Below are 115,343 nucleotides of genomic sequence, written 5' to 3'. Positions count from 1 at the left end.
CACCGGCCCGGTGGAGAACATGCCGGTGATGCCGCACTGGAGCCGGGACCGGATGGTGCTGGTCGGGGACTCCGCGCACGCGCCCTCGTCCAGCTCCGGCCAGGGGGCGTCGCTGGCCATCGAGAGCGCCGTGGAACTGGCACGCTGCCTGCGGGATCTGCCCCTGCCCCAGGCGCTGGCGCAGTACGAGGCGCTGCGCCGCCCGCGGGTCGAGCGGATCATCAAGGCCGCCGAGCGGACCAACAGCAACAAGGCGGCCGGCCCGGTGGCCCGGGTGCTGCGGGACGCGCTGATGCCGCTCGGCATGAAGCTCGTCAGCCCGGAGAAGATGGCCTGGCAGTACGAGCACCGGATCGACTGGTCCGCCTCGGCGGCGAGCGCGACCACGCGAGCGACCGCGACCGCCGCCTGACGGCGAGTCGGGAGGACACCCCGGCCGGGAGGCGAGCGGGCCGGGAGGAATACTGGCGCTCCGGACGATACGACTACGGAGGACGACCAGTGACCAGCGACAACCGTGTAGGACCGCCCCACTTCGGCAGCGAGCGCGAGATGCTGCGGGCCTTCCTGGACTACCACCGCGCGACCCTCGCGATGAAGTGCGAAGGGCTCACCGACGAGGAACTGCGGCAGCGCTCGATGCCGCCGTCGACGCTCACCCTGCTCGGCCTGGTGCGGCACATGGCCGAGGTGGAGCGGGCCTGGTTCCGCCGGGTCTTCGAGGACAACGACGCGCCGATGGTCTGGTCCGACAAGATCGACTTCCAGGCCGCGTACGACGCGAGCGCATCCACCAGGTCGGAGGCCTTCGCCGCCTGGGAGGCCGAGGTGGCGAACTCGCGCCGCATCGAGCAGGCCGCCGAGTCACTGGACCTGGCCGGACACCAGCCCCGCTGGGGCGAGGACGTATCGCTGCGGATGGTGATGATGCACGTGCTCCTGGACTACGGCCGCCACAACGGCCACGCGGACTTCCTGCGCGAGGGCCTGGACGGGACCACAGGCGCCTGAGCCCGGTGCGGCGTCAGGGCCGGTCGAACCGGCCCTGACCCCAGTCCCGTGAAGAACCTTGAGCCGGCCACTCCGACGCGAGATGCTGTGTCCCCACTGATCCAGGACGGGAGCATCGAGGTTGATGAACACGGGGGGTGGCTTCGGCGTCAGCGCCTTGGTCCGCGCTGAACTGAGCCGCCATGACTGGGGCGGACTGCGGTGCGGCTGCGGGAAGACGGCCGAGCACATTCCGCTGACGTTCGAGACGGTCCTTCAGGCAGAGACGTCGACCGACATAGTGGGCCCCACTCTCGACAACCACATCGAGCACCAGACCAACCTGTTCGAGGTATCCGTGCCCGCGGTGCAGGTGATTCTGGCAGCTCTCGCCGGTGAGGTGTCGTCGCCGGCTCGGGGTCACCTGATGGACATGCTCTGGTACATGGCCGGCGGAGATGCCCACTGGACCGAGGTGGGTCACGGACGCGGTCACCTCGGGGACGAGTGCAGGGCGCGGATCCGGGAGGGGCTCTGGGTTGTCGCGCACGCCGGCATGACCGGCACCGCGGACGACGCCGAGAGCGCCGCTGACATCGTGGAGTGGAGCGAGATCCACGAAGCCCGATCGCGCTTCTACCAAGACCTGCTCCGCCAGCGAGCTCTGACCAAGACGAAGCGCAGGCACCGGCGCTGACACACGTCCGGATCACGCCCGCGTGAGGATTCACCCGGCGCTCGCCCGATGCGACAGCCGGGCCGCCGACCTGCCCGTAGCCGGCTCGACAGACCGAAACGGTCCGCCAGATCAACTGGCGGACCATCACGAAATTTCGAGGCTACTTCCACTTCTGGTAATCGCTGCCGCAAGCCATCGCGTAGACAGCCCCGAGGCCGTTTCCCGATACGTCGTTGCCGCTGTCGAGGCACGCTCCGGTTTCGCGGTTCTTGAGCTGCCAGGTGCCGTCCGAGTTGCGGTTCTCGTACCACTGCTCATACCAGTTGATCGGGCTGGAGCACTGCTCCAGGTAGACGGCGCCGACACCGGTCGAGTCCGGCCAGTAACTGGTGAGGCACTGCGACCTGTTGGAGTCGGGGTGCTCGGCGTAGGCGCCGTTCGGCGCATTGAGGTTGTCCTGCGAGTCCCACCAGTGGTTGTCGGTGTTCAGGTGCGAACACGACCAGGCCGAGTTGACGTCCGGAATATTGGTCTGAACCGTGTTGGAGTCCATGTTCACTGTCAGGCATCCGCCGGTCTTGACATTCGTCCAAGTGATCTCACTGTCGGCGAAAGCCGATCCGCTCGCGGCCAGCATCAGCATTGGGATGGTCGCGACAATGGCCATGGTCTTGCCCATGAGCGCCTTGTGCATGGAAATACGCCTTTCGAGCGGATGGCACCCCGTCACACGCACAGCGATGAAGGCGGCGTCCGGGTGCCGAGTGTGGTTCCTTACTTCGAGAAACCGTATCGGCGGGACGCCGTCAGGCCTTTGCAACGCGTGCGCCGTTCCTTGACGATGCGTGCAGGGCACCACGCAGGGCTTGATGACGGTATTCGGTGGGGGTGAGACCGCAGGCGTCACGGAACGCCCGGCTGAAGACGGCCGCGTCGGTGAAGCCCCAGCGGGCGGCGACAGCCTGCACCGGGCGCTTCTCCAGCTCGGGGTTGGCGAGATCGGCTCGGCAGCGTTCGAGGCGGCGCCTGCGGATCGAGGCCGCGACACCCTCCGGGGATCGCTCGAAGAGGTTGTACAGGCCACGCAACGAGAGGTGGTGCCGCTCCGCGATGACACGCGGGGTCAGCTCCGAATCGGCGAGATTCTGCTCGATGAACGCGTCGATCCGCTCGAACATGGCGCAGGCGCGCGCATCAGCAGGTGCCTCGTGGAGAGCGCCGAGCTGCTGTGCCAGGCAGGTGGCTGCCAGGTCCACCACGGTCGCACCCAGTCGAACCCGGTCCTGCGGCGTACAGGAAGAGCCATGGCCGGCCAGGGCCGTCACGAATTGCGCGAAGATCGCGCCCATGCCGCTGCCTGCCGAAATGCGCTGAGCGAGAATCCGGTCGATACGGTCGGCGCGCAGCGGAAGCACGCCCTTGGGAATCTGCACGACGAACGCCTCCATCCCCGCGCTCCCGCCCACCCCGGCCTGGAACGGCCGCGAGGTATCCCATAGCGCCATGTCACCAGGCAGTAGAACCGATTCGCCATTGGACTGGGAGATCGACATCGAGCCCCCGGTCACCAGGCCGAGCTGGTACTGCTCAGGATCCTCCCTCCTGATCAGGGCTCGTGTGCGCCGCGATCGCAAGAACGAGTGCGAGATCCTTGAGACTCGCACGGTGCCGAGGTCGAGCAGAGCCGCTTCGGCATGGAACTCGACCGTGCGGTCAATGGTGAAGTCCAACGGCATCAACCCGCTGGACATCGCCTCCGTGAACCACTCGATCCTGTCCGCCGGTGCCGGCACTGCGGCAGAGTCCTGTTGCCACATCATGAGGGCTTCCTCTCCCCCGCATGCGACATGCTGATCTCGCTCACCGGCCCCCACCCGATCCGCGAACGCGGTCCGCCGGAATTCCAGATGCTTTCGAGCGCAACAAAATTCATTCCCCCGTAGCGATTTTCACGCAGCCCGACTGTCCAGCCAGGCGGTCAAAGTATCCTGGCCGGCGCCATTTCGGACAACTCCGAAATCTCTTCCAGTGGGTGTTTGGACCTCGTAGGCAACGGGTCGGTGGCGTCCTGCGGACCGGAAGAACGGACAGGGCTCCCAAGCCGTTGAGTGAGGCGTCTGACGTCTCAACTCTTCTGCCGGGGAGCCCTGGTGACTACCTGTCCTGCCGCACTGGACCTGCCACAGGCCCTCGTTGGCTTCCTGCGCAGGGCGTGGATTGCCTGTTGGGGCCTGAACCGTCAGAGCCGGTCGAACTGGCCGGCCTTGACACCGTTCACGAAGGCCGTGAAGGAGGGGGCGGGGAAGGCGAGGACCGGGCCCTCCGGGTCCTTGGAGTCGCGGACGGGGAGGGTGGGGCCGAAGGAGGGGGCGATCTCGATGCAAGCGCCGCCGTTGCCGTTGCTGTAACTGCTCTTGAGCCACGAAGCGTTCGAGTAGTCGGCGGCAGCCATATTGAGGAATCCTTTCCGTACTGCGCGGATCATGCTCAGGGAGTCGGCCGGTGGGAGCGCCTCAGCCTGAAGCCGATCGTACAGTCTGGACCAGGAGTCGATCAGCTCAGTCTCCCGCTCCAGGTAGCCGCGTTGGATGGTCTCCGTGTAGCCCAGGACGGTCCGATCCGGGAGAGTCAGCAGGGCCACCGGCATGTCCAGGGCGCGGCGCACCCCCAGCGTGAACGGGGCAACCTGAATGATGAAGTTCGGCCGGCGGGCCAGCTTCTCAAGGTGCAGCAGCTGTCCGGCCATGATCTCCGGACCGCCGATGACGCGACGCAGACAGCCTTCGTCCAGGATGGCGTGAACGATTGGCGGCGGCGTGCGCTCCAAGGAACGCTGGCGGGCCAGCCGGAATTCGTAGCGCTCATCGACGGCCTCTTGCGAGAAGCCCGCGCCCGGAGCCGTCAACTGAGCGAGCATGTACTCCCTCGTCTGCAGCAGCCCCGGGATCACGTCGACTTCGAACATTCTGATGAGCGCCGCCAGCGCCTCTTCCGCAGCAAACGCAGGCAAGCCCTCGACCAGCGCTGCGTGGTACATCCCCCACCACATGAGCTCCAGCGTTCCGCCGGTTCCCAGCACCTGATCGGCACGCTGCGCAAAGCTCAACTTTGTCTTGCGCTCTCCCCGTTCAACATACGAAATGAAGCCGGCACTGTAGCTCAACAGCTTGCCGAGTTGGCCCTGCGTCAACCCCGCCGCCTCGCGCAACCTGCGCAGCTGCAGGCCAAATGCGGCCAACGGGGACTCGCTTGGATCAAGATCCTTTTTGTTCATGGGGGTGCCTCCAATACAACAGCGGCAGCTGTGCAGTGCAACCGCTTCCGATCCTAAGCAGACGTGCCGATGCTTGGGAAGAGAATGGCAACACTGGGAATCCGCTCCATCACTGGGAGCTACTTCCCATGCCAACAAGGCAGCGGAGCACAGCAAATGACAGATAATCAGATCAACAATCCCGGGCCCATCGACGGGGGATTCTCCCTCTTCGACCGCGGCATGCCCGAGTGTCGTTGCCCTGCCGACTGCGGCGGGCGCCCCGAGCTCGGGCAGCGGCTCACCCTCGCCTACCCGGCGGTCAGGCCCTCCGGCACCCACCCGCCGGAGCTGACCTACCAGCCTCAGCGCAAGGGCGAGTTGGTCTACGACGCGCTCAACGAGCGGCTCGGCGTCTTCATGGACCAGGTCAGCCGGGTCGTCTACCTGCGCCCCGAGCGCGGCGGGCCCGAGTGGGAGGCGGATCCGCGGTGGCTGGAGAAGCCGCCGCCGACCCGGGAGACGTCCGACACCGGGGCCGGAAACACCTCGGGGGCCGACGCGTGAGCAGTCTGCGCCAGCAAGTAACAAATTCGATCGCTGAGTTGAATGAAGCGATCACCGATGCGGCGGTGGACCTCGATCCGCTCGACGACGGCTGGCGCGTCACCGAAAGTGGCGCTGTCCTGATCCAGCTGCGCCCGCTCGGCCTGCTCGAAGTCGCCCGCCTCGCGCAGGCGATCCGGGGAGCGAGGCAGCTGTGATCGACCGTCAGGAGCCCGCTCCTGAGCGCCCCCGGACCGACGACCGGTCCGAGACGCTCGCCGCCTACGCGGTCTCGGCCGCCGGGCTGTTCGTCTTCCTCGTCCCGCTGATCGCCGTCACCCTGCGCCCCTGAGCGGATAAAGCCGCACCCGACCCGCCCGCGCCACCCCCGGGCGGGTCCAGGATGGCCCCAACTGCCGCTGCTCTGCCGCCTGATCCACGGCAGGGCTTCACCGGCCGGTGACGCTCCGACCCGTCGTCGCGGCACCGGGCTCAGGTGACTCGGTCGCGTGGGGCGGCCTGTGCTGGCGTACGGAGTCGCCGGCCTGGGGGTGCAGCCGGAGCGCGGACCAGGTGGCGCCGAGTGCCACCAGCGCGAGCAGTCCGAAAGCCACCGTGTAGGCGGCCGTGTGCGTGTGAGTGCCGGGCAGGAGGCCACCGAGCCGGTCTCCGAGCCGCAGGGCGACCGTGGCCGCCGCGACGGCGAGACCGCTCGCGAGCTGCTGGGTGGTGGCGCCGAGGGTGGTGGCGTCGCGCATCTGCTCGGGGGCGACGTCGCTGAGCGAGACGGTGCCGTACGCGGTGAGGGCGAGCGAGCGGGCGACCCCGCTGAGCAGGGTCAGCGCGGCGATGACCGGCAGCGGGGTGGTGGCGGTGATCAGTCCCAGGCAGGCCATCGTGACGGCGACGCCGAGGGTGGCCACGACCAGGAGGGGCTTGAAGCCGAAGCGGTTGATCAGTGGGATGGTCGCGGGCTTGATGGCGATGTTGCCGACGAAGACGCACAGCACGACGGAGCCCGACTTGACCGGGCTCCAGCCGAACTGGGTCTGGAACAGCAGCGGCAGCAGGAAGGGGGCGGCACCGACCACGAGCCAGAACAGGAAGCCACCGAACTCCGTGGCCCGGTAGGTCGGGATACGCAGGGTCCGCAGGCTGACCAGCGGGTACGGGGTGCGCAGCAGGTGCAGCACGGCTGCTGCCAGCAGCGCCAGGGAGACGGCGCCGGATACGGCGGCCACCGTCCAGGAGGCGGTGGTCTCGGAAACGAGGTGGGCGGTGTAGGTGAACCCGCCCAGGCCGGTGCAGGTCAGCAGGACGCCGGCCCAGTCCAGCGGCGGCGGGGTGGTGGCGCCGGTGTCCTCGATCAGCCGCCAGGCGACACCGAAGGCCGCGATCCCGAGCGGGATGTTCATCAGGAACAGCCAGTGCCACGAGATGTACGTGGTGATCAGGCCGCCGGCCAGCGGAGCGATGACGGGGGCGAGCAGACCGGGCCAGACGATGTAGGACGTGATCCTCATCAGGTCCTGCTTCTCGCTCCTGGCCACCACGATGAGGCGGCCGACCGGGACCATCATCGCGCCGCCGACGCCTTGCAGGACCCGCAGCGCGAGGAGTTCGCCGAGGTTGGCGCTGAGGGCACAGCCGAGTGAGGCCAGGGTGAAGACCGTGATCGCTGACAGGAACACCCTGCGGTTGCCGAAGCGCCGGGTGAGCCAGCCGCTGAGCGGTATCAGGACCGCGAGGGTCAGCAGGTAGGAGGTGACGAGCAGCCCTGTCGAGGTCGAGGACGTGCCCAGCGCCCTGCCGATCTCCGGGGCCGCGGTGGTGACGATCGTGCCGTCGAGGTTCTCCATGAAGAAGCAGCCGGCAACGAGGAGAGCGGTGTTGCGCTGTCGTGCGTCGATCACGCCTGGCCCCCTTGGTTTCGTGGGAATGGAAACGAGCGGGTGCTAGGGCCGGCAGGTGATGTCCGGGCCGCCCCTCCGCCCGCTCGTGGCCAACAGCTCAGCGATCGAAGATCATCCCGGCCGGGGCACTGCTCAGGAGCCGGTCGACAACTTCTGGTACCGGTCCCACGGTTCAGGGCGGTCCCGGCCGAAGAGGCTCTCCAGCAGGAACTCCAGGAAGGCGACGTCGGCCGTCACGCCACCGCGGCGCTGCCGGTGAGTACCCGTCACCCACGCGGCGGTCGGGCGCGGGCCGTGCGGGGTGTGGGTGATCGCCACGTCGTACAGCGGGTGGTCTATCGAGTTGCGGAAGATCAGCAGATGGTCGCCCGCGTCCACCAGGTACGACTCCCAGCGCTCCTCCATCGAGCGGGAGGCGACGCCGTGCCGGATGCGCTGCCACTGCCCGGGTGTCCAGGCCACGTTCGGCACCGGGATCGGCTCGGGCTGCGCCATCCGCGTGTGGCGCGGGAAGTCGGCCGGGCCGAGGTTTGCGCCGAGCGTCTCCTCGTCCACCCACGTGGGCAGCCGCTCGGTCGCCGCACGCCACTGCACCGGGATGCCCTCGGTGCCGACGTTCGCGGCGACGATGCCGCCGACGATCGCGCAGGTGGTGTCGATGTCACCGCCCTGCCCGGCCGTGGTCCACAGCGCCTGCGGGTAGTCGCGCAGGTGCCGGGCCGCGCACCACAGGGCGAACGGCACGGTGTCGACCGCGCTGACGTAGCGGCCGTTGCCGAGCACCTGGGCAACGTAGACCGCGTCCTGGCCCAGCAGGCGGCGGGCCTCGGCGATCCCGTCACGGACCCGGCTGGGCGGGGTCAGCTCCAGGACGGCGGCCAGCAGGTCAGCAGCACTGAGCCACTGGACGCGGGCCCGGGTCGCCCAGGCGGCGGCGAGTGCCACCGCGATCGCCCCGGCCACCGCCTCGGGGTGGGTGTGCGTCACCTCGGCCGAGCGGGCGGCCTGCCAGGCGGCCTCGCCCGGGTCGACGGCGTACCAGGCGCCGAGCGGGGCCACCCGCATGGCGGCGCCGTTGCCCCAGGAGCCCTGGCCGTCGAAGAGGTCGGCGGCCAGCTTGCGGAAGTTGCCGCCCTCGCGGACCAGGCGCAGCAGGCGGTTGGTGGCGGCGCCGTAGCCGCGGTCGAAGTCGTGGTGCTCGGCGAAGGAGTGCGCCAGCTCGTAGGAGTCCACGGTGCCGCGGTCGCGCAGCGCGGCGAAGACGGAGCAGGCCATCTCGGTGTCGTCGGTCCAGGGCCAGGGGCTGGGCGGCAGACGCCGTTCGCGCAGCGCGGGGAGGTTGTCCGGGACGAAGAACTCGGCGCCGAAGGCGTCGCCGGTGGCGAGGCCGCGCAGGCTGTCGCGGGCGGCGGCGCGGTGGTCGAAGGGGATGGGGGTGCCGGAAGGGTTGGCAGGGTTGACGGGGTTGGCAGGGTTGGCGGTCATTGCGGCCCATCCTGCCAGTCGGCGCGGAGCCCCGGCCAGCGAAATGCGGAGCCGCACGCCACCGCGCCCCGCCGGGGACGGGCGGGGCGCGGTGGCGTGCGGTGGGGGTTCCGCGGCCCGGCGAGGGGGATGCTCGACCGGGCCGGGCAACCGTCAGCCGGTGAAGGCTGCCAGGCCGTTCGGGGTGCCGAGGCCGGTCGGGCCGTCGTAGCCCACGCCCGCCTTGCAGAGGTAGGACGGTGAGCAGCTGGCGGTCGCGCCGCTGGTCACGTCGTTCAGCGCGCTCGGGTGGGCGTAGGCGTCGGCCGCCGGGACGGCCGCCGAGGGGGTGCCCGCGTCCGCGTAGACGCCCGCGATCAGCGGGGCGGCGACGCTGGTGCCGCCGTAGACGTTCCAGCCCGAGCCGCCGTAGGTCTGGTAGACCGCGACACCGGTGGCCGGGTCGGCGACCGCCGAGACGTCGGCGACGGTGCGCTTGCTGCAGCCCGTGTCCTTCTGCCAGCTGGGCTTGGCGTCGTAGACCGAGCAGCCGGAGCCGGTGCCCTCGGTGCTGCTGGTGTTCCACACGCTCTCGGTCCAGCCCCGGGCGTTGGACGCCTTGGAGAGCGCGGTGCCGCCGACCGAGGTCACGTACTTCGAGGCCGCCGGGTACTCGACGCCGTAGCCGGAGTCACCCGCGGAAGCGGTGATCGCCACGCCGGGGTGGTTGTAGTACTGGCTGTCGTACGTCGGGTCGGCGGAGGACTCGCTGCCGCCGTAGCTGTTGGAGACGAACTTGGCGCCCAGCTTGACGGCCTCGTTGACCGCGGTGCCGAGGTTGGCGGTGGTCGCGGTCTTCGCCTCCACCAGGATGATGTGCGCGTTGGGGGCGATCGCCGAGACCATGTCCAGGTCGAGCGAGATCTCCCCGGCCCAGCCCGAGTTGTTGGACGGCAGGCTGGTGGTGCTGCCGGTCTGGCTGACCTTCTTGAAGCAGCCGTTGGCCGTGGTGCAGGACGGCAGGCCGAACTGCGAGCGGTAGACGGCCAGGTCGGACTCGGCGTTCGGGTCGTTGTACGCGTCCACGATGGCCACGGTCTGCCCGGCGCCGCCGTTCGCGGGGAGGTTGTAGGCGCTGAGCAGGTCGCTCGGGCCGTAGCCGGAGGGCGCCGCGTTCGGGGTGACGCCGAGCGGCGCGATGTGCTGGGCGACGCTGGTGACCCTGAGCGCGTTGCAGGCCATGGTGTCGCCGGCCGCGAGTGTCGCGCAGGACTGCACCCAGGAGACACCGCCCTTGCTGTGGACGGTGGCCGCGGTGGCGGCGCCGGCCGGGCCGGCGGTGGCGAACGCGGAGAGCGCGAGCGCGGCGGTCCCGGTGAGGGCGAGCGCGATGCGACGGGCGCGAGCGGCGGTGGGGGTGCCGGTCGCCGTGAGGGTGCTGAGCACGAACTGCCTCCAATGGCTGGTGGATCGGGGGCATTGCGAAATGTGGGGGTACCGCGGCCCGAATCAACGTTCGTCCGGGCGACTGGCGTTGAGATTAACCAGGCATGGTCAGGTCAAACAAGAGTCCGAGCAGGATTCAACCTTGGGTTTACCTGGGAGCGGCATGAGTCACCGATCGTCATCCAGTGGTGCGAACGACGGAAACAACTGCCTGGCAGGCGCCGCACCTTGGCTGACCTGAGGCGTTGTCCGAGTGGGCGGTATAAACTGAATGAACATCAGAATCAGTTGAATCGCACCCTGCTGATGTCACGTCACACGCAGATACTCTCCCGCTTGCGCAACTCATCCCCCGTTTCGGCGGCCCGGCCCATCGGACACGAACTCGGCATTCCCGCCGCCATTCGCAGCAGCGCACAGACACCAACAGAGTCGAACAGGTCAGAGCGGTGGCTTAGAGTCGAGGCATGGGCGTAGACGAAGGCACCGCGCGGGTCGACAGCTGGATCTGGTCGGTGCGCCTGGCCAAGACCCGTGCGGTCGCGGCCGCGGCGTGCCGGGCCGGGCAGGTGCGGGTGAACGGCGAGCGGGTCAAGCCGGCGCACGCGGTGCGGGTCGGTGACGAGGTGCGGGTGCGGCAGGGCGACTGGGGCCGGGTGGTCGTGGTCTCCCGGGTGATCAACAAGCGGGTGGGCGCCTCGGTCGCCGTCGACTGCTTCGTCGACAACAGCCCGCCCGCCCCCGCCTCGCAGGGGCCCGCCCCGGTGGCCGTGCGCGACCACGGCGCGGGGCGGCCGACCAAGCGTGATCGCCGGGCGCTGGAGCAGCTCTTCGGACGGGGCGGGCACGAGGCCTAGGGGCAGCCCCCGGGGGCAGGGGGGATAACCCCACCCCCAAGACACGGGTGGTCACCATGGCTGGTGGGACGGCGAATTCCTAGCGTTGGCAGGGTCAGAAAACCCGCGCTGGAAGGAACTCCCATGGCACCGCGCGAAGGCCGCCGCCCTCGTCACGACTCCGCTCCGTCCTCGCCGCAGGCGCCCGCCGGCTCGCCGTTCGCGGTCGAGCTGCGCGGGGTGCGGCGGACCTACGGCCGCGGCGAGCGGGCGGTGCAGGCCCTGCGCGGCATCGACCTGGTGCTGCCGCACGGCACCTTCACCGCCGTGATGGGCCCCTCCGGCTCGGGCAAGAGCACCTTCCTGCAGTGCGCGGCCGGGCTGGACCGGGCGGACGCGGGCCAGGTGCTGCTGGGCGGCACCGAGCTGACCGGGCTGAACGAGAACCAGCTGACCAAGCTGCGCCGCAGCCGGATCGGCTTCGTCTTCCAGTCCTTCAACCTGCTCCCCTCGCTCACCGTGCAGCAGAACGTGCTGCTGCCGCAGCGGCTGGCCGGGGAGCGGCAGGACCGGCGACGGGCGCAGGAGCTGCTGGCCCGGGTCGGCCTGGCCGACCACGGCAGGCGGCGCCCCGGGGAGCTGTCCGGCGGGCAGCAGCAGCGGGTGGCGATCGCCCGGGCCCTGATCACCAACCCGGAGGTGGTCTTCGCCGACGAGCCGACCGGCGCACTGGACAGCCGCACCGCGCTGGAGGTGCTCGGCCTGCTGCGTCACGCGGTGGACGAGCTCGGCGCGACCGTGGTCATGGTCACCCATGACGCGGTCGCCGCCGCTCAGGCCGACCAGGTGCTCTTCCTGGCGAACGGTCAGCTGGTCGACTCCCTCCACCGGCCCGACCCGGGCACGGTCGCCAACCGGATGCTCAGCCTGACGGCCGCCGTCACCGGCACCGGCACCGGCACCGGCACCGGCACCGGCACGAACACCGCCGCGGACTACAGCTCGGCGGTCGCGGCATGATGAACGGCCTGGCACGCGCCGCCGTGCGCTTTCGACCTTCCTCCTTCGTCGGCAGCTTCGTGGCCCTGCTGCTCGCCTCCTCGGTGATCACCGCCTGCGGCCTGCTGCTGCAGACCGGGCTGACCGCCCACCTCTCCCCGGTCCGGTACGCGAACGCACCCGTGCTGGTGGCCGCCGACCCGTCCGCGAAGATCTCCGTACAGCACGGCCAGAGCCACGAGACCGTGAGCGCCCCGCTGCCCGAACGGGCCCGGGTGGACGCGGCGTTGGCCGACAAACTGGCCGCGCTGCCCGGCGTCGCGGCGGCCCTGCCCGACCTGGCGTTCCCGGTCCAGGCCACCACGCCCGGCGCGCCGGTGCTCACCGCGCACGGCTTCGCGAGCATCGGGCTGACCGCCTGGGGCACGCAGCCCGGTACCGTCCCGGGCACGCAGCCCGGTCCTGGCGGCGGCCTGCTCGCCGAGGGCCGGGCCCCCGGGGTCGGCGAGGTGGTGCTGGACGCCGCGACGGCGCGGGCCGCGCACCTGGCCGTCGGCGACCGGGTCACCCTCACCGCGCCGACCGGCAGCGGCAGTTACCGCATCGTAGGGCTGGCCGACGCCCGGGTGGGGGCGGCCGGTGCCTGGTTCACCGACGCCGTCGCCGGGCAGCTCTCCGGCCACCCGGGGCGCATCGACGCGATCGCCGTCCAGCCGCGCCCCGGTGTGCCGGTCAAGGAGGTGGCCGCCCAGGTGCGGCAGGCGGTCGGCGGCCAGGCCCAGGTGTTCACCGGCGACGGCCGGGCGACCGTGGAGCAGCCGCTGCTGCTCCAGGCCAAGGTGATGCTGACCGCGCTCGGCGGCAGCTTCGGCGGCGTCGCGACGATGACGGCGGTCTTCGTGGTGATGGGCACCATCGCGCTGGCCACCAACCAGCGGGCCCGCGAGTTCGCGCTGCTGCGGGCGATCGGCGCGACACCCCGGCAGATCCGGCGCACCATCGCCACCGAGGCGGTGCTGATCGCACCGCTGGCCGGGCTGCTCGGCATCCTGCCCGGTCTGGGCCTGGCGCACTGGTGGTTCGGGCAGCTGGTCTCGCGCGGCGCCGTTCCGGCGGGCGTCTCGCTCTCGGTGGGCCCGATCCCGATGCTCGTGGCCACCGGCTCCGGTCTGCTCGCCGCCCTGCTGGCCGGCTACCTCGGCGCGCGCCGCCCGGCGAAGCTGCGGCCGAGCCAGGCGCTGGGCGAAAGCGCCGTCGAGCGCGCCCGGCCGGGCTGGATCCGCACCACGATCGGTCTGCTGGCGCTGGTCGGCGGCTGTGTGCTGGCCGAGGTGACGACCGGGCAGAGCGGGGCGGACGCCGCCAACACCGCGCTCGGCGTGGTGATGTGCTTCCTGCTGGCGATGGCGCTGCTCGGCCCGCTGGTCGCCTGGCTCGCCACCACCGTGCTCGGCCTGCCGCTGCGCACCCGTCCGGCGGGTGCCGCCGGTTCGCTGGCCGCCGACAACTCCCGGGCCAACGCCCGCCGTCTGGCCTCGGCGATCACCCCGATCGTGATGGTCACCGCGTTCTGCGGCACCCTGCTGGTGATGGGCAGCAGCATCGAGCACGTCTCGGCCGAGCAGGTGCGCGGCGGGATGGTGGCCGACCAGATCGTCGGTTCGGCCGGCCCCGGGCTGCCGGTGGACGCCGCCGCGCGAGCCGCGCGGGTACCCGGGGTCGCGCAGGCCGTCGGGGTGCTGCACACGGGGGCGGTGCTGCGCTCGGGCGACACGCTGAACACCGCGACGGTGCTGGGCGTTTCCGGCGACCCGTCCAAGGTGCTGAACCTCGGGGTCCGGGACGGCTCGTTGAGCGGGCTGGCCGGCGGCACGGACACGGTCGCCGTCGCCACCACCGTGGCCGACACGATGAAGGTCAAGGTCGGCGACCGCCTGCCGATGCAGCTCGGCGACGGCACGCCGGTCCGGCCGACGGTGGTGGCCACCTACCAACGCGGCCTGGGAATGGGCGAGTTGCTGCTGCCGCGGGCTGCCCTGGCCGCCCACGTCGGCACCGGCTACGACAGCCAGGTGCTGGTGAGCGACGCCCCCGGGGCCGACCGGCGGGCCGTGGCCGCCGCGTTGGCCGGGCTCGGCGACGGCGCCCCGGTGACCGTGACGGACGCGGCCGGGTACGCCACCGCGGCCAACCACGACCAGGAGCTCAACACCTGGGCGAACACCGTGATGGCCGGCGTGCTGGGCGGCTTCGCGGCGGTCGCGGCGGCGAACACACTGGTGATGACGGTGCTGGACCGCCGCCGCGAGGTCGGCCTGCTGCGGCTCTCGGGCACCACCCGGCGCCAGGTGCGGGGCATGTTCCGCTGGGAGGCGCTGCTGGTGGCGACCACCGGCCTGCTGCTCGGCGGCGCGATCGCCTGGGTCACCCTGGTTCCGGTCGCCCGGGGCCTGACCGAGTCCGCACCGTACGTCTCGCCGGCGCTGGTGCTGCCGGTGGCGGCCGGTGTCGTCCTCCTGGCCCTGGCCGCGACCGCCCTGCCGGGGCGGGCCCTGCTGCGCGAAAAGCCGTTGACGGCCAGCGCGGGGCAGCGATAGCAGTATCCGGCAGTACGTGATCACGAGGGGGAGCGATGAGCAGCGAGGAACGCGTCCAGGACCCACGGGCGCTGGTGTTCGGCCAGGCGGCCGAGGAGTACGACACCGGGCGGCCCGGGTACGCGCCCGAGCTGGTCGACGAGGTGCTCGCCTACGCCTCGTTGGACGGTACGACGGCGCTCGAAATGGGCGCGGGGACGGGCAAGGCCTCGGTGCTGTTCGCCGAGCGGAACGCCCGGCTGCTCTGCGTCGAGCCCGACCCGCAGATGGCCGAGGTGCTGCGCCGCAACACCGCGGGCCACCCCCGGGTGTCGGTGGAGGTGAGCGGCTTCGAGGAGTGGCAGCGGGGCGATCGGCGCTTCGGGCTCTTCCTCGCCGCCACCTGCTGGCACTGGTTCGACCCCGCCCGCCGCTGGGACCTGGTGCACGCCGCCCTCCTCCCCGGCGGCGCGGTGGCCCTGCTCTGGAACCCGCACGGCGTCCTGGACCCCGATCTGCACGCCGAGCTCGGCGAGATCGACCGCCGGTACGGGGTGCCCAGCTCGCCGCACGCCACCCTCGCGGCCGACTACGGTGACCGGGCCGGGCACTGGGCCGACGGGGAGGAGGACCCGAGCGGCTGGCCGCAGGCGCAGTGCCGGCAGGACGGGCGCTTCACCGCGCTGCGCTCGCTGCGCCACGGGGCTCAGGTGCACTACGACACGGAGCGCTACCTGAGCATGCTCACCTCCATCTCCTCCTACCGGGTCCTGCCGGCCGAGCAGCGCGAGCGGGCGCTGGCCGAGACCGGCCGGCTGCTCGACGCGCGTGGCGGCGGGATCGGCATGCTCCACCTCACCGACCTCTTCCTCGCCCGCAGGCGCTGAGCAGCGCGGTGGGGCTAAGAGGCCGCGCGGAAAGGCAGTGGCGGTATGTCTACGCGGTGGCATACCTTCTGCCGGGCAGCCGCCGCCTGGTGAGCCCCGACCTCTTGCAGCACAGCCCTTGCACCACGGAGACCGCATGCGCTTTCGCCCGACCACCGAGACCGACCTCGCCCTCGTCCTGGACTGGGATGTCGCCGAACCCGTCGCCTGGATCACGGCCGACCGCCATCGTGAGGAGTCCGCCGGCCGCCGGCTGCGGCCCGAGTGGACGTGGATCGCCGAGGAGGACGGCCGGGTGCTGGGTCGTGCCCTGTGGTGGGGCCGCTCCGACAGCGGCCATCCGATCGTCCTGGACTGCCTGTCCGTGCACCCGTCGGTCACCGACCGAGCTGCGCTGGCCGCCGAACTGCTGGCCACTGCCCACAAGGCGTTCGCCGAGCAGGGGTTCACCGCCGTACCCGAGTACAACATCATGCTGTCCCAGGAGGGCCCGCATGACAAGGACGCCCGGGCCGCTGCCGTTGCCTGGCGAGAGGACGCCGCTCGGCGCGCCGGTTTGACGGAGCAGATCGAGCGGCTGCGCTTCGAGTGGACGCCCGAAGCCGGCACCCCCGGGCCGTCAGACCGGCTGGTCTTCACCGTCGAGCCGGACGACGAGGTGTTCGTCGAGGTCTTCCGGCAGGTGGCCCGCGGCAGTCTGGATCGCGAGACGATCGCCAATCTCGCCTCGATGGGGGAGGAGGGCGCCGCCCGCGACGACCTGGAGTTCTACCTCGGCTGTCTGGGTGAGCGCGACTGGTGGCGGATCGCCCGTACCCCGGACGGGCGGCTCGCCGGCTTCGCCATCCCCTCCCGCACGCCCTACGGCCCCAACGTCGGCTACCTCGGCGTTGTCCCCGAACTGCGGGGTCGGCGCTACATCGACGACATCCTCGCTGAGATCACCCGTTCCCACGTCGGGCGCGGTGCAGCGCGGATCACTGCCACCACTGACACCACCAACATCCCGATGGCTGCGGCCTTCCGACGCGGCGGCTACCGCGTCAGCGAGACCCGCGTGATCCTGGCCGCCCCGGCAGCCTAGGAGGTCGCGCGTCGGCCGGGGGTTCATGGGCGGCGGCGGGGGCGTTGGTCCCAGCGGTGGGTGGTCCATGCTCGGCGGATCAGGCTGCGGAGGGTGATGATCGTGTCGGTGAGGTCGAAGAGGGCGTCGATGCCGAGCCGGATCCACTCGTCGCGGCGGCTACGGATGGTGGTCGCCGAGCAGGTCGTATCGGCGATCGCTTGGGGCTCTAAATCGGTTGGAACGGGCGAAGGTCCGCGGGCTACGCTCGCGCGCATGACCGAGCGCACCTTCCGAGTGACCGTCCGCGGCAGCTTCGACGCCCTCAGCACGGAGCAGCGCGCCGAGCTGGCGGCGCAGGCGGACCAGCACAGCATGCTCTTCGCCACCTTCACCACCGAGGGCAACCTCAGCTACGAGCTCGCGCCCCGGGACGTCTTCTCCTTCCGCTACCTGGAGACCGGCGAGGCGGACGAGGACATCCTCCCGGCCGGTGCGCGGGCCGAGGCCGCGGCCGCGACCTGGCTCACGGAGCGCGGTTACGGCTACAAGAACCTGCGCTCCCAGGCCGAGGACATGTCGAAGGCGGCGCTGAGCAAGCGTCAGCGCAAGGCCCAGGCCCAGGGGTAGCACGCCCGCGCGGAGGGTTCCGGGCCGTCCGCGTCAACCGGTTGTCCATCAGCGACTGGTCTGCTGCCGCCAAGATCTTTCCGAGATGTTGGAGGGCCATCGTGCTCAAGCGTGTAGTAGTCGGTATCGCAGCGGTCGCGCTGCTCGGCCTCGGCGGTGGCCAGGCATTCGCGGACACGGCCCCGGCCCGTTCGGCCGGCCCGGACGCCTGGATTTGCCACGCCTGTCACTATCCGAACGCCGGCACCGTGGAGTCGGCGTCGCAGATGACCCCGTCCGCCTGGTGGAACCACCCGAGTCACCGCTGATCTCCAGGGACTGACCCGTCGGTGCGGAGCCCCGCCGACCTGTCCCACGGCCTATCGGACAGCGCCCAGCGCCTGCTGAGCGGCTGCCAGGGCGGCGGTGCGGTCGCGGGGGGCCAGGCCGATCCGGGTGCGGCGGTCGAGCAGGTCGTCCTCGTCGAGGGCGCCCTCGTGGCGGACGGCGAAGCGCAGTTCGGCGGCGGTGGTCTCGGTGCCGGGGGCGATCGGGGTGAGCAGCGCCGGGTCGCCCCCGGCCTCGGCCAGCACGGCAGCGGCCTCGGTGCCGTAGCGGCGGACGAGGCGCAGCGGGGCGTCCAGCTGGTCGAGGCGGGCCCGCGGCGCGGCGCCGACCAGCGGCAGCGAGCGGGTGCGGCACGGGCGCGCGGGCAGGCCGGTCCGGGCCAGGGCCGCGTCCAGGGCGTCCTCGGCCATCCGCCGGTAGGTGGTGAGCTTGCCGCCGACCACCGTGACCAGCCCGTCCGCGTCGGTCAGCACCGCGTGCTTGCGCGAGACGTCGGCGGTCCGCCCGGTGCCGTCGTCCAGCAGCGGGCGCAGTCCGGCGAAGGTGCCGAGCAGGTCGGCGCGGGTGAGCGGGGTGCGCAGCGCCGAGTTGATGGTGCGCAGCAGGAAGTCGATCTCGCCCTCGGCGGCCTGCGGCACGTCGGGGATCGGCCCGGGGGCGTCCTCGTCGGTCAGGCCGACGTAGACCCGCCCGTCGGGGGCGGGCAGCGCGAAGACGAAGCGGTTGCTCTCGCCGGGCACCGGCACGGTGAGCCCGGCGTTCAGGCCGCCGGTCGGGCCGGTGAAGGCGGAGCCGGGCAGCACCAGATGGGTGCCCCGGCTGGGCCGCAGCGTGATGCCCGGGGCCAGTTCGCCGGCCCAGACGCCGGTGGCGTTGATCACCGCGCGGGCCTTCACCTCGAAGCTCTCGCCGGTCAGTTCGTCCCGCAGCCGGGCGCCGTTCCCGCTCGCCGCGCCGGCCGAGCAGCGGGTCAGGATCCGGGCGCCGTGCGCCGCCGCGGTGCGCGCCAGGGCGACCACCAGCCGTGCGTCGTCCACGAGTTGGCCGTCCCAGAAGACCAAGCCGCCGCGCAGCCCAGCGGCTTGCACGGTAGGGGCGTAGCGCAGCACCTCGGCGGCGGTCAGCCGCCGGGAGCGGGGCAGCGTGGTGGCGGGGGTGCCGGCGGTGACCCGCAGCAGGTCCCCGGCCAGGAAACCGGTGCGTACCAGCGCGGCGCCCGCCCGGGTGGTGCCGGGCAGCAGCGGGACGATCTGCGGCAGCGCGTGCACCAGGTGCGGGGCGGTGCGCTCCAGCAGGATGCCGCGTTCGACGGCGCTCTCCCGGGCGATGCCGACGCTGCCGGAGGCGAGGTAGCGCAGGCCGCCGTGGACCAGCTTGGAGCTCCACCGGCTGGTGCCGAAGCCGAGGTCGTGCTTCTCGGCGAGGGCGACGGACAGGCCGCGGGCGGCCGCGTCCAGCGCGATGCCGGCGCCGGTGACGCCGCCGCCGATCACCAGCAGGTCGACCACGGCGCCGGGCTCGGCCAGCTGCGCCAGTTCGCGGGCCCGGCGGGCGGCGTTCAACGAGGCGCTGGGCGGGGTGCGCGGCGGGTCGGCGGCCGGGGTGCTGGTCATGACGCGGTACCGCCTTCGGGCAGGGGTGCGGACGGGGTCGGAGGTGCGGACCGGGTCGGGGACGCGGACGGGGTCGGGGTCGGGGATGCGGACGGCGCCTCGGGCGCGAGGTACCGGTCGAGCAGCAGGCGCAGCTCCTCGTCCAGCCGGTCGACCGCCGCCCCGGCGCCCTCGGGGGCGTCCACGAAGACCGGGCCCGTGAGGGTGAACGACCAGGCGGTGAGCAGCACCGCGCGGGCCAGCAGGGCGGGGTCGCCGGGCCGGATCGAGCCGTCCGCGATGCCCGTCCGCAGACCGGCTTCGAGCATCGCGAGCTGGTGGTTGGTGTTGGTGCCGCGCCGCTTGAGCAGGTAGGGGGTGAGGAAGTCCGGGTCCAGCTCGATGATCTTGCGCAGCAGCGGGTGGACCCGGATGGCGGCCACCAGGCGCGTCACCCCGTCGACCACGTGGGCCCGGCCGTGCGGGGCCTGCGGAGCCTCAGCGGCCTCCGCCAGGGGGAAGGCGCTCTCCGCGAGCTCGGTCCAGACCCGGGTGGTCAGCGTGCCGAGCACCTCGTGGACCCCGCCCCAGCGGCGGTAGAGCGTGGCGCGCGAGACCCCGGCCTGACGGGCGATGTCGGCCATGGTGATCCGCTGCATGCCGATGGTGAGCAGCAGCCGGTAGGCCGCGTCCAGGATCCGCTCCTCGGGGATCGCGTTCGCGGCCCGCAGTGCGACCCGGCCGGCGTCCGGCCCGCTCTTCGCGGCCCCGCCGTTCTCTGTGTTCCCTACCCTGCTGTTGATTCGCTGCGACACCACATGTACAAGTGTATCAGCGCCTGCCCCTCCGGCCTTGAGGACCTCGATGACCGAGTCAGACCTGCCCGTCGCGGACTTCCACCCCTACCGCTGGGGTGACCCCGCCCACCACACCGAACTGCCGGCCGCCGCCCACGAGACGCTGGCCGCCTTCGGGGTCCGCACGCCCGCGCAACCGCCGGTCGACCTGGCCGAACTGACGCTGCCCGAACCGGCGGTGGACGCCAAGGTGCTGGCCGAGCTCGCCGGCCTGGTCGGCGCCGAGCACCTGGACACCACCACCGCGGCCCGGCTCGCGCACACCCGCGGCTGGTCCACCCCCGACCTGCTGCGGCTGCGCGCCGGCGACGTCACCGACGCGCCCGACGCCGTCGTGCTGCCCGGCTCGCACCAGGAGGTGGTGGCACTGCTGGAGGTGTGCGAGCGCGAGCGGATCGCGGTCGTCCCCTACTCCGGCGGCACCTCGGTGGTCGGCGGCCTCGCGCCCGAGCGGGCCGGGTTCACCGGCGTCATCGCCTTCGACCTCAAGCGGCTGGACGCACTGCTCGCGGTGGACGAGATCTCCCGCACCGCCACCCTGCAGGCCGGGGTGCGCGGCCCCGAGGCCGAACGGCTGCTGCACGAGCACGGTCTGACGCTGGGTCACTTCCCGCAGTCCTACGAGGGCGCGAGCATCGGCGGCTACGCGGCGGCCCGTTCGGCCGGGCAGGCCTCGGCCGGCTACGGGCGGTTCGACGAGATGGTCGTCGGCCTGGTCCTTGCCACCCCGCGCGGCACCCTGACGCTTGGCACCGCACCGAAGTCGGCGGCCGGCCCCGACCTGCGCCAGCTGGTGCTGGGCTCGGAGGGCAGCCTCGGCGTGATCACCTCGGTGACCGTGCGAGTGCGCCCGGTGCCGGCCGAACGGGTCTACGAGGCCTGGCGGTTCGACTCCTTCGCCGCCGGCGCGGACGCGCTGCGCCAGCTCGTCCAGGACGGCCCGGTGCCGACCGTGCTGCGACTGTCCGACGAGGCGGAGACCTCGATCAACCTGGCCGACCCGGCCGCGATGTTCGGCGGCGGCCCCGGCGGCTGCCTGGCCGTCACCGGCTACGAGGGCAGCGCCGCCGAGGTGGCCGCCCGCCGGGCCGGCGCGAGCGCGCTGCTCAGCGCCGCGGGCGGGCAGCCACTGGGCACCGAGCCCGGCGAGTCCTGGCGCAGCGGCCGCTACCGCGCGCCCTACCTGCGTGATCCGCTGCTGGACGCGGGCGTGCTGATCGAGACGCTGGAGACGGTGACCTTCTGGTCCAACCTGCACGCGCTGCGCGCCGCCGTCACCGAGGCGCTGAGCAACTCGCTGACCGCGCAGGGCACTCCGCCGCTGGTGCTGTGCCACCTCTCGCACGTCTACGAGACCGGCGCCTCGCTCTACTTCACCATCGCCTGCGCGCAGACCGATGACCCGGTGGCGCAGTGGGGGCTGGCCAAGCAGGCCGCCAACGAGGCGATCCGCGCGGCCGGCGCCGCGATCACCCACCACCACGGGGTCGGCACCGACCACCGCGAGGTCTACGCCCGCGAGGTCGGCCCGCTGGCGGTGGCCTCGCTGCGTGCGGTCAAGCAGGTGCTGGACCCGGCGGGCATCCTCAACCCGGGCGTGCTGATCCCCACTTCGGACGCGGCGGCGCAGGACGCGGCGGCGCAGGGCGGTCAGGCCGAGGGCGGGGCCTGAGGTGGCCCCCGCCACCTTCACAGCGATCGTCAACCCCGTCTCGGGCGGCGGCCACGCCGCCGCCCGCTGGGAGCCGATCGCCACCCTGCTGCGCTCGGCCGGCGCCACCGTCCGCACGGTGCCGACCCGCGACCGCGCCCACGCGATCAGCTGCGCCACCCAGGCCGCCGAGCGCGGTGACGTGGTGGTCGCGGTCGGCGGGGACGGCATGGTGCGCGACGTGGCGGACGGCACCGTGCGCGGCGGCGGCACCATGGCCATCGTCCCGGCGGGCCGCGGCAACGACCTCGCCCGCACCCTGCGTCTGCCCGGCGTCGGCGATCCGAGCGCGATCGCCGAGCTGCTGCTGGCCGCGCCCACCCGCACCCTCGACGTGCTGGAGGTCAACGGGGGGATCGCGCCCGGCAACGTCTACATCGGCATCGACTCGCTGGCCACCCGGATCATCAACGCGGGCCGCGGTCTGCCCGCCCTGCTGCTCTACCGGCTGGCCCCGCTGCGGGCCATCCTCAGCTGGCGCGCGGCCGGCTACACGCTGACCGTGGACGGCGAGCGCCGCACGGTGCGCGCGCACACCGTGGTCGTCGCCAACTCCGGTGCTTACGGGCACGGTCTGCGCATCGTGCCGTCCGCGGTGCTGGACGACGGACTGCTCGACGTCATGGTGGTCGGCGACGGACCGCGCGCCAAGATCGTCGCCTTCATGCGCGAGGCCAAGCGGGGCACGCATCCGAACCGCCCCGAGGTCACCGTGCGGACCGCCCGCGAGGTGACGGTGGACGCCGACCGCCCGATACCGGTCTGCGCGGACGGGGACGAGATCGCGCAGCTGCCCGCCGAGATCAGGGTGCGCCCGGGCGCGCTGACCGTGATCGCCCGCTGACTCCTGCTTCTTTCAAGGGAGTTGAACGGTCCGGTAGTGCGTGGTCAGTCGGCCCGCCTCGTCCAGCAGGTGGAAGGCGAGCGCGGGCGGCTGGTCCAGGTGGACGACGTCGCGCGGGTGGGCGTGGTGTTCCCAGGGCAGCCGGAGCGTGGAGACGACGCCCGGGGCCACCAGCAGCGGCCGCCCGGCGAAGGTGGTCGCCGCCGCCGTGTGGGCATGGCCGACCAGAAAGGCCGTCAGATTCGCGTGACGGCCCGCCAGTTCGGCCAGCCGCTCGGCCCCGAACTGGCGCAGGCCGTCGACGAACGGGACGTACAGCTCGGCCGGCGGGTGGTGGAAGGCCACCAACACCGGTACGCCGTGCGGGGCTTCGGTCAGCACACCGTCCAACCAGGCCAGCGTCCCGTCCGCCAGGAAGCCCTCGTCCTTGCCCGGCACGGAGGAGTCGCACAGCGCGAGCACAGCACCGCCGGGCAGTTGGTACCGCTGGTTGACCGGAGCAGTGGGATCGGCCTGCCCGGTGGGGACTTCACCGAGCAGGAACCGCCGGAACGCGGCGCGGTCGTCGTGATTGCCCGGGCAGAGCAGCACCGGGTGCCGGGAGGCCAGCAGTTCACGCGCGCGCTGGTACTCGGCGGGCGCGGCGTGGTCGGCGATGTCACCGGTGACCAGGACGGCGTCCAGGTCGTACGGCAGGCCTTCGAGGTAGGCCAGCACGGCCCGGGTGCGCTCGGCGCTGCGCGCGTCCTCGTCGATGTGGAGGTCGCTGAGGTGGGCGATCACGATCATGCGTGGTAGTCCTCTCGCTGGTGGGGCCTGTCCGGCCCTGGGCGGGCGTCGGGATCGGGCGGTCCCGGGGACGAAGCTAGACGGTGGCCGGACCAGGCATAAGATCCAGTTCCATGCCAGTTGATTGGTCCGGTTCCGGGGTCGACCTGCATCTCGCCGTCGACCTCGGCGGTGGCGGCCGGCGGGCCGCGCTGGAGTCCGCGCTGCGCGGCGCGATCCGCGACGGCCGCCTGTCCGCCGGCACCCTGCTGCCCTCCACCCGCCGGCTGGCCGAGCAGCTCGGCCTCGCCCGGGGCACCGTGACCGCCGCCTACGACCAGCTGGCCGAGGAAGGCTTCCTGATCGCCCGTCCGGGCTCGGGGACCTCGGTGGCCGAACCCGCGCCCCGCGCCCCGGCTCCGGCGGCGCCCCCGCCCGGACCGGCCGCCACCGCCGCCGCCGCGCCCCGCCACGATCTGCGCCCCGGGCTCCCCGATGTCGGCGCCTTCCCACGGCGTGCCTGGCTCGCCGCCACCCGCCGGGTGCTCAACGCGGCCCGTCCCGAGGCCTTCGCCGCCGGTGACCCGCAGGGCCGGCCCGAACTGCGCGCCGCCCTCGCGGACTACCTCGGCCGCACCCGCGGCGTGGTTGCCGGCCCGGACCGGATCGTCATCACCTCCGGCTACTACCAGGGCCTGGGCCTGCTCAGCGGCGTACTGGCCGAGGCCGGCATCAGCGCCGTCGCCGTGGAGGACCCGGGCCACAACGTCTTCCGCGCCGTCGTCCAGCGCGCCGGACTCGCGGTCGCACCGCTGCCGGTCGACGCCCACGGCGCCCGGGTCGACACGCTCGCGCCGGGCACCGGGGCCGTCTTCCTCACCCCCTCACACCACTACCCCACCGGCGTCCCGCTCCAGCCGGGCCGCCGCCGCGCCCTGTGCGGATGGGCCCGCTCCACCGGCGGCCTGACCGTCGAGGACGACTACGACGGCGAGTACCGCTACGACCGCCAGCCGGTCGGCGCGCTCCAGGGCAGCGCCCCCAACCACGTCGTCTACTGCGGCACCACGTCCAAGACCCTCGGCCCCGCGCTGCGGCTGGCCTGGCTGGTGCTGCCGCCCCACCTGGTCGAGCCGGTGGTCCGGGCCAAGCAGCGGACCGACCTGTACACCGAGGCCCTGGGCCAGCTGACCCTCGCCGAGCTGATCGGCACGCACGCGTACGACCGCCACATCCGCGCCGCCCGGCTGCGCTACCGCAGGCGCCGCGAGCAGCTGGCGGACCGGCTGGCCGCCTTCCCCCGCCTCACCACCCACGGGGTCCCCGCCGGCCTGCACACCCTCGTCACGCTGCCGGACGATGGGCCCACCGAGCAGCAGATGATGGACAGTTGCGCCCGCCACGGGGTCGGCCTGCGCGGCCTGGGCGAGCTGCACCACGACCCCACCGGCCGGGCGGCGGGCGTGCTGATCGGCTTCGCCGCGCCCACCGAACGCGGCTACCCGGCGGCCCTGGACGCCCTGTCGGCCGCCCTGAGCGCCGGCCTGAGCGCCGGGCCGACCGCCGTCTGAAGCCTTCGCTGGACCTCACCCCCCGAGGCAGCTGACCGCACGGCAGCTGACCACGAGACCGCCGACGGCGCGGTCGCCGAACGCGCGGAATGCCCGCAACCGCCGCGCCGCGGTGGCAGGATGGCCACCATGGCCTCGCATTTCGGTGACTACCAGAACGAGATCTACTTCGACGCCCTGCGCGGCGTGCTGCCCGATCTCCCCATGGCCTTCGCGGAGTTGGCCGAGCGGGCGCAGGCCACCCTGCCCCCGGGCATTTGGTCCTACGTGGCGGGCGGCGCCGGTGACGAGTTCACCCAGCGGGCCAACGTCAGCGCCTTCGAGCAGTGGGCACTGGTCCCCCGGATGATGGTCGGCGCGGCCCAGCGCGATCTGACGGTGGAGCTGTTCGGGCTGACGCTGCCCTCACCGCTCTTCCTGGCCCCCGTCGGCGTGATCGGGCTCTGCGCCCAGGACGGCCACGGCGACCTCGCCACCGCCCGGGCCGCCGCCCGCACCGGCGTGCCGATGGTCGCCTCCACCCTGAGCGTGGACCCGCTGGAGCAGGTGGTGGGCGAACTCGGCGACACCCCGGGCTTCTTCCAGCTCTACACCCCCACCGACCGGGAGCTGGCCGCGAGCCTGGTGAACCGGGCGGAGGCCGCCGGGTTCAAGGGCATCGTGGTCACCCTGGACACCTGGGTCACCGGCTGGCGCCCGCGCGACCTGCGCACCGGCAACTTCCCCCAGCTGCGCGGCAACTGCCTGGCCAACTACACCAGCGACCCGGTCTTCCGGGCCCGGCTGGAGCAGCCGCCGGAGCAGAACCCGGGCGCGGCCGTGCTGGAGTGGATCAGCATCTTCGGCAACCCGCTGACCTGGGCGGACCTGCCTTGGCTGCGCTCGCTGACCACGCTGCCGCTGATCCTCAAGGGCATCCTGCACCCCGAGGACGTCCGCCGGGCCAGGGACGCCGGGGTGGACGGCGTCTACTGCTCCAACCACGGCGGCCGACAGGCCAACGGCGGCCTGCCGTCGCTGACCGCCCTCCCCGGCGTGGTGGCGGCGGCCGACGGCCTCCCGGTGCTCTTCGACTCCGGCGTGCGCAGTGGCGCCGACGTGGTCAAGGCCCTCGCCCTCGGCGCCACCGCGGTGGGCGTCGGCCGCCCGTACGCCTACGGGCTGGCGCTGGGCGGCACGGACGGCGTCGTCCACGTGCTGCGCTCGCTGCTCGCCGAGGCCGACCTGCTCATGGCGGTGGACGGCTACCCCGCCCTGGCCGACCTCCGCCGGGAGGGTCTGGTGCGGCTGCCGGGCGGGGTGTGACCGGAGCGCGGACCCTCCAAGGCATGGTGAGGCCACCCGGTCACTCCTCGATGGCTCCGCCCACCGCGCGCAGGTGCTCGCGGAAGGTCAGCTCGGGCTGCTCGCGGCGCGCGGCGAGGTAGCGGTCGAAGCGGACCTGGGCGCGCAGCGTGTCGCCGGAGCGGATCCGCTCGGCCTGGCGCCGCTCGGTGTCGCGGATCTGCTCGGCGAGCGCGAACAGCTCCTCGGCGCGGGCGGCGGGGAGGAAGAGCACGCCGTCCTCGTCGCCCAGCGCCAGGTCCTCGCCGTTCACCGTCCACTCCCCCACCCGGGCGGAGTCCAGCACCTCGGCGGGCCGCGGGTCCAGGCGCTGCGGCCCGGTCGGCAGCGCGCCCAGGCTGAAGACCGGCAGTCCGATGGCCCGGATGTCGGCGGTGTCGCGGTGCAGGCCCCAGACGACCACGCCCGACACCCCGGCGGCGCGTGCCTCCAGCACCACCAGGTCGCCGACGCAGGCCTCTTCGAGCCGGCCGCCGTTGTCCACCACCAGCACGTCGCCGGGCTCGGACCGTTCGAAGGCCTCCAGGAAGATGTCCACGCTGCCCACGTGCCGGGCCGGCCGGACCCGGCCGGCCACCCGCCCGCCAGGCACCACGGCCCGCAGCTGCGCGGGCGCGCAGCGCACCGGGACCTGGGCGCGGAGGCAGGCGTCCGCCAGGTGGGCGGTGGTCAGGGTTTCGAAGCGCTGCTGAAGCTCCTGGTGATCCATGCGATCTGCCCTCTCACACTCGGCTCACACTCGGCGGGTTTGATTACCGTACTGACGCATCATCACGGACCTGCCACCCCCCGCGCAACGCGCCACCGCCCCCGAACCCGCATCGGCGGGCAGGGGGCGGCGCGCGGGAGCCGGCGGGATCAGGCAGTGGATCAGGCGACGGGATCAGGCGACGGGATCAGGCGGCGGCCAGCGAGATCTCGGTGGCCTTGATCAGGGCCACCACCGGGGTGCCGGCGCGCAGGCCGAGGTCGTCGACGGCGTCCTTGGTGATCGCGGCGGTCAGCTCGCCGCCCTCGATGGCGACCTTGACGGTGGCCATGGCCCCGCCGGTGGCCACCTCGGTGACGGTGCCCGGGAGCTGGTTGCGGATGCTCAGCCCGGCCACGGGGGCGGTCGCGGTGGCGAGGGCGATCTCGGTGGACTTGGCGAGCGCGTCGATCCGGGACCCCTCGGCCAGGCCCAGCTCCCGGACCGCCTCCAGGGTGATCGCCGCCGTGATCTCCTGGCCGCCCGCCAGGCGGGCTCGCACCGTCGCCATCACGGCGCCGTCGGTGATCGCGGTGACGGTACCGGGAATCCGGTTGCGGATGCTCAGGCTCATGCGCTGCTCCTCGCTCGAACGGTCAGGCAGGGGACGAACAGGGACGGATCGGACTCCCGTCGTCACCCACCCTGCCACGACCGCCGCGCACCCGCGGGGTGCCGCTCTGATCCGATCCCGGCGAACCCGCGGGCTCCTCGTGACGCGTTCGAGCGGCCGCTCAGCCGAGCGGCACGGACCGCCGGCACGGACCGCCGGCACGGACCGCCGGCACGCTCACCGCGTGCGGACCCGCTCGGCGTGCGAGAGCGCGACGAACTCCGCCAGGCCGAACACGCCCTGCGTCTGCGAGTCCAGCCAGCCGGCCAGGTCGGCCGTCTCCGTCGGCTGTTCCCCCATCAGCCAGTGCCACAGCAGCATCAGCACGCTGTCGAGCAGGCGTAGTTGCTCCGGTCGGCCGTCGGGTCGGCCATTCGGTCGTCCGGCGGAGGTCAACTCGACGAGTTCCGGCAGCCGGCTCGCCATCGTGGTGGCAGGGCTGATCACGAACGCCTCCTTGAGCGCTGCGACCACCTTCGGCACCACCGCGGACCACTGGTGCTGCTCGACCGCCGTGCAGATCCGCACTCCCCAGACCGCCGCCGACCAGAGCTCTTCGGCGGCGCCCACCCGCAGGGCGCAGTCGACCAGAAAGCCGACCATGGGCGCGCCCAGGCCGAAGGCCCCCAGCTCGACCAGACCCGACGCCGCCGCGACGTGGTGTTCCAGCGCCTCGGCATGCCGACCCTCCAGGGTGAGCAGCTGGGCGATGTCGCTGTGGAAGGCCGCCTCCTCCACCCGGTTCCCGAGCCTGCGCGCCTGCTCCAGACCGGTGCGGGCGCAGTCGCCCGCGGCCCTGAGCTCGCCCTGCTCCCGGTAGCACCCGCCGAGCCTGCCGAGCGCCACCAGCTCGCCCTCCTCGTTGCGGCAGGCCCGCAGGGTCTCCAGCGCCGCGGCGGCCGAGGCGGTCGCGGCGCCGAGGTCTCCGGTCAGTTGCTGAAGCGTGCTCAGGTCGAGGAGGAACGTCCCCTGTTCACGCCGGTTCTCCAGCTTCACCGCCAGCGCGTACCCCTGCTCGGCGAGCGCCCTCGCCTCCTCGTGGCGCCCGAACCGCTTGCTCAGCTGGCCGAGCACCCCGAGCGCCCGCATCAGGGTGGGCTCGTCGCCCTGCTCGGTGCAGAGGTCGCGCGCGGCGGCGACCGTGCGCAGCGCCTGCTCCTGGTCGCCGCCGCGCATCAGGAGCTGTGCCTTGCGCAGCAGCAGGTGCGCCCGGTTCGGGCAGGCCTCGCCGTATCCGAGGCTGCGGTCGTAGTCGGCGAGCGCGGCACCCCACTCGCCGTGCTGCGCGTGGAGATCGCCGGTCAACTGGAACCGGGCGGCCCAGCGCTGATCGGCGCTCACCGGCGGCAGGTCGAGGCGGTGCAGCGTCTCGTCGAGGAGGGGGACCAGCTCCTCGACCGCCTGGCGGTCGGCGTCGGGCCCCGGTCCTCGGGCGCCGACCAGGCGCAGTTCGTCCAGCAGCAGGTCGGCGAAGGCGAGGTGCCGGGCGAACTCGGTGCCGGCCACCGCCCGGCGCAGGGTGGTGATCTCCCGGTGCAGCGTTCGCGCCACCTCGCCGTCGACCTGTAGGGCCGCCGCCGCCAGCAGGCCGCCGTGGCGCAGCACGGCCTCGCCGCCGCTGATCCGGTCGGGCCACTGGCTCAGGCGGCCGTTGACGGTGCCGACGTACAGGTAGGAGCGCTCGATGGCCTGCAGTCCGGTGTTGACGATGGCGTCGGCCGCCGGCGCCTCCTCGACGGTCAGCCGGTCGGTGACCACGCGGGCGAAATCGGCCGCCCGGCGCGAGGGGATGTCCCACAGCGTGCCGATGTACCCACGCGCGCCGATCCGGATGAACTCGCGGCCGATACCGGTCCAGGACTGGCAGGAGTTGTTGAACACGATGGGCCGGTGGTCGAGTTCGAAGAGCTGGGGCAGCAGATGGCTCGGCAGCGGCACATCGCCCAGCATGATCCCGTCGTCCGTGCCATGGGTGTTGAAGAAGATCAGTTCCACCGGCAGCCGGCGGGGCAGCGCCTGCAGGGCCCGCATGGAGGCGTCCTCGCCGGAGAGCAGGATCGGGTGGGTGAAGTGGGTACCGACCGCCCGCAGCACGTCCTCGGTCTCGGACACCACGAAGAAGCCGGGGTCGAAGACGAGGCTGAAGGCCCCCTCGGGGCGCCCGGCGCCCTGCGCGTGCAGCTCGTTCAGGATGATCAGCGCGGCGTCGGCCGCCACGTGCCCGATCGGCTTGTGCGACCAGTCCGCCGTGGCGGTGCGGACGAACCCGTAGGGCAGCCCGGTGGTGAACGCGGTCAGCCGCCGCTCGCCGACCTCGGCGATCGCGGCCGCCGGCACCTGCCCGGTCACGGCGGCCTCCAGCTCGGCGAACTGGTGGCGCCCACCGTCGAAGAACCGCCCGCGCAGCTTCCCGAGCACCCCGGAGCCCCTGGCGCCGTCGCTCCCGCCCTCACCGTCGCCGCCGTTCTCACCGCGGGCGGCGGCGCCGACCCGCTGCTGGCGCGCGGCCACCGCGGCGCGGACGGGAGAGAGGTCCGGCGGCGGGGTGACCACCAGACGCGCGCCGCGATGGTGCGCGTAGAGCGCCCCCAGCAACGTCGACGCGTCGCCGGTGTCCTCGACCAGGACCGCCTCCGGGCCGTCCGGGTTGACCGCGGCGAACAGTTCGTCGAGCGGCGGCGCCGGGTGGTCGACGGCCCGCAGCACCGCCCCGCTGCGCAGGGCGGTGAACAGCGCGGCCGGCCATCGGGCGGGACCGTCGGCGGGCACCTCGATGACGCGTTCGGGCAGGCCGTCCGCGTCCCGCAGCAACCGCCAGGCGGCGTCGGTCAGTTCACCGAGGCGCAGGCCGCTCAGGCGCAGCCGGGTCGGGACCTCGGCGAACATCTGGGTGATCGGCTGCGCGGCCTGCTGCCCGTTGGCGGCGAGGTAGCGGTTGTACCGCTCGTCCAGGGCCGGATCGACGGTCACCAGGTCCTCCGGGGTGAAGTCGTGCAGGAGGACGACGCGTTCGATCCCCAGGCGCGAGACGATCCGCGACACCATCTCGTTGTGCTTGACCCAGGAGCGATACGCCGTCAGTTTCGCGGCCAGCCGCCCGGACGTCTCGATCGCGGCCAGCATCTCGCGCACGCTCCTCCCGTCCGACCCCAGCACCTCGGCCATCCCGAGCGGCGTGCCGATCCGGCCCTGGGTGCGTTGCTGGGCCAGGTGGTGGAGCTCGTAGGCCTTGATGTGCTCCTCCCTGGACGTCGGCGGCGGCTCGATCGCGACGACCGGCGTCAGGCGGTCGGCGGGCAGGCACGAGGCCACCACCGCCGCCTCGCGCAGCTGGTCCGGACGGCACACCACCACGGTGTCGCCGACGGCGAACTCCGGAACGCCAATGTCCATGGCTTACAGCCCCCGCAGGTAGGAGTCGACCGGCGACAGCCGGCGCACGGCGGTCGGCGCCCCTCTCATCTCCTCCTGGGTGAGCTCGCGGCCCTTGCGCGCCATCGAGTTGACCAGCACCGGCGTGGAGACCCCCACGTACACCGCGCCCCAGGAGGTGGTGGCCGGCAGCACCAGCGCCAACAGCCCGCCGAGCCCGGCGAAGGCCAGCGAGATCAACAGGTAGAAGCGCGACCACTGGAAGCGTTCGGGGTTCTGCCGGACCGCGTACAGGCGAACGATCTCGGGGGCCAACGCTCCTGCCATGCCCAGTAGGAAAATCAACGTGGACTTCATGCACCTCACCGTAGCCGCGCCACGGCTTACACGGACGGGTTTCCCCGTTCGCGGCCGCCCGGGTGACAGCGATCTGCCGGTGGGCTGTGAGCCGCCTCTGTGAGGGTGGGTGCGGGCGGTGAAAGTGCCATCGCCCCGCCTCCAGCTCACTCGAACTCAGTCGAACTCACTCGAACTCCGGGAGCCCGCCATGCCCTCCGATTCCAGGACCCCGCAGTGGGACGTTCACCGGCTGCCGCGCGCCGAGGGAAAGAACGTCCTGGTCACCGGCGGCAACGCGGGCATCGGGTACTTCGTCGCCGAGCAGCTCGCCGGCACCGGGGCCACGGTCGTCCTCGGCAGCCGTGCCGAGACGAAGGCCAAAGCCGCGATCGCCTCCATCAGTTCACGCGTCCCCGGTGCCAAGGTGCAGCACCTGCCCTTGGACCTGGCCGATCTCAGCTCGCTCAAGGCGTCCGTGGACGCGCTCGAACTGGACCACCTCGACGCGGTCGTCCACAACGCCGGCGTGGCGCTCGACGATCCACCGCGCCGCGAGACCGAGGACGGCCACGAGCTGATGTTCGCCACCAACCACCTGGGGCACTTCGCACTGACCCACTGGCTGGCTCCCCTGCTCACGGCGACCCCGGGGAGCCGGATCGTCACCACCGGCAGCTTCGCCGCCAAGTCCGAACGCCTGGACCTCGACGACCTCCAGAGCACGCACGACTACCGGCCCAAGCGCGCCTACGCACGGTCGAAGTTGGCCCAGATGCTCTTCGCCTTCGAGCTCGACCGCCGCCTGCGTGCCGCCCGCAGCACGACGCTGAGCGTGGTCGCCCATCCCGGCGGCGCGCTCGACTCCCTCACCCCCTCGCGTCCGCCCGTCCATACCCGGACCACCGGCGAGCGGGTGCGCCACCTCCGACTCGGCCTCCTCGTCCAGGGCAAGGACGCCGCCGCATGGCCCGCGGTCCGGGCCGTGCTCGACCCGGACGTGCGCGGCGGCCAGCTGTGGAGCCCCCGAGTCCTCGGACTGCGCGGCACACCCAGGGCCGAACGCATCTGGCCCCACCTGGCCGACACCGCGTCCGCAGCCCATCTCTGGGCGGCCAGCTGCGACTTGACCGGCACCGACCCGGCGGGCGGCCGCTGAGGCGACGGACGTGGCAACGGCCGCCCCGGAACCAAGTCCGGGGCGGCCGTGCCGCGTTCGTCCGCTCAGCGCCTCAGCGCCTCAGTGCCTCGTCGGCTCGTCGGCTCGTCGGCTCGTCGGCTCGTCGGCTCGTCGCTGAGTCGGCTCAGCGACTCACAGTGCCGCGTTGAGGGTGAACGGCTGGCTCACGGTGCCCGCCGCGCTCTTCGCCGTGATGGTCAGGTGGAAGGCCCCGAGCGCCAGTTCGGAACCCGAGATGGTCGCCGTGCCGTTGCTCCCCGGGGTGAACTTCAGCCCGGCCGGCAGGGTGCCGCTCTCGCTCAGCACCGCGTTCGGGAACCCGGTCGTGGTGATGGTGTAGCTGAACGGGATCAGCAGGAAGGCGGTCGCGCTGGACCTGCTGGTGATCGCCGGCGGCTGGTCGACCGTCACCGCCAGGGCCTGGGTCGCCGTGCCCACCGGGTTGGTGGCCGTGAGCGTCAGCGGGTAGACGCCGCCGCCGTTCGCCACCGGGGTGCCCGTCAGGCTCCCGGTGCCGTTCCCGTTGTCCTTGAAGGACAGGCCAGTTGGCAGCGCTCCGGCCACCTTCAGGGCCGGGGCCGGGTTGCCGGTGGCGGTCACCGCGAAGCTGACCGGGGCGCCGGTGGTCAGCGTGGTGGCGCTCGGGCTGGTCACCGAGGGTCCGGTGGACTGCGTGACGGTGACGGTGACGGCGGCGGTGGCGCTGCCGACGAGGTTGGTCGCGGTGATGGTCACCGGGTAGCTGCCGGCGGTGCCGGAGGCTGCGGTGCCCTGGATCGAGCCGGTGCCGTCACCGTTGTCCTTGAAGCTCAGCCCGCTCGGCAGGGTGCCGCTCTCGGTGAGCCCCGGGACCCCGTACCCGCTGGTGGTCACCGCGAAGGTGCCCGCGGTGCCGGTACTGAAGGCCGCGCTGCCCGCACTGGTGATGGCGGGATGCTCGTCGATGGTCAGGGACAGGTTCTGGGTGACCGAGCCGGCGCCGTTGGTCGCGGTGACGACCAGCGGGTAGCTGCCGCCGCTGCCGACCGCCGGGGTACCGGTCAGGGTCGCGGTGCCGTCGCCGTTGTCAGTGAAGCTCACCCCGTTCGGCAGGGCGCCGCTCTCCTTGAGCGCGGGCAGCGGGGAGCCGGTCGCGGTGACGGTGGCGTTCAGCACGGTGCCGACGGTGGCGCTGGCGGTGGCCGTGCTGGTGATCAGCGGGGCGACATTGACGGTCAGCGTGGTGGAGCCGCCGGCCGCGATCGGGGTCCAGGCGGACAGGGTGCCGCCGTAGGACTGGCCGAAGGCGGCGCCGTTGACCGTGGTCCCGGCCGGGACCGTCACCGGGACGTCGGCCGAAGCGCCACCGGAGTTGGCGATCACCACGTTGCCGTTCTGCACCGAGGCGGTGACCGTGCCGGCCTGCTCGGCCGTGGCCCAGGCGGCCGACTCACCGAGGGTCTGCGCGGTCTGCGCGTCGTTCGTCTGGGTCAGCGGTGCGGTGTACCAACTGGTGTACTGCGACAGCATGGTGTTGATCAGGCTGAGCAGCGTGTAGCCGTAGTCGGAGGTCACCCCGTTGACGGTCTGGGTGGCCGGGCCGATCAGGTTGGTCTGGTGCGCGTAGTTCATCCGCGGGTCGTCGGCCAGCACGTGGCCGAGCAGGATCCGGGACTCGTTGGCCAGCACCGTGGACTCGGTGGCCGGGGTGCTGGTGCAGGTGGTCGACGGGGTGTCGACGCACTTGCCGGTCTCGTTCGGGTAGAGCGGGTCGCCCATCGAGGAGCTGCTGTTCACGTAGAACGTGTTGTACTCGCTCAGCTCGTCGGGCCAGCTGCCCGCGTTGTAGTAGATGTTGCTCGGGTAACGCGGCGCGGAGACAGCGGAGTTGCTCGCGCCGGTGGCCGAGGTCCCCTGGATGCTGTAACTCTGCGGCTGGCGCGAGGCGTCGGTGCCGAAGACCTTGATCCCCATGTCCGCCATCGACTGCGGCATGGTGGGGCTCTCCAGGCCGGAGTGCTCACCGGTGACCAGGCTGCTGGTGCTGTAGTTGGTCAGACCGTTGTTGACCGCGAAGGCGTCGTCCAGGCCGATCTCCTGCTCGATGCTGGAGTCCGGCTGGGTGCTGGTGGCCGGCAGCCAGGCGGCGGCCGAGGAGCAGCCGATGCCCGGGTCGGTGGCGGTCGGGAAGGTGCTGGTGCTGCCCGGGCCGCCGCCCGGAGCGGTGGCCCCGGTGTCGGTGAAGGAGTAGCTGGTGGCCGCGCCGGTCGGGTCCTCCTTGACCTCGCCGACCAGGCCGAAGCTGGTGGAGCCGGCCGGTGCGCGGTAGATGTCGTAGCCCCAGAAGCCGGTGCCGCCGGAGTACAGGGACTCCAGCTTGGCCAGCGAGGGGCCGCCACCGTTGGGGGCGTCCGGCCAGGTCAGCACGGTCGAGCCGTTGGCACCGACGGTGACCTGCTGCGGGGTGGAGGGCTCCGACTCACCGTAGGCGGTGGCCGCGGTGATCTCGTAGCTGTAGCCGCCGGCCGTCAGCGAGCCGCCGGTGCCCGCGGTCGGCGCGTTGGCCGGCTGCGGTCCGCCGACCTGGCAGCCCAGGTACATGTGCGACCAGGTGTGCGTGATCCAGTCGAACGAGGCCTGCTGCTTGAGCAGTTCGTTGACGAAGGCGGAGTCGTCCGGGTAGCCGCTGTCCACTGTCTGGCCCGGGTCGGTGAAGGTGTTGCCGTTCACCGTGGCGCTGCCACCGCAGTTGGCGCCGGACACCTGGCCCGCGGTGGGCGCGGTGCAGGCGCCGATCGCGTTGAAGGCCAGCTCCAGCTTGATGCCGGTCTGCTTCTCCCAGTTGACCACGTAGTCCACGTCGGCCGCGCTCATCTGCTGGTCCGGCGGGCCGTCAGCGGCGTTGCCGCCGACACCGGGCGGGCAGTACACGTCGTTCGGGTTGGTGGCACCCGGCGTGCACTGGTACTGCCGGCTCCACTCGTTGTCCGCGATAAAGAGGTCGTCGACGTCCTGACCGAAGTAGTTCCGGTACAGGCCGAGATGGGTGTTCTGGGTGACCCAGTTGATCAGCCCGGGCGAGAGCAGCAGCCAGGGCAGCATGGTCGAGCTGTAGTTGAAGGTCAGCGACAGCTCCGACACGCCCCCCTGCGCGTCGGTGCCGGGGTGCTGGTAGACGGCGGCCAGCGTCTGGCCCGCCGCGTTCTGCAGCCACGGGGTCACCGGGGCGCCGGCCACCGGCGTGGCCGGGTAGCCGTAGGAGCCGGACTCGAAGGGCACCGGTCCCTTCAGCTCGGGGAGTTGGGCGAGCGCGGGCGCCGTCAGCTGCGCGGTCCCGGTCACCGAACCGGAGCCGGCGGCGGTCAGACCGAGCGAGGCCGAGGGGTACATGTAGCCGTCCAGCTGGCGCACGCCGAAGCTGGACTCGTAGCTGTCGAGGCCGCTGAGCTGACCGGCGGCGAAGAAGGTGGGCGAGTCGGCGATCACCACGCCGTTGTAGTAGCCATGGGTGCCGCTGGAGAGCGCGGGCAGCGCGACGGTCTCGCTGCCGAGCGCTCCGGTGCTCGTCACCAGCGTGTAGGGCACGCCCTCGGTGTCGAGCGCCTTCTGCCAGGCGGTCGTGGTGGGGTCGTCCGATCCCCCACCGATCAGCAGCACCTTCAGATCGAGCTGCGGCGGCGTCGCCGCGACGGCAGGCGCCACGGCCTGCGCAGTCGCCACCAGGGTGAGCGCGGCCACCCCGGCGGCGAACCATCGCGCTCCTCGTTTCAGCAAAGTTCCCACCCCACGTGAGTACGGGTCTTCAGCCGACCTGACGGTCGGCCACCACAGCATCGTGTGGCGGGGTTCCGGCGAAGGGGGATATGACAAATTTAAGGGTGAATATTCATCTACGGACTGGACGCGGCGCACGAAGGGTGCAACTGGCTCCGGGGTCACCCGCTTGATGTCGGGCTCTGGTCCGGCGGACCGATGGTGATGAACTGGTGAAGATCGAGCGGGCGGGGGCGGGGCTGGGGGCGCCCGGCGCGTACTGCGGACGCGCCTCGGACGCGCTTCGGACGCGCGAAGCGTGCGCAGCGCACGCTAGTCTGTGGGCATGGAGAATGACGTGGGCCAGGAGATCGCCGACGCGCTGGGCCTGCTGCTGCGGCGCACCACCCGCGAACACCTCTACCGGGGCCTGACCGAGGGCCTGGGCGAGGGCGTGGACGAGCTGACCTACCCGGTGCTCAGCGGCCTGGCCCGGACCGGCCCGTGCAGCGCCGCCGAGTTGGCGCCCGAGGTGGGGCTGGACCGGTCGGGCGTGACCCGGCGCGCCTCCCGCCTGGAGGACGCGGGCCTGGTGCGCCGCGAGCCCGACCCGGCCGACCGGCGCGCGGCCCTGCTGATCCTCACCGAGCAGGGCGAGGCGGTGGTGGCCGAGAGCCGCCGACGCCTCGCCGGCCGCATCGAGGCCGCCCTCGGCTCCTGGCCCGCCGCCGAGGCCCGGACCTTCGCCCACCAACTGCACCGCTTCGTCACCGACGGGCCGTTCGCCGACGGCTAGTTCCGCCACCGGGCAGGCCCTACGGCACCGGGTCCAGCAGGCCCGCGAAGGCGTCGGTCATGGCCTTCCAGCCGCTCTCCCCGCCGACCAGTTCGGCATCGGTGAGCAGGCAGGAGTCGAGCAGCCGGACGATCCCCTCGGCGTCCAGACCCGCTGCGGTGAAAGCGAGTTGCTGCACCCGGTCGCCGTGCAGCGGATGCCAGTCCAGGGCCGCGGCGGCGCGGCGGCTGGGCGGGTAGAGCTCCCAGGCGGCGTCCGACAGGGAGGTGAGCCAGGGGCCGCACTCCTCCACCGCCAGGCTGGCCCCCGCCGCGTCCCAGGCCAGCAGCTGTTCCGGCCGGTTGGCCAACCAGAACCGGCCCCGGCTGCGCTGAGCGGCCGGGACGAGCCGGGTCAGCGCCTCGTACAGCCGGGCCGGGTGCAGCGGACGGCGGCGCTCCCAGACCACCGTGGCCACGCCCGCCTCGTCCCGCTCCTGCGGCAGCAGCGCCAGCGCCGGGTTGACCCGGTCCCGGGCGGCGGGCACATCGAACCCGGCGAGCGCGGCGCGGATCAGCTCGCCGGTGCCGAGCCGGACGGTGCGTGCGGTCGGGTGCAGCTGCCGGAGCATCGCCAGCGCGGTCCGCCGCAGCGGAGCGTCACCGCCCTCGACTCCGGCCCGGGTCACGGCGAGCACACCGGCGTACTCGATCTGGTGCGCCAGCGCCTCGGCCCGGGTGCGGACGTCCTGGACGCAGGTCTGCAGGCCGTGGGCGCGGAGCTCGTCCGGCACGGAGAGGTCGGCGACGAGGTGCGCCGGGTCCACCGCCGTGACGACACCGGCGAGTTCGATCGCCTCGCCCAGGCGGCGCCCGTCCACCTCACCCTCGGCGATCAGCTCCACGGCCGGGTGCGGGTCGCAGGCGCCCCACAACTCCACGATCGCCAGGCCGTGTTGACCGAGCTCGGCGATCCGCAGCAGCTCGGGCAGCAGGTCCTCACGCAACGCGCAGCACGGGCAGTCATTGGTCAGCGGGACCACCGTCGAGGCGAACTCCCCCTCACTGTCCCGGATCCGCCGGTGCACGATGCCGTCGGCGGCATCCCGCAGGTCGTGGTGGAGGACGACGGCGTCGACACAGCCGTCCAGCAGCTCCAGCACCACCTGGCGCCGCCGGGCCGCATGCAGGCCCGCGACCACCACGACCGGCAGCCGGACGGTCTCCACGGTATCGACAGGATCAGCGGTGGCTTCACTTTCGGACATGGCAGGACTCCGGACGCCGGGGACGGGTGTGCGCGTCACCACTCTAAATGAAAACGACTTTCATTACACCCCTCCCCCGCATGCACCATCACCACCCCGAGCCCGAGCGCCCTGGCTGCCCGGCGATCTCCCGGACCCCGAACGCCCGCACGGTGCACCCATGGTGGCCCGCCGAGAGCGCGAGGAGCACGGGCGCGTCCACGGCGGCGGGGAGCTCGTCTGCCGCCTGATTCTCGATCATGCAGTCATGATGGCCAGGCAGCCGAGGTTTCGTGACGCGTCGCATAGCGGGAACTGCTGCTGGTCCAGTCGGCCAGGGCGTGGCGGAAGTGGTCGAGCGAGCGCGCGAGGCGGCGGGTGGCGGAGGCAGCATGCACCCAGCCTTCGAGGTGTGTCAGGTACCGCCGCCACCAGAAGGCCGGCATCACCGCCCGGGTGTCCGCCACGAGATCGGCGAGCGCGTGCAGGGTGGGGTGGTCGGCGGGGGCGGGGCGGGTGCTGCCGCTCGCGACCAGGACCAATGACAGCGCGAACTCGCCCACCACTTGCCGCGATTCGCCCAGCATCTCCGCATCGAAGACGTCGTCCACGATCCACGTCCACACCGCCCAGCGGGTAGCGAGGTCGAGCGAGGCGCCGGACGCGGTGGGCCAGGCGGCCAGGCACAGATCCACATACCCGTGGGAGAGGAAGGCCGCCGGGTCCGGGTGGAGACCGTACTGGGTGAGAAAGGTGGCGGCACCGACGTACAGGTCGGTGTGCCGGCGATCGGCCGGGGGCGGGGACGGGGTCACCGTGCGGTGCCCGACCGGGAGGAGCCGCTGCGCGACGGCGCGAGATCTGCCATGCCGAGGACGGTAGGGAGCGGCCGGGAGCGCCATCAACGCGTTTGCTTTCGCTTGCAGATTTTCACTCCAGCGAGTCAATCGCCTTGGAGATCAGAGCGCGTGCCTGCGCGCCGTACACGGCGAAGTCCTTGAGTCTGTCGAACGCTCGGGCGTAGAGGCCGACTTCGCCAGGGGCGGTGACCGTCACCTGGGCGGACAGCAGTTCCATGCCGGCTTCCGCGTCATCGAAGATGTTGAAGGTCTCCACCGGCCACATGGTGCGCACCGCGGTGAACGGGATGACGCCGAGCGAGACACTCGGCAAGGACATGGCCACCAGCAGGTACGCCAACTGCTCGGCCATCGTCCCGACGCTGCCGAGCCGGTAGTACAGGACAGACTCCTCCACCAGTATCGCGAAGCGGTGATTGCCCGTTCGGATGACACGGGATCGGGCGAGACGGGCCGCCACGGCTTCGGCAACGTCGTCGGGCGTGCGGCGGAAGTCGGCCACGGTGGCAAGCAGAGCAGTTGCGTACGCCTCGGTCTGCAGAACACCCGGCACGACGCGCGAGGAGTAGGCGCGGAAGTGACGGGTGCGCTCGTAGAGGGGAACCGCCGACTCCTGCAGCCTGCGCAGACCGGTACGGGTGAGCCTGCGCCACTCGACATACATGGAGTCCACGGCGCGGTTGGCGGCAATCAGATCCTCGACCTGGTCGTTCGCACCACAAGCAGCGCACCACGCGCGAATGTCCTTGTCGGACGGTGCCGTCCTGGCGTTGATGATGCGGGAGGTCTTGGCACCGTTCCAACCGCACAGGGCAGCCAGCTCCTGCCCCTGGAGACCGGCATCCAGCATGAGCTCGCGCAATCGCGCGGCGACAGCGAGGCGGGCCCCTTGGGCGCCGGAGGACGGTGAGTTGGGCATGAGCTGGCTGTCCTGGCGGGAAGCTAGATGGTGTATTCCTCGTGCGAAACGGCCCTCTCCCAGACAGCCTCGAACGCAGCGGCACAGAGCTCGGCGACCGTGGGGTCTTCGCACATCTCCGGTCCGGCGGACGCACCTTCACCAGTGAAGTGGTTGAAGCGCACCACGCGACCGTCGAACACCCAGAAGTCGTTACCAGGGAGCGCGATGTCCGAAGCCCGTCGGCGAGGCAGCCAACGCACCAGTTCCCCAGCCGCGATGTTGACGACCGTTCCGGCATGCTCGTAACGGATGTAATCGCTGACCGGTTCGGAGACGATGCGGGCGCGGCGCATCACGACACCACGGGCAACGGCCGCCCGAACCATCGACACCCAGCCGGCCCAGCCCTCGGACTCGGGGTCGACATCCGGGTGGATGCCGGAGCGCTTGAACTCCGCGAATTCCGCAGCCTCGCCGGCGATGCCGTAGGAGTCGCGCATCTCCAGGTGGACCGCCGAGTGCTGGGCGCCGGCCAGCAGCTCAGAGAAGCCCGGCACGTTCTGCATCATTGAGCGCCTTCCTCATGACCGCCGCCATGCGCAACGGGATGCGGGTCACGTTCTCATGGTCGGGGATGCCGACAGCGTGGCCGGGCACCCATTCGGTGGTGCCGATCTTCGCCAGAAGCGCCTCGCTGGGCTTCCAGCCCTGGACCACCAACTCGCGCTCCTCGTCGTCAACCCACACCATCGGGCTCTCGTCCTTCCCGGTGTCGGGGTCAATCCCACCAAACCGTAGCGACATGATGCCCTCCTGTAGGACGTTTCTGCGCGGTTGCTTGATGACTGCTCAGGCCGGCCGGTACTCCTCATGCGGGATCGAACGCCCCCACACCGCCTCGAACGACGTGGCGTACAACGCGCCCACATCGAGCCTGCCCTCCTGCCAGGCGATGAATCTCGGGTCGTCCCACATGTAGCCGTCGCGCATTTCCAGATGCACGGCCGACTGCCTGCACGCCACCATGAGCTCCTCGATCGAGGGGGCCTCGGGCACTGCTCGCCTCCGAGAAGGACTGGATCTCCGAACTCAGGCTGGCACGCTGAGCAACCGTGGCACCAGGAGTTTGCACATATTTGCGTGCCCAGAAGGGAGGCACGGCGGGCGACCCCAGCGTCGAACCAGCCAGCTGACCGCGCGTCAGTCGCGTCCCGGGCCACCGTGCGCCACTAGCGTCCTGACAGACGGGATGACGGGAAGGGTGGTGGCCATGCCCGCAGTGGGCAAGGAGCGCGACCGGCTGACGGTGCCCCAGGGGCTGGCCGCGCTCTCGCTCGACGCGCTGGCCTCGGTGGCCTACGGGCCCGAGGCGATCGTGCTGGTGCTGGCGGTCGCCGGGAGCCAGGGGCTGCGGTACACGCTGCCGGTGACGGTGGCGATCGTCGTGCTGCTGGCCGCGCTGACGTTCTCCTACCGGCAGGTGATCGCCGCCTTCCCCAACGGCGGCGGCGCCTACGCGGTGGCGGGGCGGCACCTGGGCCGGCGGGTCAGCCTGATCGCCGCCGCCTCGCTGATCATCGACTACGTGCTGAACGTCGCCGTCTCCGTCTCGGCCGGCGTGGCAGCGCTGACCTCCGCTTTCCCCTCGCTCTACGGCGACCGGGTCTGGCTCTGCGTGCTGGTGCTGGCGCTGGTCACCGGGGTCAACCTGTACGGCGTCGCCGAGTCGGCCAAGGCGCTGATCCTGCCGACGATCGTCTTCGTCGTCGCGGTCTTCACGGTGATCGTGGTCGGCCTGCTGCGCGCCCATCCGGTGACCGAGCCGACGCACCCCGGCCCGGCCACCGAGACGGTCGGGGTGCTGCTCCTGCTCAAGGCCTTCGCCTCCGGCTGCGCGGCGCTGACCGGAGTGGAGGCGATCGCCAACGCCGTGCCGACCTTCCGGCAGCCGCGGGTGCGGCGCGCCCAGCACACCGAGCTCGCGCTCGGCGGCCTGCTCGGCGCCATGCTGATCGGGCTGTCGGTGCTGATCGGCCGCTTCCACGTCGCGCCGAACAGCACCAAGACGGTGCTCGCCCAGCTCACCGACGCCTCGCTCGGCCACAACGCCGGCTTCTACATCGTGCAGTTCAGCACCGTGGCGCTGCTCGCGCTGGCGGCCAACACCTCCTTCGGCGGCATGCCGGTGCTGACCTCGCTGCTGGCCCGCGACCACCACGTGCCGCACGTCTTCGCGCTCCGCGCCGACCGGCAGGTCTACCGGCACGGTGTGCTGGTCCTGGCGGGCGCGGCGCTGGTGCTGCTGGTCGGCGCGCAGGGCGACACCCAGGCGCTGGTGCCGGTCTTCGCGATCGGTGTCTTCATCGGCTTCACCATCTCCCAGGTCGGCATGGTGCGGCACTGGCGGCTGGAACGCGGCCCGGGCTGGCGCGGCCGGGCGCTGCTCAACGGCGTGGGCGCGGTGCTGACGGCGGCGGCCACGGTGATCGAGCTGATCGCCAAGTTCGGCAAGGGCGGCTGGCTGGTCTTCCTGGCGGTCGCCGTGCTGGTGCTGCTCTTCGAGTCCGTCCACCGGGCCTACGGGCGGATCGGGCGGGCGCTGCACATCGGCGAGGTGCCCGGGCCGCCGCGGGAGCAGCCTTCGCTGGTGATCGTGCCGGTGAGTTCGGTCAACCGGCTGACCCAGGAGGCGCTGGCCACCGCGCTCTCGCTGGGCGACGAGGTGCGCGCCGTCACGGTGTCGTATCCGGACGACGAGGGGATGCCGGGCGGGGAACAGCTGCGGCAGGCCTGGGACCGCTGGCACCCGCAGGTGCCGCTGATCGTGCTGCCCAGCCCCTCGCGCTCGCTGACCCGGCCGATCGTGGACTACCTGCGCCGGCTGGAGGCGGGGCTGGAACACGACCGGCTGGTGGTGCTGATCCCCGAGATGCACCTGCCGCACGCCTGGCAGCGCCTGCTGCAGAACCAGCGCGGGGTACTGCTGGACCGTGCGATCCGTCAGCACACCGACGCGCTGATCTGCCGCCTGCGCTTCCGGCTGGAGGTGCCGCCGCGCTGACGGCGAAGCCCCGCCCATGCGCCCTGATCGACACACGGACGGGGACTGGTCACCCCAACAGCGCGCGGTACCGGGCGTTCTCCTCTTCTGCATGTGTGCCGAAACGGATCGTTGCGTCGTCGGTGACCACACGTACGAATGTGCCCCTGGTGGCTTGGCCGGCGCGCTCCCACTCGGGGAACCTGCTGAGCCACGTACGGGCATCCTGGAGCTTCCAGCCGTAACCCATGAGTCGGACGGCCATCTGTGCAGCGTCCGCCCAAGCGGGCCCAACAGCCGGCATGGCCCAGTCGACCAGGTAGCCGCGCTGAGACACGATCAAGAGATTGTGCGGGTTGGTGTCAGTATGCAGCAGCGATGAGCCGTCAAGCGCCTTGTAATCCCCGGGCCCGAGAGTCTGATGGTACCGCTCAGCCAGCAACGGGACGATGCCACTCTTGGGTGGGCGACATGAACCAACACACTTGAGAGTGTCAGCCACGACCACAGCGTCGCGAGTTCGGGGCGTGAGGTCCGCGTGCCGGCCGCTCACGTAGTTAAAGGCGATCAGGTGCCACGCATCGGCAACAGCTTCCCAGCGAAGCGCCGGACCCACCCGCGCGACTGCTGCGTTGACGTCAGCTTCCATGCGCTGTGCTTCCACGCCGCTGCGTTCAGAGACCGGCGTACCCTTCAGAAACAGCGTCTCCGTTGCCGTGGAGAGGATGAGTGCCGTTCGGCAGGTGATCCCATCTTCCACAATTTTGCAGAGATCACCTCTCCTTCTCGCTCCCTGACCAATCTCCTTACTGACTGTGGGAGTTCAACCCAGTTGACATGAGGCTCCATGGCGCAATCCCTCCTGCGAGGGGGAGGGAACCCAATGGGGCACCCTCCCCCGGGGACGGGGGTCCTGAGGTGCGAGATTCAGCCGGTGCAGATCCGCACCTTGCCGGGCTCCGACCCGAGTCGTACTCCGGTCCCCCGGCAGAACGGGCAGTTGGGGTTGCCGGCGCTCTGCAGGAGAACCTTCCAGATACCGTTCTTGTACGACATGTGTCCATCCATTCTTGGGAGTTAGACGGGCTGCCCGTCGGCCTGTCCCCGAGGGATGAGCCCGCGGGCAACCCGGTTCCGGGTCAGCAGAGGATCCGTCGGCAGATGCCCGGCGGGACGCTTGTTCCTGTCAGAGACACGGAAAGGTCTGCGCAATGGCACGGGCCCGTTCGCACTGCGCACGGCGCGCGTGCTCGCGTCTCAGGACGCGTTCGTCCACCAGGGCAGATCTGTCGTGCGCCGCCTTGGCCGTCTTCTGCCGCGCATCCAGCTCGTCGCAGCGCGGGCAGGCCGGCGTGGGCGGTGCACAGGCATCACGAGGGTCGACCGGCTCAGTCACGCGCGCGGTCGCCGATGGCCCGGCCGTGGTCCAGCAGCGGGAGCCGGAGGCCGACTTGAGCAGCGGCGTAGGCCTGACGGATGCGCCGTTCCTGGTAGGGCACCGTGTACCCGCCGAGCTGCTCCAGGGGAACCCACGTGAGGCCGGACAGTTCGTCGGACGCGCTCGCGGGGATCGCGACGGACCCCGCTTCGGCGGGCGTGAGCGTGCCGCCGTCCACCACGATGTTGAAGCCTTCGGCGGAGCTGCCGTCGTCGCCGGCCGGAACCTGGTCGAGGGCGAGGTAGTGCGTGATCTCGCGAATCAGGCCCGTCTCCTCCTTCAACTCCCGGGCCGCCGCGTCGGAGACCTTCTCGCCCTGGTGGGCGGCGCCGCCGGGGAGGGTCCAGCCTTCCTTGTAGGTCGGCTTGACCAGCAGCACGGATCCGGTGAGCGTGCGTACCAGGACCACGGCGCCGATACGACGGCGGGGCGGGCTCGCGGAGTCAACATCACAGTGGGCCATGGTTGTGCCTTTCCTCAGGGTTGGGCTGGAGGGCCCCTTCGCGGGGAGCAGACCGAGCCGCGAAAGGGTCATGTGCCCTGACTGTGTTCGTCAGGGCGCCGCGTGCCGCCGGTAGCTCGACACGGGAGTCTGTTGGGTTGTTCAACTAACTTCGGATGGGCGGAAGTTGGGCCGCCATCCGGATGCGGTGGAGGTGGCGCGCTGCCCGCTCGAATCCGACCAAGCAGAACGGCAGCGTCACCAACTGGTTGTCTGGGGTCGGAATTTGCGGTCCTGGAGCAACCAGGGCAGGACGGTCGCAGCAGATGCAGCGACCCTGGCGCCACTGGTGCGGAGGCGGCAGGGCAATCGGTTCGGGCTCGTCAGCCATCGCGTCCAGGTACTGGCAGCTGTGGCAGTCGCCGGCGGTCCCGGCCGGGAAGTCGTCGGTCATCAGGCCGCACCCTTGTCCGGGCAGTTGCTGCTGCCGCACTCGCAGAACGGCCAGTCGACCGGAGCACGCCTGCGACCAACGGCGTCCGCCATGGTGGGGTTGTACTCGGCCAAGATCGCCGCCGATTCCTCGGGACCGACCCGCCGGCGCGATCTCGTCGGCGGGGCGGTGCTGGGGACGTCGACCACCAGGGCGACGGGCTTGGGGCCCGCGACGTTGTCGCCGGCAGAAGTGGCCTTGATCGCACGCCCGTTCGCCTCGGGATCGTACTGCGCTTGTGGGGGCGTTCTGCGCGCACTCACCATCGCTCCTCTCCGTAGTGGTTCCACTACCAAGGATCGGCACGACCCCGTACGCTCGCTAGTGTTTTGACCTTGACAGCTCTGTCGCGTTAAGGAGTTCGACGATCTTGAGCGATAACGACGCTGCCCTTCAGTCATCTCCGCACGTGCGCTTCGGCCTGGAACTGCGCAGGTCGCGGCGGGCTAGACAGTGGTCACAGGTGGAGCTTGGGAAGCGCATGGGCTACACCGGCGCGTTCGTCTCGTACCTCGAACGAGCTAAGCGAGCTCCAACACGGGAGGTCGCTGTTAAGGCCGATGAGGTCTTCGAAACCGGGCAGAAGTTCTATGAGTTGTGGCGCAAGTACACACGCGCGGCACTACTGGAGGGGTTCCCCGAGTTCGCGGATGCGGAGGCCAAGTGTCGCCGTCTACGAACAGTTGGCTTGATCATCGTTCCCGGTCTGTTCCAGACGCCGGCATATGCCGCAGCTCTCGCGTCCGCGGCGGTCCGACGGGGGGCCATCACGCGGACCGAGGCGGACGAACGGACCGAGTACCTGGCTGTCCGTCAAGAGCTGCTTAACCAGAAGGCGCCGCCGGTTCTCCATGCAGTGCTTGAGGAGGGGTGTCTGCATCGGGCTATCGGGGGGCCACAGGTAATGGCGGAGCAGCTGTGCCATCTTGAGGAACTGGCACAACGCCCGAACATCACAATTCAGGTTGCCCCCTTCAGTCTCGGGGAGAACTTAACGTTCACCCTGCCGGTTGTGCTGCTTGACCTCCCGGACCACTCTGTAGTGGGGTACGCCGAATCAATCGCCAAGGGCCACCTTGAGCGGTCGCGCGCAGCCGTGACGGCTTGGTCCAGGGAGTACGATCACCTGCTAGTGGAAGCGCTGCCCCGGGCGCCATCCCTCGCACTGATCCGTAAGGCGCGAAAGGAAATTCAGCCATGAACGACCCCGTAGACCTGTCCGGCGCCTCCTGGTTCAAGTCGTCCTACAGCAACAACGGCGGTGACTGCATCGAGGTAGCCCCGAACTTTCCGGGCCTCGCCCCCGTCCGTGACTCGAAGAATCCAGAGGGGGGCGCCCTGATCTTCGGCGCCGACGCGTTCGCCTCGTTCGTCACCGAGGTCAAGGCCGGCGGCTTCGGCACCGTCTGACCCACTCTCCCACTGAGCCCCTGCGTAGCCCATGGCCGCGCAGGGGCTCAGCACTTGGAGCCGTCGGGCGATCGCTACGGGAGCAGGGACGGCTCACCGCCCGTGGGCACGGCACCGCTCGGTCCGGAGCGGGGCGGTGGGGGCCGGGGCAGGGGCACGGGCGGGGGACGGCGGGGCGACCAGCTTCGGGTCGAGGACCAGGCGGTGCACGCCCAGCGGCTCGGTCAGCTCCCGCACGGCCGACTCGGTGAGTTCGGCGGCCGGCTGCCCGGCGCCCAGCAGGGCGTGCAGGGCTTGGAGCGAGCTGAAGGCGACGGCGCAGCGGCTGCCGTCACGCTGCCGGAAGAGCCGGAGCACCTGGGTGGCGCCGACGTGGCCGAGCGGCACCTCACGGACGGGGACGTAGCGGATCGGGCTGCCGCAGGTCGGGCTGCCGTGGGTCGCGCTGTCACGGACCAGGCTGTCGCGGACGGCGGGATCCGGGGGTTCCTCGGGCGCCTCGGCGGGCTGCGAGGCGTGTGCTGCGGTGGTCACGGCGTTCCTCCGATGGCAAGAATCCGGTGACGGGAAGCGGTCGGGTACGGGAGCCCCGGGACGAGCCCGGTCAGTCCAGATACTGCATCGCGTACCGGCAGTGCGCAGGCGCCGTCCGCTCGCGCTCCGCGACCGGGAGGGCCTCCTCGTCCCCCGTGCCGTCCGCCACCCCGTCCCGATCCTCGTCCCGCTCCACCGGCCACAGGCGCTGCTGCTCGGCGCCCATCGGGGTGAAGGCCGTCCCGTTCAGCAGCCCGCGCAGCACCGCCTCGGCCAGCGGCCGGGGCAGTGGGAGATCGGTGGGCTCGATCGGCACGGAGACCTGGATATCGGTCATGGTGGTTCGCTTCCTTCCAGGAGCCGGTGACGCTGAGGGCTCTCGGTGGTCCCCACGCGCAGCTCCAGTGGAGCCCCATCCCAGCGCAAGCGCACCCGGCCTTGACGCGTGGACTACGCGCACCCGCCGGTCCTTGACGGCACCTTGACGAAGAGCCCCCCGTCCGGGCTAACCGCGTGCCGTCGCCACCGGCTCGGCCGCCCCATCGGCTGCCTGATCAGCCGCCCGGCGGCGCGGGCGGACCAGGAACGTCAGCGCGTAGACGGCGCTCGCGGTGGCCATGATGGTGAAGCTCGGCGGCAGCTTGGGCAGCGCCGCGCTGAGCAGCAGCCCGCCCCACATCTCGCCGACCGCGAGCCCGGCGGAGAGCGCGAGCGCGCGGAACGGACGGTCCGTCAGCCGGATCGCCGCACCGGCCGGCGCCGCCAGCAGGCCGAGCAGCAGCAGCGAGCCGACCGCCTGGGTCGCCTCGGCCGCGCAGGCGCCGACCAGCACCAGGAAGCCGAGGCCCAGCGCCCGGACCGGCACCCCGCGCGCCGCCGCGACCGCCTCGTCCAGGGTGGCGAACAGCAGCGGTCGGCCGATCAGCAGGATCAGTACGCAGATCGCGCCCGCGATGGCGACGGCCAGCGTGGTCTGGTTGCCGTGCAGGCCGAAGATCGAGCCGAAGAGCACGGTGGTCCCGGCTCCGCCCTGGCCCGAGCCGCTGCGCGAGGTGGTGTAGACGGTGAGGAAGAACGCGCCCAGGCCCAGGATCCAGGCGAAGACGCTGCCGATCACCACGTCGTCCGGCTTGCCCCGGCGCCCGAGGCCGCCGAGCAGCAGGCCGACCCCGATGGTCGCGGCGAACAGGCCGAGCCGCAGGTCGTAGCCGCCGGCCAGGGCCGCCATCGCGCCGGTGAAGGCCACGTGGCTGAGCGCGTCACCGGTGAACATCTGCGCGCGCAGCACCAGGAAGTAGCCGACCAGGCCGCAGGCCAGGGCGATGAACGTGCCGGCCAGCAGGGCGTTCTGGAAGAAGTCCTGGGACAGTACCGAAGTCATGCCGTGCCTCCCGGGCCGACGCTCAGCGGGCCGGCGTTCAGTGGGCCGACGTCCAGTGGGCCGCGCTCGCGCGACCGTTCCAGCGCCTCGCGGCCGCGGCGCACCAGGTGCGCCAGGACGTAGCCGGCGAAGGCGAAGCCCGTCACGAAGAAGCCGAGCGGGTAGGGCTGGTAGTACGCGGCGATCAGCCCCGCCCAGCAGGCGCCCAGGCCCAGCACCACCGAGAGCAGCAGGCTCAGGCCGGGCCGCGCGGTGAGCTGGTTGGCCGTGGCGGCCGGGATCACCATCAGCGCGAAGACGAGCAGCGTGCCGGTGATCTGGCTGGCCTCGGCGGTGGCCGCGCCCAGCAGCACCAGGAAGAGCACGTTGAGCGCCTGCACGGGCACCCCGCGCCCGGCCGCCACCTGCGGGTCGACGGAGGCGAACAGCAGCGGGCGCCCGATCACCGCGAGCACCGCGAGGACGGCGGCACCGACGATCGCCAGCACCGTCACCTGGCTGGTGGTGATCCCGAGGAAGCTGCCGAAGAGCAGCGCGGTCGGTCCCTCCAGCAGGCCCTTGTAGAGGCTGATGAAGAGGTAGCCGCAGGCGAGCGCGAAGGCCTGCACGGTGCCGGTCACCGCGGACTCCTCCGCACCGTCGGTGCGGCCCCTGCGGCCCAGCATCGCGATCACCAGGGCGGCGGCCACGCAGAACCCGAAGTAGCCGAGCGAGGTGCTGAAGCCGACCAGGACGGCCAGCGAGGCGCCCGGGAAGGCGGCCACCGAGAGGGTGTGCCCGGCGAAGGTCTGGCGGCGCAGCACCATGAACCAGCCCACCAGCGCGCAGACCACCGAGACGATCAGGCCCGCCCGGAAGGCGTTGACCATGAAGGCGTAGGACCACATGTCCTGGAAGTCGGCGACGAGGTTCCAGGAGAAGACGGGTGAGGTCACGTCGGCTGCCAGCATCATGCGGCCGCACCCCCGCTGCGCGCGGCCGGCAGGTCGGCCTGCCGGCCGGGGTGCCGGTCACTGTGCCGGGCCGGCGCCTCCGGCTGGCCGACCACCACCAGGCGGCCGCCGCTGGTGCGCAGCACCTCGACCGGCGTGCGGTACAGGCGGGTCAGCGTCTCGGAGGTGATCACCTCGGTCGGCGTGCCGCAGACCGCGCCGCCCTCGGCGAGGTAGACCACCCGGTCCAGGTGGTGCAGGATCGGGTTCACGTCGTGCGCGACCATCACCACCGCCACCCCCTCCTGGTGGCAGATCCGGCCGAGCAGCGCCGCTATCGCGCTCTGGTTGGGCAGGTCCAGGCTGTCCAGCGGCTCGTCGAGCAGCAGCAGCGACGGGCGGCGCACCAGCGCCTGGGCGATCAGCAGCCGCTGCTGCTCGCCGCCGGAGCACTGGCCGATCGGACGGTGTGCGTAGGCCGCGGCGCCGACCAGCTCGATGACCTCCGCGACCCTCGCGGCCTCGTCGGCCCCGGGTATCCCGAGGCGGGCCGCGCGCCGGCGCTTGAGCGCCGCCAGGCCCGGGACGGGGATCCCCCACCGGTCCCCGTCCAGGCCCAGCCGGACCACGTCGACGCCGCGGATCCGCACGCTCGCGTCGAAGTGGCGGCGCTGCGGCAGGTAGCCGACCGCTCCGCCGTCGGCCTGCCCCCGGCGGGAGCCCCAGCGCGCGCCGGGTGCGGCGCCGAGCACCGCCACCTCGCCGGCCGCCGGCGCCAGCACGCCGAGCAGCACCTTCACCATGGTCGACTTGCCGACCCCGTTGGGGCCGAGGACCGCGGTGAACTCCCCCGGGCCGACGGTCAGATCGACGCCCGACCAGAGCGTGCGTCCGCCCACCCGCACCGCGGCGCCGCGCAGCGACACCACCGGCTCACCGCCGGTCCCGATCCCGCTCTTCTCCACATCGGTCACGCTCATGCTGGCACCGGCCTCTTCGATCGTCTGTCCGTTCATGTGCCGGTCGCCTGCTTCAGCGCGCTCTCGATGCCCTGCAGCTGCTGGACCTGCCAGTCCTGGAAGCTGTCGTTCGCGGGCGCGAGGGTCTCGGTGACCTGGGCGACCGGGATGCCCTGCGCCTTGGCGGCGCTCACCTGGGCCATCACATCCGGGTCGGAGTTCTGGGTGTTGAAGACGTAGACCTTGATCTGCCTGGTGGCGATCTGCCGGTCGATGGCGGCCTTGTCGGCGGCGGTCGGGTCGCTGCCCTCGCTCTCCGCGTCCAGGAAGGACTCGGGGGTGAGCAGCTTGAGCCCGAGGCTCTCGGCCAGCGGCGTCACGATCGACTCCGAGGCACCGATCGGGGTGCCCGCGTACCTCGCCTCGATCTCGGCTTCCAACTGGTCGTACGGCGCCAGCGTGCGGGTCAGGAAGGTCTGCTGCTGGGCGTCGAAGTAGGCCGCGTCGGCGGGGTCCATCGTCTTGTAGTCGGCGGTGATCCGGTCGACCACCTGGTGGAGGCTGTCCGCCGAGTACCACTGGTGCGGGTTGTCGCCCACCTTCTTGCCCAGCACGGTGCCGACGTTGAGGGCGGTGCGGTGCGGCATCGGGTTGGCGCTCAGCAGCTGGCCCGCCCAGGCGTCGTAGCCGATCCCGTTGCTGATCACGTAGTCGGCGACCGACACGGCGCGGCCGTCGGCGGTGGTGGGCTCGTAGGAGTGCGGGTCGGTGTCCGGGTTGCTGATGAGGCTGGCCACCTTCACGTGGGTGCCGCCGAGTTGGCTCGCGATGCTGCCCCAGAAGTTCTCCGCGGCCACCACCTGGATCACCCTCGAACCGCCGGCCGCCGGGGTGGCGGCGCTGGAGGCCGTCGAGCACCCGCTGGTCGCGGCGAGCGTCGCGGCCGCGATCACGCCGAGACACCCGGCGGTGACGGCTCGGCGGCGGCCGGCACCGGGTATGGCGGTGCTCATGGCTGGGTCTCTCCTCAGGCCTGCGGTTCCCGACCTGGGGGATCCGTCTCTCGTGGACACCACACAGAGTAATTAGAAATGGTTTTCACATCCAGGCCGGCAGCCACCGATCTGATAATCATTGCCAACTTTTGACCGGCCGGGGACCGAGCGTCATCGAGCCATCACGGAGCGGCGCCACCGGGCGCCCGTCTGAGCAGCGCTCGGCGGCGGCTGCCGTCCAAGTCCGGACGGCCCTCGCTCGGTCGAAGCGGTCGGGCTCAGTCGAACAGGTCGGGGTCGGAGGCGGTGATCTGGTCCCACAGCGGGCGGGCCTGGAACCAGCCGGCCAGGGACGAGCCGAGCTGCCCCCGGGTGATCAGCGCCGTCTCCCGGTCGATCAGCTTCGGGGTGCCCGCCGCCATCGCCAGCAGCTGCGCCTGGCAGGAGCGCTCCATGGTGATGAACCACCACACCGCCTCGGCCACCGACTGACCCACCGTCAGCAGCCCGTGGTTCTGCAGGATCACGGCCTTGCAGTCGCCCAGCGCCTTGGCGATCCGCTGCCCCTCGTCGATCTCGTTGACCACGCCCCGGTAGTCGCGGTACACCGCGTGGTCCTCGAAGAACGCGCAGGCGTCCTGGGTGATCGGGTCCAGCAGGACGCCGAGGCTGGAGAACGCCTTCCCGTGGAGGGAGTGCGAGTGCGCGGCGGCCACCGCGTCCGGGCGGGCCGCGTGGACCTGGGAGTGGATGACGAAGGCCGCCCGGTTCACCGGCCGGTTGCCGTGCAGCAGTTGGCCCTCGTGGTCGACCAGGATCAGGTCCGAGGCCTTGATCATCGTGAAGGACATGCCGAACGGGTTGACCCAGAACCACTGCGGGTTCTCCGGATCGCGCACCGTGATGTGCCCGGCCACCCCCTCGGAGAAGCCGAACTTGCCGAACAGCCGGAACCCGGCGGCCAGTTGCTCCTTGCGGTACTGACGCTCGGCTTCGATCGAGTCGAAGCTCGGCGGCAGCGGCAGCGTGACCCCCTCCGGCACCGGGCCGAGGACGGCGGCCAGGGCGGCGGCCTTCGCGGCCGAGGCCTCGGCGCTCGCGGGGTTACTCACGGTGGAACTGCTCACGGCCCACTCCAGGTGTCGGCGGCGATGCGGACCCTGAAGAAGATACGGCGGCGCATCCGATCCGCCAACGCCGGTGCTCAGTCCGCCCGCTCCTCCAGCGCCAGGAAAGCCCGGCGCACGAAGTCCAGCAGGTCGAGGGTGGCGCGCCGGGACTCGGGCAGCCGCGAGTAGCTGATCCGGATCGCGCGCAGCACCGAGACGCCCGCGCGCGACAGCACGGCGGCGCGCAGCACCTGCCGGTCCTCGGGGTCCGTCTCCGGCCCCGCGTCCATGCCCGGTGCCAGGCGGGCCAGGAAGGCGGCGGCCACCGCCTCCTCCAGGTCGAAGAGCAGGAACCGGTCGCCCCGGCTGGTCGGGTCCGGACTCAGCGGGCGCGGGCCGAGCAGCAGCAGTGGCGGGGCGTCCGAGTGGCGGGCCAGCTCCAGGGTGGCCTCGCGCAGCGCGGCCAGCGGCGGCTCGGCCGCCGGGCGGGACCGGATCCCCTCGGCCAGCAGCGGGACGAGGTCCTTGACCTGCTGCAGGATCAGGCTCTCCTTCGAGGGGAAGTACCGGAAGAAGGTGCGCTCGCCCACGCCCGCGGCCAGGGCGATGTCCCGCACCGTGGTGGCCTCGTAGCCCTGCTCCCGAAAGAGGCGTGCGGCCGCGCTCACCAAGGCGTCGTGGGTGCGGCGCTTGTTCTGTTCCCTGCGTCCCGGTCCTTCGTCGTTCACTCCTGGATCATCTCAGCTCCCGCCGCGCGGTCCTGCCGGGGGCAAAAATGGCAGTTCTGCCAGGTTTGCTAATGTGGCAGAACTGCCAGATTTTCCTCGCAGATCCTCAGCCATGGAGCCCCCATGCCTTCCCTTCTCTACCGTCTGGGCCGGTGCGCTTTCCGGCACCGACGACGTGTGCTGGCCCTCTGGCTCGCGGTGATCGCCGCGGTCGTCGGCTGCATGCTGGCCTTCGGCGGCCCCGGCAAACTGGACGACACCTTCAGCATCCCGGGCTCGGAGTCGCAGCAGGCGCTGGACCGGATGAAGAGCGACTTCCCCGCCTCCTCCGGCACCAGCGCCCAGGTGGTCTTCACCGCACCCGCCGGGCAGAAGGTGACCGACCCGGCCGACCTGGCGGCGATCCGCACCGCGCTCGCGGCCGCCAGGACCGCACCCCAGGTCGCGAAGGTGATCGACCCGATCGCCGCGCAGACGGTCTCCGCGGACGGCAGCACCGCCATCGCCCAGGTGCAGTACGAGGTGACCCCGAGCCAGTTGGGCTCCGGTCCGCTGGACGCGCTCAAGGGCGCCGTGGCGGTGGCCACGCAGCACCAGCCGGGGATGGACGTGCAGGTCGGCGGCGCGGCCTTCGGCCCCGGGGCGTCGAAGTCCGGCGGCAGCGACCTGATCGGCGTGGGGATCGCGGTGGTCATCCTCGCGCTGACCTTCGGCTCGCTGCTGACGGCCGGTCTGCCGCTGCTGAGCGCGATAGCCGGGGTGGTCACCGCGATCGCCGGCGTGCTGTCGCTGAGCGGCGTGACGGCGATCTCGTCGACCGCGCAGAGCCTGGCGCTGATGATCGGCCTGGCGGTCGGCATCGACTACGCGCTCTTCATCGTCAGCCGCCACCGGGCCGGGCTCGCCCGCGGCACCTCGCCGCAGGAGTCGGCCGCACTGGCCGTCGGCACGGCCGGCAGCGCGGTGGTCTTCGCCGGGCTGACCGTGGTGATCGCGATGGCCGGCCTGTCGGTCGTCGGCATCCCCTATCTGACGGTGATGGGCCTGAGCGCGGCCGCGGCCGTGCTGATCGCCGTGCTGGTCGCGATCACGCTGCTGCCCGCGCTGCTCGGCTTCGCCGGGTCGCGGCTGGCGCCCAGGCCCGGCTCCCGGGCGATGCGGCGCGAGCAGGCGATCGCCGAGGCCCCCGGCGCCGGTCCGGGCGGCGAGGCGGCCACCCGGGGCAAGCCCGCGAACGGCGGCGAGCGGTGGTTCCGGCTGGTCACCCGTCGGCCGCTGCTGACCCTGCTCGCCGTGCTGATCGGCGTCGGCGCGCTCGCCTGGCCCGCGCACAGCCTGCGGCTCGCGCTGCCCGACAACGGCACCGCCGCCGCGGGCTCCTCGCAGCGGCTGGCCTACGACCAGGTGAGCAAGGAGTTCGGGCCCGGCTTCAACGGGCCGCTGCTGGTGCTCGCCGACACCGGCCACAGCACCGACCCCACCGCCGCGGCCGACCACATCGCCACCGCGATCCGCGCGCTGCCCGACGTCAGCGCCGTCGCGCACCCGGTGCTCAACGCCGCGACGCACACCGCGCTGATCCAGGTGATCCCCGCCAGCGCACCCAGCGACCAGGCGACCAAGGACCTGGTCGGCACGATCCGGGCGGACGCGCCGACGCTCCAGCAGCAGACCGGGGCGACGATCGGCGTCACCGGCAGCACCGCGGTGGGCATCGACGTCTCGGCCAAGCTGAACGCCGCGATGATCCCGTTCGCGGCCGTGGTGGTCGGGCTGTCGCTGCTCCTGCTGCTGCTGGTCTTCCGCTCTCTGGTCGTCCCGGTCAAGGCCGCGGTGGGCTTCCTGCTCTCGGTGGCCGCGACCCTGGGCACCGTGGTCGGGGTCTTCCAACTGGGCCACTTCGGCAAGCTGATCGGCGTGGACCAGGCGGGACCGGTGAGCAGCTTCCTGCCGATCATCCTGCTGGCCGTGCTGTTCGGGCTCGCGATGGACTACGAGGTCTTCCTGGTCTCCCGCCAGCGCGAGGCCTACGTCCACACCGGGCAGCCGCTCGCCGCGGTGCACAGCGGCGGCCGGCACAGCGCCCGGGTGGTCACCGCCGCGGCGCTGATCATGATCGCGGTCTTCGCCGCCTTCCTCGGCACCGACAGCCAGATGCTCAAGCAGATCGCCTTCGCCCTGGCCGTCGGCGTGCTGCTGGACGCCTTCGTGATCCGGATGACCTTCGTGCCGGCCGTCCTGGCGCTCACCGGCCACGCGGCCTGGTGGCTCCCGGGACCGCTCGCCCGGCTGCTGCCGAACCTCGACATCGAGGGCGAGCGCCTCCAACAGCCGTACCAGGAGCCGCCGGTGGAGCTCACCCTGGTCAAGACCGGGGCGCCGTAACGGGATCGGCGGCCGGGCCGGCGGGCCCGGCCGCCCCTACGGTCCGCCGGGGCGCGGCCGGTCAGCGGCCGTCAGCGGCCGGTCAGCGGCCGACCTCGCGGGCGCGGAAGTCGTCGACCGTCTCACGGCGGATCAGCAGCCGGGCCCGGCCGTCGCGCACGGCCACCACCGCCGGGCGGCCGACCAGGTTGTAGCCGGAGGCCATGGAGAGCTGGTAGGCCCCGGCCGCCGGGACGGCCAGCACGTCGCCGGGGCGCAGGTCGGCGGGCAGCCGGGCGTCGTGGACCAGCACGTCGCCGGCCTCGCAGTGCCGGCCGACCACGTCGATCACGGCGGTCGGGGCGGTCGAGGCGCGGCCGATCAGGCGCACGTCGTACGCGGAGCCGTACAGCGCCGGGCGCGGGTTGTCGCTCATGCCGCCGTCGACGGCGGCGAAGGTCCGGCCGTCGGCGGTGTGCTTGACCGACAGCACCCGGTAGACGGCCACGCCCGCCGGGGCGGCGATCGCCCGGCCCGGCTCCACGATCAGGCGCGGCACCGTGAGGCCGTGCGCCAGGCAGCGCGCCGCCAGGTGCTCGCTCACGGCGGCGGCGAACCGGGCCGGGTCGAGCTCGCGGTCCTGCGGCAGGTAGCGCACGCCGTGGCCGCCACCGAGGTCCAGCTCGGGCAGCTGGACCCCGTGCCGGTCCCGCACCTCGGCGAGCAGCTCGACCAGGCGGTCCAACGCGTCGAGGTAGGGCGCCACTTCGGTGATCTGTGAGCCCAAGTGGCAGTGCAGGCCGGCGAGTTCGAGGCTCTGCTGGGCCAGGGTGCGGCTGATCGCCTCGGCCGCGTCGCCGCCGGCGATCCGGAAGCCGAACTTCTGCCCGTCCACGCCGGTCTGGACCGCGCTGTGGTGGCCGGCGGCGACGCCCGGCACCACCCGGATCAGCACCCGCTGCGGGACGTCCGCGATGGCCAGCGCGGCCAGCCGGGGGATCTCGGCCATGCCGTCGATGACGATCCGGCCCACCCGCAGCCGGCGGGCCAGCCGCAGCTCCTCGGGAGTCTTCGCGTTGCCGTGCAGCAGGATCCGGTGGGCCGGGAACCCGGCGGCCGTGGCCAGCCGCAGTTCGCCCGCCGAGCAGACGTCCAGGCCCAGCCCCTCCTCCGCCACCCAGTCCGCCATCGCGCTGCACAGGAACGCCTTGGCCGCGTAGAGCACTTCGGCGTGCGGCAGGGCGCGGCGGTAGGCCTGGGCGCGGGCCCGGACCTCGGCCTCGTCGAGCACGTAGAGCGGCGTGCCGAAGCGGTCGGCTGCCTCGTCCAGCCCGACACCGCCGACCAGCACCTCGCCGCCGGACGCGGTGCGGGCCGAGGCGGGCCACGGGCTGCCGAGCGGCTGGTCGCACCGCTGGCGGGGCTCGGCGGGGACCGCGGGGTCGGCGACGGTGAAGCCGGTGGCTGAGGGGTCGGTGACGGTGAAGCCGGTGGCTGAGGGGTCGGCGACTGAGGGGTCGGTGACTGCGAAGTCGGTGACTGCGGGGCTGACGGCGACCTTGGTCTCGGGCATAGGATCGCGCTTCCTTCCACTCACGGCACAGGCACACAAGGGATCTCGGCCCGTCTCCAGTGGAGCCCCCGCGCCGGCCGTTCGCACCCGGTCTTGACGCGCGGACTACGCGGAACACGCCTTCCTTCACGACACCTTGACGGACCCCGGGTCCGGGGACGGGCGCGGGCCGCCGACACCCGGCACCACCTTGCCCCGGTGCAGCGCGCTCTCCAGGTCGGCCACGGCCTGGAGCAGCAGCCGGGAGGCGGCGCGGACCAGGTCGATCCGGTCCGCGAGAGCGCTCCCGGCCGGTGCCTCGGCCGCCGCCTGCCGCAGCTGGAGCTCCCAGGCCTGCTGAGTGGCCCGCAGGCGGCTGAAGTCGACCGGCTGCCCGTCCCGGACCGCGTGCGCCGCGACCGCCGTGGCGTCCACCAGCGCGGCCGCGAACGGCGCCGCCCCCGGCACCGGCTCGGCCTCCCGCCCCGGCAGGTGGGCCTCCAGCAGCACACCGGACCGGCCGAGCAGCCCGACCGCCGCCCTGGCCTTCTCCAGTTGCTTGGCCGCCGGCACGGGCAGCGCGTGCCGGACCGGTTCGACCTCGGCCCGCTCGACCGCCAGCCGCAGCTCGGCGCGGGCCTCCCGGGCGTCCAGCAGCGCGCCGCGCACATGCTCGGCGCCGTGCGCGGCCGGTTCCCCGAAGACCGTCAGCACCGCCGCGCAGTACACCCCGCTGGCGGCGATCCAGTCGGCCAGCCGGTCTCCCAGCCGGGCGGAGTCCCAGCTGGGGAAGAGCGCGAAGGTGAGCAGCGCGACGGCACCGCCGAGCAGCGTCAGACCGACCCGGTCGACGGCGGTGGTCAGCAGGTGACCCCCTTGCAGCCCGAGCAGCGCCACCACGTAGCTGGACACGCACGCCGTCATCACCGCGTACCCGCTCGCGTTGGTCAGGTACGCGCCGGCGGCGCAGAGCACCGCGAGACCGGCCGACCACCAGGGGCCCGGGTGCAGCAGCTCGATCACCACGGTGGTGACCGCGACCCCGAGGATGGTGCCCGCCAGCCGGGCCACCCCGCGGCTGAAGGTCTGGCCGAAGTCGGGCCGGATCACCATCACGGCCGTCAGCGGAGCCCAGTAGCCGTGGTGCAGGCCGGCCAGGTCGGCGACCAGCTGCGCGACCGTGACGACGGTGGCCAGCCGCACCGCGTGCCGCAGCACCGGCGAGCCGGGGCGGATCGCGCGCCGGACCGCGCGCAGCACCAGCGGCACCATGCCGAACAGCGGGGGCCGCAGCAGCGCGGCGGCGGGGTGGCGACGGGGCGGCTCGGCGATCGGGCTGACGGTGTGCCGGGCGGTGCGGTCCAGGGTGTCGACGGCCCGGCCGAGCAGCGCGGTCAGCCGGCGGGCGGCCACCCGGGCCGGGCCGTGGAGCTGCTCGGACACCGGGGCCGGTGGGGTGTGGGTGGCGGGGAGCTCGGTCGCGGGGGCGGGGGGCTCCGGGGCGGGGGCGCCGGTGGCGGGAGGCTCGGCCGACGAGGGTTCGGCGGGTGCCTGCTGCGCCGACTGTCCGCCGAGGGCGAGGGCGGACGCGGAGCGCGGCAGGTGCAGCGCCTCACCGCCGCGGATCGCGTCCGCCACCGCGTCCAGCGTCTCGGCCGCGGCGGCCAGCAACTCGCGGATCCAGTCCCGCTCGTGGCCCTGGTCGGGCGCCCCGCCCCGAGCCCTGGGGTCGGCGAGCGCCGTCAGCGCGGGCCACATGGCCTCGGCCAGGCCGCGCAGTCCGCGCAGCTCGGGCGGCCGGTGGCGGTCCTGCCACGGGGTGAGCGCGGCGGCCTGGCGGGCCACGATCAGCGACTCCGGGTCGACCGGCGTGGTCGGGTCCTCGCGCAGCCCGCGCGCGTGCTCGGCCAGCGCGGCGTAGGCGTCGGCGAGCGCGTCGCGCTGGGCCCGCCAGCTGTCGATCGGCCAGAGCGCGATCAGCGCCGCCTGGACCACGCCGCCGAGCGCGCAGAGCAGCGCGTGGCCGAGCGCGGCCCCCACGCTGACGGGCAGTTGGACGATCACCAGCATCACCGAGACGGTGGTGGCCGCGACCACCCCGCCGGTCGGCCCGACCGCCCAGGCCAGCCCAGCCAGCAGCGCCCACAGCGCCAGCACCACCGGGAACAGCCCGGGCACCGAGACCGCCAGGTAGCCGGTGAAGGTGCTGACGCCCAGCCCGATGCCCGCCGCCACGGCGAGCGAGGGACGCGGCCGGAAGCTGCGCTGGAAGGTGGCCGCACCGGCGATCAGGGCGCCCGTCGCCGCCGAGGTGGCCGCCCCCGGTCCGCTGAGCGCCAGGACCGGGAACAGGACCAGGCCCACTCCGAGCGCGCCGCGCAGGGCGCGCTTGGGATTGGTGAGGGTGCGGTCCACGCGCAGGCCGGTGCGCGCGGTGTCTCGGAGGGCGTCGATCCAGGGCATGGCGAGCAGTGTATGCGGACGATGATCATCCGCACGGGGGCCGATCAGCCGCTGCCGGAAGGCACTGGGAGGCACCGGAAGGCACCGGGAGGTATCCGCCGACGTGGTGTCAACACGGTGTCAGGAGATCGCGGATCGGGATCAAGGAGGCGTCAGGGACACGGGCGGTGCGCCGGTGGGCGGGCTTAGCGTCGATCCTGCACGCACTTTCCGCTCCACCAGCTGCTGGAGGACCGCAATGAACCAGCGTCAGAACACCGAGGACCCGGAGCCTTCGGAACCCGTCCCGGCCGGACAGTTCCTCGTTCCCGTCCGGTCGGGTCCGCTGGGCCACACGGCCCGGCTCTTCCGTACTCCGCTCGGCGACCGCACGGCGGTCGCGTTCAGCAGCCTGGAGCGGCTCACCGCCGTCCTCGGCGACGCCCAGCCCTGGATCGCGCTGGCCGAGCCCGCCCTGCGCGCGCTCACCGAGCCGCTCGGCGTCACCACGCTCACCATGGACCCGCAGCTGGCCGCCCCCGCGCCGAAGCCGCTGCCGGCCCGGGCCACTGCGGCCGCCGCGGTGCCCGCCCGCTCCGCCGCGCCGTTCGACCGGCGCATGGTCCGCACGACCAGCGCCGCCTGAGCCCCGGGGCAATCCCCTGAACTCCTCCGGGTGGTCGTAAGCACCTTCCCCTGACGGCCGCCCGGAGGCACCACTCGCACCCCTGCCGTCCCCTGCCCGAGTCCTGAGTGAGGTCCCCATGAGTGTCGAGAACATCGTCGGCCTGCTGGTCGCCGTGGCCCTGGTGGGCTACCTGATCGTGGCCCTGCTCCACCCGGAGAAGTTCTAGGGGCCCTGGCGCCGGCGCCCTTCGGGCACCGTTCGGGCGCGGGCGAAGTGTCGGCGGGCGAGGATCGTGGCCCGCCCGACCCCACCCGAGGAGCCAGCCGTGCCGCATGTCCAGACCGTTCTCGGCCCGGTGACGCCCGACCGGCTGGGCCGGGTGCTCAGCCACGAGCACCTGCTGGCGCTGACCCCGGGCCCCGGTTCGGGGCAGGATCGGGTGGCGGTGGCGGTGGCGGCGCTCGGCGGCCTGGCCGCGTACGGGGTCGACACGGTGGTCGACCTGAGCCCGTACGGCGACGCCGGGCGGGACCCGCACGGGGCGGACGTCGCGCTGCTGCGGGAGATCTCGCGGCGCAGCGGGGTGCACATCGTCGCCGGGACCGCCACCTACCGGGCCGAGTTCAGCCCGCCGTGGGTGCGGGCGGCCGGTGGCGAGGAGCTGACCGGCCGTTTCGTCGCCGACGCGCGGACCGGGATCGGCCCGACGGACGTCCGGGCGGGCATCCTCGGCGAGCAGCCGACCGGGCTGGGCGAGGTGACCGCGCACGAGGAGACCGGCCTGCGCGCCGCCGCCCGCGCGCACCACGCCACCGGGCTCGCGCTCAACACCCACACCACGCACGGGACGATGGCCCTGGAGCAGCTCGCGATCCTCGACCAGGAGCAGGTGCCACGTGACCGGGTGATCCTCGGACACCTGGACAACCATCCCGAACTCGACTACGTGCGAAGGGTCCTGGACACCGGAGTGACCGTCGCCTTCGACTCGGTCGGCAAGCAGGACTGGGACCTGCGGACCCCGCCGCCGGCCGCCCCGCGCCCGGACGGCGAGTACACCAAGCGCTCGCTGCGCCAGAGTGACCTCACCCGGGCCCGGCGGCTGGCCCGGCTGGTCGCCGAGGGCTATGCCGAACAGCTCCTCCTGTCCCAGGATCTGACGGGAGGTCAGATGTATCTGAACCCGACCACCCACGGCCAGTGGGGATACCGCTACCTGCCGGCCGTCTTCCTCCCGCTGCTCGGCGAACTCGGGGTCGGCGAGCGGCAGATCGAGACCATGATGCGCACCAACCCGGTCCGCCTGCTCACCGTCGGCTGAGCCGCAGCGGTCACCATCGGCTCAGCCGCAGCGGCTCGGTCTTGTCCGACAAGCCCTGGGGCGGTCAGCCCTGGGGCGGTCAGCCCTGGCGCCTTCAGGCGCGGTGGCCTCAGCCCTGGCGGCTCGCGTGCACGGCCAGCACGGTCAGGTAGCGGCGGTGCACGTCCGCCCGGTCGGCCGGCTCGGCGACCGACTCCCTGCTCAGCCGGTCGATCATCTCCGCCTGGGTGAGCAGCACCTGCCGCTGCTCCTCGGTGCGGGTCTCGGCCATGATCTCGGCGAGCGCGTCCAGCAGGCGGATCAGCACGGCCGGCATACCGTGTGCCGCCTGGCGGATCTTCTCGAAGGCCCGCTGGACCAGCCGCTCGTAACCCACCGGCACGGCCAGTACCCGGATGTAACCGCCCTCGTCCCGGTGGACCGGGTTGGGCCGCCACCCCGCGGCGATCCGGCACAGCCCCTCGCCGAGCCAGTCGATGCAGGTCAGGGCGGTGAAGGTGTCGTTCACGGCGGTGGACAGCGCGCGGATCGCGATCTCCACCAACTGGTCGACGGCGAACGAGATGTCCTGGGCCAGGGTCCGGGACGAGCCGACGATGTGCGCCCGGGCGAAGCTGTGGGCCACCCCGGGCGCCGCCTCGGGCGGCCAGACCGTGGCCAGCTGGTGCCCCTCCACCAGGAAGTGCCCGGGACGGTGGTCGAGCCGGATCACCGCGCCGAGTTCGGTGGCGATGGCCACCAGCGTGCGGTGCCGGACGAACTGGAGGTAGCCGCTGGCGGGGGACGGCACGGTGGCGCCCTCGGCGTCCAGCCGGGCCTCCAGCTCGGCGGCCGAGGGGCCGTGCTCGACGCCGCCGGCCCACTCCGGCTCCCCCGCGCCCGCCTCGATCGCCGTCGACAGGTCGGCCGCGATGGAGGCGATGACATGCGGCAGCTGGATCGAGGTGGCGATGTGGTGGATGAAGTGGATCAGCACCGCGAGGTCGACCAGGACCAGCACCATGCACACGGTGATCGACAGGTGCGGCACGAAGTCGCCGTGCGAGGCGGGGCCGATGGAGATCAGCGCGAGCATCGCGAAGACGAAGGTCCCGACGAAGGTGCCCAGGGTCAGCTGGGTGGTGCGGTCGCGGATGAAGTTGCGCAGCATCCGGGGCCCGAACTGGGTGGAGGCCAGCGTCAGGGTCACGATCATGATCGAGAAGACCACGCCGACCACGGTGATCAGCGCCGCCGCGATGGCGGCGAGGATCTGGCGGGCCGCGTCGGCGGTGCCGCTGATCACCCAGGACGGCAGGGTGATCGACCCGCGGTAGGCGGCCCGGTCCAGGCTCCAGGTCGCCAGGAAGAGGCCGACGGCGAGGAACACCTCCAGCGTGGGGACCAGCCACAGGTTCGTGCGCAGCGCCTCGCTGCGCCACTGCGACTCCAGGTGAACCCTACGGATCACCTCGCCCACCACCCGTCCCTGACCAGGCCGGTTGACCATATCCACGGTAACCGCAGGTGGCGGGCCGCGCCCGGGCTGGGCCGCGGTGACGGCGCGACGTTGTGACGCCGTGACTCCGTGACGCCGTGACGCTGCCACGCCGCGACGCTGCGACGCTGCGACAACGGAGCTGGGGCGCGTCAGGGGCGCATCAAGGACGGGCGGGCAAGTGCAAAGGTCACGTCAAGGGCGCGCCGGGGCCGCACCTGCGAGTGATTGGCTGACCGCTGTCCGCGAGGACGGCTCACGTCCACCGCTCCTGGAGGTCCGCGCCTGATGCGCCGTTCGGTCCGCACCCCCGGCAAGCCGCCGACGCGTCCCTCCTGGTCGGAGCAGCCGGCCTCGGATCAGCCGGCCGAGGACTGGTTCCACCGGTCGGCCCCGGGGCCCGCCGCCCCAGCCGGCCCTGCCAGCCCCGCCGACCCCACCACCCCAGCCGCCCCTGCCGTCCCCGCCGTCCCCGCCGTCACCGGCAAGCTGATCGACCGCGAGCAGCTCCGGGCCGCGCTCCCCGTCGCCCTGCGCAAGCTGCATCCGCGCACCATGGCCAGGAACCCGGTCATGCTCGTGGTCGAGGTCGGCGCCAGCCTCACCTCGCTCACCGCCGTGCTGCACCCCAGTGTCTTCGCCTGGACCATCAGCGTCTGGCTCTGGCTCACCGTGCTCTTCGCCAGCCTCGCGGAGGCGGTGGCCGAGAGCCGGGGCAGGGCGCAGGCCGACTCGCTGCGCCAGGCCCAGACCGGCACCACCGCGCGGCGACTGCTGCACTGGCGGCTGGGCATCGCCGACAGCCCCCAGGAGGTCGTCCCCGCCGAGGAGTTGCTGCTGCACGACATCGTGCTCGTGCACGCCGGGGAGGTGATCCCCAGCGACGGCGAGGCGATCGAGGGCGTCGCCTCGGTGGACGAGTCGGCGATCACCGGCGAGTCGGCGCCGGTGATCCGCGAGGCGGGCGGCGACCGGACCTCGGTGACCGGCGGCACCCGGCTGCTGTCCGACTGGCTGGTGGTGCGGATCACCGCCCGCCCCGGGCAGAGCTTCATCGACCGCATGATCCGCCTGGTGGAGGGCGCGAACCGGCAGAAGACGCCGAACGAGATCGCCCTCAACATCCTGCTCGCCTCGCTGACCATCATCTTCATACTCGCCGTCGTCTCCCTGCAGCCGATGGCGATCTACGCGCACGCCCCGCAGACCACCGTCGTGCTCGTCGCCCTGATGGTCGCGCTCATCCCCACCACGATCGGCGCCCTGCTCTCCGCGATCGGCATCGCGGGCATGGACCGGCTGGTGCGCCGCAACGTGGTCGCCGTCTCCGGCCGCGCCGTGGAAGCGGCCGGCGACGTGGACGTCCTGCTGCTCGACAAGACCGGGACGATCACCTACGGCAACCGGCAGGCCGTGGACCTGCACGCCTTCCCCGGCGTGCCGATCGACCAGCTGGCCGAAGCCGCGCAACTCTCCTCAGCCGCCGACGAGACCCCCGAGGGCCGCTCGATCATCTCACTGACCGAGCGTCAGTTCTTTGTCCCGCCAAGGGAGGAGAACGAACTCGGCGAGCAGGAGTTCGTGCCGTTCAGCGCACACAGCCGGATGAGCGGGGTCGACCTGCACTGGCCGGACGGCTCGCTCTGCCAGGTCCGCAAGGGCGCCGCGGCCTCGGTCGCCCGCTGGGTGACCTCCTGCGGCGGGCGACTGCCGATCGAGGCCAAGGCGCTGGTCGACCGGATCGCCGCCGAGGGCGGCACCCCCCTGCTGGTCGCCGTGCACGACTGGCACGGCGCCCGGGCGCTGGGCGTCGTCCACCTCAAGGACGTGGTCAAGGAGGGCATCGCCGAACGCTTCGCCGAGCTGCGCAGGATGGGCATCCGCACCGTGATGGTGACCGGCGACAACCCGCTCACCGCCAAGGCCATCGCCGAAGAGGCCGGCGTCGACGACTACCTCGCCGAGGCCACCCCCGAGGACAAGCTCGCCTACCTCAAGCACGAACAGGCCAACGGCAACCTGGTCGCGATGACCGGAGACGGCACCAACGACGCCCCCGCCCTCGCCCAGGCCGACGTCGGCGTCGCGATGAACACCGGCACCGCGGCCGCCAAGGAGGCCGGCAACATGGTCGACCTCGACTCCAACCCCACCAAACTGATCGAGATCATCCGCGTCGGCAAACAACTCCTCATCACCCGAGGCGCGTTGACCACCTTCTCGATCACCAACGACGTGGCGAAGTTCTTCGCGATCATCCCCGCCATGTTCGGCCACTCCTACCCCGGCCTGGACCACCTCAACATCATGGGCCTGCACAGCCCGACCTCCGCCATCGCCTCGGCCATCATCTTCAACGCCCTGATCATCGTCGCCCTGATCCCCCTGGCCCTGCGCGGCGTCCGCTACCAACCCGCCAGCGCCACCGACTTGCTGCGCCGGAACCTGCGGGTCTACGGGCTGGGCGGACTGGTGGTGCCGTTCCTGGGGATCAAGGCGATCGACCTGCTGATCGAGTTCGTGCCGGGGCTGCGGTGACATCCGACGGCGCGGAGCCGTGCGCGACGGCACCCGCCCGGGAACAGAGGCGCACGACGGCGAAGCTCCGTTGGGTCAACCGGCTTGCGGCACATCGATGAGCGTCCGACCGTCGTGCGTCCGAATGCGCGGTGCCGTCTCACCCTGGAGGGCATCGAGCAGCCGCACGGCGTAGACCGCGTTCATGCGGTCGGCCACCTCGTCGCGGGTCAGCCACGCGACGGCAGTCGACTCGTCCGACGGCTGTTCGAGCCCACTCTCGGGCCGGCAGCGAAACACAAGGGCGACCACGCCCCGACTCACGTTCTTGTACACGCCGGTGAGCCGTTCCACCGAGACCTTGATGCCGGTCTCCTCGTACACCTCGCGCCGCACGCCGTCCTCGACCGTCTCCGACAGCTCCAGCACCCCGCCCGGCGGCTCCCAGGTGCCGTTGTCCGCGCGCCTGATCGCCAGCACCCGACCGTCCTCCCTGACGACGGCACCGGCCACGGATACGGAGTGGAGAGGCATTGACGCCCTCTCCGGGGCACTGTTACTCATGTACAGGAGAATAGGAGACCCTGCAGGACTACGGCGAGCGATGAGCCGGCCTACCTGCCGTGGGATGTCGTCAAGGACATCCCCGCGATGTTCGCCGAGAACCCGGGCGGCGGCGGGATCTACGCCCGGCTGGAGGATCACGGTTACGTCCTCGCCGAGCGGGCGCCAGCAGCCGGTGTTTTCGCAAACGGGCTCCACAAGGGGGCGCCGAACGGCAGTCTGCAGGGAAGCCGACATCCGTCAGGAGGACCCCGATGCTGACGCGCCGAGAGCTCGCCGCGGAGCTACTGAAGACGGTCGCGACCATCGCGCACGCTCACGTCGACGTCGACGTGCCTGAGCACGACGATCTGCGCCTGAGGTTGAGATCTGACGGCGGCGCGGAGCCGGCACTTTTGGTGGCAGCAAGATTTGCTGATAAGCCTGGCTGGCGGATCCTGAAGGTCGAGAGTGAGGGCGGCCAACTCTTCACCCTCTGGCTCACCGTCGAGAGTGACGAAGGACAGCCCACGTAGCAGACTGCCGGAACGACACCTGGCCCGACTGACTTTCCCTCACCGTGCCGCTGCTACGGCATCGGTGTAGAGCTCGGTGGTGTGATCCGCCTCGTCGATCCCCAGAGTCGTGAGGACCGCACGGATCGCCGCCAGTGCGTCAGCCAGCTCTGCCTCGGATGCAGCGGCTGTCTCGACCTCGATGAAGGTGGTGCCACCCAGCTCGGGCACCCGGACGAGCGTGGCAAGCATCTGATAGCCCCCGGCCTCGAATCCGTAGTTGCGGCACTGCTTCTCGAAAGCGATCGTCGGGGTGTAGCCGAGCCCGCGCACGATCGCGTGGGCAGCCACCGCGTCGCCGACACGGGTCTCGTGCTCCGGCTTCGAGCCCGAGGCCTCGTCCACCCGCGCGCCCTTGTACGTCAGCACCGTGCGGGTGTCGGTGTCGCTGTGCACCGTACGGATTCGCAGCTCACGGTCGCCCGCTCCGAGCGTGCCAACTGACGTGTCGTAGTAGGTGTCTTGATACACCTCGGGACGGCCGGGGCCGTGGGACTTCTCCAGGAGGTGCATCACCGCCTCCGGGTCCCGAACGACCGCCTTCAACTCAGCCTCGATCGCCATCGGTCCTCCTCAGATGATGCGTTGAGCGTGATCAATCATGGAATCAAACAGCCTCAGGAACCCGTGGTACAAGGGTCCGTGCGGGGTGCGTACCAACTTGTAGGTGGCGGACTCATGCCCCTCCCATGTGCCGGTGAACGCTCCGACGTAGAGGGTGCTGTCGAGCCTGATGATGCGCCAAACAGGGAGCGAGTCGTATCGGTAGACGGCGAGGGTACCGGCTTCTGCCAGTTCACGCAGCCGCGCCTCCGCCAGGAGCACGCCGCTCGCCAACGACTCGACCGACTCGCCGATCTCCGCGGCCCGCCGGGCCATGGCGGGGCTGTCGGGAGAGAGGAGGAGAACGCGCACCGTCGCCGGAAGGCCATCTTCGCGGTCGAGATGCGGCCGGAGGAGGGAGTCACGCAGCCCCAGCAGGCCAAGCCCGCGCACCGCGAGCACGTCGACCTCACGTGCCGTCCGAGCGAGGTGCTGGATCTCGGTTGCCGCAGCAGCCTGGTCACTGTAGACGCGGACGGCCTCAGGGAAGGCTGCCAGATCGAAGGCCGCGCCCCCAGCGTGCCGCTCACGCTGGGGCGCGAGCCCAAGTTGACGGCGCGCGTTATCAGGCATCGCAAGCCCCTCCGCGATTCGCTCGAACACATCCAGGCGCGACACCTCCCGCCGCCCACGCATGATCTCGTTGACACGTCCCTGGTTCATGCCGACGGCGACTCCGATACGTGCCTGGCTGGCGCCGCTGTGATGCTGGACCAAGCGAAAGAGCCCCGCGATGTTGCGCTCACGCAGCGCGTTGCGCACATCAGCGTGCTGCCAGGTGCGTTCTGACAGAACGAGCGGCATGAGGGAAGTTGCCACAGTGATCCATCCGGTCGGAATGGACTATCTCACCGTGAGATTACCGGATGGGTATCGAGAGTGACTGTCAGTCGTCCGATTCTGATGACCATGGCAGATCTCACGGTTCCGCCGCAGCCCACTACTGGGCTGCCGCCTACGGACCGACCCCACACTCACGACCAACTGCACGAGCGCGCGTGCATCACCTGCGGGTCCTCCTTGCCGCTGCTGCGGGCCGTAACCGACCACCGGCACACCGATCTCTACGTCGGCGTGGCCACCTTCCTCACCCAGTACGGGCTCCGCCCCGATCCCGCCGCCTACCTCGCCCACGGGTATGTGGACCTGTGCCTGGCCGCATGGCCCTCCGCATGCGGCGCCGAGTTGGACCTCGCTACCCGTTGGGCGGTGTGGACGTGGATCGTGGACGACGTCTTCGATACGGAGATGCTGGGTGCATCGCGCCAGTTGGTAGGCGAGTTCGCGCTCTCGCTGCTGCTCGTCGCGGGCGGTACTGCGAGGCCCGGACCCGGCGACCACCCCACCCTGCACGCGCTCGCCGCTCTCGTGGCGGATACGCGGGCGATGGTGCCGGAGTTCTGGTGGCAGCGGTATCTGACGCACCTGGAGGAGTGGGTGCACGCGGCTTCCGCCAAGCTGGTCGACTTCGTACAGCCGCAGCGCACGCCCACCCTGCGTGAGTACCTGCTGCTCCGGCCGGCCGACGGCGGCATGGTGCTCGCTGCGATGTGGTGCGAACTGGCCGGGCGGTGCGTCACGCCCGACTGGCATGACGCGCTGGTGCAGTCCCTGCTGCGCAGCTTCTCCACGGTCGGGTGCCTGACCAACGACCTGGCCGCCGCCGACTCCGACACCTTCACCGCATCCCGGGCGTTGCGGGTCGGCCAGGGGATGCCCGACGCCGAGGCGAGAGGGAAGGCGCGGGGGCTGCTGGAAGCCGAGGAGCGCCGCTTCTGGTGGCTGTGCACCGCTGTCCGCGACGATGCAGAGCTCGACACCGCCACTCGCCGCTTCGCTCACGTGCTCGACGACTTCCGCCATGCCCTGGCCGACTGGACGCGGACCAGCTCCCGCTACGTCCCCGGCTCGGTAGGCTCGGAGTCCGCTGTGACCCAAGGAGAGCGATGTCCGGCTACCTCACCGTCCTGACCACCACCGACAGTGCCGAGCGTGCCGGGGAGCTGGCCCGGGCCGGGGTGGGGGCGCGGGTGGCGGCGTGTGCGCAGATCGACGGGCCGATCACGTCGGTGTACTGGTGGGAGGGGGCGCTCCAGGCGGAGCAGGAGTGGCGGGTGGTCTACAAGTTGCCTGCCGACCGGTTCGGCGAGTTGGAGCGGATCATCTCGTCCGTGCACACCTACGAGACGCCGGAGATCATCGCCACCGAGATCACCCACGGCAGCGCGGAGTACCTGCGGTGGATCACTGCGGAGATCACGGACTGACGGCCTACTGATCCAACCAGTTGTCGAGCTCGGCGAGTTGGGCCCACAGGGCGCGCTCGGCCGGGCTCGCGGGCTCTTCCGGGCAGAGGCGCTCGGGGTGCTGCGGGGGTACGCCCCGGGGAGCGGCAACGTCGAAGGCGGGCTCGGGGGCCGGCTCGGGCGGCTGGATCCAGAGGGCGCCAAAGCCGACCAGAGCGCGCCAGAGGGCGGCGGTCAGCCGGGCGGGCAGTGCCCTGGCGGTGGGCCGCATCGGCGCGCTCCTTTCACCTCGGTGGCCGGTCGGACGTCGCCAGCATGCGCGGGCCCGCTTAACCCGCGCTAAGCCGTCGGGGCTTTAGGGCGCGCCTAGGTGCTGCTTAGGCCCGGTGCCAACCATCGAGATTCCGCTCTCTGTGACCGCACTCGATCATGGGACTGCCAATGGCCACGCCTTCCGAAGAGAAGATCGTCACTGCCCTGCGGGCATCGCTCCTTGAGAACGAACGGTTGCGGCAGCAGAACGAGAAGCTCACCGGGGCCGCAACGGATCCGATCGCCATCGTCGGCATGGGCTGCCGGTTCCCCGGTGGGGTGACCAGCCCGGACGGGCTCTGGCGGCTGGTCGTCGACGGACTCGACGCGATCGGCGGGTTTCCCGCGAGTCGCGGCTGGAACACCGAGGAGCTGTACGACCCGGATCCGGAGGCGGTCGGCAAGACCTATGCCCGCGAGGGCGGATTCCTGTACGAGGCCGAGCAGTTCGACGCCGAGTTCTTCGGGATCAGCCCGCGTGAGGCGCTCGCGCTGGACCCGCAGCAGCGGTTGCTGCTGGAGACCGGCTGGGAGGCGATCGAGCGGGCCGGCATCGATCCCGGGACGCTGCACGGCAGCAGGACCGGCGTCTTCACCGGGCTGATGTACGGCGACTACGGCTCCCGCCTCTTCGAACACACGCCGGACGGCTTCGAGGGCTACCTCGGCACCGGGAGCGCGGGCAGCGTGGCCTCGGGCCGGGTGTCCTACACCTTCGGCTTCGAGGGCCCGGCGATCACCGTCGACACCGCCTGCTCCTCCTCGCTGGTCACCCTGCACCTGGCCGTGCAGGCGCTGCGCAACGGCGAGTGCACGATGGCGCTGGCCGGCGGCGTCACGGTGATGGCGACCCCGACCACCTTCGTGGAATTCAGCCGCCAGCGCGGCCTGGCGCCGGACGGGCGGTGCAAGTCCTTCGCCGGCGCCGCCGACGGGGTGGCCTGGGCCGAGGGTGCGGGCATGCTGCTGCTGGAGCGGCTCTCCGACGCGCGGGCCAACGGGCACCCGGTGCTCGCGGTGGTGCGCGGCTCGGCGGTCAACCAGGACGGCCGGAGCAGCCAGTTGACGGCGCCCAACGGCCCCGCGCAGCAGCGGGTGATCCGCGCCGCGCTCGCCGACGCCCGCCTGACCGCCGACGACGTGGACGCGGTGGAGGCGCACGGCACCGGCACCACGCTCGGCGACCCGATCGAGGCACAGGCGCTGCTCGCCACCTACGGGCAGCGGAGCATTGCCCAACCGCCGTTGCTGCTGGGCTCGTTGAAGTCCAACATCGGGCACTCCCAGGCCGCCGCCGGGGTGGGCGGCGTGATCAAGATGGTGCAGGCGATGCGGCACGGCGTGCTGCCGAAGACGCTGCACGTGGACGCGCCCACCCCGCACGTCGACTGGACGGCGGGCGCGGTGGAACTGCTCACCGAGGCACGGGAATGGCCGGAGACCGACCACCCGCGCCGGGCCGCCGTCTCGTCGTTCGGGATCAGCGGGACCAACGCGCACATCATCCTGGAGGCGGCGCCCGAAACCGAGGCCACGGTGGAGGAGCCGGCCCCGGCCGTCGTGCCGCTGCTGCTCTCGGCCCGGACCGAGCCCGCGCTGCGCGACCAGGCCCGCCAGCTGGCCGCCCACCTGACCGAGCGCCCCGGGCTGCAACCAGCGGGCGCCGCAGCCGTGTTGGCGACCCGGGCGCAGCACGAGCGGCGCGCGGTGGTGATCGGGCAGGACCGCGAGGAGCTGCTCGCCGGACTGACCGCGCTGGCCCAGGACGAGGCGGCGGCCAACGTCGTCACCGGCAGCGCCGAGCAGGACGGACGCACGGTCTTCGTCTTCCCCGGCCAGGGGTCACAGTGGGACGGCATGGCCCGCCAACTCCTGGACGATTCCCCGGTCTTCCACCAGCACATCGAAGCCTGCGCCGAGGCCCTGGCCCACCACACCGACTGGTCACTGCTCGACCTGCTGCACCAGAAGCCGGACGCGCCCTCGCTGGAACGCGTCGACGTCGTGCAACCCGCCCTCTTCGCGGTCATGGTCTCGCTGGCCCGCACCTGGGAGTCCCTGGGCGTGCGGCCGGATGCCGTGATCGGCCACTCCCAGGGCGAGATCGCCGCCGCCCACATCGCCGGCGCGCTCAGCCTGGACGACGCCGCCCGCATCGTCGCCCTACGCAGCAAGGCCATCGCCACCGAGCTGGCCGGCACCGGCACCATGGCCAGCATCCCGCTCCCCGCCACCCAGGTCGAACCCCTGCTCACGCCCCACGACGGCAACGTCAGCATCGCCGCCATCAATGGCCCCACCAGCACCGTCATCGCCGGCACCGTCGACGCCGTGCACGCCGTGGTCGACCACTGCACCGGGCAGGGCATCCGCGCCCGCACCATCCCCGTCGACTACGCCTCCCACTCCGCCCAGGTCGAACCCATCCGCGCACAGCTGCTGGCCGACCTCGCCGACATCCAGCCGCAGCCGTCGGTGATCCCGTTCTGCTCGACGGTCACCGCCGAGGTCATCGACACCACCACCCTCACCCCCGAGTACTGGTACACCAACCTGCGCACCACCGTCCGCTTCGAGCAGGCGGTCCGGGTGCTGGCCGAGTCGGATCACACCACCTTCATCGAGGTCAGCCCGCACCCCGTGCTGACCACGCCGGTCGAGGAGACCCTGGACGGCACCGGCCACGCCTTCGGCACCCTGCGCCGTGACCACGGCAACCTCACCCGCCTGCTCACCTCCGCCGCCCAGGCGCACACCACCGGCACCCCCATCGACTGGAGCAGCGTCCTCCCCCGTACCGCCAACCCCGTCGAACTCCCCACCTACGCCTTCCAGCACCAGCCGTACTGGCTGGAGCCCACCGCCGCCACCGACCTCACCAGCACCGGCCTGCACCCCCTGGACCACCCCGTCCTCACCGCCACCACCACGCTGCCCGACGGCACCCACCTCCTCACCGGCACGCTCGCCCACGCCCGCCACCCCTGGCTCGCCGACCACGCCGTCCTGGACACCGTCCTGCTCCCCGGCACCGCGTTCGTCGAACTCGCCCTGCACGCCGCGCACCACACCGGCCACCCGCAGCTCGCCGAACTCACCCTCCACCAGCCCCTGGTGGTGTCCGAGGGCGCGGCGATCGAGCTCCAACTCGCGGTCGGCCCGCAGGAGGAAGGCGGCGCCGCGCCGCTCACCATCCACTCCCGCACCCACGAGCAGCCCTGGACCCTGCACGCCACCGGCGCCCTCACCGGCGCCGATCGGCAGCCCGCCCCCGTCAGCGGCACCTGGCCGCCGACCGGCGCCACCCCGCTCGCCGTCGAGGACCTCTACCCCCGGCTCGCCGCCCACGGCTACGCCTACGGCCCGGCCTTCCAGGGCCTGCGCGCCGCCTGGCGCGACTCCGAGGGCACCGTGCACGCCGAGATCAAGCTCCCCGAGGCGACGAGCACCGACGGCTACGGCATCCACCCCGCCCTGCTCGACGCCGCCCTGCACACCCTGGCGCTGAACGCCGAGGAGAGCGAGGGGATCCGGCTGCCGTTCAACTGGTCCGGCATCACGCTGCACGCGGTCGACGCGCGGGCCGTCCGGGTGCGCGTCACGGCCGCCGGGGCGGACGAGATCGCGCTGGCGATCAGCGACGAGGCGGGTGAACCGGTGGCAACGATCGAGGCACTGACGCTCCGTCAGATCGATCCGGCCCAGCTCGCCACGTCGACGCAGTCCGCCAACGACGCGCTCTTCCGGCTCGACTGGACTCCTCTGCAGGAACTTCCGTCGCCCGTCGGCGACTTGACTACTCTCGACGTGTCGCAGGACCTCGCCGCCCTGCTCGCGGCGGGCCCGGCGCCCGCCTACGTCCTCGCCACCCCGACCGACACGCCGTACGAGGACGCCGCCGCAGCCCACGAAGCCGCCCGCCGCACGCTCGCCCTGGTGCAGTCCTGGCTCGCCGCCGCGCCCGAGGCCGGCTCCCGCCTGGTCGTCCTCACCCGGGGTGCGGTCGCCACCCATCCGGCGGAGCAGATCGGCGACCTGGCCGCGGCCACCGCCTGGGGCCTGGTGCGCAGCGCCCAGACCGAGAACCCCGACCAGTTCGTGCTGCTCGACATCGACGGGCTCGACGTCTCGCAGCAGGCCCTCGCCGCCGCGCTCGCCACCGGGGAGCCGCAACTCGCCGTCCGGGTCGGCCAGGTCCTGGTACCCAGGCTAGCCCCGGCGGACAGCGCCGACATCCTGCGCCCACCGGCCGGTGAGAGCGCCTGGCGGCTGGACAGCACCGGCAAGGGCACCCTCGCGAACCTGGCGCTGTGCGCCACCGCCGAGCCCACCAGGGAGCTGGCCCCGGGCGAGGTGCGGATCGCGGTGCGCGCCGCCGGGCTGAACTTCCGCGATGTGCTCATCTCGCTCGGCATGTACCCGGGCTATGCGCCGATCGTCAGCGAGGGTGCCGGGATCGTCACCGAGGTCGGTGCCGAGGTCACCCATGTGGCGCCCGGCGACCGGGTGATGGGGCTGATCGGCGGCGCCGCGGGGCCGGTGGCGGTGACCGACCACCGGTGGGTGGTGCGGATGCCGAGCGGCTGGAGCTTTCCGCAGGCAGCAGCCGTACCGGTCACCTTCCTGACCGCGTACTACGGGCTGGTGGACCTCACCACGGTGCGGCCCGGCGAGCGGATCCTGATCCACGCGGGCACCGGCGGTGTCGGCATGGCGGCGATCCAGCTGGTCCGGCACTGGGGCGCCGAGATCTACGCCACCGCCAGTCCGAGCAAGTGGCGGGTGCTGCGCGAACTCGGCATCGACGACGACCACTTGGCCTCCTCACGGACCCTGGACTTCGAGCAGGCGTTCCTCGCCGCCACCGGCGGAGAAGGCGTCGACATCGTGCTCAACTCGCTGGCCCGCGAGTACGTGGACGCCTCGCTGCGGCTACTGCCGCGCGGCGGACGGTTCCTGGAGATGGGAAAGACCGACATCCGTGACGCGGCCGAGGTCGCGGCGGCGCACCAGGGCGTCGACTACCGCGCCTACGACATGATCCAGGCCGGTCCGGACCGGATCCAGGAGATGCTGGTCGACCTGCTCGACCTCTTCGAGCGCGGCGCGCTGCACCCGCTGCCCGTCCACGCGGTGGACGTCCGGCACGCACCGCACGCCTTCCGGTTCCTCCAGCAGGCCCGCCACACCGGCAAGTTGGTGATCACCCTGCCGCGCACGCTGGACCCGGAGGGGACGGTGCTGATCACCGGCGGCACCGGCACGCTGGGCCGGCACACCGCCCGGCACCTGGTCACCGAGCGCGGCGTGCGGCATCTGCTGCTGGTCAGCCGACGCGGGCCCGACGCCCCCGGGGCCGCCGAACTCGCGGCCGAACTGGCCGAGTCGGGCGCCGAGGTGCGGATCGCCGCCTGTGACACCACGGACCCCGCGGCGCTCGCCGCACTGCTCGACTCGATCCCCGCCGCCCACCCGCTCACCGCCGTGCTGCACAGCGCGGGCGCGCTCAGCGACGCCACCGTCGCGGCGCTCACCCCCGAGCAGCTCGACACCGTGTTCCGTCCCAAGGTCGACGCCGCCTGGAACCTGCACCGGCTCACCGAGCACCTCGACCTGACGGCCTTCGTGCTGTACTCCTCCGCGAGCGGCACCCTGGGCAGCCCCGGGCAGGCCAACTACGCCGCCGCCAACCAGTATCTGGACGCGCTGGCCCAGCACCGCAGGGTGCGCGGGCTGCCCGCGCTCTCGCTCGCCTGGGGCCTGTGGGAGGAGACCAGCGAGCTGACCGAGTCGGTCGACCGCGCCTCGCAGCGCCGGCTGGCCAGGAACGGCGTCCTCGCGCTGACCAACCGGCAGGGGCTCGACCTGCTGGACGCCGCGCTCGACGGCGCCGCCGACGCGGTGCAGCTGCCGATCCTGCTGGACCGCGCCGCACTGGCCGGCGCCACCGAACTGCCGCGCCTGCTGACCGGGCTCGGCACCCGACGCACCCGGCGCAGTGCGCAGCAGGCCGCCCCGGTCAGCGCCGAGGGGCTGCGCGGCAAGCTGGACGGGCTCACCGAGGCGGAGCAGACCGAGCAGCTGCTGACCCTGGTCCGCGGCCACATCGCCGCCGTGCTGGGCCACGGTTCGGCCCAGGAGATCGACCCGAGCCGGGCGTTCCAGGCGATCGGGTTCGACTCACTCACCGCGGTGGAGCTGCGCAACCGCCTGAACAGCGGCACCGGCCTGCGGCTGCCCGCAACCGTGATCTTCGACCACCCCACGCCCGCGGCCCTGGCCACCGAGCTGCGGGTGCTGCTCGCCCCCGCTCAGGCACCCGGCGGCGCCCAGGCGCTGCTCGCGGAGCTGGACCGGCTGGAGAGCGCCGCGCTGGCGATCGACCCGGCCGACGGGGACCTCGCCCTGGTCGCGGCCCGGCTGCAGGCGCTCTCCCGCCGCCTCGGCGGCGACCCGCTGACCGAGGCCGAGGTCGGCGAGATCGAGGCCGCCACGGACGAAGAGCTCTTCCGGGCGCTCGACAGCGAGTTCGGGATCCCTGAGGCATGACCGAGACGAGCGCGACGACCGGGACGAGCGCCACCACACCAGCCACCAGAAGGGATCTCGCGTTGAACGTGAACGAGGAGAAGCTGCGCGAGTACCTGAAGCGCGCGACGGCCGACCTGCGGCAGGCCAACCGCCGACTGCGCGACGCCGAGGCCCGGGACAGCGAGCCGATCGCGGTGGTGGGCATGGCCTGCCGGTTCCCCGGCGGGGTCAGCACACCGGACGGGCTGTGGCGGCTGGTCGCCGACGGCGTCGACGCGGTCGGCGAGTTCCCGGCCGACCGCGGCTGGCGACTCGACGACCTCTACGACCCGGACCCCGAGCGCAGCGGGAAGACGTACTCCCGGGCCGGCGCCTTCCTGCCGGCCGTGGACCACTTCGACGCCGACTTCTTCGAGATCAGCCCGCGCGAGGCCGCCGCGATGGACCCCCAGCAGCGGCTGCTGCTGGAGACCGCCTGGGAGACCTTCGAACGGGCCGGGCTGCGCCCCGACGCCGTCCGCGGCAGTCGGACCGGTGTCTTCGTCGGCACCAGCGGCCAGGACTACCTGCGCGACCTGCCCGACCGGCTGGAGGGCGTCGACGGCTACATCGGCACCGGCAGCGCGCCCAGCGTGACCTCCGGGCGAGTCGCCTACGCGCTCGGGCTGGAGGGGCCGGCCGTCAGCATCGACACCGCCTGCTCCTCCTCGCTGGTCGCCCTCCACCTGGCCGCCGGCTCGCTGCGCGGCGGCGAGTGCACGATGGCGCTGGCCGGCGGCGTGACGGTGATGGGCACGCCCAACGTCTTCGTCGAGTTCAGCCGGCAGCGCGGGCTGGCCCCCGACGGCCGCTGCAAAGCCTTCGCGGCGGCGGCCGACGGGACGGGCTTCGCCGAGGGCGTCGGCATGCTGCTGCTGGAGCGGCTCTCCGACGCGCAGGCGGCCGGACACCCCGTGCTGGCGGTGATCCGCGGCTCGGCGGTCAACCAGGACGGCGCCAGCAACGGCCTCACCGCGCCGAACGGCCCCTCCCAACGGCGGGTGATCCGCGCCGCGCTGGCCAACGCCCGGCTGTCGCCCGACGAGGTCGACGCCGTGGAGGCACACGGCACCGGGACCACGCTCGGCGACCCGATCGAGGCCCAGGCCCTGCTCGCCACCTACGGACAGCAGCGCGCCGCCGCCGGGCAGCCGCTCTGGCTCGGCTCCATCAAGTCGAACATCGGGCATGCCCAGGCCGCCGCCGGGATCGGCGGGGTGATCAAGATGGTCCAGGCGATGCGGCACGGCCTGCTGCCGAAGACGCTGCACGTGGACGAGCCGACCCCGCACGTCGACTGGTCGGCGGGCGCGGTGGAGCTGCTCACCGAGGCCCGCCCCTGGCCGGAAACCGGGCGGCCGCGCCGGGCAGCCGTCTCCTCCTTCGGCATCAGCGGCACCAACGCCCACATCATCCTGGAGGCCGCCCCGGCGACCGAGGCAGCGCCCTGTGACGACACCGTCGCCCCGCTGCTGCTCTCCGCCAAGACCGAGGACGCGCTGCGCGAGCAGGCCGCCCGGCTGCGCTCGCTGATCGCGGACGACCAGGAAGTCGGCCTGGCCGACGTTGCGCTCACCCTCGCCACCGGGCGGGCCCAGTTCCAGCACCGCGCGGTCATCCTGGGCGACACCCGCGAAGACCTGCTCACCGGACTCGACGCCCTGACCGAACAGCGGACCTCCCGAAACCTTGTCCAAGGCACCGCACACAACGGCAAACTCGCCTTCCTCTTCACCGGACAAGGCGCCCAACGCCTCGGCATGGGACGCGAACTCCACCACACCGAACCGGTCTTCACCGCCGCCTTCGACGAAGCCTGCGCCGCACTCGACCCCCACCTGGAACAGCCACTACGCGAGATCGTCTTCGACAACGAGAACCTGCTGCACCAGACCCGCTACACCCAGCCCGCCCTCTTCGCCCTCGAAACCGCGTTGTACCGGCTCCTGGAGAGCCGCGGCGTCACACCCGACTACCTCGCCGGCCACTCCATCGGCGAACTCACCGCCGCCCACGTCGCCGGCATCCTCTCCCTACCGGACGCCGCACGCCTGGTCGCCGCACGCGCCCGCCTCATGCAATCCGCCCCCACCGGCGGCGCCATGATCGCCATCCAAGCCACCGAAGACGAACTGCGCGAACACCTCACCCCACAGGTCTCCATCGCCGCCCTCAACTCCCCCGACTCCACCGTCATCTCCGGCGACCCCACCCAAGCCCAGCAGATCGCCGACCACTTCAAGACCCTCGGCCGCAAAACCAAACACCTCCACGTCAGCCACGCCTTCCACTCCCCCCACATGGAGCCCATCCTCGACGAGTTCCACGCCGAGGCCGCCCAACTCACCTACCACGAGCCGAAGATCCCCATCGTCTCCGAGCTCGCCACCACCCACCCCCTCACCTCCCCCGGCTACTGGACCGACCACATCCGCCAAACCGTCCGCTTCACCGATGCCGTCCGCACCCTCCACCAGCACGGCGTCACCACCACCCTCGAACTCGGCCCCGACCCCGTCCTCACCACCCTCACCGACACCCCACTCACCATCCCCACCCTCCGCAACGGCCACCCCGAACCCCACACCCTCACCACCGCCCTCGCCCACCTCCACACCCACGGCCACCCCGTCACCTGGCCCACCACCGGCCGGACCGTCGAGCTGCCCACCTACCCCTTCCAGCGCCGCCGTTACGCCCTGGAAGCCGGCGCCGGCCCCGCCGACGTGACCGGTGCCGGTCTCGCCCCGGCCGGGCACCCGCTGCTCGCGGCCGCCGTCGAACTCCCGGACGAGGGAGTGGTGTTCACCGGCCGGATCTCGCTCGCGAGCCAGCCCTGGCTCGCCGACCACCAGATCCTCGGGTCGGTGCTGCTGCCCGGCACCGCCTTCGTGGAGCTGGCGCTGCACGTCGCCGGCCAGTTGGGCGACGGCCCGGACGGACTCCGGGTGGACGAGCTCACGCTCCACCGTCCGCTGGTCATCGGCGAGCAGCAGGCTCTGCAACTCCGCGTCCGGGTGGGTCTGCCCGAGGCGGCCGGTCGCCGGCCGCTGTCGATCCACTCGCGCCCTGCCGAGGCCGGCGAGGAGGACGGCTGGACGAAGCACGCGACCGGTGCGCTCGCCGACACGGCCCGGCCGGACGAGGAACAGCCCGCCGATCTCACCGCCTGGCCGCCCGCCGATGCCTCCCCGGTGGCGATCGAGCACCTCTATGACGACCTCGCCGCCCTCGGCCTGGTCTACGGCCCGGCGTTCCAGGCACTGCGCGGCGCGTGGCGGGCGGGCGAGACCGTCTACGCCGAGGTCGCCCTGGCCCCCGAGTCCGCGTCCGGCGCGGACGCGTTCGGCCTGCACCCCGCGCTGGTGGACGCGGCGCTGCACGCGATCCTCGCGGCCCGGCTCGACGGCGGCGGCGAACTCGACCAGATCCGGCTGCCGTTCTCCTGGGAGGACCTCAGCCTGACGGCCGCTGCCGGCCCCGGGCTCCGGGTCCGGATCTCCCCCACCGGCCAGGGCGCGGACACCGTGTCGCTGGCGATCGCCGACGCCAACGGCGTGCCGGTCGCGACGATCGGCTCCGTTTCGCTGCGCGCGGTGTCGGCCGACCAGCTCGCCGCCGCAGGCGCCGCCCAGCGCGATCGTCTCTACCGGCTGGACTGGGCGCCGGTCGCCGCACCCGGCGAACCATCGCCGAACGCCGTGAGCTGGGCCCTGCTGGGCAGCGCCGATCCCCGGCTCGCGACGGCACTGGGCGGGCAACTCGCCCACTACGCCGACCTGTCGGAGCTGCGCGCGGCCACCGGAACCCCGCCCACCGTGCTGCTGCTCCAGGCCTCAGCGGCCGCCGGGGCCGGCACCGACCAGGGCTCGGCCGCGATCGCCACCACCGCCGAACTGCTCGCCACGGTGCAGGAGTTCCTGGCCGACCGCAGTCTCGCCGCCACCCGGCTCGCGCTGCTCACCGAGCGAGCCGTTGCGACCGGCGCCGAGGAGGCGCCCGGGGACCTGTCCGGTGCCGCCGCCTGGGGTCTGCTCCGGGCCGCCCAGTCGGAGAACCCGGACCGGTTCGTCCTGCTCGATCTCGACGGCCAGGACGCCGGTTACCAGCTCATCACGTCGGCGCTGACCACCAGCCGGGCCGAACTCGCGCTGCGCGACGGCACGTTGCTCGCTCCGCGGCTCACGCAGGGCGAGCGCCCCGGCGCCCTCGCCCTGCCGACCGGCACCCAGGCCGACGCCCCTGCGGACCCGGCCGCCTGGCGCCTGGACGTCGGCGCGAAGGGCACCCTGGACCACCTGGTGCTGGTCCCCGCGCCGGACGCCGTGGCCCCGCTGGCCCATGGCCAGGTGCGGCTCGCCGTGCGCGCGGCCGGCGTCAACTTCCGCGACGTGCTGATCGCGCTCGACCTCTACCCGGGTCAGGCGCCGATCGGCGGCGAGGCCGCCGGTGTGGTGACCGAGGTGGGCCCGGGCGTCACCGGGCTGGCGCCGGGCGACCGGGTGATGGGTCTGGTCGCCGGTGCGGTGGGCCCGGTCGCGGTGACCGACCACCGCTGGCTGATCCGGATGCCCACCGGCTGGTCCTTCGCCCAGGCCGCGACCGTGCCGATCACCTTCCTGACCGCCTACTACGGGCTGACCGACCTGACCACCGTCACCCCGGGCGAGCGCGTGCTGATCCACGCCGGTGCGGGCGGCGTCGGCATGGCGGCCGTGCAGCTGGCCCGCCACTGGGGGGCCGAGGTGTTCGCCACCGCGAGCCCGGGCAAGTGGCGGGTGCTGCGCGAACTCGGCCTCGACGACGACCACCTGGCCTCCTCCCGGACCCTGGACTTCGAGGAGCGGTTCCGCACCCGGTCCGCCGGGGCCGGGGTGGACGTCGTCCTCAACTCGCTGGCCGGGGAGTTCATCGACGCCTCGCTGCGGCTGCTCGCCCCCGGCGGCCGGTTCCTGGAGATGGGCAAGGCCGACCTGCGGGACCCGGCCCGGGTGACCGCGCTCCACCCCGCCCTCGCCTACCGGCCGTTCGACATGAGCGAGGCCGATCCGGCGCACATCCAGCGGATGCTGGTGGAGCTGGTCGAGCTCTTCGAGGCCGGTGTGCTGCAGCCGCTGCCGCTGCGCGCGCTGGACGCCCGGCACGCTCCGCAGGCCTTCCGCTTCATCCAACAGGCCAGGCACACCGGCAAGGTGGTGCTCAGCATCCCCCGGGCGCTCGACCCCGAGGGGACCGTGCTGATCACCGGCGGCACCGGCACCCTGGGCTCGCTGGTGGCCCGGCACCTGGTCACCCGGCACGGCATCCGCCATCTGCTGCTGACCGGTCGGCGCAGCACCCGGCACCCCGGCACCGAGCAACTCGTCACCGAGCTGTCCGCGTTGGGCGCCGAGGTGACAGTCGCCGGCTGCGACGCGGCGGACCGGTCGGCCCTCGAAGCGCTGCTGAGCACCGTACCCGCCGCGCACCCCCTGACCGCCGTGGTGCACGCGGCGGGCGTGGTGGACGACGCCACCATCCCCGCCCTGACCGGGGAGCGGCTGGACGCCGTGATGCGCCCCAAGGCCGTCGGCGCCTGGCACCTGCACGAGCTGACGAAGCATCAGGACCTGGCCGCCTTTGTGCTGTTCTCCTCGGCGGCGGGCACCTTCGGCGCGCCCGGCCAGGGCAACTACGCGGCCGCCAACACCTGGCTCGACGCACTCGCCCAGCACCGCAGGTCCACCGGCCTGCCGGCGACCTCGCTCGGCTGGGGCCTGTGGGAGGAGAGCAGCGCGATCACCGGCTCGCTCACCGAGCAGGACCGGGCCCGGATGCGCGCCTCCGGCATCCTGCCGCTCGCCACCGAGCAGGCGCTCGCCCTGCTGGACCGGGCCCTCGCCGAGAGTGAGCCGGTGGTGCTGCCGCTCGCCCTGCACCTGCCCGCGCTGCGGGCGCGGGCCGGCTCGGGGGCGGTCCCCGAGCTGCTGGTCGGGCTGGTCGGCACCCCCGCGCGCCGGACGGCCGGCGCGCGGGGCGGCGCGCCGCTCACCCGGCAGCTGGCCAAGCTGTCCGAGCCCGAGCAGGTCCGGCTGCTGCTGGAGCTGCTCCGCGGCCACATCGCCGCGGTGCTGGGCCACACCGCGACCGAGGCGATCGATCCGGAACGCCCTTTCCAGGAGCTCGGGTTCGACTCGCTGACCGCCGTGGAGTTCCGCAACCGCCTGGCGGGGGCGGTCGGCACCCGGTTGCCCACCACGCTGGTCTTCGACTACCCGACCCCCGCGGCGATGGCCGCGCACCTGCGCGAGCTGCTGGCCGGCGGCACCGCAGCGGCGGCGACAGCTGCCGCGCAGCCCGCCCGTGCCGGTGGCGGCGACGAGGACCTGATCGCCATCGTCGGCATGGGCTGCCGGTTCCCCGGCGGCGCGACCAGCCCGGACGCGCTCTGGCGGGTGGCCGCCGAAGGGGTCGACACGATCGGCGAGTTCCCCGAGCGGCGCGGCTGGAACATCGAGGAGCTGTACGACCCGGACCCGACGGCCGCCGGCAAGACCTACGCCCGCCAGGGCGGATTCGTCTACGACGCCGACCAGTTCGACCCCGAGTTCTTCGGCATCAGCCCCCGCGAGGCCAACGCCATGGACCCGCAGCAGCGCCTGCTCCTCGAAGTCGCCTGGGAGGCGCTGGAGCGGGCCGGCATCGCCCCCGGCACCCTGCGCGGCACCCGCACCGGCGTCTTCGCCGGGGTGGCCGGCCAGGGGTACGCGGCGAACGCGATGAACAGCGCGGAGGCGCTGGAGGGTTACCTGCTGACCGGCACCACCACCAGCGTCGCCTCCGGCCGGCTCTCCTATGTCTTCGGGCTCGAAGGTCCCGCCATGACCGTCGACACCGCCTGCTCCTCCTCGCTGGTCGCCCTGCACCTGGCCGCCCAGGCGCTGCGCAACGACGAGTGCTCACTGGCGCTGGTCGGCGGCACCACGGTGATGGCGACGCCCGGCATCTTCGTGGAGTTCAGCCGCCAGCGCGGGCTGGCGCCCGACGGGCGCTGCAAGCCCTTCGCCGCGGCGGCGGACGGCACCGCCTGGGGCGAGGGCGCCGGCGTGCTCCTGCTGGAGCGGCTGGCCGACGCCCGGGCCAACGGGCACCAGGTGCTCGCGGTGGTCCGGGGATCGGCGGTCAACCAGGACGGCGCCAGCAACGGCCTGACCGCCCCCAACGGCCCCTCCCAGCAGCGGGTGATCCGCGCCGCGCTGGCCAACGCCCGGCTGTCGCCCGACGAGGTCGACGCCGTGGAGGCGCACGGCACCGGGACCACGCTCGGCGACCCGATCGAGGCCCAGGCGCTGCTCGCCACCTACGGACAGCAGCGCGCCACCGAACAGCCGCTCTGGCTCGGCTCCATCAAGTCCAACATCGGCCACACCCAGGCGGCGGCCGGCATGGCCAGTGTGATCAAGATGGTGCAGGCGATGCGCCATGGCCTGCTGCCGAAGATCCTGCACCTGGACGCGCCGACCACACACGTGGACTGGACGGTCGGCGCGGTGGCACCGCTCGCCGAGACGCTGCCGTGGCCGGAGACCGGCCACCCGCGCCGGGCGGCTGTCTCCTCCTTCGGCATCAGCGGGACGAACGCGCACATCATCCTGGAGGCCGCACCGGACAGTGCGGCCACGGTGGACGGGCCGGCCCCGGCCGTCGTGCCGCTGCTGCTCTCGGCGAAGACCGAGCCCGCGCTGCGCGAGCAGGCCCGGCGGCTCGCCGCCCACCTGGCCGAGCACCCCGACCTGCAACTCGCCGCTGCCGCCCATGGCTTGGCCACCCGCACGCAGCACGCACGACGGGCTGTGGTGATCGGCCGGGACAGCGATGAACTCGTCTCGGGCCTGCGGCAGTTGGCCGACGGACTGGCCACCGCCGAGGCGGTGCAGGGGGTGGCGGACCGACCTGGCAAGGTGGTCTTCGTCTTCCCCGGCCAGGGGTCCCAGTGGGACGGCATGGCCCGCCAACTCCTCGACGAATCACCGGTCTTCCGCCAGCACATCGACGCCTGCGCCGAGGCCCTGGCCCACCACACCGGCTGGTCACTGCTCGACCTGCTCCACCAGAAACCGGACGCCCCCTCGCTGGAACGCGTCGACGTCGTGCAACCCGCCCTCTTCGCGATCATGGTCTCACTGGCCCGCACCTGGCAATCCCTCGGCATCCACCCCGACGCCGTCATCGGCCACTCCCAAGGCGAGATCGCCGCCGCCCACATCGCCGGAGCCCTCACCCTCGACGACGCCGCCCGCATCGTCACCCTACGCAGCAAGGCGATCGCCACCGATCTCGCCGGCACCGGCACCATGGCCAGCATCCCGCTCCCCGCCACCCAGGTCGAACCCCTCCTCACCGAACACGACGGCAACGTCAGCATCGCCGCCATCAACGGCCCCACCAGCACCGTCATCGCCGGCACCGCCACCGCCGTGCACACCGTGGTCGACCACTGCAAGAAGCAAGGCATCCGCGCCCGCACCATCCCCGTCGACTACGCCTCCCACTCCGCCCAGGTCGAACCCATCCGCGCACAACTCCTCGCCGACCTCGCCGACATCCAACCCCAACCGTCGACCATCCCCTTCGCCTCCACCGTCACCACCGAGACCATCGACACCACCACCCTCACCGCCGACTACTGGTACACCAACCTGCGCACCACCGTCCGCTTCGAAGAAACCATCCGCACCCTCGCCACCACCGGCCACACCACCTTCATCGAAACCAGCCCCCACCCCGTCCTCACCACCCCCATCGAGGACACCCTCGACGGCACCGGCCACGCCATCGGCACCCTGCGCCGCGACCACGGCAACCTCACCCGCCTGCTCACCTCCGCCGCCCAAGCCCACACCACCGGCACCCCCATCACCTGGACCACCCTCCTCCCCGCCACCACCAAGCCCGTCGAACTCCCCAGCTACGCCTTCCAACACCAGCCCTACTGGCTGCACACCACCGCCGCCACCGACCTCACCAGCACCGGTCTGCACCCCCTCGACCACCCCATCCTCACCGCCACCACCACCCTCCCCGACGGCACTCACCTCCTCACCGGCACGCTCGCCCACGCCCGCCACCCCTGGCTCAGCGACCACGCCGTCCTGGACACCGTCCTGCTCCCCGGCACCGCCTTCATCGAACTCGCCCTGCAGGCCGCCACCGTGGCCGGCTGCGCCCGGCTGGAGGACCTCACCCTGGAGGCGCCCCTCACCCTGGCCGAGGAGGAGACCGCCCAGCTCCAGGTCCGGGTGGACGCCCCGGATGCGGACGACCGCCGCGCCATCACCGTGCACTCCCGCCGCATCGGCCCGGACCGGGACGAGAGTTGGACCCGGCACGCCAACGGCACCCTCGCCCACGCGGCTCCACCGCCCGTCGCGGAGTCCGAGCTCTGGCCGCCGGCCGGCGCGGTGCCGGTCGACCTCGCCGAGGTGTACCAGGACCTCACGGCGGCCGGCCTGACCTATGGGCCCAGCTTCCAGGGCCTGCGCCGCGCCTGGCGCAGCGGGAAGAGCGTGCTGGCCGAGGTGGCGCTGCCGCCGGAGGCGACCGGGGACGGCTTCGGCATCCACCCCGCCCTGCTGGACGCCGCGCTGCACGCCATCGCCTTCACCGCCGAGGGTGCCGAGGGTGCCGGGGCCGACGCCGGTGTCCAGCTCCCCTTCAACTGGACCGGCGTCGCCCTGCACACCGTCGCCGCCCAGGCTCTGCGGGTGCGGATCACCCCGGCCGGGCCCCGCGAGGTCGCGCTTCGGATCGGCGACGGCAACGGCCAACCCGTGGCCACCATCGACTCACTGACGCTGCGTCCGATCACGCCCGAACAGCTCGCCTCGGTGCGCACCGCCCGTCGCGACCCGCTGCACCTGGTCCGCTGGACGTCGCCCGTAGCAGCGCTCACCAGCTCCGCCACCGGACCGGCCACCGGCCCCTGGTCCGTCATCGGATCCGCCGACCTGGTGGCCGCGCTCCAGGCGGCCGGGCTCGACGCCCACGCCTGGGGCGAACCGGTGGCCCCGGCGGCGGACGGCGCGGACCCGGTGGCCCGGGCGCACGCGCTCACCGAGCAACTGCTCGTCCTGGTCAAGGAGTTCCTCGCCACTCCGGAGCTGTCCGAGCACCGGCTGCTGATCGCCACCTCGGGCGCGGCGCCGGGCTCCGGCGAGCTGCGGGATCTGGGCGCCGCCGCACTCTGGGGCCTGCTGCGCGCCGCGCAGTCGGAGAACCCCGACCGCCTGGTGCTGCTCGACCACGACGGCGAGCCCGACTCCTACCGCGCGCTGCCGGGCGCCCTGGCCGGGGAGGAGTCGCAGTTGCTGCTGCGGGCCGGCACCCTCAAGGTGCCCCGGGTCGTCCGAGCCACCACCGAGCCGACCCCCGATCCGACCACTGATCCGACCACCGAGCCGACCGAGGAAGCAGCCGACGACACGGCCGAACAGCAGGCCGCCACACCCCCGTTCGGCCCCGACGGCACCGTGCTGATCACCGGCGGCACCGGCACCCTGGCTGTTCTGACGGCCCGTCATCTGATCGCCCGCTACGGCGTGCGGCGGCTGCTGCTGCTGAGCCGGCGCGGCCCGGCGGCCCCGGGGGCGCCCGAGCTGGCCGCCGAACTCCGGGCGCTGGGTGCCGAGGTGACCGTCGCCGCCTGCGACGCGGCCGACCCGGCGGTGCTGGCCGAGGTGCTCGCGGCCGTCCCGGCGGCACACCCGGTCCGCGCCGTGATCCACGCGGCGGGCGTGCTGGACGACGGCACGCTGCCCTCGCTCACCCCCGCCCGGCTGGCCGCCGTGCTGCGGCCCAAGGTGGACGCGGCCTGGAACCTGCACCGGCTCACCGAGCACCTGGACCTGACGGCCTTCGTGCTCTTCTCCTCGCTGGCGGGCACCCTCGGCAACCCGGGCCAGGCCAGTTACGCGGCCGCCAACGTCTTCCTCGACGCGCTGGCCGAGTACCGGCGGGCGGCGGGACGTCCCGCGATGTCGCTGGCCTGGGGGCTGTGGGAGGAAGGCAGCGGGCTGACCGGCGAGTTGGCGCAGGCCGACCTGGCCCGGCTGTCCCGCGGCGGCCTGGCCGCGATGCCGACCGCTCAGGCGCTGGACCTGCTGGACGCCGCGCTGGCCGGTGGCCGGGCGGCCTATGTCACCGCCAGGCTCAACCTCCCGGTGCTGCGCCGCCAGGCGGCCGCCGACCTGCTGCCCGCCGTGCTGCGCGGCCTGGTGCCGGTGCCCGCCCGCCGGGCCGGTGGGAGCGGCACCGGGCTGCCCGAGCGGCTGGCCCAGCTGGCGCCCGAGGAGCGGCCCGGCCTGATCCTGGCCACCGTGCGCGGCCATGTCGCCGCCGTGCTCGGTCACCGCGGGGCGGAGGCGATCGATCCCGACCGCCGCTTCCAGGAGCTGGGCTTCGACTCGCTCACCGCGGTCGAGTTCCGCAACCGGCTGGCCGCCGACGCCGGGGTGAAGCTGCCCGCCACGCTGGTCTTCGACCACCCCACCGCCGCCGCGCTCACCGAGTACCTGCTGGCCAAGCTGGGCGGCTCGCCCGGCGAGCGGGACGCGCTGGCGGAGCTGGCCCGGCTGGAGGCCGACCTGCTCGGCATGGCGCCGGAGAGCACCGGCCGGGCCCAGATCACCGTGCGGCTGCGCACCCTGCTGGCCCGGCTGGACGAGGCCGCCGCCCCGGCGGGCCCCGGCGGCGAGGACGAGCTCGACTCGGCCACCGCCGACGAGGTGTTCGACTTCATCGACCGGGAGTTGGGACGGGCCCTGCAATGACGTTCACCGGCTCCCAGAAGGGTCCAGGCTCATGACGCACACCGCATCCGACAACCAGCAGCCGACGACGGCCATGAGCAAGGAGGAGAAGCTCGTCGACTACCTCAAGTGGGTGACCGCCGACCTCAAGCAGACCCGGCAGAAGCTGCGGCAGGCGGAGTCGGCGGACCGCGAGCCGGTGGCGATCATCGGCATGAGCTGCCGCTACCCGGGCGGCGTGCGCTCCCCCGAGGACCTGTGGCAGCTGGTCAGCGAGGGCACCGACACCGTCTCGGGCTTCCCCGGCGGCCGCGGCTGGCCGCTGGCCGAGCTCTACCACCCGGACCCGGACCACCCCGGCACCTGCTACGCCCGCGAGGGCGGCTTCCTCTACGACGCCGACCAGTTCGACCCCGCCTTCTTCGGGATCAGCCCGCGCGAGGCGGCCGCCATCGACCCCCAGCAGCGACTGCTGCTCGAACTGGCCTGGGAGGCCTTCGAGCGGGCCGGCATCGTGCCGGCCTCGGTCGGCGGCACCCCGGTGGGCGTCTTCGCGGGCGTGATGTACGACGACTACGGCGGCCGCCTGATGCACCGGATCCCGCAGGAGGCCGAGGGCCTGCTGGGCACCGGCAGCGCGGGCAGCCTGGCCTCGGGCCGGGTGGCCTACACCTTCGGTCTGGAGGGCCCGGCGGTCACCATCGACACCGCCTGTTCCTCCTCGCTGGTCGCGATGCACCTGGCCTGCCAGTCGCTGCGGCGCGGCGAGTCCACCCTGGCGCTGGCCGCCGGGGTCACGGTGATGGCGACCCCGGGGGTGTTCATCGAGTTCAGCCGCCAGCGCGGCCTGGCGCCGGACGGCCGCTGCAAGTCCTTCGCGGCGGCCGCCGACGGCACCGGCTGGGGCGAGGGCGGCGGCGTCCTGCTGCTGGAGCGCCTGGCGGACGCCGAGGCGAACGGGCACCCGGTGCTGGGCGTCATCCGCGGCTCGGCGGTCAACCAGGACGGCGCCAGCAACGGCCTGACCGCGCCCAACGGCCCCTCCCAGGAGCGGCTGATCCGCCAGGCGCTGGCCGGCGCGCTGCTCACCCCGGCCGAGGTCGACGCGGTGGAGGCGCACGGCACCGGCACCACGCTCGGCGACCCGATCGAGGCCCAGGCCCTGCTGGCCACCTACGGACAGGACCGCCCGGCGGACCGGCCGCTGTGGCTCGGCTCCGTCAAGTCCAACATCGGCCACACCCAGGCGGCCGCGGGCGTGGCCGGGGTGATCAAGATGGTGCAGGCGATGCGGCACGGCCTGCTGCCCAGGACGCTGCACGTGGACCGGCCGACTCCGCAGGTGGACTGGGAGTCGGGCGCGGTGCGGCTGCTCACCGAGCCGGTGCCCTGGCCGGCGGGCGAGGGCCCGCGCCGGGCGGCGGTCTCCTCCTTCGGGATCAGCGGCACCAACGCGCATGTGATCCTGGAGGCCGCGCCGCAGGCGCCCTCGGACCCCACCGCGCAGACACCGCCGTCCCCCGCCTCGCAGACACCGCCGACGCTGGTGCCCTGGGTGCTGTCCGGCAAGAGCGAGGCGGCGCTGCGGGACCAGGCCGTGCGGCTGCGCGGCTGGCTGGCGGACCGGCCCGGGCTCGATCCGGCCGGGCCGGCCCGGGCGCTGGCCGGCAGCCGCACGCACTTCGCCCACCGGGCCGCCGTGCTGGCCGCCGAGCCGGCCGACTTCGTCCCGGCGCTGGACGCGCTGATCCGCGGCGAGGCGGCCCCCGCCCTGGTGCAGAGCGTCGCGCGCCCCGGCAAGCTGGCCTTCCTCTGCACCGGCCAGGGCGCCCAGCGCCCCGGCATGGGAGGTGAACTGCACGCCCGCTACCCGGCGTTCGCCGCCGCCTTCGACGCGGCCTGCACCGAGCTGGACCCGCACCTCGACCGGCCGCTGCGCGAAGTGGTCTTCGGTCAGGACGAGTTGCTCCACCAGACCCGGTACACCCAGCCCGCGCTCTTCGCCCTGGAGACGGCGCTCTTCCGGCTGCTGGAGTCCTGGGGAGTGACGCCCGACTACCTCGCCGGGCACTCGGTCGGCGAGCTGACGGCCGCGCACCTCGCCGGGGTCCTGTCGCTGAAGGACGCCGCACGGCTGGTGGCCGCCCGGGCCCGGCTGATGCAGTCGGCCCCGGCGGGCGGGGCGATGATCGCGATCCAGGCCACCGAGGACGAACTGCGCGCGCAGCTCACCGGGCAGGTCGCCATCGCCGCACTCAACTCGCCCGACTCCACGGTGATTTCGGGTGATCCCGCGGCGGCCGAGCGGATCGCCGAGCACTTCAGGGCGCTCGGCCGCAAGACCAAGCGGCTCCAGGTCAGCCACGCCTTCCACTCCCCGCACATGGACCCCGTGCTCGACGCCTTCCGCGCCGAGGCCGCCCACCTCACCTTCGGCGCACCGAGGATCCCGGTGGTCTCCAACGTCACCGGCCGGCTCGCGACGACCGAGCAGCTCACCTCCCCGGACTACTGGGCCGACCACATCCGCCAGGCCGTCCGGTTCACCGACACCGTCCGCACCCTGGCCCGGGCGGGGGTGAACGCCTTCGTCGAGCTGGGTCCCGACCCGGTGCTGACCGCCTTCACCCGCGACACCCTGGGCGAACCGGGCAGGCGCTCCGAGGCCGAACCGGCCGAACCGGCCGAACCGGCCGAGCCCGCCCCCGTGCTCGCCGCCACGCTGCGCGCCGGGCGCCCCGAGACGGGTACCGCGCTCACCGCGCTGGCCGCGCTGCACACCTGCGGCCGGTCGGTGGCCTGGCCCGAGGTGCTGGGCAGCGACGCCCTCCCGGGCGAGGCGGCCCAACTCGATCTGCCCACCTACCCCTTCCAGCGCCGCCCCTACTGGCTCGCGCCGGTGGCGGCGTCCGAGGGCCCGGCCGCCGAGCAGACCGCGCCGGCCGAGAGCGGCTTCTGGGCCGCCGTGGAGCGCGCGGACCTCGGCGAGCTGGCGGGCCTGCTGAACGCCTCCGAGGCGGAGCGGCAGAGCCTGGCGGCCCTGCTGCCCGCGCTGGCCGGGCTGCGCCGCCGGGCGGCGCTGGGCTACCGGATCGGCTGGCAGCCGGTCGCCGACACCCCCGCTCCCCCGCTCACCGGCCACTGGCTGCTGCTCGGCGCCCCCGGGCCGGCGACCGGCACGGACGGACCGGCAGCCGCGACGGACGGACGCGCGGCCGGCCCGGCTGGGCTGGCGGCCGCGCTGACCCGCTGCGGTGCCGAACTGACCACCGCGGCCGCCACGGTGGACCAGGAGGAGCTGCGCGAGCTGCTGGCCGCCGCACGGCAGACCGGGCCGCTGAGCGGGATCCTGCTCGAAGCACAGGCGTCGGCGCAGGCACAGGCGCAGGCACCGGCGCCCGCGACGGCACGACCGGCGAGCGAGCGTCAGGGCCGCGCGCCCGAGGCGAGCGGCGGCGCCGAGCCGCTGCTGGCCGCGCTGGCGGCGCTCGGCGAGCGGCTGCCGCTGCGGGTGCTCACCCGGGGCGCGGTGGCGGCCACGGCCACCGATCCGCTGGGCGGCGGGAGCGCGCTGTGGAGCCAGGCGCTGGCGCTGGCTGCCCGGTACCCGGAGCAGTGGGGCGGACTGCTCGACCTGCCGCCGGTACTGGATCCGGCGGGCGAGCGGCGCCTGTCGGCGGTGCTGGCGGGCGCGACCGGCGAGGACCAGCTGGCGCTGCGTCAAGGCGGCCTGCTGGCCCGGCGGTTGCAGCCGCTCGGCGCCGGGCCGGACGCCGGGCACTGGACGCCGGCCGGCACCGTGCTGGTCACCGGCGGCGCCACCGAGGCCGGGCGGGAGACGGCCCGCTGGCTGGCCGCGCACGGCGCCCGGCACCTGCTGCTGACCGTGCCGCCGAGCGCCGGAGCACAGCCCCACCCGGCCGATCTGGAGGCCGAACTGACCGAACTGGGCGCCAAGTTGACTGTCGCCGTCTGTGATCTGGCGGACCGCGAGGCGCTGGCCGCCGTACTGGACGCCGTGCCGGCCGAACACCCGCTGGACGGCGTGATCCACCTCGCCCCGGCGGCAGTCGACCCGGCCGCCGCCGGAGAGGACGGCAGCCGGCGCAGCGCCGCGGTGAACCTGGACGGCCTGACCCGCGGCGCCCGGCTGTCGGCCTTCGTCCTGGTCAGCGAGCCGGCCGGGGCCTTCGGCGGCCCCGACGCCGCCGCGGGTGCCGCGCTGAGCGCCTGCCACGAGGCGCTCGCCGCGCAGCGCCAGGCGGTCGGCGAGGCCGCGCTGGCGCTCTGCTGCGGCCCGTGGGCCGGGCCGGGCGCCGAGGGCACGGGCCTGCGCGCGCTGTCGCCCCGTTCGGTGCTGGAGCAGCTGCACCGGCGCGGCGAGCCGGGCGCGGGCCGCCTGCTGGTGGCCGACTTCGACTGGCCGGTGCTGGCCGGGCAACTCCCCGCGTCCGCACGGTTCTTCGAGGAGATCCCGCAGGCCAGGGCGGCCTTCGCGGCGCTGTCCGGGCCGGCCGCCGCCGAGCCGGCGGGCGCCTCGGTGCTGGAGCGGCTGATCGCCGCGCCCGGCGAGCAGCGGCCGGCGATCCTGCTGTCCCATCTGCGCGCCGAGGTCGCCCTGGTGCTCGGCCTGGCCGCCGGCGAGCAGGTCAGCGCCGACGCCGACCTGATGGACCTCGGCTTCTCCTCGCTCACCGCGATGGAGCTGGTCACCCGCACCCGGGAGGCCGGTATCGAGCTGACGCCCGCGCTGATCTACGACCAGCCCACCCTGCTCGACCTGGCCCGCGCGCTGCTGGACACCCTGTCCGACGCGCTCGCCCCCGCCCGGTGACGAGCAACCACCCAGTGACCAACTGGCCAGTGACGACCAACCGCCCAGTGACCAACCGCCCAATGACGACCAACCGCCCCATGAGCCCCACCGTCCTGTCATCCCAGAGGAGTTACCGATGAACAACCCCGTGGTCATCGCCGGGGCCGGCCCGGTGGGCCTGCTGCTCGCCTGCGAGCTGCGCCTGCTGGGCGTGGAGACCGTCGTCCTGGAGCGGCTGGCGCACCCGCGCGAGGAGTCGCTCGGCTCGGCGCTCAACGCCGGCACGGTGGAGATCCTGGACCAGCGCGAGGTGATGGCGGCGATCCGGGCCGACGGCTTCGAGTGGCCGCTGGCGATGTTCGCCGGCTACCCGCTGGACCCGGCCGCGCTGCCCGAGCGGCACAGCTCCACCCTGATCGTCGGGCAGTCCAACGTGGAGCGGCGGCTGGCGCAGTACGCGCTGAAGCTGGGCGCGGAGATCCGGCGCGGCCAGGAGATCACCGGTCTGCTCCAGCGCGCGACAGGCGTCGAGGTCACCGTGCGGGAGACCGCCACCGGCCGGAGCAGCACGGTGGCCGGGCGCTACCTGGTGGGCTGCGACGGCTCGGACAGCACCGTCCGCACGCTTGCCGGTATCGCGTTCACCGGCGAGGAGTTGCCGTTCCACGGCCTGATCGGCGACCTGGAGGTGGAGCCGGGCGACGAGCTGATGCAGCACCTGGGCCCCGAGCAGACACCGTTCGGCCCCTACATGCTCTCGCCGGTGGGCGAGAACGTGCTGCGGATCGCACTGGGCGAGTTCGGTGCCGAGCCGCCCAGCCGCGAGCAGGAGCCGACCCTGGCCGAACTGCGGGCGCTGGCCGAGCGGATGACCGGGCGGCCGATGACCACCGGCCGCACCCGCTGGCTGCTGCGCTGGTACAACGTCAACAAGCAGGCCGAGCAGTACCGCAAGGGCGACGTTTTCCTGGCCGGCGACGCGGCCCATGTCCAGTTCCCGCTCAGCGGCATGGCGCTGTACAGCGGCCTGGAGGACGCGATCAACCTGGGCTGGAAGCTGGCCGCCGCCGTGACCGGGCAGGCCGGGCAGGCGCTGCTGGACAGCTACCACGCCGAGCGGCACCCGGTCGGCGCCCGCTCGGTGCTGACCAGCCGGGCCCAGGTGGCGCTGACCCACCCGGTGGACCGGATCGGCCCGCTGCGCGAGCTGTTCGGCGAGCTGGTCAAGCTGCCGGAGGTCAACTCCTATCTGGTCGAGCTCAGTTGTGGACTCGGGGTGACCTACCCCGGCAACAGCCCGGAGGTCCCGGGGCATCCGCTGCTGGGCCGCCGGCTGGTCAACGCCGAGCTGGTGACGGAGCAGGGCCCCACCACCGTGGCGCGCACCCTGCACCCGGCCCGCGGCGTGCTGCTCGATCTGTCGGACGGCACGGTGGCGCTGCCCGATCTGGCGGGCTGGCAGGACCGGGTCCGCGTGGTGACGGCCGAGCCCGCGGCGGAGATCGCGGCGCCGGTGGTGCTGCTGCGCCCGGACGGCCGGGTGGCCTGGGCCGGGCCGCTGGAGGGTGCGAAGGAGCCGGACGCCGGGCTGCGCGCGGCGCTCAGCACCTGGTTCGGCGCGCCCCTCCCCGTCCCCACCACGGCCGCGGCGGGGGCGAAGTGAGCAGCGGGCCGGGCCGGATCGGCCCCGTCGCCCGTGAGCGGCGGCCCACCCTGCACTTCCTGCGGGAGGTGCGGGCGATCTCCCCGGTCTTCCTGGACACCGAGGTCGACATGACCGCGGTGGTGGGCCACCGGGAGACCGTGCACAAGTACTCCGTGGTCAGCTATGTGCTCTTCACGGCCGCCCGGGTGCTGGCCGCCCACCCGGAGGCGAACGCCGCGATGCGCGGCCGCCGCCTCCCGCGGGTGGCCCACTACCCGTCGGTGAACGGCAAGTTCACCCTGGACCGGACAATGAACGGGCAGCGGGTCGTGATCTCCACGGTGCTGCCCGATCTGCAGCGCGCCACCCTGGCGGAGATCCAGCAGCGGGTGGAGCACTTCCGCGACGGCGATCCGGCGGTGCTGCCGGAGTTCGCCCCGACCCGGCTGCTGCAACGGCTGCCGTGGCCGCTGGGCGGGCTGCTGTTCCGGCTCGGGGTGCGCCCGTTGAGCCGGCGGGCGCGGGCGTTCGGCACCTTCGCGGTGACCTCGCTGGGGCACCGCCCGGTGGACGGCTTCTACTCGGTGGGCGGGGCCACCATCACGCTGGGCCTGGGCCGGATCACCGAGCGGCCCGTGGTGCGCGCCGGGCAGTTGGCGATCGCGCCGGTGATGCGGCTCTCGCTCACCTTCGACCACCGGGTGATCGACGGCGCCGAGGGCGCTGACGTGCTGGGCGAGCTCAAGGGCGCCCTGGAGGGGTTCACCGACCCCGGGGAGGAGACCTGATGAACGGCGAAGCGAGGAACAGCGAAGCGAGGAACAGCGAAGTGACGAACAGCGAAGTGACGAACAGCGTCGAGGAGTTGAAGCAGTTCGTCGGCGTGCACGCCAAGGGCCAGCAGATCCCGGACGTCGGCCGGGTGCTGGCGCGGATCTCCACCGACGGCCAGGGCCCCGGCTCGTGGACCGGCGAGTGGAGCCATGAGGCGGCGCTGCTCGAAGGACGCGGCGAGTACCTCCAGGCCTGTCGGCACTACATCATGGCGCGGTTCCCGTTCACCGGCTCGGCCGCCCGCCGGGAGGCGGCCGAGCGGGCGATCACCGCCTTCGAGCGCTGGCGGGCCGGCTCGGGCCGGCCCATCGAGCGGCTGGAGGTCGAGATCGAGGGCCGGCGGGTCGGCTGCTGGCAGTCCGGGCTGTCGGCCGCCGAGCGCCGTCCGCTGCTGGTGCTGATGGGCGGCAACGTGAGCGTCAAGGAGCAGTGGGCACCCAGCCTGCCGGTCTTCGGCCGCCTCGGTCTGGCGGCCGTGGTGGTCGACCTGCCGGGCATCGGGGAGAACCAGGTGCCCTACGACGAGAAGAGCCACCGCTTCCTGTCCGGGTTGCTGGACGCCCTGGCCGACCGGGCCGACGTGGCGCACAGCTACGCGCTGGCGCTCAGCTTCAGCGGCCACCTGGCGCTGCGCTGCGCGATGGACGACACCCGGATCCGGGGCGTGGTCACGGCGGGCGCGCCGGTCAGCGCGTTCTTCACCGACACCGGCTGGCAGCGGCGGATCCCGCGGATCACGGCGGACACCATGGCCCACCTGACCGGCGTTCCGCTGGCGGAGCTGGGCCACTGGGCGCTGCCCGCCGAGCGGCTGGCCGCCCTCGACATCCCGGTCTCCTACGTGGCCAGCGCCCGCGACGAGATCGTGCCGCAGGCGGACGTGCGGCTGCTGCGCCGACAGCTGCGGCAGCTGCGGGTGCTCGAACACGACGACGTGCACGCGGCGCCCGGCCATGTGGCGGAGAGCCGGTTCTGGTCCGCCCGGGAGCTGCTGCGGATGCGCGGGGTGCACGGTCCGCAGCGGCTGGCCCTCTCGCTCGCCTACACCGCGGCCCGGCTGCGCGCGGGGCTGCCGGCCGGGCGCTGAGCCACCCACCCGCAAGAGCCGGTCGACGATGCGTCGGCCGGCTTTGTGCCGCCTTAAGCACCGGCCGCCAGACTCCTGCTGCTTCCCCTTCCCTTTCCGACACCACACCCCTGCCCAGGAGGCGCCATGTCCGGCGACACCAGCAAGGAAATCCGCTTCACCGGCCTCAAGGAGGTCTCGCACATCCAGATGCACCTGCCGGAGAGCGGCAAGGAGGGCCCCGGCACCGCCGTGACCTTCCACTGCGAGCTGCTGGACGCCGACGGCAAGCAGCTCGGCAGCACCGTCGAGGGCTTCGCCCTGGTCTACCTGGACCCGGCGGACCAGCGGGTCAAGCAGCGGGTCACCGGCACCGACGAGTTCGAGGACGGCTCGGTGTACTGGAGCGGCATCGTCGACCTGGAGTCGATCATCAAGGGCGAGCCGCAGATCACCCGGGCCTTCGGCATCAGCGGCCGCTACCGGGGCAAGATCGGCACCCGCTCGCTGACCATCGTGGGCCGTGAGGATGCCACCACCACGGTGTTCACCACCGAGATCGCGCTGCAGGACTGAACGTCCCGGCCACTGGGCCCGGCCGGCGACTGCCGGTCGGCCCGAAGGCCGAAGGGCCGGCCCGCGGTGCCTGTTCGACACCGTGGACCGGCCCTTCGGCCGTCTCTCCTGCGCCGGCCCCGCAGGGCTCAGCCCTGCGAGCTCAGCGGCTGCCCCGCGAGCGGGGCGTGGGACTCCTCCGGCAGCTCCTCCAGGTCCACCACGTGCCCGCCGTGTCCCTTGGGCAGCAGCATGAGGACGAGGACCGCGCCGACCACCAGCAGCACCGAGGTGGTGACGGCGGCCTGGCCCATGCCGTGGATGTAGGCGTGGTCGGCGGCCTGGGTCAGCGCGCGGCCGGCCGCGCCGGGCAGCTGGGTCGCCACGCCGTGGGCGCCCTCCACGCTGGAGCGGGCCGCGTTCTGGGCCTCACCCGGCAGCCCGGCCACGGCCGAGCCGACCGTGCCCCGGTAGGCGCTGTTGAGCACGCTGCCCAGGATCGCCGAGCCGAGCGAGATCCCCACGCTCTGCATGGTCCGGGAGAGCGCGTTGCCCATGCCGGCCTGGCTGGGGGCGAGCGCGTCCAGCACGGTGTCCGCGGCCAGCGGCAGGCCCAGGCCCAGGCCGAAGCCGAAGACCACCAGCGCGAGCGCCACGATGCCGTAGCCGCTGTCGGGGTGGATCATCGTGAACATCGCCAGCCCGCCGGCGCTGACCACCATGCCCACCGGGATCACGAACTTCGCGCCGAACCGCGCGGCCTTGGCGTCGCTGATCCCGGCACCGCACAGCAGCGCGGCGATCATCGGCAGCAGCCGCAGCCCGGTGCCCTGCGCGTCGTTGCCCTGGACCACCTGCAGGAAGGGGCTGACCACGAAGAGGATGCCGGCCTGGGCGAAGCTGATCACCGCGAAGGCGACGGTGCCCCAGGTGAAGGTGCGGTTGACGAACAGCCGCAGGTCCACCAGCGGCGCGCTGGAGCGCCGCTGCCAGAGCAGGAAGGCGGCGATGAAGAGCAGGCCGCCGAGCAGCGGCACCAGGGTCCGGCCGCCCCACCCGTAGGTGGGCTGCTCGATGATCCCGTAGACCACGCCCATCACGCCGATCGCGGAGAGCAGCGCACCGGGCCAGTCCAGCCGCGAGGCGCCGGGGTCCTTGCTCTCCGGCACCAGGACCGCGACGCCGATCAGGCTGAGCAGCACCACCGGTCCGTTGATCAGGAAGACCGAGCCCCAGCTGAAGGAGGTGAGCAGCCAGCCGGCCAGCAGCGGCCCGAGCGGCAGCCCGAGGATCGCACCGACGGTCACGGCCGAGACGGCCTTGCGGCGGGCGGCCGCCTCGGGGAAGAGCGAGGGGAGGATCGCCATCACCATCGGCATGATGACCGCGGCGCCCGCGCCCATCACGGCGCGCATGGCGATCAGCGCGCCGGCGCTGGTCACCTGGCTGGCGATCACCGAGGAGACGCCGAAGACCACCAGGCCGCCGAGCACCATCTTGCGGCGCCCGACCTTGTCGCCCAGCTTGCCGATCGGCAGCAGGAGTCCGGCCCAGGCGAGCGTGTACGCGGCCTGGATCCACTGGAGTTGGGTGGTGGAGGCGTGCAGGGCGGTGGAGAGGGTGGGCAGGGCGGTGTACAGGATGAAGCTGTCCAGGCCGACCACGAGCACGCTCAGGGTGAGGGCGGCCAGCGCCCACCACTTGCCGTGGGCTCGCGGCGGGGTCGGGCTCGCCTGCGGGTCAGGCGTCTTCTTGGGCATCTGCTGTCTCCGATTCAGAGAGCGCACGCCGGCGCGGGGAGCACACAGCGGCTCGGGGAGCACACGGCGGCCGATTCACTGGATCCAGCATATGACTGGATTTCAAAATTGGTCAACAGCAGGAACGGGCAGCCCTGCCCACTCCCCGCACACGTCACCGCATCGTTGACCAAGTTTGAAAGTTGGTTCTACAGTGAGAAACATGAGCAACCCGAGCAGACTCCCGGCCGGCTCCAGTGCACGTCAGCTGCGCGCGGAGCGGATCCTGGACATCACCGCCGACCTGCTGATGGCGCACGGTTACCGGAAGGTCACGATCGACGACGTCGCCGGTCGGGCCGGGGTCGGCAAGGGCACGGTATACCTGCACTGGAAGACTCGTGAGGCGCTGTTCTGGGCGGTCCTGCAGCGCGAGGCGCTGCGGCTCTTCGACCACCTGCTGGACAGCCTGGCCAAGGAACCGCAGATGGCGCTGCCGCACCGCCTGATGCGGACGATCTTCCTGGAGATCACCCAACGCCCGCTGGTCAAGGCGCTGTTGCTGAGCGACCCGACCGTCCTGGGCAACCTGGCCGGCGACGAGACGGTCCGCTCGGCCCAGCAGGAGCTGGCGGAGAACGCCGACTACATGCTGCTGCTGAGCGAGCAGGGCGCGCTGCGCCCCGGCCTGACCCCCGAGGCGGCCGGCTACATCCTGGTCAACGTCACCCGCGGCTTCCTGACCGTGGACGAGCTCGGCGAGGACGACGGGCTGAGCGCCGACCAGCGCGCGGACCTGCTCGCGGACGTGCTGCGCCGCGCGCTGGAGACCGACGTGCCGCTGACCGAGGAGGCACTGACCGCCCTGAACGGCCAGGTGATCGCGATGTTCGCCGAGATGGCGCAGAGCCATCGCGAGCAACTGCAGCGCTCCTACTGACCGTTCGGTGCGCCGGTGGCGTGCCGGGGGTGTGCCGGAGGATGCCGAATAGGGGTGCTTCTCTGGGGTGCCGCTGGGGTTGTCGCGGGTGAGGGGGCGGACCAAGCTCGTCGCGGGACCACTCGCGCACGAGCAGCAGCCGCGCGGGTCCGGTCCGGCCCACTCCCCCAGCCGGCCTTCGGGCCGCGGCCCACGGGGCCTGCGCCGGGCCGTCCAGCTGTCCCAGCCCATCACACGGCGCCCGCCCTGCCGGCGCGGCCGACCGGCGCCACGCGCCACCACCCCGGCCACCGCCGCCCGCAGGGCCCGCCACGACCTAGGGAGAACGTGACAGATGCCGGACACCACGACCACCTCCGAGAGCACCTCCGCGGCCCCTGCCTTCCCGATGCCCCGTACCTGTCCGTACGCCCTGCCCCAGGGCTACACGGAGCTGCGCGAGAAGCAGACGCCGCTGCAGCGGGTCACCCTCTTCGACGGCACCGAGGCCTGGGTGGTCTCCGGCCATGCGCAGGCGCGCCAGCTGCTGGCCGACCACCGGCTCTCCTCGGACAAGCTCAACCCCGGCTTCCCGGCCATCAGCCCCGCGGAGAAGGCGCACCGCCCGTTCCGCACCATCACCGAGCTGGACCCGCCGGAGCACGACGTGCACCGCCGGATGCTGATCCCCGCCTTCACCGCCCGGCGGATCCAGGAGATGCGCCCGCTGGTCCAGCAGATCGTCGACGACCGGCTGGACACCATCGTCGGCAAGGGCCCGACCGTCGACCTGGTCGCCGAGTTCGCGGTGCACGTCCCCTCGATGGTGATCTGCCACCTGCTCGACATCCCCTACGAGGACCACGAGTTCTTCCAGGAGATGACCCGCAAGATCACCCAGGAACGCGGCACCATGACCGGCGAGGAGATCCAGCAGGTCCTCGGCCGGACCTGGGGCTACCTGGACGCCCGGATCACCAAGCTGACGAGCGACCCGCAGGACGGCCTGCTCTCGCTGCTGGCCACCGAGCGGGTCGCCACCGGCACGCTGGAGCACCACGACCTGATCGCCATGGCGCTGGTGCTGCTGGTGGCCGCGCAGGAGACCACCTCCTCGACGCTGGGCAGCGGGATCGTCACGCTGCTGGAGCACCCCGAGCAGCTGGCCCGGGTGCAGGCCGACCCGACGCTGTGGGGCAACGCGGTGGAGGAGGTGCTGCGCTACACCTCGGTGGCCGACATGGGCACCCGGCGCGGCGCCAAGGAGGACATCGAGATCGGTGGCGTGGTGATCCGCGCCGGCGAGGGCGTGATCATCCCCAACCTGCTGGTCAACCGCGACCCGCAGGTCTTCGCCGACCCCGACACCTTCGACGTGGGCCGCTCGGCCCGCACCCACCTGGCCTTCGGTCACGGCGTGCACAACTGCATCGGCCAGAACATGTCCCGCCTGGTGCTGGAGGTCGGCTTCCGGACCCTGTTCGCCCGGCTGCCCGGTCTGCGTCTGGCGGTGCCGGCCGAGCAGTTGGAGATGTCCCCGGCCGGCGGGGTGCAGACCCTGACCTCGCTGCCGGCCACCTGGTGACGGACGGGGAGAGCGCCATGGAGGCCGATGTGGAGATCAGCGTGGACCAAGGCCTGTGCCAGGGGGCGGCTCAGTGCCTGCGGACCGCTCCGGAGCTGTTCGACCAGGGCGACGACGGCCTGGTCGTGCTGCTCCGGCAGGCGCGCTCCGCACCGGAGAGAGCGGCCGCCCGCGAGGCGGCGCTGCTCTGTCCCGCGGGTGTCATCACCACCGGCGAGCCCGACTGACGGGCGCGCCGCTTCGAAGCAGACGCGGTGCCCGGCTCGCCAACGCACCGGGGACCGCGTCTCTTTCAGCCGCCGACCGGCTGAAAGGCAGCGGCCCGACCAGCTGACACCCCCTCAGCGGTCGGGCCGTTCTGTGTCCTGTGCTGTCCTGCGGTGCTCGCTCAGGCGTCCCGGGTGCGGAAGACGACGTACGCGGCGCCCAGCACACCGGCGGCCGTGGCCCCCAGCACGCCGAGCCCGGCGGCGGGGCCCAGCAGCGCCGGATCCCGGCGCACCGCCATCACCTGCGCGCCCGCCCTGGTCGGCCAGTAGGCGGCCACCCAGCGCGGCAGCGGCCCCGGCAGCGCGGGCGAGAAGGCGGGCACGATCAGCATGCCGCCGAACAGCGCACTCGCGGCGCCCGAGGTGTTGCGCAGCAGTCCGCCCAGGCCCAGGCCCAGCAGCCCGGCGCCGGCCAGGTAGGCGCCACCGCCGACCACGGCGCGCAGCGCCGCCGGATCGCTCAGCGCGGTGTGCGGCGCACCCTGGCGGGCCAGCATGGCCTGGCCCCCCAGGAAGCCGCCCACCGTGGTGGTCAGGCCCACCGGCAGCGCCGCCGCGCCGAGCACCACCGCCTTGGCGCCCAGCAGCCGGCCGCGGTCGGGCACCGCGGTCAGGCTGGTGGTCAGGGTGCCGGTGCTGTACTCGGAGGTGAAGGCGAGCGCGCCCAGCAGGCCCATGGTCACCTGGGCGACCAGGTGGCCGCGCAGGCTGATCTCGGTGGGGTCGAAGGCGAGCCGGTCGGTGGCGGACAGCGCGCCGTACTGCTCGCCGGCGGAGTTGCTGGTGAGCACGGCGAGCCCGGCCCCGGCGACCACCGAGCCGAGCGCCAGGTAGCGGCTGGAGCGGGTGGTGTGCAGCTTGACCCACTCCGAGCGCAGCAGGTCGCCGAAGCCGGGACGGTGCTCGGTGAACGGGCGGCCTCGGTCGAACGGGCTCAGCCTCCCCAGCCGGCGGGAGCGCCACCCGGACCGGGGGACCGGCGCCGGCTGCCGCTCGACCCGCGCCGGGACCGGTGGCCGGCCGGCCGCCAGGGGCGCGGGCTCCGGCTGCCCGGTGCCGGCCGTCAGCTCCATGAAAGCCTCCTCCAACGAGCGCCGCCGGGTGGCGAGTTCGTGGAGCTCCAGGCCGAGGGCGGCAGCCAGCTTGCCGATCCGGGCGCCGTCCAGGCCGGTGACCGCGAGCGCGCCGTCCGGCAGCAGGCGCACCGTCGCGCCGGCGTCGGTCAGCTCGCCGGCGAACGCCTGCGCGCCGGGAGTGCGCACCACCGTGTCGCTGTGCGCGGTGGCGTCGACGAAGGCGGTGACGCTGGTGTCGGCGAGCAGCCGCCCGCCACCGATCACCAGCAGGTGGTCGGCGGTCAGGGCCATCTCCGCCATCAGGTGGCTGGAGACCAGGACGGTGCGCCCCTCGGCGGCCAACTGCCGCATCAGGCCGCGGAACCAGACGATCCCCTCGGGGTCGAGACCGTTCAGCGGCTCGTCCAGCACCAGCACCGGCGGGTCGCCGAGCAGCGCGGCGGCCAGGCCCAGGCGCTGCAGCATGCCGAGTGAGAAGTCCGCGGCCCGCCGGTGGCCGGCCTGCCGCAGGCCCACCAGCTCCAGCACCGCGGGCACCCGCGCCGGGTCGATGCCGTTGCTGTGCGCCAGCACCAGCAGGTGCTGGGCGGCGGTCCGGCTGGGGTGCACCGCGCGGGCGTCCAGCAGGGCACCGACCTGGCGCAGCGGGGCGGGCAGTTCGGCGAAGGGCCGACCGTCGAAGGTCACGGTGCCGGCGCTGGGGGCGTCGAGCCCCAGGACCATCCGCAGCGTGGTGGTCTTCCCCGCGCCGTTGGGCCCGAGGAAGCCGGTCACCTCGCCGGGGCGCACGGTGAAGGTCAGGTCGTCGACCGCGGTGATCTCACCGAAGCGCTTGCTGAGCCCACGAACCTCAATCATCGGACCTCCGTCGGTTCGCTGATTTCACATGACCAGATATGAACTCCAGTCAACCACAGGTCAAGGGTGGCCAGGAGTCCGACGGCCGGGATCGGACCGGCTCTAACCGACTTCGCGGTGGCCGCTGTTCAGCTCGACCTTGCTCCGATAGGCCACCACCACCCGCCCCACCGGCTCGGGCGACCCCGACCGGGGCAGCGGAATCTGCAGGTCGGTGGGCAGATCGGCCCGCCGTCCGACCTTCAACTTGCGGTACACCCGGGTCAGATGCTGCTCCACGGTGCTGACGGTGACGTAGAGCCGGCTGGCGATCTCCCGGTTGGTGAAGCCGAGCGAGGCCAGCGCCGCGACCCGCAGTTCGGCATCGCTCAGCATGGCGGCACCGCCGTGCCCGGCCTCGTGCCGTACGGCCCCGTACGGCCCGCCCGGCTCGCCCGGCGTCTCCTTCAGCCCGTGCAGCAGCAGCTCGCGCAGCGGCTCGCACGCGCACTCGTCGGCCAGCCGCAGCGCCTGCTCGGCCAGTGCGCGGAACCGGTCCGCCTCGCCGAGCGCCCGGTGGGCCAGGCCCAACTCGGCGAGCGCATGGGCGAGTTCAAGCTGATCGCCGCCGGCCTGCAGATTGGTCACCGCCTCTCTGAGCAGCGCCGGGCGTCTACTGCCGGGGCCGCCGGCCTCGGCCAGCGCGCGCAGCGTGATGCCGCGGGTCCGCGAGCGCTCCTCGCCGACCTGGATCAGCTGCTCCTCCGCCAGCCGCTCGGCCTGCTCGCGCTCGCCCAGCCGCAGCAGGGCGGTGGCGGCCGCCGAGCGCCAGGGGATCAGCGCCGGCTGGTCGATGCCCCAGCGGCCCATCAGGTCGCCACAGGTCAGGAAGTCCGCGACGGCGGCGTCGAAGCGCTCGCAGGCCAGGTGGTGCCGACCGCGGGCGTAGAGGTAGTGCAGGCCGTAGCGGCTGTCCAGCATGCCCGGCGGGATCGGGTGGCTGATCAGCTCGGCAGCCTCCTCGTGCTTGCCCATCGCGGTCTTGGCCAGCACCAGGCTGGCCAGTGGTGCGCCCAGCGCCAACCCCCAGCTGCGCGGGGTGAGCCGGCGCAGCGCGAGCTGCCCGTGCCGCTCGGCCGCGGGCAGGTCGCCCTGCCGGATCGCCGCCTCGGCCCGGATCGCGCAGAGCACGGCGGTCCAGGTCGGGATCTGCCGGGCGGTGGCCTCGGCGAGCAGCGAGTCGCACCAGGCGGCCGCCCGGCCCGGCTGGTCCGCGTAGAGCAGGGTGAGCAGCGCAGCCTCGATCGACTCCATGCTGGTGTCGTCGAGCACCGAGGCCTGCAGGATCTGTTCGGCCCGGCTGACCGTCACCCGGTCCCCGCCGCCGGTCAGCACGGCGGAGAGCAGGATCGCGGCCCGCGACTGGAAGCTCGACAGGCTGGCCCGCGCCTTGCCCGCGGTCGGCGCGGCCGCCAGGCGCTCCAGCAGGCCCGGATAGCTGGTGCGCAGCCAGTAGCTCAGGCTGCCCAGCTGCGCGGCGGCTTCGGGGCCGTGCTCGCTGTCCTGGCTCAGGCGCTCCAGCAGCTCGACGGCCTCGTCCAGCCGGCCGTGCCAGAGCATCGTCTTCGCCAGCACGATCGCCTGGCAGCCCGGCAGCCTGCCCTCGCGGTAGGCCTGCGCCAGCGGGCCCAGGTGACGCACCGACAGCGCCGGGTTGACCCGCCATTCGGCCTGGAGCAGCAGGATCGCCGTCTCCAGCCGCTCCTCCTCGCTGGCGGCCACCCGGGTGGCCAGCCCCAGGAACTCGATGGAGAGTTCGGCCTGGTCCTCGCGCAGTGCCCGGCCGGCCGCGGCCCGCAGGATCTCCGCCACCCACGGCTCGCGGATCCGGCCCGCGGCCAGCAGGTGGTGGGCGATGCTGGTGGCCGAGGCGCCCATGGTGTGCAGCAGGCGGGCGGCCGAGCGGTGCAGCTCGGCACGCTGGTCGGCGGGCAGGTCGCTCAGCACGGCGGCGCCGGCCCGCGGGTGGCGGAAGCCGCCGTCGGCCACGAAGCCGGCCACCACCAGGTCCTCGATGGCCTGGGCGATGGTGCGGGCGTCCAGGTCGAGCAGCCGCTCCACCGTCTCGGGGTCGCCGGGGCCGTCCAACACCGCCAGCGCGCGGGCGACCGCGAGCATGGTCGGGCTGCCGCGGTGCAGGCAGGCCAGCACCGCCTGACCGTAGGAGTCGCCCACCTCCAGTGCGCCGCCCGCCGGTTCGTCGCCGGTGACCGTCATGGCCATCTGGCTGTCGTCCAGCAGCGCCCGCACCAGCAGCGGGTTCCCGCCGCTGACCGCGTGGTAGCGGGCCGCCCAGCCGGCGGCCCGCTCACCGCCCAGCTCCGGGGCGAGCAGGCGCTGCACCCCGGCCACCGACAGCGGGCCGAGCCGGATCCGCCGGAAGCCCGGCTGGCGCAGCAGCTCGACCCGGAAGAGCGGGTTGCGGCGCTGCTTGTGCTCCGACTCGTTCAGCACGAAGAGCACCCGGGAGTACCGCAGCCGCCGCATCAGGTAGAGCAGGCTGTCCAGCGAGGCCGCGTCCGCCTCCTGCATGTCGTCGACCGCGATCACCACCGGGTGGTCGGCGGCCACCTGGGCGATTCCGGCGTGCAGGCTCTCCAACACCGTCTCTTCGGCCAGGACTTCGCCGCCCGCCTCGCCGGCGGTGCCGGCGGTCACCGCCGCCAGCACCGCGGAGATCGACTCGGCGCGCTGCGGCGCGCAGCGCGCCGAGCGGAGCAGCTGGCTCAGCACGCCCATCGGGGCCGAGCGGGTGCCCTCCGAGGCGAGCGCGGTGAGCACCACCGCGCCCTGGTCCATCGCGCTCTCCGCGAAGGTGTGCAGCAGCTCGGTTCTGCCGCTGCCGACCGCCCCGCTCACCAGGGCGACCCGGCATCTGCCGAGCATGCTGGCGCGCAGGAGCGCATCTAAGGAAGCGAGCTCGTTTTCGCGCTCGACAAGTGTGATCGTCACAATTCCCCCTACGTCACAGGCAACTGACACCAGCTCGCCGCACTGGTTCCGTGTCGTGCGAAATCCCGCCCCGCAGCAGTTCCGGGCCGCCCCGCGGCGGGCTCCTTGCCCGGCCCTGGCAAAATCATTCCCAAGGCCGGCGAATCGCCGTGCACGTGCTGTTCCGAGAACCCGGGTGTTCGCCGGGGATTTGCCGTCCGGCCGTTCGGGCTTCCGCTCCTGCCGAGTACCGACAGGGAACGCCCTACCGTCGGGAACGGCCCACAGGGTTGAGGTGGTTCACGCCGAGACCGCCGACCGGCCCCGGTCGGCCCCCGCACCGCCGACCGGCGCGAGAACCGCTCCCCCTTGATTCCTGACCCAACTCCTGACCCTCGCGCCCCGCCGCGACTGAAGGCGCCGGGCGTGACCTGTCGGGGCTCTGGGCATCGCGCCTCCTCCGGACCGCCGGGAGCGGCCCATCGCGATCAGGATCGTCTCGAATGTATGACTGTCCGTGAAAAATAGTCAACCTCACACTTCGGCTCGGCCCGAAGCCCGGGGTTGGGCGGGCTTTAGACCCGGTGCCCATTCTGAATCCCGTGCCGCAGGTATCTCCGTATGTGCCTGTGCCAGATGTGCCTGGACACCCGGTGACCACACCGTGGTCACAAACCTGGCCCGCCCATGCGAGCGAAGTGAGGTTCGATGCCTGAGACCAACGCGAGCGTTGCCGTCGCCGACCATCCGCTGACCCGCAGCGACGTGCTGGAGGCCAAGGAACGGCTGACCGGACGCGTGCGGCGCACCCCGGTGGTGCGCAGTGACGAGCTGGACCGCCGGGCCGGAGCACGGCTCTGGCTCAAGGCCGAGAACCTGCAGCGCGGCGGCTCGTTCAAGGTGCGCGGCGCACTCCTCGCGGTCGAACGCCTGGTGGCGGGCGGCAGCGTGGGCATGGTGGCGCAGAGCACCGGCAACCACGCCATCGCCGTCGCCCTGGCCGCCCGCGAACTCGGCGTCCCGGCCACCCTGGTGCTGCCCGAGGACGCCGCGCCGACCAAGATCCGCCGGATCCGCGAGGCCGGCGCCGAGGTGGTGCTGGCCGGCACCGTGCTGGCCGAACGGATCGCCGTCGTCGAGGATCTGCGCGACCTGCGCGGCTACGACGTGGTGGACCCGTACCAGAACCGCGACGTGGTCGCGGGCCAGGGCACCGCCACCGCCGAGCTCCTGGAGCAGGTCCGGGCCGAAGGGCAGCGGCTGGACGCGGTGGTGCTGCCGGTGGGCGGCGGCAGCGCCGTGGCCGGCGCCTGCCTGGCGGCCGCGGGCGAGCGGGTCGCGGTGATCGCGGCCGAGCCCTCGGCGGTGCCCGCGCTGACCGAGGCACTGCGCCACGGCGAGCCGGTGAACGTCCCGGTGGGCTCCACCATCGCGGACGGGCTGCGCCCCGACCGGATCGGTCAACTGCCCTTCGACACCTGCCGCGAAGCACTGACCGAGGTGCTCACCGTGGACGAGGCGGAGATCGCCGAGACGATGTGCGTGGCACTCACCCACACCCGCCTGCTCATCGAGCCGGCCGCCGCCACCGCGCTGGCGGCGGCGCTGCGGCTCGCGGTCGCCCCGCGCTGGCAGGGCCGCAACATCGGGGTGCTGCTCTCCGGCGGCAACGTCGAGGAGCGCCTGGTGGCCGCCCTGCTGACCGAGTACGCCGCCCAATGACGCCCGTTTGACGCCCGTTTCACCAGACCGGAGGTTTCCCGTGGCCATGTTCAAGGCTGTGCTGGTCGGCGGCCCCGTCGCGATCGACGACCAGGACCGGATCCGCCGCACCGACTCGCTCCACGAAGCCATCAAGTACCACCGCTACGGAGGCTACGAGCACTTCCGCCACAGCGGCGCCTTCGTCTGGCTGGACGGCGAGCAGACGGCGGTCTTCGAGTGGACGGCCCGCACCGCGGTCGCGGAATGAGACGCGGATGACCACGGGGCCCGGCCGGATATTCGGCCGGGCCCCAACGGTTATCCGGACCCCCAATGGTTATCCGGGCCCCATGTTATCCGGACAATGCATTCTCCCATGCGTTCTCCAACAGAAAGGGCCCCGGCCGGACATCCCGGCCGGGGCCCGCCTTCCGCGGCTTTTTCGGCTAACCGTTCAGCAGGGCGGAGACCGCCGCCGCGAGTTCCTTGTCGGCCAGCATCACGCCGTGCTCGACATCGATCTCGATCTCCCGGGAAACCGCCAGCCGCTCGCCGCCGACCCCGGCCGCACGCATCGCCCGCAATCCGCTCAGCGGGCTGGCCGAGCTGAAGGCCACCGCGTCGTGCCACAGGTCCAGCGGGTCGATGTCGGCGGCCGCCGCCAGATAGCACAGAAAGGACTCGAAGACCGAGAACAGTTCCTCGCGCCGCGCCTCGTCCAGCCCGACCCGGGTGAAGGCCGGTTCGCCGATCTCGCGGATCAGTGCGATCAGCCCGTCCTTGAGCGCGCCGATCTCCGGGGTGCGGTCGTGCAGTTCCGCGCCGGCCTTGCGGGCGGTGGCCACGTCCTCGTCGGAGATCACCGAGGCCATGAAGCCGACCACCTTGTGGTACTGCCACATCAGCGTCTGGGCGGCCGAGACCTCCGGGTCGAAGATCACCAGCAGCGGCCGCTCCTGCTGCCAGCTCGCGATCCGCTCGACCAGCGCGGCCGCGTAGACCGAGCCGGCGCAGAAGCCCAGCACCGCCTTGATCTTCGGGCGCTCGGCGGCCAGCGGCTCGGCCCAGTGCGCGATGTAGTCGGCGCCGGTGCGCGCCCGGGCGCCGCCGCCGGGCGGCGGGGAGCTCTCCCAGACCCCGAAGTCGGTCTGCAGATTGGCCACCAGATCGGAAAAGCGCGCCTCCGGACGGCCGGTGGTGTCGAAATCCACCGCGAGAACGATCTCGCCGGATTCACCGCCGTCCACCAGGGTCTGCCACGAGCCGGACTCCGCCATCACCACTCCTTGGTCATGAGCCAATAATCCTGCTGGAATTCTAGAATTGCCGCCCGGTCGCGACAGCCCCCTAATACCCCTAAAGACCCCCTAGCCCGCCGCCGGGCCGCAGAATTCGATGGGAGGAACGGTTAGGGGTACCGAGCCGCAATGCGGCACTTGTAAGGTCGGCCCGGAATACGTCAGCCCTGTCGTACCTCGGCCCTGAAATACCTCAGCACGGGGAAATACGCTCACGCCCACACCGCAAGGGAGGATCCCATGGGACCCGCAGCGAAATCCGGCGCCGCACCCGCCGGCCGATCCACGCGTGATCTTTTGGCGGCGACGCGCAAGGAAGAAGCCATGTGGCTGCTGGAGCGCCTGGTCCCGGAGGCGGCCGCGAACAACCTGTCGCTGGCGTTCCAGGTCGAAGGCAAGCTCGACACCGCCGCCCTGCAGGCGAGCCTGGACGTGATCGTCCAGCGGCACGAGGTGCTCCGGACCGTCTACTTCACCTCCGGCGCCGAGCTGATGAAGGCGGTCGTGCCGGGGGCGGACTTCGCGGTGCCGATCGAGGAGTTCGACGAGTTCACCCCGGACACCGCCGACATCGAGCTGTCGCTGCGTCCCTACGTCACCCGCCGGTTCGCCTTCGACGGACGGCCGCTGGTACGCGCCGGCCTCTTCCACCACCCCGACGGGCAGGTGGTCTGCCTGGCCTTCCACCACCTGGTCTACGACATCATCTCCGGCACCACGCTGCTCCAGGAGCTGGTGGCCGCCTACGACCGGCTCGCCGAGGGCGCGGCCGTGCCCGCCGAACTGCTCGCCCCCGTCGCCACCTTCCACGAGCCCGAGCCGACGGCGCAGAGCCTGGCCTACTGGCGCGAGCAGCTGGAGGACTTCGACCCGGAGGCGCTCGACCTGGCCTGCGGTGCGGCCGACGGCGCCGATCCCACCCTGAAAGGCGACCAGGTCGGCTACCAGCTCTCCGACCAGGCGCGGGCGGCGGTGGCCCGGCTCCAGCGCGAGGCGCGCGCCCCGGAGGCCGTGGTCCTGCTGGCCGCCTACTACGTGCTGCTCGCCGCGCACGGCGCCGGCCCCGACATCACGGTCGGCTCACCGGTGAGCGTGCGGCCCAAGGAGGCCCCGGGCACGGTGGGGCACCACACCAACGTGCTCCCGCTGCGGGTGGCGGTCGACCCCGCCGAGGGCTTCCGTCAGCTGGTGCGGCGGGCCCGCGACACCTACTTCAGCGCGCTGGGCCACGCGGACGTGCCGGTGGACAGCATCTCCGACCTGGTGCCGCGGGCCGGCTCGTCCTGGCGCAACCGGCTCTGCCGGCACCTGTTCAACTACTTCCCGCAGCTGGGCCTGACCAGCGAGCTCGCGGTCAGCGGCCGCCGGGCCCGGCCGCTGGTGGTGGAGAACGGCTACAGCAAGTTCGACCTGGAGTTCTTCCTGGCCTCCTCCGAGACCGGCATCCGGATCATCGCCCGCTACGGCACCGACAAGCTGGACCGGGCCGACGTCCAGGCGCTGCTGGCCCGTTACGACGCCCTGCTGGTCTCCTGCGCCGCCGACGCCGACCTGCCGATCGGCGAACTGGTGGTCTGGAGCGAGCAGGACCGGGCGGTGATCGCGGCCGCCAACGACACCGCCCGGCGCTTCGAACGCACCGACGTGCCCGCCGCCGTGCACGCGCACGTGCTGGCCCACCCGCAGGCCGTCGCTCTCGAACAGGGCGAACGCACCGTCAACTACCGCGAGTTGTGGCACGCTGCCGTCACCACCCGGGACACCCTGAGGCAGGCCGGCATCGGGGCGGGCGACGTGGTGGCGATCGCCGCGGCCCGCACCCCCGAGCTGACCGCCACCGTGCTCGGCGTCTGGCTGGCCGGGGCCGCCTACCTGCCGGTCGACCCCGAGCACCCGGCCCAGCGGGTGGCCTACCTGCTGACGGACTCCGGCGCCAAGGTCGTCCTCACCGACCGCGAGCTGCCGCTGCCCGCCGACCGCGCGATGCTGCGACTGCCGCTGACCCGGGTGGGCCTGCCGGTCAGCGCCCGCACCGACCCCGGGCCCGCCCCGGTGATCGACCCGGCCGCGCCCGCCTACCTGATCTACACCTCCGGCTCCAGCGGCCGCCCCAAGGGCGCGCTGCTGCCGCACCGCGCGATCTCCAACATCGCGGCCGACTACACCGTGCGGCTGCGCCTGACCTCGCGGGACGCCACGCTCTGGATGACCACCTTCGCCTTCGACATGGCCAACCTGGAGCACTACGTGCCCCTCTACTCGGGCGGCCGGATCGTGATCGCACCGGACGAGGCCCGGGTGGACGGCCGGGTGCTGCTCGACCTGCTCATCCGCCACCAGCCGGGCGTCGTCCAGGCCACCCCCACCACCTGGCGCCTGGTGCTCGACCAGGTCAAGGGCGAGCTCGCCGGGCGCCGGGTGGTGATCGGCGCCGAGCCGCTGCCCATCCCGCTCGCCGAGCAACTGCTGGCCACCGGCTGCGAGTTGCACCACGCCTACGGACCCACCGAGACCACCACCTGGTGCACCTGGGGCATCCTGGGCGGCGAGCTGGGCGAGCGCCCGCACATCGGAAAGCCGATCTGGAACACCCAGGTGATGGTGGTGGCCCCCGACGGCCGCGAGCTGCCGGTGGGCGTGCGCGGCGAGCTGTGGATCGCGGGCAGCGGCGTCTCGCTCGGTTACCACCAGCGCGCCGAGCTGAACGAGGCCCGGTTCGGCGAACACCCCGTCCACGGGCGCTACTACCGCAGCGGCGACCTGGGACGCTGGCGGGCCGACGGCAACCTGGAGGTGTTCGGGCGCTCCGACCGGCAGGTCAAACTGCGCGGCAACCGGATCGAGCTGGGTGAGGTGGAGGCGGCCGTGCTCGGCCACCCGCAGGTGAAGGCGGCCGCGGCGCTGGTGCTCGGGGACCGCAGCGCGGACGGCCGCCTGGTGGTCTTCGTCGAGTCCACCGCCGGGCCGGACATCGCCGACGGGCTGTGGGAACACGCCCGCACCGAACTGCCCAACTCCGCCATCCCCCAGGACTTCATCGTGGTCGACGCACTGCCCACCAACGCCAACGAGAAGGTCGACTACCTCGCCCTGGAGGCGCTGGCCCTCGCCGGCCAGGGCCCGGAGGCCGCCGCCGGGGCGGAGCAGGATCCGGACGACGAGCTGACCCGCACCGTCATCGCGCTCTACCGCGAGCTGCTGGGCCGCGACGACGTGTCGGCGCAGACCAACTTCTTCACGCACGGCGGGCATTCACTGCTCGGCGCGCAGCTGCTGCAGAAGCTGGAGGAGCGCACCCAGGTCGCCGTGAAGCTGGCCGAGCTGTTCTCCGCCCCGACGCCGGCCCAGCTGGCCGCGCACCTGCGCGCCGCCGGCTGAGCCGCGCCAGGGCCGTACCCCCGCGTCGGCCCGGACACCCCTGCTGGGGCGTCCGGGCCGGCGTTCTGCTGTCCGCCCCGGCGGTCGCTGATTCGAACACCCCTAGCGACAGAACGTGATAGCCGCTCGTCGGACATCCGGGCACCGGGGTGCTCCAATCCGCCCCCCTAACCAACCCCAACTCCCCGAGCGCGCGGTAGGAGCCCGCGGAGCCCCCTGTGGGGGTGAACCTCAAATCCCGCTCAAGCCCGGCTAGGGGCGCAGTGGGGTACCGGTGGCCGCGACGGGCTCCATAGACTCGAACCGTTCTCGCCGCGCACCAGCCGCCCACCACGGCGGGCGGTGACGCTGGACAGGATCGTTCTTCCCCATTCCCCGGCCGCTCAGGCATCTTGACGCTACGTCAACAGCAACGCGCCGTGCGGCAGCTCGCGATGGGTTCCCTCACGTGGAAGGAGCAGAAGATGACGTCCGTTCCCAGGTCCGCCGGAGAGTGGGTCCGCCGTTTCCACCCGGCTCCCGAGGCCGAACTGCGCCTCGTCCTCTTCCCGCACGCCGGCGGGTCGGCAAGCTACTACTTCCCGTTCTCGCAGGCCCTGGCACCGGACATAGAAGTCCTGGCCCTGCAGTATCCCGGCCGCCAGGACCGGCGCGGCGAGGAGTGCATCACCAGCATCCCGGAGCTGGCCGACCAGGTCCACCACGAGCTGCTGCCCTGGATCGAGGGGGAGTTCGCCTTCTTCGGCCACAGCATGGGCTCGATCCTCGCCTTCGAGGTGGCGCAGCTCCTGCGCGAACGGCACGGGCGGCAGCCGCGGTGGCTCTTCGCCTCCGGCTACCCGGCCCCCTCCCGGCTGCCCTCGGGTACCGTCCACCTGCGCGACGAGGCCGGTGTGGTGCGGGAGTTGCGCGAGGTCGGCGGCACCGATCCGCAGTGGCTGTCGGACCCGGACCTGCTCTGCGCGATCCTGCCCGCGGTCCGCGGCGACTACCAGGCGATCGAGACCCACCGCTGGCGGCCCACCGCGCCGCTGGACTGCCCGATCACCATGCTGGTCGGCGACCAGGACCCGCACACCTCCGCGGACCAGGCCGCCGCCTGGCGCGACCACACCGCCGGGGAGTTCGCCCTGCGGGTCTTCCCCGGCGGCCACTTCTACCTGGAGGACCACCGGGAGGCGGTGGTGGACCTCGTCACCGGCACCCTGGCCGGCGCCCGAAGCGCCGCCCGGGCTGAGGGGAGCGCCTCGTGAAGTACCAACTCCTCGGCTCCCTGCGGGTGATCGACGGGAACTCCACCACCTTTCTCAGCGCGCAGAAGGTGGAGACCCTGCTGGCCGCACTGCTGGTCCGCTCCGACCACGTGGTCACCACCGACCAGTTGATGAACGAGCTCTGGGGCGAGCAACTGCCCCGGCGGGCCTCGGCCGGCCTGCACGTGTACATCTCGGAACTCCGCAAATTCCTCAACCGCCCCGGCCGGGCGGACTCCCCGATCGTCACCAGGTCCTCCGGCTACATGCTGCGGCTGCGCAACGACGAACTCGACCACCAGGCCTTCCTCGACCTGACCGAGCTGGGACGCCGGCACCTGCGCGAGCAGAACCACGAGGAGGCGGTGGACTGCTTCGAACGCGGGCTCGCACTGTGGCGCGGCCCGGTGCTGGGCGACCTCGGCGACGGGCCGATCCTGCGCAGCTTCGCCACCTGGCTCACCGAAGTACGCCTGGACTGCGCGGAGATGTACGTGGACGCCCGGCTGCAGCTGGGCCGCCACCGCGAGTTGGTCGGCTACCTCTTCTCGCTGATCGCCGAGAGCCCGCTGCGCGAGACCTTCTACCGGCAGCTGATGGTCGCGCTCTACCGCTCGGAGCGGCGGGCCGAGGCCCTGAAGGTGTACCAGTCGGCGCGCAGCACGCTCATCGACGAGCTGGGCCTCGAACCCTGCTCGGCGCTCCAGGAGTTGCACCGCGCCGTGCTCGCGGCCGACGACCGGGTGCTGGTGGCCGCCGGCTGACCCGACGTCCTGTAGACGCTGTGCCCCGGCGAGCCGGGGGGGGGCCCCCCCCCCCCGGGGGGGGGGGGGGCGCCCGCCCCCCCCCCGGGGGGCGCCCCCCCCCCCCCGGGGGGGGGGCGCCCCCGCGCCGGGGCACACCCCCCCCCGCCGCGGGGGGC

The 115,343-nt window shown here is 72.7% G+C and carries 88 protein-coding genes and 3 pseudogenes (1 of these 91 cut by a window edge); 45 read left to right on the top strand and 46 right to left on the bottom strand.

Going from position 1 to position 115,343, the window contains the following annotated elements:
- The 3 genes from ACFZB9_RS16725 to ACFZB9_RS16715 form a co-directional block, all read left to right on the top strand.
- A protein-coding gene (locus ACFZB9_RS16725; RefSeq protein WP_391447728.1) for an FAD-dependent oxidoreductase crosses the window boundary here: on the top strand, positions 1-412 show its 3' portion. It extends 815 nt beyond the left edge of the window; 412 of the gene's 1,227 nt are visible here — the last part of the coding sequence; its start codon lies beyond the left edge, outside the window; it ends in the stop codon at positions 410-412.
- Between the two features lie 89 nt (positions 413-501).
- Positions 502-1,011, top strand: a complete 510-nt coding sequence (locus ACFZB9_RS16720) for a DinB family protein (RefSeq protein ID WP_391447726.1) — start codon at positions 502-504, stop codon at positions 1,009-1,011.
- 124 nt (positions 1,012-1,135) lie between these two features.
- Positions 1,136-1,687 (top strand): hypothetical protein, encoded by a 552-nt coding sequence (locus ACFZB9_RS16715; RefSeq protein WP_391447725.1) that lies wholly within the window; start codon positions 1,136-1,138, stop codon positions 1,685-1,687.
- A 142-nt stretch (positions 1,688-1,829) separates the two neighbouring features.
- Here the strand turns inward: ACFZB9_RS16715 and ACFZB9_RS16710 are convergent, their stop codons facing one another.
- The 3 genes from ACFZB9_RS16710 to ACFZB9_RS16700 form a co-directional block, all read right to left on the bottom strand.
- The gene (locus ACFZB9_RS16710; RefSeq protein WP_391447724.1) at positions 1,830-2,363 is read right to left on the bottom strand and encodes a hypothetical protein; all 534 of its coding nucleotides are present in this window, start codon (positions 2,361-2,363) and stop codon (positions 1,830-1,832) included.
- A gap of 112 nt (positions 2,364-2,475) precedes the next feature.
- Positions 2,476-3,489: a helix-turn-helix domain-containing protein gene (locus ACFZB9_RS16705; protein ID WP_391447722.1), complete on the bottom strand. Its 1,014-nt coding sequence runs from the start codon at positions 3,487-3,489 to the stop codon at positions 2,476-2,478.
- 419 nt (positions 3,490-3,908) lie between these two features.
- A complete protein-coding gene (locus tag ACFZB9_RS16700; RefSeq protein ID WP_391447720.1) occupies positions 3,909-4,943 on the bottom strand; it encodes a Scr1 family TA system antitoxin-like transcriptional regulator in 1,035 nt (344 codons plus the stop codon).
- A 156-nt stretch (positions 4,944-5,099) separates the two neighbouring features.
- Here ACFZB9_RS16700 and ACFZB9_RS16695 point away from each other — a divergent pair, with 156 nt between their 5' ends.
- Genes ACFZB9_RS16695 through ACFZB9_RS16685 form a run of 3 tightly spaced genes read left to right on the top strand, consistent with a single transcriptional unit; the run spans position 5,100 to position 5,820 of the window.
- Positions 5,100-5,489 (top strand): hypothetical protein, encoded by a 390-nt coding sequence (locus ACFZB9_RS16695; protein ID WP_391447718.1) that lies wholly within the window; start codon positions 5,100-5,102, stop codon positions 5,487-5,489.
- Positions 5,486-5,686, top strand: coding sequence for a hypothetical protein (locus ACFZB9_RS16690; RefSeq protein ID WP_391447716.1), 201 nt, complete (start codon positions 5,486-5,488; stop codon positions 5,684-5,686). The genes ACFZB9_RS16695 and ACFZB9_RS16690 overlap by 4 nt, the downstream gene beginning before the upstream one ends.
- On the top strand, positions 5,683-5,820 hold the full coding sequence (locus ACFZB9_RS16685; RefSeq protein ID WP_391447715.1) for a hypothetical protein: 138 nt from the start codon (positions 5,683-5,685) through the stop codon (positions 5,818-5,820). The genes ACFZB9_RS16690 and ACFZB9_RS16685 overlap by 4 nt, the downstream gene beginning before the upstream one ends.
- Positions 5,821-5,917: 97 nt before the next feature.
- On the opposite strand, the gene ACFZB9_RS16680 is transcribed toward ACFZB9_RS16685, so the two are convergent.
- The 3 genes and pseudogenes from ACFZB9_RS16680 to ACFZB9_RS16670 form a co-directional block, all read right to left on the bottom strand.
- The gene (locus ACFZB9_RS16680) at positions 5,918-7,381 is read right to left on the bottom strand and encodes an MFS transporter (protein ID WP_391447714.1); all 1,464 of its coding nucleotides are present in this window, start codon (positions 7,379-7,381) and stop codon (positions 5,918-5,920) included.
- A 552-nt stretch (positions 7,382-7,933) separates the two neighbouring features.
- Positions 7,934-8,866 (bottom strand): annotated as a pseudogene (locus ACFZB9_RS16675) (ADP-ribosylglycohydrolase family protein); the annotation flags it as partial.
- 153 nt (positions 8,867-9,019) lie between these two features.
- Positions 9,020-10,291 carry a peptidase S8 gene (locus ACFZB9_RS16670; protein WP_391447712.1) on the bottom strand — a complete coding sequence of 424 codons (1,272 nt, stop codon included), beginning with the start codon at positions 10,289-10,291 and terminating at the stop codon, positions 9,020-9,022.
- A 467-nt stretch (positions 10,292-10,758) separates the two neighbouring features.
- Between ACFZB9_RS16670 and ACFZB9_RS16665 the strand changes: the two genes are divergently transcribed.
- The 5 genes from ACFZB9_RS16665 (at position 10,759) to ACFZB9_RS16645 (ending at position 16,673) form a co-directional block, all read left to right on the top strand.
- Positions 10,759-11,148 (top strand): RNA-binding S4 domain-containing protein, encoded by a 390-nt coding sequence (locus ACFZB9_RS16665; RefSeq protein ID WP_391447710.1) that lies wholly within the window; start codon positions 10,759-10,761, stop codon positions 11,146-11,148.
- Positions 11,149-11,271: 123 nt separating this feature from the next.
- On the top strand, positions 11,272-12,147 hold the full coding sequence (locus ACFZB9_RS16660; RefSeq protein WP_391447708.1) for an ABC transporter ATP-binding protein: 876 nt from the start codon (positions 11,272-11,274) through the stop codon (positions 12,145-12,147).
- Positions 12,144-14,723, top strand: a complete 2,580-nt coding sequence (locus tag ACFZB9_RS16655; protein WP_391447706.1) for an FtsX-like permease family protein — start codon at positions 12,144-12,146, stop codon at positions 14,721-14,723. Before ACFZB9_RS16660 ends, ACFZB9_RS16655 begins: the two co-directional genes overlap by 4 nt.
- A 35-nt stretch (positions 14,724-14,758) precedes the next feature.
- A complete protein-coding gene (locus ACFZB9_RS16650; protein ID WP_391447704.1) occupies positions 14,759-15,589 on the top strand; it encodes a class I SAM-dependent methyltransferase in 831 nt (276 codons plus the stop codon).
- Between the two features lie 136 nt (positions 15,590-15,725).
- A complete protein-coding gene (locus ACFZB9_RS16645; protein WP_391447703.1) occupies positions 15,726-16,673 on the top strand; it encodes a GNAT family N-acetyltransferase in 948 nt (315 codons plus the stop codon).
- A 122-nt stretch (positions 16,674-16,795) separates the two neighbouring features.
- Here the strand turns inward: ACFZB9_RS16645 and ACFZB9_RS16640 are convergent.
- Positions 16,796-16,876 (bottom strand): annotated as a pseudogene (locus ACFZB9_RS16640) (IS5/IS1182 family transposase); the annotation flags it as partial.
- Between the two features lie 52 nt (positions 16,877-16,928).
- Between ACFZB9_RS16640 and ACFZB9_RS16635 the strand changes: the two are divergent.
- Positions 16,929-17,282: a DUF6204 family protein gene (locus tag ACFZB9_RS16635; RefSeq protein WP_391447701.1), complete on the top strand. Its 354-nt coding sequence runs from the start codon at positions 16,929-16,931 to the stop codon at positions 17,280-17,282.
- Positions 17,283-17,641: 359 nt separating this feature from the next.
- On the opposite strand, the gene ACFZB9_RS16630 is transcribed toward ACFZB9_RS16635, so the two are convergent.
- The gene (locus ACFZB9_RS16630) at positions 17,642-19,222 is read right to left on the bottom strand and encodes an FAD-dependent oxidoreductase (protein WP_391447699.1); all 1,581 of its coding nucleotides are present in this window, start codon (positions 19,220-19,222) and stop codon (positions 17,642-17,644) included.
- Positions 19,219-20,019 carry a TetR/AcrR family transcriptional regulator gene (locus ACFZB9_RS16625; protein ID WP_391447697.1) on the bottom strand — a complete coding sequence of 267 codons (801 nt, stop codon included), beginning with the start codon at positions 20,017-20,019 and terminating at the stop codon, positions 19,219-19,221. The genes ACFZB9_RS16630 and ACFZB9_RS16625 overlap by 4 nt, the downstream gene beginning before the upstream one ends.
- A 46-nt stretch (positions 20,020-20,065) precedes the next feature.
- On the opposite strand from ACFZB9_RS16625, the gene ACFZB9_RS16620 reads away from it, so the two are divergent.
- Together ACFZB9_RS16620 and ACFZB9_RS16615 are read left to right on the top strand one after the other, a co-directional pair.
- On the top strand, positions 20,066-21,730 hold the full coding sequence (locus ACFZB9_RS16620; RefSeq protein WP_391447695.1) for an FAD-binding oxidoreductase: 1,665 nt from the start codon (positions 20,066-20,068) through the stop codon (positions 21,728-21,730).
- A gap of 1 nt (position 21,731) precedes the next feature.
- Complete coding sequence (locus ACFZB9_RS16615; protein WP_391447693.1) at positions 21,732-22,613, top strand: diacylglycerol/lipid kinase family protein; 882 nt, start codon at positions 21,732-21,734, stop codon at positions 22,611-22,613.
- Between the two features lie 12 nt (positions 22,614-22,625).
- On the opposite strand, the gene ACFZB9_RS16610 is transcribed toward ACFZB9_RS16615, so the two are convergent.
- Positions 22,626-23,402 (bottom strand): metallophosphoesterase, encoded by a 777-nt coding sequence (locus ACFZB9_RS16610; RefSeq protein ID WP_391447691.1) that lies wholly within the window; start codon positions 23,400-23,402, stop codon positions 22,626-22,628.
- 113 nt (positions 23,403-23,515) lie between these two features.
- On the opposite strand from ACFZB9_RS16610, the gene ACFZB9_RS16605 reads away from it, so the two are divergent.
- Both ACFZB9_RS16605 and ACFZB9_RS16600 read left to right on the top strand, forming a co-directional pair.
- Entirely contained in the window at positions 23,516-24,952 is a 1,437-nt protein-coding gene (locus tag ACFZB9_RS16605; protein ID WP_391447689.1) for a PLP-dependent aminotransferase family protein, read from the top strand.
- Positions 24,953-25,081: 129 nt separating this feature from the next.
- Complete coding sequence (locus ACFZB9_RS16600) at positions 25,082-26,257, top strand: alpha-hydroxy-acid oxidizing protein (protein WP_391447688.1); 1,176 nt, start codon at positions 25,082-25,084, stop codon at positions 26,255-26,257.
- A 40-nt stretch (positions 26,258-26,297) separates the two neighbouring features.
- On the opposite strand, the gene ACFZB9_RS16595 is transcribed toward ACFZB9_RS16600, so the two are convergent.
- The 4 genes from ACFZB9_RS16595 to ACFZB9_RS16580 all read right to left on the bottom strand — a co-directional run bounded on the left by ACFZB9_RS16595 (position 26,298) and on the right by ACFZB9_RS16580 (position 31,386).
- Positions 26,298-27,005, bottom strand: coding sequence for an RraA family protein (locus tag ACFZB9_RS16595; protein ID WP_391447686.1), 708 nt, complete (start codon positions 27,003-27,005; stop codon positions 26,298-26,300).
- A 187-nt stretch (positions 27,006-27,192) separates the two neighbouring features.
- A complete protein-coding gene (locus tag ACFZB9_RS16590; protein WP_391447684.1) occupies positions 27,193-27,618 on the bottom strand; it encodes a molybdopterin-binding protein in 426 nt (141 codons plus the stop codon).
- Positions 27,619-27,834: 216 nt separating this feature from the next.
- Positions 27,835-31,050, bottom strand: coding sequence for a tetratricopeptide repeat protein (locus ACFZB9_RS16585; protein ID WP_391447682.1), 3,216 nt, complete (start codon positions 31,048-31,050; stop codon positions 27,835-27,837).
- A gap of 3 nt (positions 31,051-31,053) precedes the next feature.
- Positions 31,054-31,386 (bottom strand): hypothetical protein, encoded by a 333-nt coding sequence (locus tag ACFZB9_RS16580; protein ID WP_391447680.1) that lies wholly within the window; start codon positions 31,384-31,386, stop codon positions 31,054-31,056.
- Between the two features lie 190 nt (positions 31,387-31,576).
- On the opposite strand from ACFZB9_RS16580, the gene ACFZB9_RS16575 reads away from it, so the two are divergent.
- The gene (locus tag ACFZB9_RS16575; protein ID WP_391447678.1) at positions 31,577-32,524 is read left to right on the top strand and encodes an SDR family NAD(P)-dependent oxidoreductase; all 948 of its coding nucleotides are present in this window, start codon (positions 31,577-31,579) and stop codon (positions 32,522-32,524) included.
- A 153-nt stretch (positions 32,525-32,677) separates the two neighbouring features.
- Here ACFZB9_RS16575 and ACFZB9_RS16570 read toward each other — a convergent pair whose 3' ends face one another.
- Positions 32,678-36,307, bottom strand: a complete 3,630-nt coding sequence (locus tag ACFZB9_RS16570) for a beta strand repeat-containing protein (protein WP_391447676.1) — start codon at positions 36,305-36,307, stop codon at positions 32,678-32,680.
- 316 nt (positions 36,308-36,623) lie between these two features.
- On the opposite strand from ACFZB9_RS16570, the gene ACFZB9_RS16565 reads away from it, so the two are divergent.
- On the top strand, positions 36,624-37,073 hold the full coding sequence (locus ACFZB9_RS16565) for a MarR family winged helix-turn-helix transcriptional regulator (RefSeq protein ID WP_391447674.1): 450 nt from the start codon (positions 36,624-36,626) through the stop codon (positions 37,071-37,073).
- Between the two features lie 19 nt (positions 37,074-37,092).
- Here ACFZB9_RS16565 and ACFZB9_RS16560 read toward each other — a convergent pair whose 3' ends face one another.
- The 7 genes from ACFZB9_RS16560 to ACFZB9_RS16530 all read right to left on the bottom strand — a co-directional run bounded on the left by ACFZB9_RS16560 (position 37,093) and on the right by ACFZB9_RS16530 (position 41,115).
- The gene (locus ACFZB9_RS16560; RefSeq protein ID WP_391447673.1) at positions 37,093-38,319 is read right to left on the bottom strand and encodes a CobW family GTP-binding protein; all 1,227 of its coding nucleotides are present in this window, start codon (positions 38,317-38,319) and stop codon (positions 37,093-37,095) included.
- An 88-nt stretch (positions 38,320-38,407) separates the two neighbouring features.
- Positions 38,408-38,560 (bottom strand): hypothetical protein, encoded by a 153-nt coding sequence (locus tag ACFZB9_RS16555; RefSeq protein ID WP_391447671.1) that lies wholly within the window; start codon positions 38,558-38,560, stop codon positions 38,408-38,410.
- Positions 38,561-38,564: 4 nt separating this feature from the next.
- Entirely contained in the window at positions 38,565-39,200 is a 636-nt protein-coding gene (locus ACFZB9_RS16550; protein ID WP_391447669.1) for a hypothetical protein, read from the bottom strand.
- 28 nt (positions 39,201-39,228) lie between these two features.
- Positions 39,229-40,077 carry a helix-turn-helix domain-containing protein gene (locus ACFZB9_RS16545; RefSeq protein WP_391447668.1) on the bottom strand — a complete coding sequence of 283 codons (849 nt, stop codon included), beginning with the start codon at positions 40,075-40,077 and terminating at the stop codon, positions 39,229-39,231.
- A gap of 23 nt (positions 40,078-40,100) precedes the next feature.
- Positions 40,101-40,628, bottom strand: coding sequence for a DUF6879 family protein (locus tag ACFZB9_RS16540; RefSeq protein ID WP_391447666.1), 528 nt, complete (start codon positions 40,626-40,628; stop codon positions 40,101-40,103).
- Positions 40,600-40,863 (bottom strand): hypothetical protein, encoded by a 264-nt coding sequence (locus ACFZB9_RS16535; protein ID WP_391447664.1) that lies wholly within the window; start codon positions 40,861-40,863, stop codon positions 40,600-40,602. Before ACFZB9_RS16535 ends, ACFZB9_RS16540 begins: the two co-directional genes overlap by 29 nt.
- Positions 40,864-40,908: 45 nt before the next feature.
- Positions 40,909-41,115: a hypothetical protein gene (locus ACFZB9_RS16530; RefSeq protein WP_391447663.1), complete on the bottom strand. Its 207-nt coding sequence runs from the start codon at positions 41,113-41,115 to the stop codon at positions 40,909-40,911.
- Positions 41,116-41,329: 214 nt separating this feature from the next.
- Between ACFZB9_RS16530 and ACFZB9_RS16525 the strand changes: the two genes are divergently transcribed.
- Positions 41,330-43,120 carry an APC family permease gene (locus ACFZB9_RS16525; RefSeq protein WP_391447661.1) on the top strand — a complete coding sequence of 597 codons (1,791 nt, stop codon included), beginning with the start codon at positions 41,330-41,332 and terminating at the stop codon, positions 43,118-43,120.
- A 49-nt stretch (positions 43,121-43,169) separates the two neighbouring features.
- On the opposite strand, the gene ACFZB9_RS16520 is transcribed toward ACFZB9_RS16525, so the two are convergent.
- From ACFZB9_RS16520 to ACFZB9_RS16500, 5 genes are all read right to left on the bottom strand, one after another.
- On the bottom strand, positions 43,170-43,859 hold the full coding sequence (locus ACFZB9_RS16520; RefSeq protein ID WP_391447659.1) for an aminoglycoside phosphotransferase: 690 nt from the start codon (positions 43,857-43,859) through the stop codon (positions 43,170-43,172).
- Positions 43,860-44,026: 167 nt separating this feature from the next.
- Positions 44,027-44,155, bottom strand: a complete 129-nt coding sequence (locus ACFZB9_RS16515; RefSeq protein ID WP_391447658.1) for a hypothetical protein — start codon at positions 44,153-44,155, stop codon at positions 44,027-44,029.
- A 332-nt stretch (positions 44,156-44,487) separates the two neighbouring features.
- Positions 44,488-45,000: an NUDIX domain-containing protein gene (locus ACFZB9_RS16510; protein ID WP_391448070.1), complete on the bottom strand. Its 513-nt coding sequence runs from the start codon at positions 44,998-45,000 to the stop codon at positions 44,488-44,490.
- 145 nt (positions 45,001-45,145) lie between these two features.
- On the bottom strand, positions 45,146-45,433 hold the full coding sequence (locus tag ACFZB9_RS16505) for a hypothetical protein (RefSeq protein WP_391447657.1): 288 nt from the start codon (positions 45,431-45,433) through the stop codon (positions 45,146-45,148).
- The gene (locus ACFZB9_RS16500; protein WP_391447655.1) at positions 45,433-45,735 is read right to left on the bottom strand and encodes a hypothetical protein; all 303 of its coding nucleotides are present in this window, start codon (positions 45,733-45,735) and stop codon (positions 45,433-45,435) included. Before ACFZB9_RS16500 ends, ACFZB9_RS16505 begins: the two co-directional genes overlap by 1 nt.
- Positions 45,736-45,842: 107 nt before the next feature.
- Between ACFZB9_RS16500 and ACFZB9_RS16495 the strand changes: the two genes are divergently transcribed.
- Positions 45,843-46,673, top strand: coding sequence for a helix-turn-helix domain-containing protein (locus tag ACFZB9_RS16495; RefSeq protein WP_391447653.1), 831 nt, complete (start codon positions 45,843-45,845; stop codon positions 46,671-46,673).
- Positions 46,670-46,882 carry a DUF397 domain-containing protein gene (locus ACFZB9_RS16490; protein ID WP_391447652.1) on the top strand — a complete coding sequence of 71 codons (213 nt, stop codon included), beginning with the start codon at positions 46,670-46,672 and terminating at the stop codon, positions 46,880-46,882. Before ACFZB9_RS16495 ends, ACFZB9_RS16490 begins: the two co-directional genes overlap by 4 nt.
- 93 nt (positions 46,883-46,975) lie before the next feature.
- Here the strand turns inward: ACFZB9_RS16490 and ACFZB9_RS16485 are convergent, their stop codons facing one another.
- From ACFZB9_RS16485 to ACFZB9_RS16450, 8 genes are all read right to left on the bottom strand, one after another.
- Positions 46,976-47,416, bottom strand: coding sequence for an SAV_915 family protein (locus ACFZB9_RS16485; RefSeq protein WP_391447650.1), 441 nt, complete (start codon positions 47,414-47,416; stop codon positions 46,976-46,978).
- 70 nt (positions 47,417-47,486) lie between these two features.
- Positions 47,487-47,753, bottom strand: a complete 267-nt coding sequence (locus tag ACFZB9_RS16480) for a hypothetical protein (RefSeq protein WP_391447648.1) — start codon at positions 47,751-47,753, stop codon at positions 47,487-47,489.
- 168 nt (positions 47,754-47,921) lie between these two features.
- Positions 47,922-48,797, bottom strand: a complete 876-nt coding sequence (locus ACFZB9_RS16475) for a metal ABC transporter permease (protein WP_391447647.1) — start codon at positions 48,795-48,797, stop codon at positions 47,922-47,924.
- A complete protein-coding gene (locus ACFZB9_RS16470) occupies positions 48,794-49,750 on the bottom strand; it encodes a metal ABC transporter permease (RefSeq protein ID WP_391447645.1) in 957 nt (318 codons plus the stop codon). The genes ACFZB9_RS16475 and ACFZB9_RS16470 overlap by 4 nt, the downstream gene beginning before the upstream one ends.
- On the bottom strand, positions 49,747-50,745 hold the full coding sequence (locus ACFZB9_RS16465) for a metal ABC transporter ATP-binding protein (protein WP_391447643.1): 999 nt from the start codon (positions 50,743-50,745) through the stop codon (positions 49,747-49,749). Before ACFZB9_RS16465 ends, ACFZB9_RS16470 begins: the two co-directional genes overlap by 4 nt.
- A complete protein-coding gene (locus ACFZB9_RS16460; protein WP_391447642.1) occupies positions 50,742-51,701 on the bottom strand; it encodes a metal ABC transporter solute-binding protein, Zn/Mn family in 960 nt (319 codons plus the stop codon). The genes ACFZB9_RS16465 and ACFZB9_RS16460 overlap by 4 nt, the downstream gene beginning before the upstream one ends.
- A gap of 260 nt (positions 51,702-51,961) precedes the next feature.
- The gene (locus ACFZB9_RS16455) at positions 51,962-52,726 is read right to left on the bottom strand and encodes a class II aldolase/adducin family protein (RefSeq protein WP_391448068.1); all 765 of its coding nucleotides are present in this window, start codon (positions 52,724-52,726) and stop codon (positions 51,962-51,964) included.
- A gap of 161 nt (positions 52,727-52,887) precedes the next feature.
- A complete protein-coding gene (locus tag ACFZB9_RS16450) occupies positions 52,888-53,520 on the bottom strand; it encodes a TetR/AcrR family transcriptional regulator (RefSeq protein ID WP_391447640.1) in 633 nt (210 codons plus the stop codon).
- A gap of 123 nt (positions 53,521-53,643) precedes the next feature.
- Between ACFZB9_RS16450 and ACFZB9_RS16445 the strand changes: the two genes are divergently transcribed.
- Positions 53,644-55,905: an MMPL family transporter gene (locus ACFZB9_RS16445; protein ID WP_391447638.1), complete on the top strand. Its 2,262-nt coding sequence runs from the start codon at positions 53,644-53,646 to the stop codon at positions 55,903-55,905.
- Positions 55,906-55,987: 82 nt separating this feature from the next.
- On the opposite strand, the gene lysA is transcribed toward ACFZB9_RS16445, so the two are convergent.
- Both lysA and ACFZB9_RS16435 read right to left on the bottom strand, forming a co-directional pair.
- Positions 55,988-57,457, bottom strand: coding sequence for a diaminopimelate decarboxylase (gene lysA / locus ACFZB9_RS16440; RefSeq protein WP_391447636.1), 1,470 nt, complete (start codon positions 57,455-57,457; stop codon positions 55,988-55,990).
- Between the two features lie 126 nt (positions 57,458-57,583).
- Complete coding sequence (locus ACFZB9_RS16435) at positions 57,584-59,899, bottom strand: FUSC family protein (protein WP_391447634.1); 2,316 nt, start codon at positions 59,897-59,899, stop codon at positions 57,584-57,586.
- Positions 59,900-60,137: 238 nt separating this feature from the next.
- Between ACFZB9_RS16435 and ACFZB9_RS16430 the strand changes: the two genes are divergently transcribed.
- The 3 genes from ACFZB9_RS16430 to ACFZB9_RS16420 all read left to right on the top strand — a co-directional run bounded on the left by ACFZB9_RS16430 (position 60,138) and on the right by ACFZB9_RS16420 (position 61,827).
- Complete coding sequence (locus tag ACFZB9_RS16430; RefSeq protein WP_391447632.1) at positions 60,138-60,524, top strand: SAV_915 family protein; 387 nt, start codon at positions 60,138-60,140, stop codon at positions 60,522-60,524.
- A 118-nt stretch (positions 60,525-60,642) separates the two neighbouring features.
- Positions 60,643-60,732 carry a K(+)-transporting ATPase subunit F gene (gene kdpF / locus ACFZB9_RS16425; protein ID WP_391447630.1) on the top strand — a complete coding sequence of 30 codons (90 nt, stop codon included), beginning with the start codon at positions 60,643-60,645 and terminating at the stop codon, positions 60,730-60,732.
- 99 nt (positions 60,733-60,831) lie between these two features.
- Positions 60,832-61,827 carry a phosphotriesterase gene (locus tag ACFZB9_RS16420; RefSeq protein WP_391447628.1) on the top strand — a complete coding sequence of 332 codons (996 nt, stop codon included), beginning with the start codon at positions 60,832-60,834 and terminating at the stop codon, positions 61,825-61,827.
- Positions 61,828-61,936: 109 nt separating this feature from the next.
- On the opposite strand, the gene ACFZB9_RS16415 is transcribed toward ACFZB9_RS16420, so the two are convergent.
- Complete coding sequence (locus ACFZB9_RS16415; RefSeq protein WP_391447626.1) at positions 61,937-63,277, bottom strand: DUF2254 domain-containing protein; 1,341 nt, start codon at positions 63,275-63,277, stop codon at positions 61,937-61,939.
- Positions 63,278-63,592: 315 nt separating this feature from the next.
- On the opposite strand from ACFZB9_RS16415, the gene kdpB reads away from it, so the two are divergent.
- Complete coding sequence (kdpB, locus tag ACFZB9_RS16410) at positions 63,593-65,842, top strand: potassium-transporting ATPase subunit KdpB (RefSeq protein ID WP_391447625.1); 2,250 nt, start codon at positions 63,593-63,595, stop codon at positions 65,840-65,842.
- Between the two features lie 75 nt (positions 65,843-65,917).
- Here kdpB and ACFZB9_RS16405 read toward each other — a convergent pair whose 3' ends face one another.
- Complete coding sequence (locus ACFZB9_RS16405) at positions 65,918-66,397, bottom strand: NUDIX hydrolase (RefSeq protein WP_391448066.1); 480 nt, start codon at positions 66,395-66,397, stop codon at positions 65,918-65,920.
- Between the two features lie 39 nt (positions 66,398-66,436).
- Here ACFZB9_RS16405 and ACFZB9_RS16400 point away from each other — a divergent pair.
- A pseudogene (locus ACFZB9_RS16400) lies at positions 66,437-66,544 on the top strand (GntR family transcriptional regulator); the annotation flags it as partial.
- Between the two features lie 95 nt (positions 66,545-66,639).
- A complete protein-coding gene (locus ACFZB9_RS16395; RefSeq protein WP_391447623.1) occupies positions 66,640-66,900 on the top strand; it encodes a hypothetical protein in 261 nt (86 codons plus the stop codon).
- A gap of 39 nt (positions 66,901-66,939) precedes the next feature.
- Here ACFZB9_RS16395 and ACFZB9_RS16390 read toward each other — a convergent pair whose 3' ends face one another.
- Together ACFZB9_RS16390 and ACFZB9_RS16385 are read right to left on the bottom strand one after the other, a co-directional pair.
- Positions 66,940-67,503 carry a class IV adenylate cyclase gene (locus ACFZB9_RS16390; protein WP_391447621.1) on the bottom strand — a complete coding sequence of 188 codons (564 nt, stop codon included), beginning with the start codon at positions 67,501-67,503 and terminating at the stop codon, positions 66,940-66,942.
- 9 nt (positions 67,504-67,512) lie between these two features.
- Positions 67,513-68,346 (bottom strand): helix-turn-helix domain-containing protein, encoded by an 834-nt coding sequence (locus tag ACFZB9_RS16385; RefSeq protein ID WP_391447619.1) that lies wholly within the window; start codon positions 68,344-68,346, stop codon positions 67,513-67,515.
- A 105-nt stretch (positions 68,347-68,451) separates the two neighbouring features.
- Here ACFZB9_RS16385 and ACFZB9_RS16380 point away from each other — a divergent pair, with 105 nt between their 5' ends.
- Both ACFZB9_RS16380 and cutA read left to right on the top strand, forming a co-directional pair.
- On the top strand, positions 68,452-69,513 hold the full coding sequence (locus ACFZB9_RS16380) for a terpene synthase family protein (protein WP_391447618.1): 1,062 nt from the start codon (positions 68,452-68,454) through the stop codon (positions 69,511-69,513).
- Positions 69,489-69,809, top strand: a complete 321-nt coding sequence (gene cutA / locus ACFZB9_RS16375) for a divalent-cation tolerance protein CutA (RefSeq protein ID WP_391447616.1) — start codon at positions 69,489-69,491, stop codon at positions 69,807-69,809. Before ACFZB9_RS16380 ends, cutA begins: the two co-directional genes overlap by 25 nt.
- Positions 69,810-69,813: 4 nt before the next feature.
- Here cutA and ACFZB9_RS16370 read toward each other — a convergent pair whose 3' ends face one another.
- The gene (locus ACFZB9_RS16370) at positions 69,814-70,059 is read right to left on the bottom strand and encodes a DUF6059 family protein (RefSeq protein WP_391447615.1); all 246 of its coding nucleotides are present in this window, start codon (positions 70,057-70,059) and stop codon (positions 69,814-69,816) included.
- A gap of 155 nt (positions 70,060-70,214) precedes the next feature.
- Between ACFZB9_RS16370 and ACFZB9_RS16365 the strand changes: the two genes are divergently transcribed.
- The 7 genes from ACFZB9_RS16365 (at position 70,215) to ACFZB9_RS16335 (ending at position 97,393) form a co-directional block, all read left to right on the top strand.
- The gene (locus tag ACFZB9_RS16365; RefSeq protein WP_391448064.1) at positions 70,215-76,649 is read left to right on the top strand and encodes an SDR family NAD(P)-dependent oxidoreductase; all 6,435 of its coding nucleotides are present in this window, start codon (positions 70,215-70,217) and stop codon (positions 76,647-76,649) included.
- A gap of 68 nt (positions 76,650-76,717) precedes the next feature.
- The gene (locus ACFZB9_RS16360) at positions 76,718-88,477 is read left to right on the top strand and encodes an SDR family NAD(P)-dependent oxidoreductase (protein ID WP_391448062.1); all 11,760 of its coding nucleotides are present in this window, start codon (positions 76,718-76,720) and stop codon (positions 88,475-88,477) included.
- Between the two features lie 112 nt (positions 88,478-88,589).
- Complete coding sequence (locus ACFZB9_RS16355; protein ID WP_391448060.1) at positions 88,590-93,290, top strand: type I polyketide synthase; 4,701 nt, start codon at positions 88,590-88,592, stop codon at positions 93,288-93,290.
- A gap of 118 nt (positions 93,291-93,408) precedes the next feature.
- Positions 93,409-94,935, top strand: coding sequence for an FAD-dependent monooxygenase (locus ACFZB9_RS16350; RefSeq protein ID WP_391447613.1), 1,527 nt, complete (start codon positions 93,409-93,411; stop codon positions 94,933-94,935).
- Positions 94,932-95,705 carry a 2-oxo acid dehydrogenase subunit E2 gene (locus ACFZB9_RS16345; protein WP_391447611.1) on the top strand — a complete coding sequence of 258 codons (774 nt, stop codon included), beginning with the start codon at positions 94,932-94,934 and terminating at the stop codon, positions 95,703-95,705. Before ACFZB9_RS16350 ends, ACFZB9_RS16345 begins: the two co-directional genes overlap by 4 nt.
- A 41-nt stretch (positions 95,706-95,746) precedes the next feature.
- Complete coding sequence (locus ACFZB9_RS16340; protein ID WP_391447609.1) at positions 95,747-96,838, top strand: alpha/beta hydrolase; 1,092 nt, start codon at positions 95,747-95,749, stop codon at positions 96,836-96,838.
- Between the two features lie 126 nt (positions 96,839-96,964).
- Positions 96,965-97,393, top strand: a complete 429-nt coding sequence (locus ACFZB9_RS16335) for a hypothetical protein (protein WP_391447607.1) — start codon at positions 96,965-96,967, stop codon at positions 97,391-97,393.
- A 128-nt stretch (positions 97,394-97,521) separates the two neighbouring features.
- Here the strand turns inward: ACFZB9_RS16335 and ACFZB9_RS16330 are convergent, their stop codons facing one another.
- Entirely contained in the window at positions 97,522-99,132 is a 1,611-nt protein-coding gene (locus ACFZB9_RS16330; RefSeq protein WP_391447605.1) for an MFS transporter, read from the bottom strand.
- Positions 99,133-99,334: 202 nt separating this feature from the next.
- Between ACFZB9_RS16330 and ACFZB9_RS16325 the strand changes: the two genes are divergently transcribed.
- The 3 genes from ACFZB9_RS16325 (at position 99,335) to ACFZB9_RS16315 (ending at position 101,842) form a co-directional block, all read left to right on the top strand.
- Positions 99,335-100,051, top strand: a complete 717-nt coding sequence (locus ACFZB9_RS16325; RefSeq protein ID WP_391447603.1) for a TetR/AcrR family transcriptional regulator — start codon at positions 99,335-99,337, stop codon at positions 100,049-100,051.
- Between the two features lie 334 nt (positions 100,052-100,385).
- Positions 100,386-101,615: a cytochrome P450 gene (locus tag ACFZB9_RS16320; RefSeq protein ID WP_391447602.1), complete on the top strand. Its 1,230-nt coding sequence runs from the start codon at positions 100,386-100,388 to the stop codon at positions 101,613-101,615.
- 17 nt (positions 101,616-101,632) lie between these two features.
- Complete coding sequence (locus tag ACFZB9_RS16315; protein WP_391447600.1) at positions 101,633-101,842, top strand: ferredoxin; 210 nt, start codon at positions 101,633-101,635, stop codon at positions 101,840-101,842.
- Between the two features lie 161 nt (positions 101,843-102,003).
- Here ACFZB9_RS16315 and ACFZB9_RS16310 read toward each other — a convergent pair whose 3' ends face one another.
- Together ACFZB9_RS16310 and ACFZB9_RS16305 are read right to left on the bottom strand one after the other, a co-directional pair.
- Positions 102,004-103,818: an ABC transporter ATP-binding protein gene (locus tag ACFZB9_RS16310; protein ID WP_391447598.1), complete on the bottom strand. Its 1,815-nt coding sequence runs from the start codon at positions 103,816-103,818 to the stop codon at positions 102,004-102,006.
- A gap of 102 nt (positions 103,819-103,920) precedes the next feature.
- Positions 103,921-106,809, bottom strand: coding sequence for an ATP-binding protein (locus ACFZB9_RS16305; RefSeq protein WP_391447596.1), 2,889 nt, complete (start codon positions 106,807-106,809; stop codon positions 103,921-103,923).
- A 687-nt stretch (positions 106,810-107,496) separates the two neighbouring features.
- On the opposite strand from ACFZB9_RS16305, the gene ACFZB9_RS16300 reads away from it, so the two are divergent.
- The gene (locus ACFZB9_RS16300) at positions 107,497-108,510 is read left to right on the top strand and encodes a threonine/serine dehydratase (RefSeq protein WP_391447595.1); all 1,014 of its coding nucleotides are present in this window, start codon (positions 107,497-107,499) and stop codon (positions 108,508-108,510) included.
- A 46-nt stretch (positions 108,511-108,556) separates the two neighbouring features.
- Positions 108,557-108,760, top strand: coding sequence for a DUF5988 family protein (locus tag ACFZB9_RS16295; protein ID WP_391447594.1), 204 nt, complete (start codon positions 108,557-108,559; stop codon positions 108,758-108,760).
- Between the two features lie 178 nt (positions 108,761-108,938).
- Here the strand turns inward: ACFZB9_RS16295 and ACFZB9_RS16290 are convergent, their stop codons facing one another.
- The gene (locus ACFZB9_RS16290; RefSeq protein WP_391447592.1) at positions 108,939-109,769 is read right to left on the bottom strand and encodes a hypothetical protein; all 831 of its coding nucleotides are present in this window, start codon (positions 109,767-109,769) and stop codon (positions 108,939-108,941) included.
- Between the two features lie 345 nt (positions 109,770-110,114).
- Here ACFZB9_RS16290 and ACFZB9_RS16285 point away from each other — a divergent pair, with 345 nt between their 5' ends.
- The 3 genes from ACFZB9_RS16285 (at position 110,115) to ACFZB9_RS16275 (ending at position 115,185) form a co-directional block, all read left to right on the top strand.
- Positions 110,115-113,168 carry an amino acid adenylation domain-containing protein gene (locus ACFZB9_RS16285; protein WP_391447591.1) on the top strand — a complete coding sequence of 1,018 codons (3,054 nt, stop codon included), beginning with the start codon at positions 110,115-110,117 and terminating at the stop codon, positions 113,166-113,168.
- Positions 113,169-113,632: 464 nt separating this feature from the next.
- On the top strand, positions 113,633-114,421 hold the full coding sequence (locus ACFZB9_RS16280; protein WP_391447589.1) for a thioesterase II family protein: 789 nt from the start codon (positions 113,633-113,635) through the stop codon (positions 114,419-114,421).
- Complete coding sequence (locus tag ACFZB9_RS16275) at positions 114,418-115,185, top strand: BTAD domain-containing putative transcriptional regulator (RefSeq protein ID WP_391447588.1); 768 nt, start codon at positions 114,418-114,420, stop codon at positions 115,183-115,185. The genes ACFZB9_RS16280 and ACFZB9_RS16275 overlap by 4 nt, the downstream gene beginning before the upstream one ends.
- The last annotated feature ends 158 nt before the right edge of the window (positions 115,186-115,343 follow it).

Source organism: Kitasatospora sp. NPDC008050 (assembly GCF_042957465.1).
Taxonomy (GTDB): domain Bacteria; phylum Actinomycetota; class Actinomycetes; order Streptomycetales; family Streptomycetaceae; genus Kitasatospora.
This window is presented reverse-complemented; position numbering and strand designations above follow the sequence as displayed.

What these genes read in the sequence shown, in the direction of transcription:
- ACFZB9_RS16695 (WP_391447718.1), top strand. Translation starts at nt 5,100, where the DNA reads ATGACAGATAATCAGATCAACAATCCCGGGCCCATCGACGGGGGATTC.
- ACFZB9_RS16655 (WP_391447706.1), top strand. Translation starts at nt 12,144, where the DNA reads ATGATGAACGGCCTGGCACGCGCCGCCGTGCGCTTTCGACCTTCCTCC.
- ACFZB9_RS16600 (WP_391447688.1), top strand. Translation starts at nt 25,082, where the DNA reads ATGGCCTCGCATTTCGGTGACTACCAGAACGAGATCTACTTCGACGCC.
- ACFZB9_RS16555 (WP_391447671.1), bottom strand. Translation starts at nt 38,560, where the DNA reads ATGATCGAGAATCAGGCGGCAGACGAGCTCCCCGCCGCCGTGGACGCG.
- ACFZB9_RS16560 (WP_391447673.1), bottom strand. Translation starts at nt 38,319, where the DNA reads ATGTCCGAAAGTGAAGCCACCGCTGATCCTGTCGATACCGTGGAGACC.
- ACFZB9_RS16700 (WP_391447720.1), bottom strand. Translation starts at nt 4,943, where the DNA reads ATGAACAAAAAGGATCTTGATCCAAGCGAGTCCCCGTTGGCCGCATTT.
- ACFZB9_RS16585 (WP_391447682.1), bottom strand. Translation starts at nt 31,050, where the DNA reads ATGGACATTGGCGTTCCGGAGTTCGCCGTCGGCGACACCGTGGTGGTG.
- ACFZB9_RS16395 (WP_391447623.1), top strand. Translation starts at nt 66,640, where the DNA reads ATGCTGACGCGCCGAGAGCTCGCCGCGGAGCTACTGAAGACGGTCGCG.
- ACFZB9_RS16470 (WP_391447645.1), bottom strand. Translation starts at nt 49,750, where the DNA reads ATGATGCTGGCAGCCGACGTGACCTCACCCGTCTTCTCCTGGAACCTC.
- ACFZB9_RS16540 (WP_391447666.1), bottom strand. Translation starts at nt 40,628, where the DNA reads ATGATGCAGAACGTGCCGGGCTTCTCTGAGCTGCTGGCCGGCGCCCAG.
- ACFZB9_RS16705 (WP_391447722.1), bottom strand. Translation starts at nt 3,489, where the DNA reads ATGATGTGGCAACAGGACTCTGCCGCAGTGCCGGCACCGGCGGACAGG.
- ACFZB9_RS16590 (WP_391447684.1), bottom strand. Translation starts at nt 27,618, where the DNA reads ATGAGCCTGAGCATCCGCAACCGGATTCCCGGTACCGTCACCGCGATC.
- ACFZB9_RS16370 (WP_391447615.1), bottom strand. Translation starts at nt 70,059, where the DNA reads ATGCGGCCCACCGCCAGGGCACTGCCCGCCCGGCTGACCGCCGCCCTC.
- ACFZB9_RS16610 (WP_391447691.1), bottom strand. Translation starts at nt 23,402, where the DNA reads ATGATCGTGATCGCCCACCTCAGCGACCTCCACATCGACGAGGACGCG.
- ACFZB9_RS16385 (WP_391447619.1), bottom strand. Translation starts at nt 68,346, where the DNA reads ATGCCGCTCGTTCTGTCAGAACGCACCTGGCAGCACGCTGATGTGCGC.
- ACFZB9_RS16320 (WP_391447602.1), top strand. Translation starts at nt 100,386, where the DNA reads ATGCCGGACACCACGACCACCTCCGAGAGCACCTCCGCGGCCCCTGCC.
- lysA (WP_391447636.1), bottom strand. Translation starts at nt 57,457, where the DNA reads ATGCCCGAGACCAAGGTCGCCGTCAGCCCCGCAGTCACCGACTTCGCA.
- ACFZB9_RS16380 (WP_391447618.1), top strand. Translation starts at nt 68,452, where the DNA reads ATGGCAGATCTCACGGTTCCGCCGCAGCCCACTACTGGGCTGCCGCCT.
- ACFZB9_RS16510 (WP_391448070.1), bottom strand. Translation starts at nt 45,000, where the DNA reads ATGGCCCACTGTGATGTTGACTCCGCGAGCCCGCCCCGCCGTCGTATC.
- ACFZB9_RS16350 (WP_391447613.1), top strand. Translation starts at nt 93,409, where the DNA reads ATGAACAACCCCGTGGTCATCGCCGGGGCCGGCCCGGTGGGCCTGCTG.
- ACFZB9_RS16430 (WP_391447632.1), top strand. Translation starts at nt 60,138, where the DNA reads ATGAACCAGCGTCAGAACACCGAGGACCCGGAGCCTTCGGAACCCGTC.
- ACFZB9_RS16445 (WP_391447638.1), top strand. Translation starts at nt 53,644, where the DNA reads ATGCCTTCCCTTCTCTACCGTCTGGGCCGGTGCGCTTTCCGGCACCGA.
- ACFZB9_RS16515 (WP_391447658.1), bottom strand. Translation starts at nt 44,155, where the DNA reads ATGTCGTACAAGAACGGTATCTGGAAGGTTCTCCTGCAGAGCGCCGGC.
- ACFZB9_RS16575 (WP_391447678.1), top strand. Translation starts at nt 31,577, where the DNA reads ATGCCCTCCGATTCCAGGACCCCGCAGTGGGACGTTCACCGGCTGCCG.
- ACFZB9_RS16620 (WP_391447695.1), top strand. Translation starts at nt 20,066, where the DNA reads ATGACCGAGTCAGACCTGCCCGTCGCGGACTTCCACCCCTACCGCTGG.
- ACFZB9_RS16635 (WP_391447701.1), top strand. Translation starts at nt 16,929, where the DNA reads ATGACCGAGCGCACCTTCCGAGTGACCGTCCGCGGCAGCTTCGACGCC.
- ACFZB9_RS16525 (WP_391447661.1), top strand. Translation starts at nt 41,330, where the DNA reads ATGCCCGCAGTGGGCAAGGAGCGCGACCGGCTGACGGTGCCCCAGGGG.
- ACFZB9_RS16665 (WP_391447710.1), top strand. Translation starts at nt 10,759, where the DNA reads ATGGGCGTAGACGAAGGCACCGCGCGGGTCGACAGCTGGATCTGGTCG.
- ACFZB9_RS16480 (WP_391447648.1), bottom strand. Translation starts at nt 47,753, where the DNA reads ATGACCGATATCCAGGTCTCCGTGCCGATCGAGCCCACCGATCTCCCA.
- ACFZB9_RS16435 (WP_391447634.1), bottom strand. Translation starts at nt 59,899, where the DNA reads ATGCCCTGGATCGACGCCCTCCGAGACACCGCGCGCACCGGCCTGCGC.
- ACFZB9_RS16310 (WP_391447598.1), bottom strand. Translation starts at nt 103,818, where the DNA reads ATGATTGAGGTTCGTGGGCTCAGCAAGCGCTTCGGTGAGATCACCGCG.
- ACFZB9_RS16330 (WP_391447605.1), bottom strand. Translation starts at nt 99,132, where the DNA reads ATGCCCAAGAAGACGCCTGACCCGCAGGCGAGCCCGACCCCGCCGCGA.
- ACFZB9_RS16475 (WP_391447647.1), bottom strand. Translation starts at nt 48,797, where the DNA reads ATGACTTCGGTACTGTCCCAGGACTTCTTCCAGAACGCCCTGCTGGCC.
- ACFZB9_RS16295 (WP_391447594.1), top strand. Translation starts at nt 108,557, where the DNA reads ATGTTCAAGGCTGTGCTGGTCGGCGGCCCCGTCGCGATCGACGACCAG.
- ACFZB9_RS16545 (WP_391447668.1), bottom strand. Translation starts at nt 40,077, where the DNA reads ATGCCCAACTCACCGTCCTCCGGCGCCCAAGGGGCCCGCCTCGCTGTC.
- ACFZB9_RS16280 (WP_391447589.1), top strand. Translation starts at nt 113,633, where the DNA reads ATGACGTCCGTTCCCAGGTCCGCCGGAGAGTGGGTCCGCCGTTTCCAC.
- ACFZB9_RS16335 (WP_391447607.1), top strand. Translation starts at nt 96,965, where the DNA reads ATGTCCGGCGACACCAGCAAGGAAATCCGCTTCACCGGCCTCAAGGAG.
- ACFZB9_RS16535 (WP_391447664.1), bottom strand. Translation starts at nt 40,863, where the DNA reads ATGTCGCTACGGTTTGGTGGGATTGACCCCGACACCGGGAAGGACGAG.
- ACFZB9_RS16645 (WP_391447703.1), top strand. Translation starts at nt 15,726, where the DNA reads ATGCGCTTTCGCCCGACCACCGAGACCGACCTCGCCCTCGTCCTGGAC.
- ACFZB9_RS16605 (WP_391447689.1), top strand. Translation starts at nt 23,516, where the DNA reads ATGCCAGTTGATTGGTCCGGTTCCGGGGTCGACCTGCATCTCGCCGTC.
- kdpB (WP_391447625.1), top strand. Translation starts at nt 63,593, where the DNA reads ATGCGCCGTTCGGTCCGCACCCCCGGCAAGCCGCCGACGCGTCCCTCC.
- ACFZB9_RS16715 (WP_391447725.1), top strand. Translation starts at nt 1,136, where the DNA reads ATGAACACGGGGGGTGGCTTCGGCGTCAGCGCCTTGGTCCGCGCTGAA.
- ACFZB9_RS16465 (WP_391447643.1), bottom strand. Translation starts at nt 50,745, where the DNA reads ATGAACGGACAGACGATCGAAGAGGCCGGTGCCAGCATGAGCGTGACC.
- ACFZB9_RS16565 (WP_391447674.1), top strand. Translation starts at nt 36,624, where the DNA reads ATGGAGAATGACGTGGGCCAGGAGATCGCCGACGCGCTGGGCCTGCTG.
- ACFZB9_RS16315 (WP_391447600.1), top strand. Translation starts at nt 101,633, where the DNA reads ATGGAGGCCGATGTGGAGATCAGCGTGGACCAAGGCCTGTGCCAGGGG.
- ACFZB9_RS16550 (WP_391447669.1), bottom strand. Translation starts at nt 39,200, where the DNA reads ATGGCGCTCCCGGCCGCTCCCTACCGTCCTCGGCATGGCAGATCTCGC.
- ACFZB9_RS16390 (WP_391447621.1), bottom strand. Translation starts at nt 67,503, where the DNA reads ATGGCGATCGAGGCTGAGTTGAAGGCGGTCGTTCGGGACCCGGAGGCG.
- kdpF (WP_391447630.1), top strand. Translation starts at nt 60,643, where the DNA reads ATGAGTGTCGAGAACATCGTCGGCCTGCTGGTCGCCGTGGCCCTGGTG.
- ACFZB9_RS16285 (WP_391447591.1), top strand. Translation starts at nt 110,115, where the DNA reads ATGTGGCTGCTGGAGCGCCTGGTCCCGGAGGCGGCCGCGAACAACCTG.
- ACFZB9_RS16580 (WP_391447680.1), bottom strand. Translation starts at nt 31,386, where the DNA reads ATGAAGTCCACGTTGATTTTCCTACTGGGCATGGCAGGAGCGTTGGCC.
- ACFZB9_RS16505 (WP_391447657.1), bottom strand. Translation starts at nt 45,433, where the DNA reads ATGACCGACGACTTCCCGGCCGGGACCGCCGGCGACTGCCACAGCTGC.
- ACFZB9_RS16325 (WP_391447603.1), top strand. Translation starts at nt 99,335, where the DNA reads ATGAGCAACCCGAGCAGACTCCCGGCCGGCTCCAGTGCACGTCAGCTG.
- cutA (WP_391447616.1), top strand. Translation starts at nt 69,489, where the DNA reads ATGTCCGGCTACCTCACCGTCCTGACCACCACCGACAGTGCCGAGCGT.
- ACFZB9_RS16290 (WP_391447592.1), bottom strand. Translation starts at nt 109,769, where the DNA reads ATGGCGGAGTCCGGCTCGTGGCAGACCCTGGTGGACGGCGGTGAATCC.
- ACFZB9_RS16650 (WP_391447704.1), top strand. Translation starts at nt 14,759, where the DNA reads ATGAGCAGCGAGGAACGCGTCCAGGACCCACGGGCGCTGGTGTTCGGC.
- ACFZB9_RS16660 (WP_391447708.1), top strand. Translation starts at nt 11,272, where the DNA reads ATGGCACCGCGCGAAGGCCGCCGCCCTCGTCACGACTCCGCTCCGTCC.
- ACFZB9_RS16710 (WP_391447724.1), bottom strand. Translation starts at nt 2,363, where the DNA reads ATGCACAAGGCGCTCATGGGCAAGACCATGGCCATTGTCGCGACCATC.
- ACFZB9_RS16595 (WP_391447686.1), bottom strand. Translation starts at nt 27,005, where the DNA reads ATGGATCACCAGGAGCTTCAGCAGCGCTTCGAAACCCTGACCACCGCC.
- ACFZB9_RS16630 (WP_391447699.1), bottom strand. Translation starts at nt 19,222, where the DNA reads ATGACCAGCACCCCGGCCGCCGACCCGCCGCGCACCCCGCCCAGCGCC.
- ACFZB9_RS16300 (WP_391447595.1), top strand. Translation starts at nt 107,497, where the DNA reads ATGCCTGAGACCAACGCGAGCGTTGCCGTCGCCGACCATCCGCTGACC.
- ACFZB9_RS16460 (WP_391447642.1), bottom strand. Translation starts at nt 51,701, where the DNA reads ATGAGCACCGCCATACCCGGTGCCGGCCGCCGCCGAGCCGTCACCGCC.
- ACFZB9_RS16490 (WP_391447652.1), top strand. Translation starts at nt 46,670, where the DNA reads ATGAACGACCCCGTAGACCTGTCCGGCGCCTCCTGGTTCAAGTCGTCC.